Here is a 114754-nt window from a genome sequence, read left to right as displayed (position 1 = left end):
GCAACTGGGTCGACACGCGAGGTTGAAGACGACGCTACGGTTCGAAACACCCAACGCCTCTGAGGCACCAGGGCGGGTGCAACAAAACCTGCCCAAACATCACGCGGGATCCCGAACTGCGCATCGCCGGCACCGAAAACCGGTACCGCTCACATAGCTGACAACGCTCCTTTCCTTCTGGCCCCGCCGATAGTGGCAGGGCAGATGGCGGTCTTCGGTTACAATACGGGATTAGTTCGCTTCGCACAGCACCGAAAAGACGCGTGCTAGTTAGTCGCGAATCTTCCTTTGATTGATAGTCCCGTGAGGCTGGCGATAACCGTGCTCGCTGGACTACACGCTCCGACTCGCATCGAACCGGTATTGCGAGCCGCCGCATCTGACCGATCCCCGCGTACCTGATTCGCCGCCCGGACACGGTGGTGTCCATGACTTCCAGGACGCGAGGGCTGCCCAGCATTTCATGCTTCCCACGAATGCGCGAGCGCGTGTCGATCAACGCTCGCGGCTTCTTTCTCAACGCGGCGTCTGACTGAGCCCGTGTCGCGCCAATTGATCAGGAACCTTTGAATGGCCAAAGAAGAACTGCTGGAACTCGACGGTATCGTTGAAGAAGTGCTGCCAGACAGCCGCTACCGCGTCACGCTCGACAATGGCGTGGTGGTCGGGGCGTACGCGTCCGGTCGCATTCGCAAGAATCACATTCGCATCCTTGCAGGCGATCGGGTAACGCTGGAGCTTTCGGTGTACGACCTGACGAAAGGACGCATCAATTTTCGACATAAGGATGAACGGAGCGGCGGCGCAACGCAAAGAACCGCATTTCGCCGTCGTTGACGGCGCGATACGCGACCGTCGGGTGTGACCCTGAACTGTGCCAGGACGCTGCGCGCACATCCACATCACCATTAGCCATTGCGGCCGGATCTCGACCAAGGAAAAAATTGACTACTGTAATTCTGAAACCCGACGAGCCCGTGGAAGTTGCATTACGCCGTTTCCGTCGCGCGATCGAACGCACCGGCTTGATTCCGGAGCTTCGTGCCCGGACAGCCTATGAAAAACCTACCGCAGAACGCAAGCGCAAAAAGGCTGCTGCAGTGGCACGCCTGCGCAAGCAGATCAAACGGTCGTTGCCGCCGAAGAAGCGGTACTGATCGGAAACTCCCGGGCAGCCTGCTGAAGCGGCTGTCTGGTCCCAGCCGGGTGTCTCGTGTAACCTCCGCCTGGGGCCGGTTCTGATCTGGACCGAGTGGCCGGTTGAATCCGCCTTCGCATATCGGCCACTTAATTTTCTGCGATCGATAGACCGCTCCGGGTCGACAACGGGCCAACGCCCGTTACTTACTTCTGTAGTCCTAAGTATTCAGCGCTCGGGCGGAAAGTTCGGAGTCGTGCGGACCCGCCGGCGAATGTTTTAACGCCACGTGAATCGCCAGTTCGGCGTTGCGCGGCATGGTTCGCTGCCACGCAAACGAGCATCAAAAAACTGTTCGCCATTCCTGGATGGTGATTCCAGAATCATCCGCTTTATGCCCGATTCCTGGCCGATATCATCATCGGCAACAGGAGGCCGCATCGGGCGGCGTCCGGCACGGAGGAACGGCTCATGGCAAACCACAGCATCGAAGGCAAAACGGTTCTCATCGCGGGTGGCGCGAAGAATCTGGGCGGACTGATCGCGCGCGATCTGGCCGCGCACGGTGCGAAGGCGGTGGCGATCCACTACAACAGCGCGGGCACGCAAGCGGCCGCCGACGAAACGGTCGCAGCGCTGAAGGCGGCCGGCGCGCAGGCCGCGGCGTTGCAGGCCGATCTCAGCTCGGCCGCGGCAGTCGAAAAGCTGTTTGCCGACACGGTAGCCGCCGTCGGGCGCCCGGACATCGCGATCAATACGGTGGGCAAGGTGTTGAAGAAGCCGTTCGTCGAGATCACGGAGGCGGAATACGACGAAATGGCCGCCGTGAATTCGAAGACCGCATTCTTCTTTCTGCGCGAAGCGGGCAAGCACCTGAACGACAACGGCAAGATCGTGACGCTGGTGACATCGTTGCTTGGTGCGTTCACGCCGTTCTATGCAGCCTATGCCGGCATGAAGGCGCCCGTGGAACACTTTACGCGGGCGGCGGCGAAGGAGTTCGGCGCGCGCGGGATTTCGGTGACGGCCGTGGGCCCCGGCCCCATGGACACACCGTTCTTCTATCCCGCCGAAGGTGCCGATGCGGTGGCCTATCACAAGACCGCGGCCGCATTGTCGGCGTTTTCGAAAACGGGGCTGACCGACATCGGGGACGTCGTGCCGTTCATCCGCCATCTCGTGAGCGACGGTTGGTGGATCACCGGCCAGACCATCCTGATCAACGGCGGCTATACGACGAAGTGAGCGCGACGAAGTAAGCGCGGCGAAGTGCCCGGCGCCAGCGCCGCCGGGCATCTGACGGGATCCGGGCGCGCGGAACGGGCAGAATGACGGCATCGTCTTCTATCCGTCCGGAGCGTTCGATGAGTGTCTCGCGATGGCTGTGTCTCCTGGTGGCCTGGTGCATGGCCATTCCTGCGCCTTCCGCCCTGGCACAGAGTCAGGGCGCAGGAGCGTTGCCCGCGGCCGCGCCGGCGGTCGTCTATGTGAGCGACTTCGAACTCGATACGGCCGACGTCACGCCCGATACCAATCCCGTGGATCAGGCGCACCGCATTGTCGGCAACATTCTGCCCGGCGGCGGTCTGCTGCACCGTCGCAACCCCGAGATGACCGCGCCCCAGATCGTTTCCACGATGGCGCAGACGGTCGTGGACGACCTGCGCAAGAAGGGCATCGATGCGCGCCGGCTGCCCGCGGGCGATCCCAGGCCGGCGCAGGGCTGGCTCGTGCGCGGCGTGTTCCTGAGCGTGGACGAAGGCAACCGCGTGCGGCGCGCGATGGTGGGCTTCAACTCGGGCAAGAGCCAGTTCGAGGTGGCTTTCGCCGCCGACGATCTGGCCACCCAGACATCCACGCCGCTCTATCAGGAAGTCGAGGGCCAGTCGGGCCAGCACGTGCCGGGTGCGGTCGTCGCGCTCAATCCCTATGTCGCGATCGCGAAGTTTGCCCTGTCGCGCGGCGACGAGAAGAAGGCGCTCGCGAACGCGGCGGGCCAGGTGGCCGATGCCGTTGTGGCGAAGGTACGGCCCGCGCCATGACGGGAGGCCATGAATGAACGTGCCTGCGTCTATGAACCCGGGCTCATGGCAATCGCCCGCCAGGCCGATGGCGTGAGCCCGCATGCCTGTTGCCAGGCGTGAGTCAGGTGAGCCGAGTCGTAGAAGCCGGCGGCGTGGGCGGTGGCCGTAATCGATTCGGCCTGGCCACGCATACGCTGACCGGCGATCGTGGGCGCACCGCCTGGCGCAGCACACCAAAGGCGAGTCCGTCGTTCGCCAGTTGGCGTTGCAGCGTGCGCGGCGAGACCGCCAGTTCCGCTGCGCATTGCTCCAGGTCGGCCGCGGGTTCGGCATAAAGGCAAGCCGCGGCTTCGTGGACGGCAGATCGATCGAGCCCCAGCCGCCGCGACAGTGAAATCAGTGCCCGCTCTCCCAGATGCGCATCTTCGGCAGCGCGGGTTGCCAGCCATTCGATGCAGCCCTCGCTCAGCGCGGCGCGCAACCGGTCGTCGCGTTCGCTCGTGCGCGGCGTTCGGCGGATCGTCGCCGTCTTCGTGCCCGGTGCCGCGACCACCCTCACCACCGTCACCACGCCAAACGTCGCTGCCTCGTTCAATGCGTTCCACCGTTGTTCGAACGCGCGCGTCGTCAGCTCAGGCGGGAAGAGCGCGGCTAGCGGACTCGCGTCGCAAGCGGCGGCGTCGGCCAGGTTCCGCCGCGCCTGCCGGGGCGTCACGCCGCTCGCGTTCGCCGCGCGCGCTGTGTCGGCGTAGGTTTCATGGCTCACGACGCCGTTGACCATGCGCTCCACCGCCTGCGCAAAGCGCGCCGCCGGCCGGCAGGCGACCGTGCCGCAGGGCGCAAGCGCATCATGGAGCACGCGCGCGGCCATCAGGCGCGAGCTGGGGTGTCGTTCGGAGAATGGCGCGTCCATACAAGCTTTCCTGGGTCAGCCGGATCATCATCCGCCGTGTTCAACCCACGGAGGACTTATCGATGCAACCCGCGATGCAACCGGCAACCCTGCCATCGTATTTCATCGGCGACGCACACGTCGATTCGACGCTGCAGCGGCTCTATGCCGACGCACTGCGTGCGGACCCCATCGCGCGCGCTGCCGCGACGGGCCGCGGGCTGGAGGAGGGCGCGCCCGACTTCTACGCGGCCATGAAGGACGCCTACATGCCCGTCACACCCGATCTCGGCATGTTGCTCTACGCGCTCGTGCGGGCCACGGCGGCGCGGACGGCCGTCGAATTCGGCACCTCGTTCGGCATATCGGCGATCTGGATGGCGGCGGCCTTGCGCGAAAACGGCGGCGGGCGGCTCGTCACGGCCGAGAGGGACGAGACCAAAGCCCGGCGCGCGGCGCTCAACCTTGCGGAGGCCGGCGTGGATGCGGCCGTCGAAATCCGCATGGGCCCCGCGCAGCAAACCTTGGCCGAAGGCCTTCCCGAAAGCGTGGATTTCGTGTTCCTCGACGGAGCGAAGTCGCTGTATCTGCCCGTGCTGCAACTCGTCGAGCCGCGCTTGCGGCGCGGCGCGCTGATCGTCGCGGACAACACGGACATGCCCGACGCAAAGCCTTTTCTCGACTACACGCGCCGCGAGGCCGGCGGCTACCGGTCGGCCTCGCTGGCGACCGAGGCGCTGGGCGCCCGGCATCCTTTCCGGCTGCTCGTGTGGGCAGGGTGAGGGCGGCGAGTGGGAGGAAGGGAATTCGCTGGCAGTCCGGTGATCGAATGCGGCCGCGAGTTGACGACCTCCGCCGCGCTGGATTACCGTTTTCGGGCACTTGCCCGGAGACTTCCCCAACATGCCCGCCACTGTCCGCAATTCGCTGCTCTGGATTTTCGAGCCTTTCGAGCGCCACGTCACCTACGTCGGCAAACGGATGTTCGGATGCGACGCCGCGTATCTCGACGGCCTGCTGTACCTCGTGACCGGCGATGGCGACGAGCCGTGGAACGGCTTGATGATCTGCACCTCCCAGCCGCATCACGCCGCGCTCATCGATGAACTGCCCGCCTTGCGGCCGCATCCGGTGCTCGGGAAGTGGCTCTATATTTCGCAGGACGACCCGGCGTTCGAAGATACCGTGGAAGCGGTCGTGGCGCGGGTGCTGGCGCGCGATCCGCGCATCGGCGTCGAACCAAAGCCGCGCAAGCGCGGCCGCAAGAGCCTCTTGCCGAAGGGCGCTGACTGACGCGCATTTGCCAGTCAAGCGCGCCGCTTTTTTCCTTCTTCGTGACCGGCTGCGCGAATGAAATCCACGAACGCCCGCAACGGACCCGGCATGTGGGTCCGGCTCGCGTAGTAGAGATACGGGCCACGAAAGCTCTGCCACCACCTGGCCAGCACGGGCACGAGCGCGCCGGATTCGATCGACGGCCGCAAGAATTCCTCGAACGTGTAGATGATGCCTACCCCCGCGATGGCGGCGCCGCGCTCCAGGTCGGTCGTGGACGCCACGAGCGGACCGTTCGGCGTGATGCGGACGACCTCGCCGTTGCGCTCGAATTCCCACGCGGGCGTCACGCCGCTGTCGAAGCGATGCCGGATGCACGCATGCTGCAGCAGATCGCGCGGATGGCGCGGCTCGCCGTGCGCTTCGAGATAGCGCGGCGCCGCGGCGGCGACGAAGCGCTGCCTGCGCGGGCCGATCGGAATGGCGACCATGTCTTTTTCGATGCGTTCGTCGTAGCGGATGCCGGCATCGAACCCGGCGGCCAGCACGTCGATGAACGTATCGTTGGTCACAACTTCCAGCGTGATTCCCGGGTGGGCGGCGAGGAAGTCCGGTACGAGCGCCGGGAGGATCTCGCGCGCCACGATGGAAGGCACGTTCAGGCGCAGCGTGCCCGTTGGGCTGTCGCGAAAGCTGTTGATGGCGTCGAGCGCACCGGCGATCTCGCCGAAGGCCGGCGCGAGCCGCTCGAGCAGCCTTTGGCCCGCCTCGGTGGGTGTGACGCTGCGCGTAGTGCGATTGAGCAGGCGCACGCCAAGCTGTTGCTCGAGGCGCCGGATCGCATCGCTCAAGGCCGAGGGCGACACGCCGCGCGTGAGTGCCGCAGCGCGGAATCCGCGTGCCTGCGCCACGGCCACGAAGGTGCTCAGGTCGGAGAGGTCGGGCTCGGACATTGTGCGGAAATCTGGACAACCGATTAAATTCAGTGGAGATTATCGCACGCCGGGGCGGCGCCTGGCCCTACGTTCGGACCGGCATCACGGATGCCAGTGATAAACGACGACGCTCGATCCGTTGTAGTTGTCCTTGGTGATCACATAGTCGCCGGTCGACCGCAGGTACGCGCGCACGCCGTACATGGAATCCACGTCGTTGCCGACGTCCATGGCCGACGGGTTCGAATTCGTCAGCGTCGTGACGAAGCTGCCCGTATTGAGGTCGTATACGTCGATGTTCGGCACCGTATGCACGTAGCCGACGAACAGATAATGGCCGGCTGCCGCGATCGATTTCGGGTTCGCGTTCGTCAACTGGATGACGGGAGTCCGCCGGGTCGTGTTGCCGGCCTTCCATCCGTGATAGACCTCGATGTATCCGTTCATCGCCGTCCAGTCCCAGCTTCCCGAAATGCCCTGAGCGAGGATCATCGTGTCGCTGTCCGATTGATAGATGATCCGCGCGAGCGGCAGCACGGTGTGCGGGATCTGGATCGTCGTGGCCGCGCCCCATGACGGCTTGCCGTTCGCGTCGAAGCCCGTCATCGGATAGTGGTAGATCTGGTTGGTCCGGTTGAGGCCGGCCCACACGTCGCCGTTGCCGTCGATCGCGAAGCCGGCCGTGACCTGCAGGCTCGTGTTGAACGCCGTGCCCGGAATCGAGCCGTCCGGAATCGCGATGTAGCCGCTCGACGGCTGGAAGTAATAGAAGTTGAAGTTGCCGGGGTTCTGGCCGGACGCGACGAGAATGCGGTTGCCGCCCACCACCACGAGTTGTCCGAAATGCTGGCCGCGCTGATAGTCGTTCATGTTCAGGCGCGGATCGTTCGGGTAGGTGAACGGATCGATTGTGTTCGCAACGAACGTGCCGCCCGACGTGCCCGTATAGATGTTGTTGCCGCTGTAGAACCAGGCGCCGTCGGTGGCGGGGTCCGGTGCGGCGACAGCCTCGAAATTCAGCGCCTGCAACGTCCATTGCAGCGTGCCTGCCGGGTTGTACGACTGAATGTGGGTACTGCCGTTGCGCCCGAGATCCCAGCCGCCGCCCCACGCGTTGTCGAGCACGTACAGATTGCCGGCCGCATCCTTGCCGATGCCGACCACGCGCGTGAAACGCTTGTCGCCAACCTGCCCCTTGATGCCCGTGGTCGTGTCGAGATAGCCGCCCTGCACGCCGAACGTGCCGACCTGCACGGGCACGCCGACCAGCGCGTAGCACTTGATGTTCATGTCGGGGCCCTCGTCCCCGACCAGCAACTGGTTCGTCAGCGCGTCGAAATCGAGCGCCGAAGGGCGCGCGCCCGGCGCCATCTGGATGGTGTTCATCGGCGCGCCGCCCGGGCTGAACTGCGCGACCACGCCCGCGCTTTCGCGCGCGACCCACAGGTTGCCCGCCGCGTCGATCGCGAGCGCGCCGGGTTGCTGCACGGCGATGTCGCGCTGCCAGACGCCGTCGGTTGTGTAGACACGGACGCGGTTGCCGTAAAAATCGCTGGCGTACAGCAGCGTGCCGGCGGTGGCGAGCCCGGTGATCACGTCCGCGTTCTGGATGCCGGTCCACGTGCTGACCGGAATGCGCAGATCGCGCGTGTTCGAACTGCGGTTGTAGCGGCCCACCGAGCCGCTGCCGAATGACTGGTCGTCGCCGAGCGCGACGAAAATCGAGGTCGCGTTGCCCGTGATCGCGCCGCCCTGGAACTCGTCGTGCGTGCCGATCGTGCCGAGCGTCTGGCCGTTCTGGTAGATCGCTACGCCGCCCGCGTTCTCGTCCCAGCGCGACGACGTATAGATGACACCTTCGGGCGCGACCCACATCGAGCGCGCGCCGTTGCCAACGTGCGAAGCCAGGGTGCCGAACGTATTCGCGAGCCAGTCAGTCGTGTATTGCGCGTAACCGGCAGGCGCCAGCGTGGCGGTGAAGAGACCCAGCAATGCCGTGCAAATCCGTTTCCTGTACATGCAACAATGTTCTCCTGACTGTGCGTCACGCTGGTGTCATTCGTGGCGCATGAGATGGCAGAAATTGCGTACATGAAGTGTACTGAAGAAATCGGAATGGCTCTTCCAACCCTGCACGCCTACGAGTGCTCGCGCGCCACCTCGACACAGAAGTCGTGAATGACGGACACCATCTGGTTGAGCCCGGGCTGCTCCAGCGGATAGTGCCCCGCGTTTTCGAGCATCTCGACCTTCACCGGAACACGCCCGATGCGCTGGAGAAACAGCTCGCTCAGATGCAGCGGGGTCCAGCGATCCTGCGCCGGTTGCGTCAGCAGGATCGGGCACACGTCGAAATGTTCGGGCTCGATGTCGGGCCGATAGGTCGTGTAGCTGGAAAGAAAGCGCATCGTCACCCATTTGCCAGCCGACGTGCGGTCCGCCATGCAGGCTCTCAGCGCTGCAGCGTCGTTGACCAGCGCGTGCATCTTGCTCGCCACTGCCATAGGCATGCGAAAGCCTGCCAGCGGGGTACGGTCGAGCAGCGTGGCCAGCGGCCCGCCAACGCGGCTCATGAACAGATTGCGTGCCGTCTCGTCGCGGACCTGTTGCATGCGTTGATCGAGAAAGGTCATGCCGACGATGCCTTTCACCTTTCGGTTCCTGGCGGCGACGTGATAGGTCTCCATGCCGCCGGCGCTAAGGCCGTACAGCACGATGGGACGGTTGTCCCTGGCCAGTTCCGTATCGACGAGATCGCTCCCGGCCTGCACCCAGTCGTCGTAGCGAACCGGCTTGCCGCGACCCACCTGCGTGAGGCCGTATTCCGGCATGTCGATCGCGATGGCCTCGAAGCCCCTGCGCGCGAGCTGGGAGCCGAGTATCGTCGACATCTGCCGGCCATTCGTGCCGACCCCATGGAAGAGGATGACTTTCAGCGGCGCGGCGGCATTGCGGTAGGTGTCGAGATGGATAAGGTGCGCGCCCCATTGCCACCATTCTTCCTGCGGCTCCTGCCCCGGGTGCAATTGAAACTCGGCGGGAAGAAAGCTCTGGATACGTCGCCAGTTCGTTTGCTGTGCATAGGTCGTCATCTGCGGTCTCGCTTCGGAAGGCACCATTCGACCGTGCCGGGCCGCTGGTGTAAAATCAAACAAATGTCGGATACAAATCTAACTTATGTCGGATTCAAAATCAAGCACCGCCCGCGTGCGGGATGGGCGACGCCCCATGCAGGAGCGTTCCGCGGCCCGGATGGCCAAAGTGACGGAAGCGGCCGAACGCATGCTGGAAGCGGTCGGACCCGAGAAAACGTCCATCCCCGCGCTCGCCGAGGCAACGGGGGTGCCTCGGGCCGCGATTTACCCCTTTTTTCCGGACAAATACGCCCTGTTTTCGCATCTGGCCCTGGAGCACATGGACGGGCTGACGAAGGCGCTGGCCACGTCGAAGGCGGAGCGCACGCGTAGCTGGCGAACGTGGATCGAAGCGGTGGTCAAGGTGGCTGCCGGGTACTACAACGCGCATCCCGCGGCGAGCGTCCTGCTGTTGCGAGGCGCATTCGCCGACACCGACCGCGCGGCGCACGAAGCCAAGAACGCGACCATCGGTGCGCTCTTTCGCGCGAGAATCGCCAGCCTCGGCGTGCTGAAAGCGTTACCGGCTACGCCCGACGCTGCCACGATCGCCGTGGAAATCGCCTTTGCCTGCATGAAGCACGGTTACGCAACGGAAGGTACGGTGTCCGCAGCGATTTGCCAGGAGGCGTCGCGCGCGGTCATTGCGTATCTCTCGACATGGGACGATCCGCGTTGATCGGCGGTTCCCAGGTAGTCCGGCAGCCCGCAGTGTACGGAATGAAGAACGCGTGGAATGCAATGCACAAATGGTTGTTTGGCGGCAGGCCGGACGGTGACTAGATTGAAAAATCATGCAGCTCGATGGAGCGCGCGTCATGTCACGGTTTACGACGATCTGCTTTCGGGCGCTGCTCGCGCCCATCTCTTTCTGGCACGGTCGGGGCGGCGGTCCTGACGAGGCGCCATCCCCCTCCACGATCGAAGTGCCGGACCAACGGGAGCGGCTGGAGCGCATCGCGCTCTATGCCCGAGCCGGATATTTCCGCATGGGCGGCCCGCTCGACATGATGAACATGACCGGGGAAATTCCGCTCGAATGAGGCGGATCGATACGGCCGGCACTCGCGCAGCATCGATCTGCATGATCTCGTGCCAGCCGATCTCATCTATCCCGACAAGGTTGGCGAGACTTATGTCTTCGTCCACAACCCGCTGCGTCGCTGGTACGACTTCCCGCTGATGACGCCCGACAAATGCCTGCTTTGATTCGTCATGCCCTCTCGCGGCGCCATGATTCGGGAGCATCGATGAACGAACAGCGACTGGCTCGACTGGGCCGCGAGAAAGACGCTGCGCAGGGGACTCGCGACGGCGAAGCCGGGAGGTCCGCGCGCGGCTTGGAATCTACCTCCACCACATCGCGGTGACGCATCCGGGCTGATGCGGATATTTGCGAGCGTTTCGACGGGGCACGCTCATGCATTGTTGAGAACCCGTTTTGCCGCAGGCCATGATCGACCGGCTTCCATGCGCACGAGAATTCGAACATTCAACGCGCCGCGCACACGCTTGCGGGACGCGCCACCGATGCCTACGAAGCAGCACGCGAAACCGTGCGGCGTTTCATTGGCGCCTCGTCTCTCGAGGAAATCATCTTCGTGCGCGGCACGACCGAAGTCATCAATCTGGTATCGTGCGACCATGCCATAATGGTCGGCTCACGCCTCCTGATCGGAGATGGTCATATCGCCCGAAGCGATCACGAGGCTCCCACATGCAGTCCTGCACCGATGCACCACGATGGGTACGCCCTCGTCCAGCATGGCGCCAGCTTCGGTAATCGGGTTGTCTCCGTGTGCCGGACAACTGACCCAATCGCCGAGGCGCGCGTTATGGTGACCGTCGATTTCCATGCTTCCACTGACCCTGATGACTTTGCCACCGTGGCTGGTTTCATCGCCTTCACGGCATATTGCATGGTCCATCGTAAAACTCCCTTTTTGGTTGTCGAGGTATCTCACAGACCTAGCGCAGTTCTCGTAGCCTGCCAGTTCTCCTCCACCGCCTGCGTTCCGCTGTCAATGACCTTGCCCGCTACCTGTTGCGCCTGCGTGGCCGCGTTGATAGCCTTCTGCCTTACGGCATCCATGGCTTCGGACATGCTCTTCTGCACGGTGTTCACCGAGCTGATGACGACTTTTTCACCCTCGTCAATCCTGGACACCACGATATTCCTGCTGGTCTGATAAACCTCCACCGTGTACTTCTGGCCGGCATCCACCGTGTCGAGTACGAACTGCTCCCCGACCTTGTAGGTCGAGGTAGCTGTCTTCACTCCGGAGTTCCATGTTTCGGCCACGACGCCCTGAGCCGTGGCGTAGACCTTGATGACAGCATCCTTCTCGGCCACCAGATTGTCATCCAGCCATTGCAGTCCCACCGCCATGACATTCCGGCTCGACTCCGAAATTCCGCGCGGACGAAAATAGCTGAATGGCTCAACGCCATATAGGAAACCAGCCTTCGAGTCATGCACGTATCTACCGACAAAGGCCACAACGTCATCGCTCGCAGTGCTGTCCCACGCCTGCAGTCTCCACGCCTCAGGACTGACACTCTGACCGTAGGTCGCACCCAGGAAGTGCACCGTAACGGAATCCGTTGCTGGTGGATGGCTGCGCAATTCCTGCACCTCGTTCGCCATACTCTGATGACCAACCATCCTGTACCCGATGCTGTTCTGGTGATCTGGAGTCCTGATTCCCTTGCGATACATCGTTCCATACGCCGAGTACAGGGCCTTCATGTGTGTGTCGATCTGCTTTTCGACCAGGCCGAAAGTGGGTACGGCGCTCATGTAACGTTCGTAGGCTGCCTCGGTCTCGGGCATTACCTTGAAGCGCTCATCAAATATCGCTTTGATCTTTGAGTCTCTTGCCATCTCGCCATACGTCGGCAGTCGAACTCCAGCTTGCACGGCTGCGTCCATCATGTCGCGCATCGGAATGCGCGCGTAGTTGTTGGAGCGATTTTGGGCGGTCGGCTCATAGCCACCACCCACATCCGAATGCACGCCCGGGTATACGGTTTCCGTCCAGTTCGGTATCAACTGTCCGCTCTGGCGGATCAGGTCTACCGGGAACGAGAATCGCAACTCATGCGCAGCAACATAGTGCACACACCGTTCTACCGCGCCGGGAACCTTCAGGTTCTTCTCGGTGAAGAACGAGTCCATGTTGGTTGCCGGACCGCCGAACGAAGCAACGGTATCGAAGAGTCCCATGAAATGAATGCGCGTCGGGAAGCCCTGATATGTCAGTTGACCGGCCTTGTCCGTGCCGCAGCCCTTCAGAAAATCATTGCTGAAGGCGCGCGCCAGTGCGGCGCCGCGCGAGAAGCCGAAGATCGACAGGTTGATCATCTTGATCAGCCTGTGCTCCGCGAGTGCCTTGCTCAAGTCGCCAAGACTCTCGTTCCTGCCTTTTTCTGCATACGCTTTCGTCGTAGCATTCAGTTTCTTCGCGTTGTCCAACAGCACGTTACGCAGCGCGTCATTGACGTTGCTCCTTCCGAATTCCGTGCGCCGGGTTCCGCCAGTTCCGCTGGCGAGACCAACAAAACTATCCTGTGTATTGATCCACGCCTTGTCCAGCCAGTCGGTCGCCTTGCCGTTAAAAGGCGTGCCGACGCCTGATACATAGATGGCGTGAATCGCCTTTCGCGACTCCGAAGACATTTGTGTGGCAAGCCACATCCTTGCTGGATTGGACCATCTCTTTGCCTTCTCATCGTTGTCCTTGTTATTTCCTGTGCCGTCAAAGAACACACCTATATTGACAACATCGGAACAATCCTGTTTTGGGCCAGGTGGCCCTGCAGGAATATCGCGATTAGCGGCCTGGGCCGACTGCAGGTTTTCCTTTTTACCGGGCATCGATATGGTTCTCCCTGTAAATCTCTTCGCCTTTTGGTGTCGCTTCCGGGAGATACTGGGAAAGCGTCAGTTCCGCCGTATTGTCTGGGTAGATATGAACACCCAGATAACGATCATCGTCCGAAATCTGGTCTGCTGTCAGACTCAGCCCGTTCTCAACAGCAACGGTGTCACCAGTATCAGCCCAGCGCCACGAAAGTGTTTGCTTGCCGAGTGGTATTGTCACGCCCGTCATGACACCACCGCCGCCACCGTATGCGCCGGCGCCACCAATTTCACTCCCGTCAAGAAGCACTTCGAAAATTGGCCTGTTAAAATAGTTGAACAATACAATGTTAAGTACTATTTCTTTTTTTGCGAGGAATCCCATTTCATTACTTCCGTCTTTGCATGCGGGAATTATTGGGGAAAGCAACACCAGCGCCATCAGGCGCATCACCACTTCACGACGTGTCGTCATGGAAATTGCTCCAGCGCCTCCGTCAGGGCGAGCCGTCGCGACCTGACCTTTTCGAGTAACGTCTCAATTGCGCTGCTCTCCTGCATCCGCGGCCCGTAGATCAGCCCGGCGCAGACGTAGTTGACGATGTCCTGCATGCCGGAGAGGTTCAATTTGCGCGCTTCCTGCAGGTGTTTCCCGACACGGGCGTATTGCTCCTGCTGCGGTATGGCTGCCAGAAGCCCGGGCTTGTTCGTCTGGATATGGCCCAGAACGTGATCCGGCACACTGGCCTCCACAAGCATATCTACCTGCGTCTGCGTAAGCCTGAGCGGAAGCGCAACCTTCTTTTCAGTTCCGCCGGCAGCGTCCGGAATAATCCGGTGCATCTTTCCGCTGCGGTCCCAGTACCACCACGCCGCTACACCGAATAGAAATTGTTCCCGTTCGCGTGGAGTCAGTACGGGACCGGGAATATGCAGAGTGGGGTCGTCCTGTTGTCCAACCAGCGTTCCGAGAATTGCCGGATCCCAGAACGCGAAAATCATCGCGTCATCATCGGGCAGGAGAACTTCCGTGAATGCATGTAGATGAGCAAACAGCTCATCGAAACCAAGCGGACTGGCAATCACACTGATGGCCGCAGGCATCGCCGGGCCGTAACGGGCAAGCCACTGCCAGCATTCGTCCCGTGCATTGAATGCCGGAAGCGTCATGAGGTGAGGCGCAACGGCTTCCAGGTCCGGCCCCTGCCGGTGAGTCAGCAGGCATTGGCTGTGCGTACCGGGGGTGGCCTCCCGTAGTTCGGCCGGGTGCCGCTTGTCCTGTGCCGCGTCCGCGATCAGATAGAAATACGGCAGCGGTTCATCTGGAAGCTGTTGAACGTGCCCATGGAGTTCGTCGATACTCACGGTCAGGTTCCCTTGTTAACGAAGGCTGACCGGTTCATCGCCCTCTTGAGAAGGCACTCGATACATACATCTTTGGGCAGCATTGGCATCGCGACGGGGAGGCTTTTCGGCCCGTTGATGCTTTTCGATCCGGAATGTACGATCCAGCTTCCGTTCGTTCCGGTCTCGACGCTCCCACCATTCCACCTCGTATAGCTGCCGCCTCCATTGATGAGAAGCTCTTCTTTTGCCGTGATGGTGATGCGATTGGCGGTATGACTGATGTTCAGCTTCGCGAGGATGTTGATACTATCTTTCAGCGCTTGAAGATCGATGTCGCCACTGGCGGCAACAAGTTTCATTCCCGCTTTCTGGCAGAACAACCGGACCCCGTTCAGGACGCTCGCCAGAAGCCGGCCACCTGCCGAGAGGCTGAAGTGTTGCCCGCTCGTCAGCGCCATATGCATACCGCTCGCGATGTGAGTCGATTCCGCGGTTGTGGTCTCAATCCCGGCAGGACTGGAGAGGATCAGATGCGGGCTGCTCAGCTCGGGGAACGAGTTGTCGCTGGTCTTCGCACCGCCTTTGATAGCGTCATTCTGGGCCTTGATGGCTTTGGCAACGTCGCTCTGGTCACCACCGTGATCCTGTGCCAGGTTCTGCTGTGCGAGGTCCGCAAGAATTTCATGCTGCTGTCGCGCCTGGGTGAGCCGCGCCACCGTCTCGCCCATGTCCATCATCGGGGCCGTTGCCCCGGCCCGCGTCTCGGTCGTCACCAGCATGCCCTTGTTGGCCCGCACGACCCCGTGCGCATCGGTGGCCATCTCGATACCCTCACCGCGCGCCACCGTGCGCCCCCTGTTGCCCTCGATGCGCGTATTGAACCCCGCCACGAACCGCGAGTTCGCCTGGTCGCTCGCCACCTGCACCTGGAGCCTGCCGGGCGTGTCGTCCGTCACCACGCTGTTCGACGCGATGCTCTTGCCTCCAATGTCCTGGCTGCGCCAGCCCGACAGCGCGTCGTTGCCCTGACCCGGCAGGTCCCACGGCGTCGTGTTGTCGTTCGTCGTATGGCTCGACAGTACGAACGGACGATCCGGGTCCTCGTTGATATAGCCCACGTGCACGTGGTCATCCACGCGCGGAATCCAGACCGCCCCGTAACGGTTGCCCTGCCACGGCTGCGACAGCGGCACCCAGCACGTCGCGCGACCGTCGCGTTTGCCCCGCCGGTCCCACGTCATCCACAGCTTGAGCCGCGCCATCTGGTCCGTGCAGATGATGTCCTTGTCGTACCCCGCCACGATGGCCGTCTCCGCGAACGCGCGCGGCTTCTTCGCGGTCAGCGGCGTGCGGTACACCTCGTTGGCGTCCTGTGCCGTGAAGCTCGTTTTGCACGTGTACTCGCGCTGCGGCTGTCCGCTTTGCGTGACCGTATCGTTGTTCACGATCTCGATCTTCGTGCCCGTCACTACGTATTCCATGTTGGCCGGGGCATACGGGAAGCCTTCCAGGTAGAACGCGAAGCCCGTCTTCAGCCCCCGCAGGTTGCCCTTACCCCTGATCCGCAGGGACTTGCAGCGGTGCGCCTCGGCCCGCATGCGCGCCAGGTGGTCCGCCTCGAACTCCCAGTCGTTGCGCTCGCCATGCAGGCCCATGCCGCCCTGGAGCGGCTGCGCGTACTCGGCCGGGATATATTCCTCGGCGTTGTCGCCCGTCGCCGCGCGGTGGATCTGGATCGTGCGGTTCAGGTTCGCCTCGCCCCACGTATAGTCGTAGTCCGTCACCGTCACCTTGCCGGTCGTGAGCGCACGCGACAGCGCCAGCTTGTGGATGTGTTCCTCGTCAATGCGCTGGCCGCCCCGGTCGAGGTAGCGGATCGTCCGCCAGGCCGCGCCGTGCTTTTTCCAGCTCGCGCCGTCGAACAGCCCCAGGGTGTCCTTATCGTAAAAAAACGTGATGCCCCACTCCTGCCATAGGCGGTTCAAAAAATCCCAGTCGCTTTCGTACCATTGGCGTACATAGTCGCGCTTCGGGTAGCTCTTGCGCCCATAGCCGGGACCGTCCACGCGGTAACGCACCATCACCGGATAATCCGCCAGCACCTCGCGGGTGATCCCGATCACGTCCTGGTCCAGGAACACCCGGTTTTCGCGGTTCAGGGTCAGCAGCCAGAGGCTGGGCCGCAGGCGCAGGCGCCAGGTCACGCGCCGCTCGTCCGCCCCCAGGCACTTCACCCCGGCGATCACCCCCGAGATTTCCCGCACGTCCGCCCCGGTGTTGACCGCGCCGCCGTCCGCCCGGGTGCCGTTGCCCTCGCAGGCGATCTTCACCGTCATGTGCTTGCCGACGAGCTTGTTGACGTCGACGTACCGGGGCACCTGGGTAAAGTGAACCGCCTCGATGGTCGTGACGTCCACCTCGTAGTCGTAGAGGCGGCCCAGCTTCTCGACGCCGCGCAGGCGCGCGGCCACGAAGAGGGGCGTGCCGTGGTATTCCGGGAACGCGTCGCTTGCCACCTCCAGCGTGCGCGGCTGGGTATTCCAGGACATCCGTGATCCTCCTTACAGAATTTGGCTTGCCCGTTTATATCCTGAACAAGATAAAAGAAGCCCGGAGAATTGGAAATCCGAAAACACCCAGAAAGCCGATTCCCGTTGCGTGAAATGCCGATAAATTGACATTCGACAAAAACTGCCTGGCCCGATCACCTGCCTCACACAAACAGTCGACAGTTAGCTCTTCGTGGACTGCCGGCAACCAGCTATCGATGCCGCACGTAAATGATGGGCAAAGATAAACACGGAAGAATCGAATAATTCTCAGCGCCTCGGTTCATCGCCACGCTTGCACGGACATCGCTAGCCAGAACCTGTTGTCCGGAGGCTGCAATCATGTCCGCCCAGGCACACACGCTTCTCGACCGTCTTCAGGAACCTTGCTCTGCTGAATCATCCCGACGACCTCGACGAGCTGCTGACGAAGCTGTGGAAAGAGCCCGCGTTTTTTCTGACCCACCCGCTCGCGATCGCCGCGTTCGGCTGCGAATGCACGCGTCGCGGCGTGCCGCCGCCGACGGTCAGCCTGTTCGGCTCGCAGTTCATCACGTGGCGCGGCATTCCGTTGATCCCGTCCGACAAGGTGCCGGTCGCCGACGGCAAGACGAAGATCCTGCTGCTGCGCGTGGGCGACAAGCGCCAGGGCGTGGTTGGCCTCTATCAGCCCGGCGTTGCGGGCGAGCAGAGCCCGGGTCTTTCGGTGCGCTTCATGGGCATCAACAACCAGGCGATCGCGTCGTACCTGATCTCGCTCTATTGTTCGCTCCCCGTCCATTCGCCGGATGCGCTCGCGGTGCTCGATGACGTGGAAATCGGCAAGTACCATGATTATGCAGACACCTACCGGTAATCCTGCGGGCGCTGCTGCGGCTGGCTATAGACGGCGAAGCCGAGGCGCGTCGCGCAGGTCAACGGTTTCACGAGCCGCCCCAGCGCGGCAAGCAAAGGAGGCAGCATGGCGGTGGAAACGGAAGAACGCACGATCGACACGGCGCTCGCGGCGGCGCTCGCCGCGGCGCAAGCGAAAGACTTGCCCTTTGCGGGTGGTGTGTCCCCTGACGACGCGTGGAGGCTCTTTTCAGCGGGCGAGGCACGCCTCGTCGACGTGCGCACGGCGGAAGAGCGCAAGTTTGTCGGCCACGTGCCGGAGACGCTGCATGTGGCATGGGCGACGGGCACCAGCCTGACGCGCAATCCGCGCTTCGTGCGCGAGCTCGAAGCGAAGGTTGGCGGCAAGGACGCTATCGTGCTGTTGCTGTGCCGCAGCGGCAACCGTTCGGTCCAGGCCGCGGAAGCGGCGGCCAAAGGCGGCTTCACGCAGGTGTTCAACGTGCTCGAAGGTTTCGAAGGCGACCTCGACGACGCGCAGCGGCGCGGCGGCCGCAACGGCTGGCGTTTCCATGGCCTGCCGTGGGTACAGGACTAAGGGACGGTTTCATAAAGGCTGTTGAACTCGCTGAAGAGTGTTCCAGCAGATCAAGCAACAACCGAGTTTGAGGAACGCTTCATGAATGTCTGCACGACGTTCGAAGCGAATACGTAGATTCGGAGTTTTTTTACGGCCTTCATTGAGGCGCTGTGCGACGAGAAACCCGTAGGCGGCGATACATAGCGAGGCGTGGTGATGAAATCCGCGCCACCCACGCCCTTCGAAGTGTCCGAGGCCAAACTCCTGCTTGACGTCCTGGTAGTCACGCTCAATGCGCCAGCGCATTTTGGCAACGTGAACGAGATGTTCAACAGCCGTCTCTTCTGGCAATGTTGAAAGCCAGTATTGGGTTGGTTCGAGTTCGCCGATGGGCCATTCGATAAGCAGCCATTCTTCATCGCGCGGCGTAGCCCGCCAATAATCGCGGTGAGAGGCACGCACACGCAGCGCCGCAAAACGGGAACTCAAGGCAGTACATGTACCTTCGCGCCACGAAACGGTCTGATAGCGGGATGGTTCGAGCGCTAGCGCCAAGTCTTTGACTGCGAGGGATTATGCCCCGGCACACGTCGCTGCAGGCTTCTTGGCCGGCCAGCCTTGCCTGTTGAAGACTCCGCAGGCAGTGGGACGGCGCCCGGTGGCCATACGCGGGGCTCGACTGAATACCCATCGCGTACTGCAGTCCCATTTCACTAACGCCGTCACGAAACGCCGTGTCGTTTCCATAACCCGCATCGGCCAGCACCACTCCGTCCGGGGTACCGCTTTGTCGTGCTTCGCGTAGCTGTTTGATGGCGATCTGCGGCTTGGTCGCAAAGCCAATTTGCTCGGGAAGCCCTGCCAACTGCCGTCTCGCCGGATCCTCCGCCCACTCCTTCGGAAGGTAAAGCTGACAAGCAACGGGCAAGCTCGCCTCCGCCGTAGCGACCGACAGGCTCACGGCCACCTGACAGTTATCCTGCTTCCCCAACTGTCCACAGTATTGCCGCGCCACGCCCACTGAATGCTTTCCTTTCTTCGGAAAGCTCGTGTCGTCAATGATCCAATACAGCCCGTTTGGATCATTGACGAAGCCGAGAACCTGCCCAGCGAGTTCTTCCGCGACTCCCCGTCGTTCCTGAACTTCGCCTTCGACGCGTGCAGTCTCATCACCGTATGGCTCTCCGGCCATCCGGCCCTAGCCACGGTACTCCAGCGCAATGCCTACGCCGCGCTCTACAGCAGCATCCAGACCCGCGTGCAACTGCAGCACGTCACCGAACACGCGCGCTTCTCCAAACTCATCGCGCTCGCGCTCAGAACTGCCGGCTGCACCCACACGCTGCTCTCCGACTCCTGGTTTGAACTGCTGCGCGCGGGTTGCGCCGCAAGGCCGGGCACATCCTGGCACCGCCATGCAACTGGCAATGCCCCGAGGACTGAACCATCTGCCCGACGAACTGCTTGATATCGTACTTTGCAGATGCTGCTTCAAGACGTTCTCCCTTGGCCTCCTTCTTCTTCGAAGGAGACAAAAATAGACGTCCTGCAACATCGCGCGTGGTCACTCTGCGGCTCAGCCGACGGACGTCAGGGGGAGTTTGGGCGCCCGCCGGGGACACCCTGCGCCGGCCCATTTCACAACCCCGGCCGTGACTACCACTGATACGATGCTCCCCCTCCGACGGTCGTGCCAGCCGAACTGAACCCTGCACCGAGCTTCACCTTGAGATTCTGCGTAATGCGTGCAGATGCCCCAATCGCCGTAGCTTGATAGCCGCGATAGCTCCCCGTGCCAACCCCAACCGCAACGGTCTTTCCCGCATCGACATCCGGAATCATCGTGAGCGCCGTAGCGGCCGCTACGCCGGAATAGGCAGCCCGGGCGACCCCATTTACCTGATTGCCAAGTGCATTGATCTGTTGATCCGTGTACTGGTTAGCCTGACTGATTGCGCCGCTCAACTGATTCAGATTGACGGCGTCGGTGCCTTCCGTGCCGGCGGCAACATTCGTGATCTGACGCTCGCTTCCCGACGAGCCGACAGAAACGGTGTTATCGCGATCCGCGACCGAATTGGCGCCCAGCGCGACCGCGTTCTGCGCGCTGGCCGATGCGCCCGATCCCACGGCGGCTGAACCGGAGCCAGTCGCCTGCGCGTTCGCCCCCACCGCAGTCGCATGTGTTCCGCTTGCAACGGCCGCCTCGGTATTCTTGTCGCCATCGGCGGCAAAGAACGGGCTCGTCTGCCCGGAAACATTGTTCGCAACACTCTCGATGGCGGAGTTCAACTGATTGACGTTCACGGCGTCGGTCCCGTTCACGCCTGCCGCCACGTTCTGGATAACTGTTCCGCCACTACCAGCCAGCGTTACATTGCTATAGTTCACCGAGCCATCGGAATGGGTCCCGTATTTCACGGCTCCGGCGGCGGTCCCCCCCGCGATGCTGTTGCTGAGGTTACTGATTGCCTCGTTCGTTGCATACAGTTGCGAGCCGTTCACCGCGTCCGTGCTCGTTGCCGAGATCGTGCCCGGTGCAAGGTCAAGGATCTTGGTGCCGGTCATGCTCGCGCCGGCTTTAAACGTCGCAAAGCCCGTCGTGGTCGTCGCGCCTTGAAGAAGTATGCCACTTGGCCCATATAGCCAAACCACGCCAGCGGCGTTGTATGCGGTCTGACCGACAGTAACTGCGGCATAATTGCCCGTTGACCCATCCGGTGCAGTGCCGGGTTTGCTGCTGCCGCCGACTTCGTTCAACACGATACCCGCGCCGCCATCGGAGTTGCGGCATCCGCTGTAATCATAACTCGAGCCACTATCCCCGTCCCCGCCGACGGACCACTGACCGGCTGAATGCGAAGTGTCGCTCGCGTAACTCCCCATTTCGTTGGACGGGTTGCAGTTCACGATCGTCCCCGCGAAGGCGCCCGTGGCGGCAAGGCAGAGGACCATGCAGGCTGCGGTGTACACGATGGCCTTCCCGCTGTGCGAGTTCTTCTGGCGCCCCTCCGCCGTCTCCGGCGCTTCTACTCGCGTACGCGTGGCTTCGGTGCAGGCTGATTGATACGTCTTGTTCACATTTAACTCCTTGAATCATGAATAAGAAGGCGCGGTATGGGGCCGTGCAGATAAACAGAGGCTTGCGCAACCGGCATCGCAATCGAATATGGATGGCGTAACAATTGATTAGTTATCCTTTCCATATGAAAAACATGGCTACGTCCCGTAGCACGGCCCATCCGGGATGGCCGGCCTGCAAACACGACCTGCAGCCAGCGGGATTGCCTGCGCCACCACTATCTCAATTTACTGGGTGGCTTGATCCGTCAGAATAGGAGAAGTTCGAAACTGCCGGCCGCCGGGCTGCATCGCACCTTTGTCATGCGCCCCTTTTTTGGAATCAGGCCCAGATGAAAGGTCGCCTGGCCTGCTCAGGGTTGCCTGCCAACGTCGGCCCCATACGCAGGTAGACCTCGGAATCAAGCCGTTAAGAACGGCTAACACAAGTCATCCACGGAGCGGGAGCAGATGACAGCAGCAACGAGGGAGAGCAACGCACCATGAATGTCGAGACGACGTTCGAAACGAATACGTAGACGGCGGAAGTTATGCAACCAGGCATGTGTACGTTCGACGACCCAACGGACTTTCCCAAGGCCGCTATCGTGCGGGTGAGCACGCCGCGCAATGCTGGTGGGGATGTTTCGCGCGTGAAGAAGGTGTCGGTACTTGTCATGATCGTAACCACGGTCAGCGTAGATCCGCCCAGGGCGACTCAGCGGCCGGCCGCGCACGCCGCCAACCGGCACGATGGCCTCGATCAAGGGGATCAGTTGGGTGACGTCATGACGATTGGCGCCAGTCAGGATTGCCGCGATCGGCGTGCCGTTGGCGTCGGTGGCGACGTGGTGCCTGGAACCGGGTCGCGCTCGGTCGGTGGGATTCGGGCCAGTTTTTCGCCCACCCCAACCGCACGAATCGACGATGAATCGACGACGACGCGGGAGAAGTCGATCTTCTCGGCCACTCGTAGTTTCGCCAGCAGCAGTGCGTGCAGTCGATCCCACACGCCGGCTTGCTGCCAATCGCGTAGCCTTCGCCCGCAACTGACGCCGGAGCCGCATCCCATCTCTGCTGGCAGATCTCGCCAGCGGATGCCGGTCTTCAGCACGAACAAGATGCCGGTCGGCGCGGCGCGATCCGGTACTGGCTTGTGCGGCCCGGATACTTGAAGCGGCGTGGTTTCGCCGGTGGTAGCAGTGGCTCGATCAGCGCCCACAGTTCGTCGTCGATGATTGGTTTGCCCATCTCCTCGATCCTGTTGTGACAACGATCGAGGTAACAGTTTGCGTTACGGGTTAACAGCCCCTACGAACTCTTTTTGAAACCGCTTCTAAGGGACGGGTACACGAATAGCCCGTCCGTTACCGGGGCGCCGGCATGCCGGCGCCCCGGCTCGTTTACTGCGCGCTTTCTGCTGCGCACACCTCGCGTGCCTTTATGGCCGGCTTTCTTGCGGGAGCGTTCGGCACAGCCCCGACCCGGCCGCCCGACCCGGCAGGAAAAATGTCGTCCCGACGCCTAAACTGATCTATGAGGCTAACCAGTGCGCCCCGATGACATTCCGCTGTCGCAGCGGGTTCTCATCCGGGGCTGGCCGACACGGATGCCGTGTCGTGCCGGACGGGGCACGGAGCTATCGAGGTGGGCATCATGATCAAGCGTGGATTGTGCCTGCTGCTGTTCGTGCTGGCGGCGCTATGCATCAGCGCCACGGCCACCGCGGGCAGAGGCTGGTTTCGCGGCGGAGGCCACTATGGCGGCTACGGCGGCTATCGCGGCGTGAACCACAGCAGCGGCTGGAATGGCGGCTACCGCGGCGGCGGCTGGTACCACGGCGGCTACTACGGCTGGTATCACGGCGGTTACTACCATGGCTGGTACGGTTGCTGCGGCGGCGTGAACGTCGGCTTCTACTTCGGTCCGGGCTTCATCTACGGCTATCCGTTCTATCCGTACTACGCCCCGGCCTATTACGGCAGCGTCTACTACCCGTACGTGTCCAGCGACCTGTTGCCGCCCACGGAGTACATCGAGCAGGGTCAGCCGGAGGCCGGCGCGGCGTATCCGGACGATCAGGGCGCGGGCTACCCGGGCGCGGACGATCCGGGTCCTCCCGCGCAACTGGCCGTCTGGTACTACTGCCCCATGTCTCAGCGCTACTACCCTTACGTGCAGAGTTGCCCCGGAGGCTGGCAGAAGGTACCGGCGCGGCCGCCAGACAGTTGAGCGACGGCTGATTCCGGCCGCCGCGATACTTGATGCTCACTCGGCGTTGTCGCCCCGACTCTTGTGCTGAGCCGCGAGCCGCTCCTGCTGAACGGTCGGCACCGGATCGTAGTGGCTCAACTGGATGCTGTAGCTGCCATGTCCGCCCGCCATCGCGTTCAGGCGTGACTGGTAGTCATTGAGTTCGGCCAGCGGGACCTTGCCCGCAAGGACCATCGCATTGCCGCCCACCGTGCGTGTTCCGTGCACCTGCCCGCGGCGTGCCGACAGGTCGCCGATGATGTCGCCCAACGTCGCTTCGGGCGTCATGACCTCGATGTCGACAATGGGTTCGAGCACGATTGGCTGGGCTTTCAGCACCGCGTCGATAAACGCCTTGCGCCCCGCCATCACGAACGCCACCTCCTTCGAGTCGACCGGATGGCTCTTGCCGTCGAATACGGTCACGCGCACGTCCTGCATCGGAAAGCCGGCCAACGGTCCGCTGTCGACGACCTGACGGATGCCTTTTTCCACCGCCGGAATGAACTGTGAAGGAATGGCGCCGCCTTTGACGGCATCCACGAACTCGAAGCCCTCGCCACGCGGCAACGGCTCCACGCGCAGCATGACTTCGCCGAACTGGCCCGCGCCGCCCGTCTGCTTCTTGTGCCGGTAGTGCCCCTCCGCCTTGCCGCCTATGGTTTCCCGCCACGCGATGGTGGGCGGCCTCGTGATGACCTCCAGCTTGTACTGGTCGGTCAGCCGCTCCAGCATGAAGCGCAGATGCAGCTCGCCGAGTCCGCGCGAAGCCGATCTCGTCGACTTTCGCGACGGCGCAGATGTCGCCGGGGCCGGCGCGCAGGACGTCCGTGTGCTCCTTGCCCTGCAGCATGAACAGACGCGTCACCTTGAACGGCTGACGCCCTTCGCCGATATAGAGCTCCCGGTCGCGCACGACCGTGCCTTGATGGATGCGAAACACGGCCATCTTGCCGATGTAGGGGTCCATCACGATCTTGAAGACGTGTGCGAGCACGTGCTTGTCCGCAACCGGCTCGGCATGCACGGCCTTCACCTGATGGTCGACTTCGCGATAGAAAAGCGGCGGGTTGCCTTCGGTGACATTGGGCAGGAGTCGCACGAACACGTCGAGCAATTGTGCAATGCCGGCTCCGGTGGCCGCCGAAGTGAAGCAGACCGGCACCAGATGGCCTTCGCGCAACGCGCGCTCGAAGGGTTCGTGCAACTGCTCGGGACGGACGGCTTCGCCTTGTTCCAGATACAGCTCCATCAACGCGGGGTCGAGCTCGATCACCTGGTCGATGAGCGCATTGTGCGCCGCTTCCACGGAATGAAAGTCGGCTTCGCCCGCCGGGTTGAAAAAGCAGTCCACCACTTCGCGACCGCCCTGCGCCGGCAGATTGATGGGCAGGCACGTCTTGCCGAACACCTCCTGGATCTCGGCCAGTATGCCCGGAAGATCGACCTTCTCGCCGTCGATGCCGTTCACGACGATCATCCGGCAAAGCTTGCGTTGCTGCGCGTACGCCATCATGCGGCGGGTCGTCATTTCAATGCCCGTTCGGGCGTTGATCACGATGGCGGCCGTTTCGACCGCGGGCAGCGTGCTGATCGCGAGGCCCGCGAAGTCGGGATAACCCGGCGTGTCGAGCAGATAGACGCGCGTGTCGCGATAGTGCAAATGGGCGACGGCGGAACTGAGCGAGTGGTGATACTTGCGTTCGAGCGGATCGAAATCGCAGAGGGTGCTGCCGCGGCTCACGCTGCCTGGGGCGTGCAGTGCGCCGCCCTGATGCAGCAGCGCTTCGGCAAGGGAGGTTTTTCCGCATCCGGCGTGCCCGACCAGAGCGATCGTGCGGATGGCTTCGGGATGGTAATCCATGGCCGCCATCGTCCAGTAGTGGAGGTTCGGCCATTATTGGCGAAAATTGGACGATCTGCCAGATTCGCCGCCCGAAGGCGGCATCGAAGGGGCGCAAAGCGCGCGTCTTCTGGCGGGCAAAACGGTCAGTCGATCAGGCGGGGGCGTCCGCGGGAACCAGCATGAGCGCTTTCCCTCCCAATTTCGGAGCCAGTTTTTGCTGCACGGCGACAATCGCCGGAAGCGGGCGCCATGCAACCGTCATGCTGTCGACAAGGCCGGCGTCGTTGAGGCGCATGTGATCCATGCCGTTGATGACGTGGTCACCGAACCGGATCGTGAAGATCGCGACAAAGTCGGCCCCATCGCGCAGGACGCGCTTCGGTTCGAAGGCGTCCACGGTGCTGAGAAGCTGGGTGAGGACATGGGCCACGCGTTGCTTGCCCTCGATAGGCGCGGGGGCGATCGGGCTGTGGAGCACGACGTCGTCCGCCATGTGGGCAAGCGTCCCCTCGGCGTGGCGCTTGCCCATGGCTTCGAGGTAAGCATCGAGATGTTCAGTAGTATTCACGAGAATTTTCTCCTGTTTGAAGCGGCTCGCCGGGATCCCATAAAGGCGAACTGCCTTTCGATTCCATCGTAATCGCATTGACTCCGCGTGATTAACGGGGCTACTGTTCTTGTCTGTAATGACAAAAATGTCACTAATCGATTTTGGAGCCAACGTGGAGAATTTGAGTGCGCTGGGCGGCCTGGATGTCTTTGTACGGACGGCGCAAACGCGGAGTTTTGCCGCTGCGGGGAGAGGTCTTGGCATCTCCGCTTCAGCCGTCAGTAAAAGCATTTCGCGACTTGAAGAGCGCGTTGGCGTGCGGCTCTTTCAGCGCAGCACGAGGAGCGTCCGTCTTACGTCCGAAGGCGAAATGTTCCTGGAGAGATGCAAACGCATTCTCGGCGAAGTGCAGGCAGCGGAGGACGAACTGAGCGTGATGGCACAACACCCGCGCGGGAGGCTGCGGGTTGGGCTGTCGCTTTCCGCGGGGCTGCCGCTGCCCGTGATTTCCGCGTTCATGGAAAGCCATCCGGAAATCGAGCTCGATCTTGATGTCACGGATCGACTGGTCGATGTGATCGATGAAGGATTCGACGTAGTGATTCGAGGGAGCGCGCTGCGGGACTCGCGTCTGGTGTCGCGTCCCCTTGGACCCTGGCGCGCCTGCGTGGTGGCTGCGCCGGCCTATCTGCGAAGAAAGGGAACGCCAGCGAAGCCGGATGACCTTTTGGATCATGCGTGCCTGCACTATCGCTGGGCCACGACAGGGGCGCTGTATCAATGGCCCCTGCGGCAATCGGCATTCACTGCAGCAGGTTCGTCGCTACCCTTGACGATGGTATGCAGCAGCCTGGACGTTTTGCTCTACCTGGCTTTGGCGGGGCGGGGGATCACATGCGCGCCGGACTTCGCCGTCAAGAACGCGGTTGCGGAGGGACGCTTGAAGACCGTGCTGGACACCTACGTGGCAGATTCCAACACGTTCCACATCGTGTGGCCCAGCAACCGGAAAATGACGCCCAAAGTGCGCGTATTCGTGGACTTTGTCAGGGCCCACTTCAGCCAGCACCTCGTCATCGGGCCCGACGACCGGAAGCGGCAAAGGGGGCGGCGCTCAACCTGAGTTCATGACCGGACAGGCCACCATCTACTGCACCTGGCGAACGGCGCGGCACCTCGCGAGCACGCAACGGCGACGCTTCCATTACACTCGGCGCCATACGCTATCCGCGAGGGCGAGGTACCCCGATGACGCACCTTGATAGTCCCATCGATGCGGCCCGCCTGGACGACGAATGGCTCGAAGCGGACGGTGAGGGCGGATTCGCTTCGGGCACGGTCGGGACGGCGCGTACGCGCCGCTATCACGCGCTGCTGCTCGCCGCGACGCAGCCGCCCACCGGCCGCGTGGTCCTCGTCAACGGCATCGAAGCGTGGCTCGAATGCGGCGATCGCAAGATCGCGCTGACGATGCAGCGCTACGCGCCCGATCTGCTCTATCCCGATACCTCGGGCAGCATCGCGAGCTTCGACACGGCGCCCTGGCCGACGTGGCGCTACCGGCTCGAAGGCGGCGCCGTGCTCGTTGCCGAATGGTTTGTTGCGAAGGCGAGCCGGGAGACCATGCTGCGCTGGCGGCTCGAAACCCCTGCCGAAGGAGCCGCCCATACCACCATGCTAGGCGACGTAACGCCCACGCCCACGCTGAAAGTCCGCCCGCTGATGTCGGGCCGCGACTACCATGCGCTGCACCATGAGAACCCCGCGTTCGCGTTCGATGCGCAGATCGACGGCGAGCGGGTGCGCTGGCAGCCGTACGGCGATCTGCCCGCGATCGTGGCCCGCTCGAACGGCAGCTATACGCATGCGCCGGACTGGTACCGCAATTTCTGCTATCTGCGTGAACGAGAGCGCGGTCTCGACTGCATCGAGGATCTTGCAACGCCCGGGGTGTTTTCGTTCGACCTCGGCAAAGGCGACGCCGTGCTCCTGTTCCGCGCGGAACTACGCTCTGGCGCGGCCAATACGCCGCAAGAGACTGGCGACGGCGCGGCGAGCCATGCGGCGCGGCTCGTCGGCTTCGAGGCCGCGCGCATGGCCCCCCTCGGCTCGCGCCTGCAGCGCTCCGCCGACGCCTACCTGGTCGCGCGCGGCACGGGCCGCACGATCGTCGCGGGCTACCCCTGGTTCACCGACTGGGGCCGCGACACGTTCATCGCCATGCGCGGGTTGCTGCTCGCGAGCGGTCGCCATGAGGACGCGGGCGCGATCCTGCTCGAATGGGCGGCGACGGTCTCCGAGGGCATGCTGCCGAATCGCTTTCCCGATACCGGCGGTGCGCCCGAATACAACTCGGTCGACGCCTCGCTGTGGTTCGTCGTTGCGGTGCACGAGTATTGCTCGGCCGCGAACGTGCCGTCCGCCGCGCGGCGCGTGCTGCAAGACGCGGTCGACGCCATCCTCCAGGGCTATGCGCGCGGCACGCGCTACGGGATCGCCGCCGATCCGCGCGACGGGCTGCTGCGAGCCGGTGTGCCGGGCGTGCAGCTCACGTGGATGGATGCGAAAGCGGGCGACTGGGTGGTCACGCCGCGCATCGGCAAGCCGGTTGAAATCGAGGCGTTGTGGATCAACGCGCTCCGCACGGCAGGCGCCTGGGATACGCGCTGGCGCGAACTCGAAGCGCGCGCGAGCGCCGCGTTCGTGGAACGCTTCGTCGACCGGTCGACGGGCGCGCTATTCGACGTGATCGACGTCGATCACGTCGACGGCAACGTCGACCGCTCGATTCGGCCGAATCAGATCTTCGCGGCGGGCGGTCTGCCGTTCGCGCTGCTCGAAGGCGACGCGGCGCGCGCGGTCGTCGCCCAGGTCGAAGCGCATTTGCTCACACCCATGGGGCTGCGTACGCTGGCACCTTCGGATCGCGCGTATCGCGGGTATTACCGTGGCGGTGTGCTGGAGCGCGATGGCGCGTATCACCAGGGCACCGTCTGGCCCTGGCTGCTGGGGCCCTTCGTGGAGGCGTGGCTGCGCGTCAATGGCGATACCGCGGCGCAGCGCGCGCTCGCGCACGAGCGTTTTGTCGCGCCGCTCCTCGCGCATCTCGATCGCGCCGGGCTCGATCATGTCTCTGAAGTCGCCGACGGGGACGCGCCGCACAGGCCGGGCGGCGCGCCGTTCCAGGCGTGGTCGCTCGGCGAACTGCTACGTGTGCTCAAACGGCTCGGCGAGCCGGGGTAGCCGGCATCGGTCTGCCGTGCCGCCTGCCGGCAGGCAAACCGCGCTAGCATGTGACTCTCGACGCACCCGCGCGCCAACCGGCGCCCGAAGCCCGACCTCCGCGGCCGCATCCCGGCGGCCGCAAGAGCAGGAGATGCCCATGCTGCAGCGTGCTGACGGCCTCAGCCAGACGGTTGAAGGCCAACGCCTGTACTCGAACGACTATGCCCGCTGGCAACGCTGGGGGCCGTACCTGAGCGAGCGCCAGTGGGGCACGGTGCGCGAAGACTATAGCGAGCACGGCACCGCATGGGACTATTTCCCGCACGACCACGCGCGCATGCGCGCCTATCGCTGGGGCGAGGACGGCCTGGCGGGCTTTGCCGATGAGCGGCTCGGCTGGTGCTTCTCGGTCGCGCTGTGGAACGGCCTCGACCCGATCCTGAAGGAGCGTCTGTTCGGACTCACGAACGAAGAGGGCAATCACGGCGAGGACGTGAAGGAGCTGTATTTCTACCTCGACAGCACGCCGACGCATTCGTATATGCGCATGCTCTACAAGTACCCGCAGGCCGCGTTTCCGTACCAGGATCTGATCGAGGAGAACGCGCGGCGCGGCGAGCACATGCCCGAATACGAGATTCTCGACACCGGCGTATTCGACGACGAGCGCTATTTCGACGTCCAGATCGAGTACGCGAAGCACACGCCGGACGACATCGTCATGCGGATCACGGTCGAGAACCGGGCGGGGCAGCATGCCTCGCTCGACGTGCTGCCGCAGATCTGGGCACGCAACACGTGGTCGTGGAAGGCGGCAGGCAAGCCGTCGCTCACGCTCGTTTCGTCGTCCGACGGAGAGCACGTCGTGGCGCGGAGCGATACGCATGAGCCGCTCGTCGTGACGGCAGCCTCGCAGGACGGCGCGAGGGTCGAGTGGCTGTTTTGCGAAAACGACACCAACGTGAAGCGGCTCTTCGGCATGGACAGCGCAGGCCCGTTCAAGGACGGCATCAACGACTATGTCGTGCATGGCCGTGGAGACGCGATCCGGCGCGACGCCGGCACGAAGGCGGTCGCGCGGGTCCATTTCGAACTCGCGGCGCACGGCCGCGCCGTCGTCACGTTCCGCTGGCGCCCGCTGTCCGTGCCCAGGGAGGAAGTGTCGCTCGATATCGACGCCCTTTTTGCGCACCGTATTGCCGAAGCGGACGCGTTCTACAACGCGCTGCAGCATGACATCGAGAGTGCCGACGCGCGGCTCGTGCAGCGTCAGGCGCTCGCGGGTCTGCTGTGGTCGAAGCAGTACTACCAGTACGACGTGAACCGCTGGATGGAAGGCGACCCGCTGCAGCCGCCCCCACCCGCGGGCCGCCGGCGCGGGCGCAACGCGGACTGGCGGCATCTGTGCAACGCGGACATCCTCTCGATGCCGGACAAGTGGGAGTACCCGTGGTACGCATCGTGGGATCTCGCGTTCCAGGCGGTCGCGTTCTCCCTGGTCGATCCGATGTTCGCGAAGAAGCAAATGCTGCTGCTCGTGAAGGATCGCTACCAGCATCCCAACGGCCAGCTTCCTGCGTACGAGTGGGCATTCGGCGACGCGAATCCGCCGGTGCACGCGTGGGCGGCGTGGCGCGTCTATGAAATCGATCGCTCGATCACCGGTCACGCCGACCGCGATTTTCTAGAGCGGATCTTCCACAAGCTGCTGCTGAATTTTTCCTGGTGGGTGAACCGCAAGGATGCGGACGGCCACAACATCTTCCAGGGCGGCTTCCTGGGACTCGACAACGTCGGCATCTTCGACCGTTCGTCGCCGCTGCCGACGGGCGGCCGTCTCGATCAGGCGGACGGCACCGCATGGATGGCCGCGTATGCGCTGGACCTCATGCGGATGGCGCTCGAACTCGCGTTCGCGAATCACGTGTTCGTCGATATCGGCGTGAAGTTCTTCGAGCATTTCCTGTATATCGCGAGTGCCGTTAGCAGCGACGACGGCTGCGAGACGGGTCTCTGGGACAGCGTCGACGAGTTCTTCTACGACAAGCTGCAACTGCCCGACGGCACCACCATGCCGCTGCGGATGCGCTCGATCGTCGGACTGATCCCTCTTTTCGCCGTGCGCGTGCTGGAAGAGCACGTCCATGGCAACCTGCCGGGCCTGCGCGACCGGCTCGTCTGGTTTCTCCAGCACCGGCCCGACCTTGCGCAGCTCGTGTCGCGCTGGAACGAGCCGGGCAAGGGCAATGCGCTGCTGCTTTCGCTCTTGCGCGGGCACCGCATGAAGGCGCTCCTGCGTCGCGTGCTCGACGAAAGCGAGTTCCTTTCGGAGCATGGCGTGCGCGCGCTGTCGCGCGCCCACCTCGACGAGCCTTTCGTCTACCGCTACAACGGCTGCAATTTCAGCGTCCAATACCTGCCCGCCGAGTCGGACTCGCGTGTGTTCGGCGGCAATTCGAACTGGCGCGGCCCGGTGTGGATGCCGGTCAACTATTTGCTGATCGAGTCGCTGTACGAATTTCACCGCTATTACGGCGACGACTTTCGGGTGGAGTATCCGACCGGCTCGGGCAAGAAGCTGTCGCTCGCGCAGATCGCCGACGAACTGGCGCGCCGCGTCACGACGCTCTTTTTGCTCGACGGCAACAACGAGCGCCCGGTGATGGGCGCCTACCCGCTGCTTCAGGCGGATCCGCATTGCCGCGACCTCGTGCTGTTTCACGAGTACTTCCACGGCGACAACGGGCGCGGCGTCGGCGCATCGCATCAGACCGGGTGGAGTGCGCTCGTCGCGCTGATGCTGCAGCCGCGCATGATGAGTCCGTCGGGCAGCGTGCCGGCCGCGGGCGAGTTCAAGGAAGCCGAAGCGGTCAAATGATGGCGCACGCGGATCGTTCGGCTCCGCCAGGCCGGATGTGATCTGGACCTCATAATGAGCAGGGCAACTCCGGGGCTCCAAGGCACCGCAATCTCATGAATACCCGCGCGTAAGCCCGGCTTTTCGAGCGATTAACCGCACGCGCGCTACCCGACAATCTGTACTTACACGAGGGGGCCGTATTGCGCCCCTACCCGCCGAACGACGAAATGGCATTCGTCACCGCTCGCGTTATGTCGAGGCAGATATGTCAAGCAGCATTACGATCACGGACGAACAGATTGCTGAAATCGCAAACCGGATGGCTAATGAAGGCCAGACGGTGTCTCCCTTGGCCATCTGGTCCGAAGTCCATACGGGTTCGGTGGTCTCGGTGGCGGCGGCGTTGCGCAAGTGGCGCGAAACGCGCGCGCCGCGGGTGCCGCAGGTGGTGGAGCGTCCTGCTTTGCCCGAGACCGTGACGGACACGATGCGCGACGCGCTCGACCGGTTGTGGACGTCGGCGCAGGACGAGGCCGAGCGGGCGGTGGCGCGGCGCCTTGCGGCGATGCGCCAGCGCGTCGAGGACGCCTGCACCGAGCGCGACGACGCGCTCGCGGAACTGCAGAACACCGTCCAGGAACTCGATGCGCTGCAAAGCCAGTTGAATCAGATGACGGATGCCTACGAGGCGAAAGTCGATACAGTAGCGGGCCTGGAAGAAGACATCGCGCTCGCGGTGCAACGGACCGACGCCGCGGAGAAGCGCGCCCAGGAGCTTGCGGAGCACGTTGCGACCCTTCAGGCGGAACTGGACCGCGCGATGTCGGATCTGGCTGCGGAGCGCGAAGCGCGCTCGCGCCAGGAGGCGGAATTCGCCGAGGCGAGCTTGCGGGAAGAGCCGATTGGCGCAGGCACGGACAGCGATTCCGAGCGCGCAGCGGCACTGGAAGCTACGCATTCCGAAGCAGTCGCGCGTCTTGAAAGCGAACTGGAAGCGATTCGTACGGCGCTGCAGGCCGAGCAGGAAGCGCACGCCGCCCGGCGTGAGGAAGTTGCCGGCGCGCAGGCCGAACGCGATGCCGCCGCCCATGAACTGCACACGGCCCAGGCACAGCTCGCCAGCCTGACCGATGAACGCAACGCGGATGCCTCCGAAATCGCCCGGCTCTCGACCAGCTTGTCCGAGGCCGAAGCGCGCGCCAACGCGGCACAGCAGCATGCGGCGGAACTTGCCGAAGGCGCGCTGGCGAGCGAAAAGGTCGAGGGCGCGGATTCGACGTCGCCGGCGGATGCCGATCCGCAGGAAATCGAAGCGCTGAAGGCGCAGATCTCGCGCGAAGCGGAGAGTCACGCCGCTGCGATTGCCGAAGCTCGCGAGAACATGAAGAAGTGGTCCGAGTACGCGAACGGACTGAAACAGCAGTTGGCCCAGGCCAACGAAAAGATGATTGTCGTTCACGCCCGCGGCGCCGGCGAAGCCTCGCTGAGCCGTCGGCTTGCCGCCGAGCTGAATTCCATCAATCCGGAGCACGAACTGCTGCGCAAGGATGTCCAGCAACGGCTGATCGTCGAAGCGATCAGCGCCCAACTCGAGCAGCAGGGCTACCACTACGACACCAGGACGGGCGTGGTGTCGAAGCTGAACACCGAGAACGCACCGGCTTGACGGTAAGGGGTAAGGCGAACTGGCGGCAATCCGTCCAGACCGCCCTGCTACACTACCGCGCATGACCCGATCTTTATCCGAACACGGCCGGCCTTCCCCGAAGCGCAAAGTCTCAGCGCGTACGGCGGGCGGGACCATCAAGCCGGAGGGGCAGTGGCATCACGGCGATCTGCGTGCTTCGCTGATCGCCTGGGGCACTCATCTGCTCGACACCGAAGGGATCGCGGGCATGAGCATGCGTACGGCCGCCAGGCTCGCCGGAGTCTCGCCGGGGGCACCGGCGTATCACTTCCAGGACCGCAACGGATTGCTCGCGGCCATCGCGGCCCAAGCCTTCCGCGATCTGGTGAGCTTCCGTCACACGCGGCTGGACGAGGTCGACCCGGAAGACGCGGCCGGGCGCCTGCGTTCGGTCATGCTGGCCTATGTCGAATTCGCTCAGGCGCATCCGGCACGCTTTCACCTGATGTTCGGGCCGGAGATCCAGAATCGCGAACAGTATCCGGAACTGCTGGAAGCGGGTTCGGCCTCCTTTCACCTGCTGCGGCGCGCGATTGCCCCCTGCCTGGAGGGTGCGGACGCCAGTGCGCTGAGTGAAGAGGAACTCGCGTTTGCCGTCTGGGCGGCAACGCACGGGCTTGCCGTGCTGACCCTCGATGGCCGCAAGATTTCCATCTCGTCGACTCAAAACCCCACCGCAGAAAAACTGGCCGACATCGTCGTCCAGTTTTGCCTCTCCGCATTGAAGGCGGCGACGGAGAAGCGCTGAGCGCGGTGCACCGCCTGTGTCGGTGTGCTTGTGTCAGATCACGCGTGCCTGACCCTGCCAATGCGGTTCGCGCAAACGCCGTTTGAAGATCTTGCCACTATCTTCGCGCGGCAGCGCCGCATGAATCTCGACTACGCGAGGCACCTTGTAGTTGGCGATGCGTTCGCGCAGGAAGTCCTGCACGGCATGGGCTTCGATGAGGCTGCCGGCGCGCGGCTGGACCGCCGCAGCCAGCGCTTCGCCGAACTCCGGGTCGGGAATGCCGAAGACCGCGCAATCCTCGATACCGGGCATAGTGAGGAGTACGGATTCGATTTCCGCCGGATAGATGTTTACCCCGCCGGAGATCACCATGTCCGCTTTCCGGTCGCAGATATAGAGGAAGCCGTCCTCGTCCAGGTAGCCCATGTCGCCCAGCGTGACGAGACCGTCGCGCTCTGCCGCCGCGCGCGCGTCGGGCCGGTTGATGTAGGTGAAGTCGGGCACGGCGTGCTGACGCACGTAGATCAGGCCGATCTCCCGCACGGGCAGTGCGTTGCCGTTTTCGTCGAGGATACGGACTTCGGCATCGGGCAACGGGCGCCCGGCCGAACCCGCGTGGCTCAGCCAGTCGGCGGAATCGATAAAGGTCGTGTAGCCCGCCTCGCTCGATCCGTAGGCCTCGGTGACGACGGGGCCTAGCCAGTCGATCATGGCCTGCTTCAGCGGGGCGGCGCAGGGCGAACCGGTCGAGGCGACGTGGCGCAAGGCGGACAGATCGCGGCGAGCGCGGACGGCGGGATCCACGGCCAGCAGCCGCTGATACATGGTGGGCACGAGGTAGGCATGCGTGACGCGATGCTGCGCCAGAAGATCGAGCGTTCGATCGGGATCGAAGCGCGGTTCCAGCACCAGCGTGGCGCCGAGCTGACTGAAGTGCAGCAGATAGTTCATCACCGCGCTGTGATAGATCGGCGCCGAAAAATAGGCCGTCACGTCGGTGCCGGTCCCATACACGATATCGACGACGCGCTGCAGGCGCGGCTGCATCGTCACCTGCTCGTCGGGAGACCACGGAATGCGGCGTACGCCCTTGGGCTTGCCGGTGGTGCCCGAGGTATAGGTGATGGCGCCGTGCAGCAGGCCGGCGCGCGGCGGCATGGGCGGCAGGCCGCTGCCGAAGTCCGTCCAGCGGTATGCCTCGCGGTCCGCAGCCGTGGCGGCCGTGGTGTCCGTGTGCGCTACGGCGACAACATGGACCCCTTCGGGAATTCCCTCGCGGATCTGGGCGAGCAGGTCCGCGTCGACGAACAGCGTGTGCGCGGCGCTGTCCGTGAGGATATGTGCGGCTTCCAGCGCCTTGAAATGCCAGTTGATCGATGCCAGGTAGAGGCCGGCCTGGCGGCAGGCCAGCACCAGTGCGACATACTCGGGGCTATTGCGTAGCATGGCGGCAACCGTGTCGCCTTCCTTGCACTGCAATCCGTGCAGCCCGGCGAGAATTCGCTGCATTTCCGCCCGCATCCATGCGGGCGAATAATTCCGTTCTCCGAACCATATTGCGGGAACCATGATGTCTCCCGATACTCACGCGTCCGTGCCGGTCAGCACGGCTTGAGCGGCGGCGAGCCGCGCACCCATTTCGGCGGCGAGCGCTTGCAGGCCGCTCATCGGGCGCACCATCACTTCGAATTCCTCGATCTTGCCGTGCGCGTCGAGACGCAGCATGTCGATGCCTTTCAGGGCCTTGCCGTTCACGGTGGCGCTGAACTCCAGCACGATGCTTTGCCCGTCGTCGCTCGCGAAGGTGCGGTGGTAGCGGAAGTCCTCGAATACGGTGTTGACGGTCTTCAGCACCAGCTTGATCGCCGTCTTGCCGGGATAAGGCGTGTGCGCCACCGGCGAGCGAAAGACAATGTTGTCGGACAGCAGCGGGTCCAGTTCCTCCATCGCATTGCGTTCGAGGAGGTCGTGCCACGTAGCGAGCGTGCGCTGGGCTGCTTCCGGCAGGTTCCTGACTTCCATGCTGTCTCCTTGTCCAGGGGCGGTGCCTGCATGACACCATCCCATTCACGTGAAACTATGCAGTGAATAGTTTTTTGGACTCTAACAGGCGGTGCCCGGTGGTGCAAGGAGGTCTTTTGCTGAGAGGATTGGGCGGGACCATTCACCCATAGCCAGCCAGGAAGCGAAGCCGGTCTCAGGCATTGTGCGGAAATCTGGACAACCTATTCGGTTTGAGGGGGATTATCGCACGCCAAAGGTGCGCCCATAATCCGTCTCGTCCACCGCCGCTCGTGTGCGGTGCCAGTTCAGGAGAAAGACATGAAGCAGCTTCGACTCGGCGCAACGGGACCTCTCAGCTCGGCCATTGGCCTTGGCTGCATGGGCATGTCGGGCATGTATGGTCCGTCCGATCGCGCGGAGAGCATCGCCACCATTCACGCCGCGCTGGAGGCGGGCGTGACCTTGCTGGACACCGGCGACTTCTACGGTTCGGGCCACAACGAATTGCTGATCGCCGAGGCGCTGAAGAGCGCGCCGCCTTCGCGTCGCGATGCCGCGATCGTCAGCGTGAAGTTCGGTGCGATGCGCGATCCGGCGGGCGGCTGGTCGCTGTATGATGCGCGTCCCGCTGCGGTGAAGAACTTCCTCGCCTATTCGTTGCAACGGCTGGGCGTGGACCACATCGACATCTACCGGCCCGCGCGCCTCGACCCGAACGTGCCGATCGAGGAAACCGTGGGCGCGATCGGCGACATGATCAAGGCGGGTTACGTGCGGCACGTCGGCCTCTCCGAGGTCGGTGCGGCGACCATCCGCCGTGCGGCCGCCGTGCATCCCGTCTGCGATTTGCAGATCGAGTATTCACTGATCTCGCGCAGCATCGAAGACGAGATTTTGCCTGCCTGCCGCGAACTCGGTATCGGCATTACCGCGTATGGCGTGCTTTCGCGCGGGCTCATCAGCGGGCACTGGCAGAAGAGCGCGGCGGGCGCCGGCGATTTTCGCGCGTACAGCCCGCGCTTCCAGGGCGAGAACGTCGATCGCAATCTCGCGCTCGTCGAGGCGCTGCGGACGGTTGCCGGGGAAAAGGGCGTAACGGTGGCGCAAATCGCGATTGCCTGGGTGGCCGCCCAGGACGACATCGTCGTGCCGCTGATCGGCGCGCGGCGCCGCGACCGGCTGACCGAAGCTCTCGGCGCGCTGGACGTAGTCCTGAGCGCCGACGATCTTGCGGCCATCGAGCGCGCGGTGCCGAGAGGCGCGGCCGCCGGCGAGCGTTACGCCGCGGCGCAAATGGCGCACCTCGACAGTGAGCGTAGCCACGGAGCGTGAGCAGCGGTTGAGGGCGCAGCGAGGTTCGGCCGGCGCAAGTGTCACATCGCGACAACGAATCAGAGGCAGTTTCATGATGCCACGAGCCTCGCATCCCGATCTTTCAGTACCCCGGACGGATGGAAGCCCGTTTCCACCGCGTATCGCGTATCAGAACTCCGGCTTCGTTGATATACCGGAGCCGTCGGTCGTTTCCGGCGGAGAGGGCGCGGCCGACGGTGATGCGCTGGGCAGACGAGCCATCGAGGGGTTGCGCCTGGAGATAGTTCACGTGATTCCCATTCGGAGGGGTGTTGTATTCCTGGAATACGCCACTGCCGAAATGCGGGTTGCCTGTCCGAATATCTCGATAAATGATTCGTCATCCTAAGCATGTTCTTTCTCCGCTGCCTGGCCGTGCCGGCTTCACGGGGAAGAATCCGTTGTGCCGGGTCGGTTGCGCAGGCCGCATTGTTGCGCAAGCCAGGCCGGCACGTAATCGCCAGAGATGGCTTCCAGCATCTCCTGCATCCAGTCCGCGACTTCCCGAAGCGAAACCGCCCCCATCACGAGCACGGTCACCGAGTTTGTCGACGCGCAGGGGAGAAATTCGATGGTCAGCTTATCCGGCTGTGCGCGGAACGCTTCGATGCAGGCGGCAATCTCCCGGCCGATCGGGGACATGCCCAGCATTGCGCCCGGATCCACGTCCCCAATGCCCAAGGCGCACCACTCGAGTTCCCCGCTTGGAGGTCCGCAGCCCATCAGCAGGCGCCTGCAAGCGGGAACATCAGTGAGCGTCCCGAACGCGGCTTCGAAGGATTCGGTCATGGCGGCGGATCCGGTTAGTGCGGACTACGGCCGGACCTGCGGATCAGTCCTGGCGGAAATGGTAGCGGCGCCGCAGTCCGCCGGAGACCGGCGCCACAATAGAAACGGCAGACGTAGTGCCGGCCGCCGCCGTCGGTCGCCTGACTGCTCGAAGATCCTCACCCGTAATTCCCCCGGACAGGCGTAGCTCCACTAGCAGGCGAACCGGCAGGGGCATTGGCAGTTCGCGAGCCTCGTAGCGGCTGCCGCTGGACTGGGCGACGCCGAGGAGCCGCCAGAACTGCCGCTGGGATTCCCGGTGCTGTTTGCGGAATGCGACGATCCGGGCGATCTCGTCCGGGGGCTCCGTCGCATCGTCCGCGTTCAGGCCGCCGTCATCGGATGTGGCCAACGTATTGGCTGATTCCATGTTTGCGCTCGTTTTTGCCTTCGGCTTTCAAGGACACCTGATCAGCGCCGTCCACGGCCGATCGCGGGCGGGCAGGTAAGCGAAAGCCCCGGCGGATGCGGCCACCGGGGCTTTCTGGCAGCCTTCGTCATCGGGGGAGACAGAGCCTGCGTAGCAACAGTATAGGAGGTTCCGAGCGAAGGGGAATGAGCGATGCGGCGCTGCCATGCTTCGACGGGTCGTCGACAACAATGGGAAGCGTGGCCTCGGTCCTTCCTGCATTTGTCAGAAGACCTGAGCATGGAGCTTGCATCATGCCCAAATCGACTGGCTTCGAGTTCCGGGTTCTAGAATTTCTTCTCAGGCATCGGCCAAGAGCGAAGTAATGCCGGAGCCGGTGATCGCGGCGATCGACAACGGGGGCCCGAAGTACAGTACCGGCAGGCTCGCGATTTGAGTTTCCATGATAGTTTTACGCGACCTCGGCACTCTATTGTCGACGCACCGCTTATCGAATTGTTTCACTGTTTGGCGAAACGTCGAAGTGCCGGACTACCGTTTGCTCACACGGCCGACGACGATGAAGCGCTGCGGTCGTGAAGCATTTCCAGACTACAAGGTTCAAACATGCCCACCATCACGGACACGCTGTTGAAGCGAATAGTCCCATCTCTGGCAAAGGTGCCCGGCGTTGTTGCGGTAGTCCTGGGTGGGTCTCGTGCCAGGGGAACAGCTAACGAGGCGTCCGACTACGATATCGGGCTCTATTTTGAATCCGCTGAACCGCTGGATACAGAATCGTTGCTGAACGTGGTCAGGACACTGGTCGACGATCCGGTTTCAGCGGCCGTAACGCCTGTTGGAGAATGGGGCCCCCGCATAGTGGGTGGCGGTTGGCTCTCGGTCGCGGGGCGAAAAGTCGATCTTCTGTATCGGAATATTGAGCGCGTTGCCACCGTGATCGACGAATGCCGCGCGGGGCGCGTCTTGATGGAATACCAGCCTGGACATCCGCATGGGTTCTGCTCTGCGATCTGGATGGGGGAGGTGGCGCTATGCCAACCCCTTTACGATCCGGACGAAAGCATCCACAAGCTCAAAGCTTCAACTTCACCGTATCCGGTGGCACTGCGCACGGCACTAGTCAATACATTCCTCTGGGAGGTGTCGTTTAGCATCGACAATGCGCAGACGGCGATCTCGCGCCACGAGCAGGTGCACGTGGCGGGGTGTGCATATCGGGCGTTGTGCTGCATGGCGCAGGTTTTGTTTGCGCTCAATGGGCGCTACCTGATAAACGAAAAAGCGTCTCTGATCGAAGCCGCTACGTTCATCTGCACAATTCGCGACCTTGAAACACAGGTCAAACGCGTGTGGGCCGCAATCGGCGAGTCGGATCTCGCGACCGCCGTGTCTGTGTTGCGAGCCATGGATAGAGATCTCCATGCTATGGTCGAAACGCATTCCCGCCCCGGGTCGTAGTGAATTTCGATGGGAATGGCTGTTTTTGCTGGTTATAGGGTAAGGCATGCTTAAGGTTTTATGCGCCACGCTATTCGCGTAGCGCGCCGCCTCGTCTGCCGTTACGTCTGCTGCCCCCGCTCATCGACCCCAACCCCCAGTTCAGCAGCAAGGCGCTCGACGAGCGCGCGCAGCCGAACCACCTCTTCGGCAAGCCGCTCATGCTCGCCGCGCAACGTTTCGAATTCCGCCAACGAGACGGCATTGCCGATCACCGGCGCATCGCCAGCCGCCGCGGCGCCCGCGCTCATTTCCACCTCGCCGCACAGCAGATGCATCCAGCGGTTCTCGCGCTCGCCCGGCGCGCGCGGCAGCTTCACGACGAGCGGCGGCTCGCGCTCGGCCAGTTCGTCGAGGAAGGCCTCGACCGACGACACGTCCGCGAACCCGTGCAGCCGTGCGGAGTTCAGACGCAACTCGGCCGCCGTCTGCGCGCCGCGCAGCAGAATCACCGTCAGCAGCGCCACGGCCTGGCCCGGAATGCCCAGCACGCGATTCAGGTTGTGCTCGAAACGCGGCACGCGGCTGCTGCTGCCCTCGAACACCAGGCTCAGGTGTTTGAGATCCTCGATGGTGCCAAGCACTTCGGTCTCGCTGACGTTCATCACCGGCGTGCGCGCCGTCTTCTGGTTGCAGCCGGACGTCAACGCGTTGAGCGACAGCGGGTAAGTGTCGGGCACCGTGTGCTGCTTCTCGACCAGCACGCCCAGAATGCGCGCCTCGAGTTGCGTGAGCGCGCGCAGCGGGCGTGGCGAGGCGCTATCGGCAGAAGAATTCATGGTCAAACCCGGTAATGGAAGATCATTCGTGGGGGGAGATCATACGCGCATCGTGTGCACTACCGTACCGTCTCCCGTCACGTTTACTGCCTTACTCCTTGCTTTGTTCCCCGCTTTGCTCCTTTAGCCGCTTGCGGTGCGCGGCAACCTTCGCCCGATTGCCGCAGAGCGCCATGCTGCACCAGCGGCGCGCGTGGCCGCGCGTGTGATCGGCGAACAGCAGCGTGCAGCGTGGACCCTCGCACGCTTTCACATGCGTGAAGTCTTCTTCGCACACCAGTTTCGCCATGGCCTCGGCTATCGGCAGCAACAACGCGTCCGGCGTCGTCCAGCGCCGGTACGCGTGCAGTGCCAGCGCCGGCGTGCTGCCGTCGGTGGCCGCGACGATCGCTTCATGCCGCTTGTCCTGGGCGAGCAGCCGGTTGAGGGGTTCAAGGTCGTCGAGATCGTGTGCCGTTAGCGGCTTTCCCTTGCGGGAACGCACGAAGCCCCTGAACCATTCGCGCAGTTCTCGCGCTCGCGCGGCCACGGCGTCCAACTCCTCCCGCGTGGCCTTTGCGCGCAACTGCGCGAGCACGGCAGGCGGCACAAGGCCCGTTTGCGCGAGCCAGGCTAGCAGGCCTTCCCCGTCACTCACCCAGTCAACGGGTTCGTCCACGGGCGTTGCGACGGAGTTCAGGAAGTCGAGGCCCAACGCGTCGGCCACGAGTATCGCGGGGTTTTGACGATAGTCCATTGCTGACCACGAATTAAGTGATGTTGCGGAAAATGTAACCGTCAAAATCATTCTTGACAAGTTACATGCGCAGTTAGTAACCTCTTAATCAATGTTAATAAGGTTACTCGATGAGGCGGATTCCGACCGCCTGGGCAGTGGCCACTTTCTCCGGAGGAATGCGACATGGCATCTGAAAACGTAAGCGTGGTGCTCGCCCATGGAGCCTGGGCAGACGGGTCGAGCTGGGGCAAGGTGATTGGCCGCCTGGAGGCGGCTGGCGTCGAGGCAATCGCCGCGCCGTTGCCGCTCACGTCGCTCGGCGACGACGTGGCGGCGCTCGAACGGGCGATAAGGCGGGCTGCGGGGCCCGTCGTGCTGGCGGGGCACGCCTATGCCGGCGCAGTGATCGGCGCGCCGCGGGCTGAAGCGGTTCGTGCGCTGGTCTACGTGGCGGCGCTGGCGCCGGACGAAGGCGAGACGGTGGCCGATGTGTTCTATCGCGGCGAAACGCATCCGCTGGCGCCGAAGCTCGCTCCCGATAGCGACGGCTGGATCTGGCTGCCGCACGACGCGTTTGCCAGCGCTTTTGCCCAGGATGCGACGCCGCAGGAGCTGGCGGTGCTGGCCGCCGTGCAGCGGCCCATTGCGCCCGCATGCATCGGCGAGGCCGTGGCGCGGCCGTTGTGGCGGGACTTGCCGGCATGGTTCCTGGTCGCGGGGCGCGACCGCATGATCGACCCGGCCACGCAGCATTTCATGGCGCGCCGCATGAACGCAAACGTGCGTTCGCACGATGTCGACCACACGCCGCTCATGACGGCCCCCGATGCCGTGGCGCAAATCATTCTCGAAGCAGTGCGGTCGGTCGCCGGCCGCTGAAAGCGTTGTTTCGTCGTTTCTTCTGGAGGCAAACCATGTCTACGATTGCGTATCGTCACGCCGATGTCGATGGTTTCAACGTGTTCTATCGCGAGACCGGCCGTCGCGACGCGCCGAAGCTCCTGTTGCTGCACGGCTTTCCGACTTCGAGCCACATGTTTCGTGACCTGATGCCGAAGCTCGCCGGGCGTTTTCATCTGGTCGCGCCGGACCTGCCCGGATTCGGCCAGTCGGACCTGCCGTCGCGCGATCGCTTCGCCTATACGTTCGAAAACATCGCCAACGTCATCGACCGCTTCACGGAGGTGATCGGTTTCGATCGCTATGCGGTGTACGTTTTCGACTACGGCGCGCCGACCGGTTTCCGGCTGGCTCTCAAGCATCCCGAAAGAATTACGGCGATCGTTTCGCAGAACGGCAACGCTTACGAAGAGGGCTTGAGCGATGGCTGGAATCCGATCCGCGCATACTGGGGAGCGCAGACGGCTGCGAACCGCGAGGCGCTGCGCGCGTTCCTTGCGCCCGATACGACGAAGTGGCAATACACGCATGGCGTGCCCGACACGACAGCGGTTTCGCCGGACGGCTACACGCTCGACAACCACTATCTCGCCCGCGGCGGCATGGATGAAATCCAGCTCGATCTGTTTGGCGACTACGGTAGTAACGTGGCCCTGTATCCGGCTTTCCAGCAGTACTTGCGCACGCATCAGCCGCCGTTTCTCGCCGTGTGGGGCAGGAACGACCCGTTCTTTCTTCCGGCAGGCGCGGAAGCGTTCCGGCGCGATCTGCCGCAAGCGGTCGTGCGTTTCTTCGACACGGGCCACTTCGCGCTCGAAACCCACGCTTCGGAAATTGCCGAGGCCATTTCCGGATTCCTTGTGCGCTGATCCCGAAGCGAGTGCACGGGCCGTTATCGATTCACCTTTATGGAGAGTGTGATGTCCACGAGAGTTGCCATTGTCACGGGGGCGAGCCAGGGTATCGGCCGTTCAACCGCAATCCGGCTGGCGAGGGATTTCAGCGCCGTCGCGCTGGTCGCGCGCAATCGGGCGAACCTGGAAGAAACGGCGGGCGAGGTGGAGCGCGCGGGCGCCAAGGCGCTCGTGATCGAACTCGATCTCGCCGACCCCGGGGCGGCCCAGCCGGTTGTCGACCGCACGCTGGCGGCGTTTGGCCGGATCGACGCGCTGCTCAACATCGCGGGGGCGGTCCCGCAGATCGACGTGTTCGAGATGACCGACGACGAGTGGGAACGAGGGCTCGCGCTGAAACTGCATGGCGCGCGGCGCCTCACGGTGGCGGCGTGGCCGGCGCTGAAGGCGGCGTCGGGGTCGGTCGTGCTGATGTCCGGCAATTCCGCGTTGTTCCCGAAGGCTCCCTATGCGGCCGTGGGCACGATCAACGCCGCTATTGTGGCGCTGGCGAAAGCGTTCTCCGACCGTGGCATTGCGGACGGCGTGCAGGTCAACAGCGTGCTGCCCGGGCCGGTGATGACGGGCCGGCGTCGCTCGTATCTCGAACACTGGGCGCCGCTGCACGACATGACGGTGGAAGAGGCCACGGCGAAATTCCCGGCCGAAGCCGGTATTGCCCGCTACGGCACGCCGGAGGAAATCGCCGAACTGATGGCATTCGTCGTGTCGCCGGCGGCGCACTGGATGACGGGGTCGACGCTGCGCATGGACGGCGGCGAGGTGAAGTCCGTGTGAGCGGCGTGTTTCTGGCGGGGCGGCGGCCGTTGCGCTTACCGGATCCCGGCGTAAAGCCTCGCGTAGAGCGAGGCCCGAAGCGCCGGGCGCCGCTTAGCCGCGCGGCGGGATGTTGAGCCCTCGCTCGACTGCCGGGCGCGCGACGAATGCTGCGAGCGCGCGCGTGACGTGCGGGAAATCCTGAATGCCGACCAGATCGCCCGCTTCATAAAAGCCGACCAGGTTGCGCACCCATGGGAACGTGGCCATGTCCGCGATGGTGTAGTCCTCGCCCATGATCCACGCGCGGCCCGCGAGGCGCTCGTTGAGCACGTTGAGCAGACGGCGCGATTCCCCGACATAGCGATCGCGGGGACGCTTGTCCTCGTACTCCTTGCCCGCGAAACGGTGGAAGAAGCCGAGCTGGCCGAACATCGGGCCAATGCCGCCCATCTGGAACATGAGCCACTGGATGGTCTCGTAGCGCGCGTTGCCTGCGCGTGCGAGGAACTGGCCGCACTTGTCGGCGAGATAGATGAGGATCGCGCCCGACTCGAAAAGCGCGAGCGGCTGGCCTTCGGGGCCGTTGGGGTCGAGGATCGCGGGAATCTTGTTGTTCGGATTCAGCGAGAGGAACTCGGGCGTCATCTGATCGTTGGCGTCGAAGCGCACCAGATGCCCTTCATAGGGCAGGCCGGTCTCTTCCAGCATGATCGAGATCTTCACGCCGTTGGGCGTGGGGAGCGAATAGAGCTGGATGCGGTCGGGATGCTGGGCTGGCCACTTGCGCGTGATGGGGAAGACGGAAAGGTCGTTCATGCGGGCATCCTCTGCTAATCGCTTGCCGGCCTGAATTGGCCGGGCTGCCCAGTTTAGAGGAATTGGCGGGTGCGTGCCGGGCATGGCCCCGGGCACCACGCTTCCCGGGGCGCCGCGTTCAGTTCGGCGGCAGCGATTGCTGAACGAGGAGCAGATTCTGCGGCACCACGCGAATCAGGCCGCCGCGCGGACTGTCGATGTCCGCGATCAGCGAAAGCGAGAGCGAGACGGTGATGGGCAGGATGACGAGCAGTACGCGCCGGCCGGTTTTGCCGCGTACGCCGTAGCCTTGCATGAGGTTGCTGAAGAAGGCGATCAGCAGCATGAGTCCCCAGGCCGATACCGGGATGCGATTGAGCCAGGCTGCCTGGGTATAGCCTTGGGTGTTGAGGACATCGTTCATGCCGGTCACGACGAGCGCCGTGATGGGGTTGGGCTGTGCCGCAGCGGCGTCTCGCGCGCCTGCCCAGAGCTGGCCCTGGAGGATGGAAGTCTTGCTGTTGATCGCTTCCAGTTGTTTGGCATCGCGTGTCCTGTAGCACTCGATGCGCAACTCCAGGTACTGCGCGAGCAGCGCCTTCATCTTTGCCGATCCGGCGCCGCCGATCAGGTCGGCGCGCACGTATTCCGTGCCGATCGCGTTGGCTTCCTCTTCTTCGTAGTTCTTGCGCTGGTCGTAGCGGCCGACCGCCATCGACAGCGTGAAGCCGATCAGGAGCGCGAGCAGGGTGAGCGTGGCGCCCTGCACGACGTTGTAGTTTTCGCGGGTTTCCTCATGGAGCGGATACAGGCGATGCAGTACGACAGCCCCAAGCGCGGCGGCCAGGGAAAGCAGGACGATCAGCGTGACGAACAGCAACGCGGGACGATCGACGAGTTGTGCCATGGCGGCTCCAGGGAGGACGAGGGCGCCTGGTGCCGGTCGCGCCGCCGGATCGGGCGTATCCGGCACCAGGCGAGGCCGATTTTATTGGAAATTCGGGACGGCGGGGTGCCTCATGGGAGGGTCAACAGGATCACCTCTCAGAACGGATAATGACGCGGCGTGGTCTGCAGCGTGATCCAGCGCAGTTCGGTGAATTCGGCAATGCCCGCCTTGCCGCCGAAGCGCCCGAAGCCGCTGTCCTTCACACCGCCGAACGGCATCTGCGCTTCGTCGTGCACGGTCGGCCCATTGATGTGGCAGATACCGGATTCGATGCGCTGCGCCACGTTGAGCGCCCGCGCGCTGTCGCGGCTGAACACGGCCGAGGAGAGTCCATACGGATTGTCGTTGGCGCAGGCGATAGCCGCTTCCTCGCCGCGCACGCGGACGATGGGCTTCACGGGACCGAACGATTCGTCGTGGTAGATGCGCATCCCGGGCGTCACATGATCGAGCAGCGTCGCCGGCATCAGCGTGTTGTCCGCCTTGCCGCCGCACACGAGCGTCGCGCCTTTCGCGAGCGCGTCGTCGATCAACGCGTTGCAGCGCTCGACCGTGCTCATGTCGACGACCGAGCCGAGCACGACCGGCCCCTTGCGCGGGTCGCCGAGCGGCAGCGCACGGGCGCGCGCAGCCAGCTTGTCGACGAAGGCATCGGCAATGGGCTCATCGACGATGATGCGCTCCGTCGACATGCAAATTTGCCCGGAATTCGCGAAGGCGCCGAACACGGCGGCATTCACGGCGGCGTCGAGGTCGGCGTCGTCGAGCACGACGAGCGGCGCCTTGCCGCCCAGTTCGAGCACGGCGGGCTTCAGATGGCGCGCGCACTGCTCCGCCACCAGGCGGCCGACGCGCGTGGAGCCCGTGAAGTTCACGCGCCGCACCTTGGGATGCGCAATCATCGCTTCCACGATGGGCGCGGCGTCCGCCGGCGCGTTCGTCACGAAGTTCACGGCGCCGCGTGGCAGGCCGACTTCCTGCATGGCTTCGATGATGAGGCCGTGCGTGGCCGGGCAGATTTCCGAGCCCTTCAGCACGACCGTGTTGCCGCATGCGAGCGGCAGTGCGATGGCGCGCACGGCGAGGATCACGGGCGCATTCCACGGTGCGATGCCGAGCACGACACCGGCAGGTTGACGCACGCCCATCGCGAGACTGCCCGGCACGTCGGAGGGAATCAGTTCGCCGCCGATCTGCGTCGTCATGGCGGCGGCCTCGATCAGGCCCTGGGCCGCGAGATGCACATTGAAGCCGGCCCACAGGCCCGACGCGCCGGTCTCGGCCGCCATGGCGGCCGCAAAGGCATCGGCTTTCGCTTCGAGCGCATGTGCGGCCTTCGTGAGCAGTGCACGGCGCTCGCCGGGTCCGAGCGCCGACCAGGCCGGGAAGGCGCGCGCGGCGGCATCCACGGCGGCGCGTGCGTCTTCGATCGAAGCGGCGGGCGCGCGCGATGCCACAGTGCCGTCCAGCGGATTGCGGCGCTCGAACGTGGCGCCATCGCGCGCGGACACTTTTTCGCCGTCGATCAGCATTGCTACGTTTTGCATGGGTTGTCTCCTCGATGAGCGTGATGGGTATAAGGATGAGGGATTACGCAACGACCACTTCGACGAGCGCCGGACCTGGCGACGTGAACGCGTGTCGCAGCGCTTCGTGCAACTGGGACGCAACGCTTGCGCGCACGCCGGAACAGCCCATGCCGGCCGCGATCGTCACGAAGTCGAGTCCCGGCAGGTCGGTGCCCTGGACCGGATCGCCGGGGCCAAAGCCGAATACCGGCGCGAAATCCTGCAGCGCGGCGTAGCGCGTATTGTTCAGGATGACGAAGGTAATGGGCAAACGCAGTTGCACCGCGCTCCAGATGGCCTGGATCGAGTACATGCTGGAGCCGTCGCCTGTCAACGCGATCACGCGCTCGCCGGGCCTCGCGAGGGCGACGCCCACCGCGGCCGGCATGCCGTAGCCGAGTCCGCCGCTGTCCATGGTGAGGAAGCCGCCCGCGCGCCCGATCGGCAGGTAGGTCTGCATCACAGGGCGGGCGCTGGGTGCTTCCTCCACGACGATATCGTCGCCATGGCCGTTGTTATGACGCGCTTCGCTGAGCGTTTGCAACGCGAACGCCACCGACATGCGTTCCCCTGGCGCCGGCGGCAGCGCACGCGGCGGTGTCGGCCGCGGTGCGGGCAGCACGCGCTCGCGAGGCGCCGGGCGCTCGAGCAGATCGCGCACGCCGAGCCGCACATTGCCGACGGCGATCAGACCTTGCGGCGTCCACGCGGCCGTGCCCGGATCGTCGATCAACTGGCACAGCGGCGCGCCGGGCGGCACATGCGGGCCGTGCCCCTCCACGTGGTAAGTGAACGCCGGTGCGCCGAGCGCAAACACGAGGTCGTGACCGCCGAGCGTTTCGACGATGCGCTCGCGCATGGCGGGCAGGAAGCCCGCGAAGAGACGATGCGTTTCCGGAAAGCTGCAGCGCCCCGTCATGGGCGCGACGTAGACGCGCGCGCGATGCCGCTCGGCGAGCTGAACCACGTCCTCGACGGCGCCCGCGCGGTCCACGGCGCCGCCCACCACGAACGCGGGCCGCTCGCAGGCGTCGAGCAGCGCACCGATGCGCGCGAGCATCGCCGGATCGGGCCGCGTGACGTGGGCGACGTCGCGCTCGGGCACGAGCGTGGACGGCCGGTCCCAGTCGTCCACGGGAATCGAGACGAACACGGGGCCGCGCGGTTCCTGCATGGCGATTGCCCAGGCGCGCGCGATGGCGAGCGGGACGTCTTCGGCGCGCGCGGGTTCGATGCTCCATTTCACATAGGGCTTCGGCAGTTCGGTCGCCTGGGTTGCGGCGAGGAACGGGTCGAACGGCAGGATCGCGCGCGCCTGCTGACCGGCGGTAATGACGAGCGGCGTGCGGTTGCGGAACGCCGTGAAGATATTGCCCATGGCATTGCCCACGCCGGCTGCCGAATGCAGGTTCACGAGCGCCGCGCGGCCGCTCGCCTGGGCATAGCCGTCGGCCATGCCGACGACGACCGCTTCGTGCAGGCCCAGCACATAACGGAAATCGGCCGGGAAATCGCGGAACATCGGCAGTTCGGTCGAGCCGGGGTTCGCGAAGATCGACGTCATGCCAACGCGGCGTGCGAAGTCGATCACGGCATCGCGCACGGTCGTGCCCGGTGCGATGCCGGCCTGCTTGTTCTGTTGAGGCGCGCTGCCTGCCATTGAATGTCTCCTTGTACGGGGCGCGTTGTGCCGATGGGGCATTATCGCGAGGCTCGGGGTAATCCGAAATTGCCTGTTCTGCCCAAAGGCATTACCTTCAGGCATGACTTTCAATCTCCAGCAACTGCATGCCTTTGCCACGATCGTATCGGCCGGCAGTCTCGGGCGCGCGGCGGATACGCTGCACGTTACGCAGCCTGCGCTGAGCCGGGCGATTCGCCGGCTCGAAGTCCAGGTGGGCGCGCCGCTCTTCGAACGTCATTCGCGCGGCATGCAGCTCACCGCCGTCGGCGACGCGCTGCTGCCGCACGCGATCCTCTTGCTGCGCGAAGCCGAGCAGACCCGCGAGGAAATCGATGCCATGCGCGGCCTCGCGCGCGGGACGATCCGCTGCGGCGCGGTGGGCAGCATTGCGAGCCATGTGTTGCCGCTCGCCGTGAGCGGCGTGCTGCAGAAGTGGCCCAAGCTGCGGGTGGAAATTATCGAAGGGGTGTGGGACCGTCTTGCCGATGCGCTCGTGCGCCGCGAGATCGACCTCGCGCTCAGCATGGCGGTGCCGGACACCGAGGAGATCGCCGCGATCGGCGATTGCCGCTGGGAGGATCTGAGTTATGTCGTGGCGGCGCTCGATCATCCGTTGCGCCGCAAGCCGGGCCTCACGCTGGCCGACACGCTCGACGAGCAATGGGCGGTCCCGCCGCGCGGCACGGCGCCCTTCGAGCACATGCAGCAGGCGTTCGCGGAGCAGGGCCTGGGCTTGCCGAACGTGGTGGTCGAGACGCGCTCGATCACGGTGTTGAAGAGCCTCGTGGCGAGCTCGCACTTCCTGAGCTGGATGGCGACGCCGATGTACGCGACGGAAAGCAAGGCGGGGGTGTTCGATACGCTCGAACTGCCGGGCGTGGAAGGACGGCGCACGCTCACCGCCTTCCGGCGCCGGGACGGCATTCTGCCGAGCCCGGCGGTGAAGCTGCTGGAAGAGCTGCGGCGGTTGACGGCGGCGGGGCAGTCAACGGGGCCGGCCCCGCGTGACCAGTGAGGCTCAGCCTCGCGGCCAGAGCGTCTTGCCCCAGAACGTGAGCGTGCGATCCCAGGCCAGTTGCGCCCAGACCGGGTCGTACTGCGTGGCGGCGATGCGGCTCGGGCCCACGGCGGTCTCGTTGGCGAACGCGTGGTGCGCGAGATAGCGGTGGAACTCGACATCGACCTTGGCGTCGAGCAGCTTCGTTTCCAGCGCGTCGACTCCTTCGGTCTTGAAGAACTGGTCCTGCGTGGCCCAGTGACCGAGCACCGGCGCGGTGATCTTCGTGGCGTCGATGTATTCGAGCGGCGGGAAGCCGTACCACACCACCACACCGGTGATGCCGGGAATCTGGCTTGCCGCCAGCAGCGTCAGGGCGCCGCCCATGCAGTAGCCGGTCAGGCCGATGCGGTCGGTCAACGTCTTCAGGTAGTCCACGGCGCCGCGCACGTCTTGCGAGGCGGCGTCGGCGAAATCGAGCGCGTTCATCAGATGGCTCGCTTCCTCTTCCTCTACCGTGGACTTGCCGCGGTAGAGATCGGGAACCAGCGCGAGGTAGCCCGACTGGGCGAGGCGGTCGGCCACGCCGCGGATCTGGTCGTTCAATCCCCACCACTCCTGGATCACGACGATGGCTGGTGCGCCTTCGGCCTTTTCGGGGCGGGCAAGATAGCCCTGCAGCGTCTGGCCGTCGGGGCGGGTGAAGGTGATCATGGATCCGGCGGGCTGTTTCATGATGATTCCTCTAGCGGTCGGTCGTGGCCCGGTTGGGCGAAAGCCGTAGCATAGCGTTTGCGCCGAGGCTTTGCCGTGTCGGTCCGGCAGAAGCGCGCCGGGCGTCATGGGTCGATCCGGCGCCCGTCGCGCATCAGGTCGACGTAACGCCGCGCGGCGAGCCCGAGCGGCCGTTCCGTCGACCAGACAATATCGGCCCAGAGCCGGATTTCGTTGCTCATGTTCTCGAACACGATCTCCACAAGCGCGCCCGTGGCGAGCAGCGGCAGCACGAGTGCGCGCGGCAGGTAGGCCCAGCCGAGTCCGGCCTGGACGAGCCCTAGCGTGGCGAGATGGCTGTCCGTGCGCCATGTGGTGCGCGACACGAGCGTGCGGTTGTTGAGCCGGCTGTCCGCATGGCTCGCGACGGCGATCTGCCGGCCCGCGATCAGGTCTTCGTGGCTCACGCAGCTCCGGTCGGGCTGATAGAGCGGGTGATCGGGCGACACCACGGCCACCAGCAATTCGCTGCTCACTTCCTGAAAGCCTTCGCGCGCATCGAGACCGGGCCGCTCGAACACCAGCGCGAGTTGCACGGCACCCTCGTGGAGCATACGCATGGCGTGCGCCTGCGGCGCCGATACGATGTTCACTTCCAGCGCGGGAAACTCGTGAGCCAGCGTCTGTAGCGGCGTACTCCACGGCGCGGCCAGCAGCTCCGGCGCCACGGCGATGGCGAGTGTCTTTTCCAGCCCGGCGTGCAGCGCGAGCGCGTGCACGTCGAGTTGCCTCAGTTGCAGCGCGATCTGGCGCGCGCGCGGTTCCAGCGCGCGGGCGGCGGCCGTGGGGACGGGCTCGCGGCCCGTGCGCTCGAACAGCACGAGGTCGAGCGCGGCTTCGAGGTTCGCAATGGTCATGCTTACCGCGGAAGGCACTTTGCCCAGTGCGCGCGCCGCGGCCGAGAACGAGCCGTGATCGAGCACGGCGAGAAAGACGGCCACATTGTCCGAGTGGAAGCTCATTGCCAACCCTTCAGTTTTTTTGAAAGAAGCTGACTGGTTGTATCAGATTGCCCGTGAGAGTATCAAGGCCGTTCCGACTCGCGCCGGGGGCGCCATGCAAGGTCTCAAACGCCGCATCGTTTATGTCACCGTGTTCGAGGGTCTCGCCATTCTCGTGACCGGTACGAGCTTCGCCTCGATCGCCGGGAGCGGTTTCGACCGGGCAGCCGTGGCGGCGGTGCTCTCTTCAGTGATCGCTACGTCGTGGAATTTCGTCTACAACATGATGTTCGAGCGCTGGGAAGCGCGGCAGACGAAGCGCGGCCGGAGTGTGGCGCGGCGTATCGCGCATGCCGTGGGCTTCGAAGGCGGCCTCGTGCTGATACTCGTGCCGATATTCGCGGGGTTGCTGCGCATTACGCTGGTCGAGGCTTTCGTCATGGATATCGGCTTGACGGTGTTCTTCCTCGTCTACGCCTACCTCTATAACCTCGGTTTCGATTACCTGTTCGGCCTGCCGGCTTCGGCACTGCCGGCCACGCCTTGCGAGGCCCTGAAGCCCTGATCTCATCTGGCGAGGATCACCGCTTGCGCCTTGGCGCCATGTCTTCGGGCTCGGTCATTGCCGTTGCGTAGCGGCTGACCGCTTTCGCGATCCGTTCCGAGAGCGCCGGATCGCGTACGGCGCGCGCCAGCGTCACGCCGCCCGAGAGCAGCGCGAGAAACGCGATCGCACGGTCGTCGCGGCCGGCGGCGGGCAGATCGTCGAGTCCCGCCGACACTTCGTCCACGAGGCGCAGCAGTTCCTCTTCGTAGGCGGTGCGGGTTTCGTCGTCGGCCCGCATCACTTCCGGCGAAAGGCTCGGCAACGCGCAGCTCTCGCCGAGCTTGCAGGTGCGCCGCGGCCCCAGATAGAAGTCGATGAACGGCCGCCGCCAGCGTGCGCCGTGGGCGGCCCGCAATGACGCTACGCCATCGCGCAACTGCTCGATTCCCGCGAGCACGACGTTGCGGAACGCCTCGCTCTTCGATTTGAAATGTCCGTAGAACGCGCCATTGGTCACGCCGGCGGCCTTCGTCAGCGGACCGATACCCGATCCCCCATAGCCTTCCTCGCGGAACAGCCGGCTGGCGGCCTCGAGTATGCGTGCGCGGGTCTCGTTCTTGTGTTCGGCGGAATAACGCATGGGCGGCCTCTTTCGGAGTGATCGCTCTTTATCTTGCATAAAGAGCGATCAGTATCTATTCTATAGAGAGTGATCAGTATTTATATCACGACCGCTGGTGCTAGTCCCTGTTGATCTACGCACTCACCGAAGGAGGATTTGCCATGCCGATTACGCTGACCGTCGCCGAGGGCCTGCTCGCACCCGCAGCCGAAGCCCGGGTGTTTGCCGCATTGACCGAAGCCCTGCTGGAAATCGAGCAACTGGAGGGGAATGCATTCATGGAGCCGAACGTGGTCGGCACGCTGCACGTGGTGCCGACCGGACGCGTGTTTGCGGGCGGCAAGGCGGGCGCGGCGGCGTTCGTCGAGCTCAAGCTGCCCGCGGTGGCGCTGGCGACGCCCGAGGCGAAGCGGCGCTTTGTCGAACGGGCAACGGAGGTGGTCGAGCGGGCGGCGGGAGGGCAACTGACGCGCGACCGTATCTGGGTCAACGTGGTTTATGCGGCGGATGGCGCGTGGGGCATTGCGGGGCGAGCCTATGACAATGCGGGGCTGGCCGAGGCGATAGGTGCGGCGGCTGGGCGCTGAAGGCAGGGGCTGCTGTGGTGGTGGCCTGTTCTTCGTGTCGCGGAGAACAGGCCGTGCGCAGAATTGCAGTTGTAGGCTGTACAGCCGGTTGGCGTACTTGATCAATTGGGACCACGTACCCATGATTTGCTGGCGCAATAGATGCCCCAATCAATGCGTTTAGTGCGACAATTTTGCTGTGAAATTGTCAGCGAGGTTCGCTATGACTGAGCGTATCAATGCCCGTTTATCTCAGCCTCTGGCAGAGTTTGTAAGCCGCATGGTGGGCGAGAATGGCCTGTATGAAACACCGAGCGAATACGTGCGCGATCTGATCCGCCGTGATATGGAGAAGCGCGAAGGGCAGTTTCTGCAAGAGGCCATCGCCGCAGGTTATCGCGATCTCGCCGCAGGCCGTACCTTTGCATCGACGGGTGACTTCAAGGCTGATATGGCCCTGCTGGACCGCAAGGAGGCTGAGGGCTGGCAATGACGGAGTCTGCCGCCCAGTTATTTCTGACCCGCAACGCCGCTCTCGAACTACGCAGAATTCATGCGCGCTCGAGCCGTGAGTGGGGCGAGATGGTGGCCGACCGCTATCTTGCTGACCTGTACTCGGCCATGCAACGGGCAGCCGCCAAACCGGAAAAGGGGCGTTTGCGCCAGTTGCGCCCCGCACCTTTCCTCATGGTGCCTGCACGACAGCATTTCGTGATCTACGATATCGTGCCGAATGGCATTGCCGTGCTGACGGTCCAGCATCAGGTGCGCGACATTGAAAGCCTGATCGCTGAATTCACGCCGTCATTCCTGGCGGAAGTCGACCGACTGAAGCGACGATGAATCAGTGCCTTTGATACTCGTATAAAGCGGACAAAAGAATGCCGCTGGACCTCGCGGTGCAGCGGCTTTTTTTGCAGCCTGGCGTCCCATCAAGGACTCGTCGCCCCCGTCTGCATGCGGCTTGCCTCTTGCGCGGCGGCGCCCGCGGGTGCGCTGGCCGCGGCGTTTGCGTTCGGATCGGCACGGTCGGGACGAAGCGGTTCGTGCATCACGCCGGTCCAGCCGCCGCCCAGGTCGCCAATCAGCGAAATCGAGTCGAGCAGCCGCGACTGCTGCACGCTCAGCGCCGATTGCTGATCGGTCAACTGCGTCGCCTGCGCTGTCGCGACGGTCGTGTAGTCGACGGTGCCCGCTTCGTATTCGTTCTGTGCGATCTCCGTGCCGTGAATGGCGTCGCGCACGGCGGCGTCCAACGCTTCGGACTGCTGCGCAAGGATGCGCAGGCCGGAAAGATCGTTTTCCACGTTCTGGAACGCGGAGAGCACCGTGCCGCGATAGTTGGCGACGGTCGCGTCGTAGCTCGCGCGCGCGGCGGCCACTTCGCCGCTGCGCTCGCCGCCGTCGAAGATCGTTTCCGAGGCGCTCGCGCCGAGCGACCACACGTAATTGCTGATGTGCAGGAGCCCCGAGAGCGGCGACTGCGTGAAGCCGTCGAGCGCGGAGAGCGAGATCGACGGATAGTAGGCCGCTACCGCCACGCCGATCGCCGCATTCGCGGAGGCCATCTGCCGCTCGGCGGTGGCGACGTCCGGACGCCGCTGCAGGATCGTGGAAGGCACGCCCGCCGGGATCGCCGGCAGCGTCGGCAGTCGCTCGCTGTGCGGGATGTCCATGTCCTCGGGATTGCGGCCGACCAGCACGGCGATCGCGTGCTCGTATTGCGCGCGCGAGACGCCGAGCGCGATCAGGCTGGCCTGCGCGCTTTCCAGTTGCGTGCGCGCCGAAACGAGGTCGGACGGCGCGACGGTACCTGCCTGATCCTGGTCGGCCACGACGCGCAGGAAGTTCTTGTACGCCTCGACCGTGTGCGTGAGCAGGTCGATGTCGGCGTCGGTCGTGCGCAGGTCGATTACGGCGTTGGCAAGGGCGATCTGCTCGGAGAGCGTGGCGTTGGCGAGCGTCGCTTCGCTGGCCTGGGCTGTCGCCGAACTTTCTTCCACCTGGCGCCGCACCTGGCCCCAGACGTCCAGATCCCAACTGGCGCTCCCTTCGAGCGTGCCGGCATTGACGACGCGCGCACCCGTGTTGAAGCCGCTCACGCCGCTGACCGATCCCGTGGACGCGCGCTCGCGCGTAGCGGAGCCGTTGATGCCGAGCGTCGGGAAGAGGCTCGCGCGAGCCACGCGCACTTCGGCCAGCGCCTCCTGGTAGTTCGCGTAGTCCTGCTTCACGGTCTGGTTCGAGACCGCGACGAGCGGTTCCAGCTCGTCGAGCATCGGGTCGTTGAACGTCGTCCACCAGTCGCCCTTCGGGCCTTCGGCATTGGGCTCGGCCTGGGTCCAGCCGGGCAGTTCCTTCCACGTCGCGGGCACGGCGACCTGCGGGCGATGATAGTCGGGGCCGACCATGCAGCCGCTCGCGAACAGCGTGACCGATGCGGCGAGGGCGAGAGGAAGGAGGCGCAACGCGGGGCGTGCGCGAGGAAAGGCGGGGATTGTCCGCATGCGGGATGTCTTCATCATGATGCGCTCTCATCGGCCTGGCGGTTCCAGGGCAGGTTTCGCGCCCAGCGCGCGAGCCGCGCGCGCAGGCCGTCGAGGAACAGGTAAATCACGGGCGTGGTGTACAGCGTAAAGATCTGGGAGAGGAGCAGGCCGCCCATCACGGTCACGCCCAGCGGCTGGCGCAGCGAGGCGCCCTGGCCGAGGGCGAGCACGAGCGGCACGGCGCCGAGCACGGCGGCGGCGGTGGTCATCATGATCGGGCGCAGCCGCACCACGGCCGCCTGGTGGATGGCGTGGCGCGCGTCCATGTTCTCGTGGCGCTGGAGCTGGATGGCCACGTCCACCATCATGATGCCGTTCTTCTTGACGATACCGATCAGCAGGATGATGCCGATCATCGCGATCACCGAGAACGGCGTGCCGAAAATCAGCATCGCGAGCACGGCGCCAATGCCGGCCGAAGGCAGCGTCGAAAGGATCGTGAGCGGGTGGATGGTGTTCTCGTAGAGCACGCCCAGCACGATGTACACCACGACGAGCGCCGCGAGGATCAGGAGCGGCACGGTGCCCATCGACTGCGCATAGGCCTGCGCCGCGCCCGCGAACGAGCCGTGCACCGCCGCGGGCATGCCGATGTCGCGCTGGGCTTTCTCGATGGTCGCGGCCGCTGCGCTGAGCGACCCGCCGGCGGGCAGGTTGAACGAGATCGTGCCGGCCACCATGCCGCTCTGGTGATTCACCTGGGTGGCGGTGTGGCCCGTCGTCCAGTTCATCATCGCGAGGAGCGGCACCATGGTTTCGGCTGCGGTGCTGTCCGCACTGCCGCTCGAGCTGCCGCCCTTGCTGTTCGAGATGCTGTTGGTGAGCTGGTTGGCCTCGGCGTTCGCGTTCAGCGAGTTCGTGCTGCTCGACGTGCTCGACGTCGAGCTGACCGCCACCGGCGTGGTGACGCCCGTGACGAGGCTGCCCGACATCTGCGTCTGGTTCGTGCCGCTCGCGTTGCCGGCCGCCGCGGAGAGCCAGATCTGGTTGAACGACTGCGGGTACTGCCAGTACTGCGGTGCGACTTCCATCACGACGAAGTACTGGTTGAGCGGGTTGTAGATCGTCGAGACAGTCCGCTGGCCGAAGGCGTCGTAGAGCACGCTGTCGATCTGGTTCGGATCGAAGCTGTAGCGCTTGGCCGTCGTGCGGCTCAGCGTGACGTAGGTCTGCAGACCGTTCTGCTGGAGGTCCGAGTTCACGTCGGTCAACTGGCCGCGATACTTGCCCAGCTCGGTGACGAGCTTCGGCACCCACGTGAAGAGCGCGTCGGCGTCCTCGCTCGTGAGCGTGTACTGGTATTCCGCGGCCGACTGCCGCCCGCCGATACGCAGATCCTGCTGTGCCTGCAGGAAGAGGCGCGCGCCGGAGACGGCATTGAGCTTGGGCCTCAGGCGGTTGACGACCTCGGTGGCCGAAAGGCGGCGTTCCGCGAGCGGCTTGAGCTCGACGAACACGTTCGCCGTATTGAGCGCCCGCCCGCCCGTGAAGCCCGCCACCGAGGCGACGGCCGGATCCTTCTGCACGATGGCCTGCAACTGGGCGAGCTTCTTCTCCATCGCCGTGAACGAGATGCTCTGGTCGGCGATGATCTGGCCGATCAGGATGCCCGTGTCCTGCTCCGGGAAGAACGTGGCAGGCAGGAGCCTTGCGAGGAACACGTTGCCGAACAGCAGCGCGAACAGCACGAGAATGACGAGCCCCTTGTGATTGAGCGCGACGTCGAGCGAACGCGAGTAGGCGTTCTTGAAGCGCTCGAACTGCGACTCGATCCACACGGCCCAGCGCGCCGACGATTGCGTGCCCTGTCCGCGCGAGAGCACGTAGGCGCACATCGTGGGCGTGATCGTGAGCGAGACCACGAGCGAGATGAGGATCGCGATGGACAGCGTGACCGCGAATTCGTGGAAGAGCAGGCCGACGATGCCGGGCATCAACAGGATCGGCAGGAACACGGCAATGAGCGAGAGGCTCATCGACACCACGGTGAAGCCCACTTCGCCGGCTCCGCGTATTGCGGCATCCTGCGGGTCCATGCCGGCCTCGATGTGGCGCACGATGTTTTCGAGCACGACCACGGCGTCGTCGACCACGAAACCCGTGCCGATGGTGAGCGCCATCAGCGAGAGATTGTCGATGCTGTAGCCCATCAGATACATCGGCCCGAAGGTGCCGACGATCGAGAGCGGCAGCGCGACGGCCGGAATCAGCGTGGCGCGCGGCGAGAGCAGGAACACGAACACCACGCCGATCACGAGCAGGACCGCGATGAACAGCGTGCGCTCGGTATCGTCCACCGAAGACTTCACCGACTCGGAACGGTCGATTGCGACATGCACCTTGATCGACGAGGGCAGGGCGGCTTCGATGGACGGCAGCCGGTCCTTGATCTGCTGCACGGTCTGCACGATGTTGCTGCTCGGCATCGGGTAGACGATCACGAGCACGGCGGACTTGCCGTTGTAGAGACCCGCGTTGCGGATGTTCTCGTTCGAGTCGAGCACCTGGGCCACGTCGCGCAGCAGGACGGCCGCGCCGTTGCGGTAGGCCACCACGATGTCGCGGTACGGCGCGGCCTTGGTGATCTGGTCGTTCGAGATCACCTCGTAGCGCTGCTCGCCCTGATCGATGTGGCCTTTCGCGCTGTCCGCGTTGGCCGCACCGATGGCCGCGCGCACGTCTTCCAGACCGATGCCGTAGTTGTTGAGCTTGCCCGGCTGCAGTTCCACGCGCACCGAAGGCAGCGCGCCGCCGCCGAGCGTGATTTCGCCCACGCCGTCGACCTGGGAGAGCTGCTGCTGGATGACCGAATCGGCGGAGTCGTAGAGCTGCGCCTTCGTGAGCGTGTCCGAGGTCAGCGCGAGCACCATGATCGGCGAGCTCGCCGGGTTGTACTGGCGGTACGTGGGGTTGCTGCGCAGCGTCGTGGGCAGGTCGGCGCGCGCGGCCTGGATCGCCGCTTCCACGTCGCGCGCGGCGCCGTTGATGTCGCGGTTCAGGCCGAACTGGATCACGATCATCGACGAACCCACCGAGTTGGTCGACGTGAGCTCGTTGACGTCCGCGATCGTACCGAGCCGCCGCTCGAGCGGCTCGGCCACGGTCGACGCCATGATCTCGGGGCTCGCGCCTGCCATGGTCGCCTGGACGACGATCACCGGAAAGGCGATGTTGGGCAGCGGAGCGACCGGCAACTGGAAGAACGCCAGGATGCCCGAGATCAGGATCGCGACCGCGAGGAGCGAGGTCGCGACCGGCCGCCGGATGAAGAGCGCCGAAAGATTCACGAGGTGCCCTCGGGTGCGTTCGGCGTGCCTTCGCCCTTGCCGGGGCCGCCCTCGTCATCGCCCGGGTGCGGCTGGCCGTGGCTCGGCTTGCGGCCGAAGCGTTGCGCGAGACGGTCGAAGAACAGATAGATCACGGGCGTCGTGAAGAGCGTGAGCACCTGGGAAAGCGTGAGGCCGCCGATGATCGCGAGCCCCAGCGGGCGGCGCAGCTCCGAGCCGGTGCCGGAGCCGAGCAGCATCGGCAGCGCGCCGAGCATGGCCGCGAGCGTCGTCATCAGGATCGGGCGGAAGCGCAGGAGCGACGCCTCGAAGATCGCCTCGCGCGGCGGCTTGCCGTGCACGCGCTCGGCCTCCAGCGCGAAGTCCACCATCATGATCGCGTTCTTCTTGACGATGCCGATCAGGAGCACGATGCCGATGATGCCGATCACGTCGAGGTCGCTGCCCGCGATCATCAGCGCGACCAGCGCGCCGATGCCGGCGGAGGGCAGCGTCGAGAGGATCGTCACCGGATGCACGTAGCTCTCGTACAGCACGCCGAGCACGATGTAGACGGCCACGAGCGCCGCGACCAGCAGGTACACCTCGCTCGAGAGCGAGTCCTCGAACGCGGCGGCCGCGCCCTGGAACGACGAGGTGATCGACGGCGGCAGCTTGATCGCGGCCTCGGCCTTGCGGATGTCGCTCACGGCGGCGGAGAGCGAGGCGTCCTTCGCGAGGTTGAACGAGATCGTGACCGCCGGGAACTGCGCGAGATGGCTGATCATCAGCGGCGAGTGCGTGATGCGGATGGTCGCGATGCCCTTGAGCGGCACCTGGCCCGAACTGCTCGTCTGGCTCGGCAGATAGATGTCGCCGATCGAATCGACGGTCGGTATGGTCTCGGGCTTGGCGACGAGAATCACGCGGTACTGGTCCGACTGCTCGAAGATCGTCGAGACGATGCGCTGGCCGAGCGCGTCGTAGAGCGCGTTGTCGATGGTCGCCGCCGTGATGCCGTAGCGCGCCGCGAGCTGGCGGTTCACTTCGACGTCCACGGAAAGGCCGTCGGAGTTCAGATCGCTCGTGACGTCCGTGATCGACGGGATCTGCTTCATGCGCGCGATGAGCGCGGGCACGTACTGGTTGAACGCGTCCTGGTTCGGTCCGCGCAGCACGAAGTTGTACTGGTTGCGCGAGATCGTCGTGTCGAGCGTGAGATCCTGCTCGGGCTGCACGTAGAGCCGGATGCCCGCCACCTTCGCCGTTTCCTGCTGGATGCGCCGCGCGATTTCCTCGGCGGTTTCGGAGCGGTCGTCGCGCGGCTTCAGGTTGATCAGGAAGCGGCCGTTGTTGAGCGTGTTGTTCACGCCGTCGATGCCCACGTACGAGGTCAGCGAGACGACGTCCGGATCCTTGAGGATCGCTTCGGCGAGATCGGACTGGTGCCGCACCATGGCCGAGTACGACACCGAGTTGTCGGCCACGCTGATGCCCTGGATCACGCCCACGTCCTGCACGGGGAAGAGACCCTTCGGGATCACGACGTAGAGCACGAGCGTCAGCACGATCGTGCCCAGCGCCACGAACAGCGTGAGCGTCTGGTGGTCGAGCACCCACCTCAGGCCCCGCTCGTAGGCGGCGAGCGTTCGATCGAAGATGCCTTCGCTGATGCGCTCGAAGCGGCTGGGATGGCGTTCGGCCTGGGCGCGCAGGATCCGCGCGCACATCATGGGCACGACCGTGAGCGAGACGACCGCGGAGAGCACGATGGTCACCGCGAGCGTCACGGCGAACTCGCTGAAGAGCCGGCCGATCACGCCACCCATGAAGAGCAGCGGGATCAGCACGGCGATGAGCGAAATCGTCAGCGAGAGAATCGTGAAGCCGATCTGGCCGGCGCCCTTCAAGGCGGCCTGCAGCGGTTTTTCTCCCTCCTCGAGGTAGCGCACGATGTTCTCGATCATCACGATCGAGTCGTCCACCACGAAGCCCGTGGCGATGATGAGCGCCATGAGCGAGAGGTTGTCGATCGAGTAATTGAGCTCGTACATGAGCGCGAGCGTGCCGATCAGCGAGACCGGCACCGAGATGCTCGGGATGATGGTGGCCGGCACGTTGCGCAGGAACACGAAGATCACCGCGACCACGAGCGCGACGGCGAGCACGAGTTCGAACGCCGCGTCCTTCACCGAAGCCTGGATCACGCCCACGCTGTTCGACACGACCGTGACCTGCATGCCGGCCGGCAGCGTCGCTTCGAGCTGCGGCAACTGCTTCATGATCTGGTTGACCGTGGCGATCACGTTCGCACCAGGCTGCCGTTGCACGTTCAGCACGATCGCGGGCGCGTGGTTGTACCAGGCGCCGCGTTCCACGTCCTGCGCCGCGGAACTCACGTGCGCGACGTCGCGCATGAACACCAGCGCACCGTTCTGATACGCGATCACGGTGTTCAGGTAGTCGTTCGGATCCGAGATCTGGTCGTTCGAATTGATCGTGTAGTCGAGGTCGGGGCCGTCGAAGTTGCCCTTCGGCTGGCTCACGTTCACGTTGGCGAGCAGCGTGCGCAGGTCGTCGAGATTCAGGCCGTAGGCGGCCAGCTTCTGCGGATCGGCTTCCACGCGCACGGCCGGCACGTTGCCGCCCGCCGTGGTGACGAGGCCCACACCCTGCACTTCGGAGATCTTCGTGGCGAGGCGGTTGTTGGCCGCGTCCTGCAACTGCGTGAGCGACATCGACTTCGACGTGACCGCGAGCGTGAGGATCGGCTGGTCCGCCGGGTTGACCTTCGCATACGTTGGCGGGGCGGGCAGGCCGCTCGGCAGGTAGCTGTTGGCCGCGTTGATGGCTTGCTGGACGTTCTGCTCGGCAACGTCGAGGTTCAGCGAGAGGTCGAACTGCAGCGTGATGATCGACGCGCCCTCCGAGCTGTACGAGACCATCTGCTGGAGGCCCGGGATCTCGCCCAACTGCACCTCCAGCGGGGCGGTGACCGTGGTGGCCATCACGTCCGGGCTCGCGCCCGGGTAGAAGGTCTGCACCTGGATGGTCGGATAGTCGACCGAAGGCAGCGACGAGACCGGCAGGAACTTCATCGCGACAAGGCCGACCAGCACCATCGCGATCATCAGCAGCGAGGTCGCGACCGGCCTAAGAATGAACAGGCGGGAAATATTCATCGGCACCGGGTCCGCAGCTTACGAGGCCTGCGACGCCGCAGGCGCGCCCGAGGCATTCGACGCGCCGTGCGCGTGGTGGCCGTGGTGCGCGTGCGTGCCGCTTGCGCCCGAGGCGGCGGCTGTGCCGCCGGCGTCCGCGCTCGATTCGTCGTCGCCCGCGGCGCTCGCGCCGCTTGTCCCGCTCGCACCGCTTGCCGCCGCGGGGCGGCCGGTCGACGGGCGGATCTTCGCGCCGTCCGAGAGGCGATCGAGACCGTCGGTCACCACCCGCTGGCCGGCCGCAAGACCCGAGGCGATGACCGTGTTCTTGCCGTCGCTCGGCCCGAGCGTGACCTTGTGGACCGAGACCGTATTGTCGTCGTTCACGAGATAGACATAGTCGCCGGGCGCGCCGGTCTGCACGGCCGGCGTGGGCACGAGCACGGCGTTCTGCAGCGTGTCCACCAGCAGCTTCACGTTCACGAACTCATTGGGGTAGAGCGATTCGTCGTCGTTGGGCAGCTTCGCGCGCAGCGTGACCGTGCCGGTGGCCGTGGCCATCTGGTTGCTGATCGCGTAGAGCGCGCCGGTGGCGAGCTGCTTCGAGTTGTCGCTGCTGTAGATCGTGACGGGCAGCGTTGCGCCCGTGCCGAAACGCTGCATCACGTTGTCAAGCAGGTTCTGCGGCACCGGGAATTCGACGGTGGTGGGTTTCATCTGCGTGATGACGGCGATGCCGGGCGAGCTCGACGCGGTCACGTAGTTGCCCGGATCGACGAGCTGCAGGCCAATGCGGCCCGAGACCGGCGCCGTGATGTGGCAATAGATGAGGTCGAGCTCGTACTGGGCGATGTTCGCCTTGTCGGACTTCACGGCCGCTTCGTCCTGCTGGACGAGGAACTGCTGGTCGGTAAAGGTCTGCTCGGCGATCGACTTGCGTTCGTTGAGGATCGCGTAGCGCGCGAGGTCGGCGCGCGCCTGGGCCAGCGACGCCGTGTCTTTGGCGAGTTGCGCTTCCGCCTGCTCCTTGCTGATCTCGTACTGGCGCGGGTCGATCTGCGCGAGGAACTGGCCTTTCTCGACATCCTGGCCTTCGTGATAGCCCACGGCCGTGAGATAGCCGCTCAACTGCGGCAGGACCGTGACCGTGGCGAGCGGCGTGATCGTGCCGAGCGCGGTGATCGTTTCCGGCATCGTGCCGAGCGCGGCCGTGGCCACCGTCACCACCTGGGCACTGGCGGCGCGCTCGGGCTTCTTGCCGCGCAGCAGATGCAGGACGACGAGCGCCACCAGCACGATCACGATGAGCGCGAGCACGATCGGGCCGCGGCGCCTGCGCGGCGGCTGGCCTTGCGGCGGCGTGGAGGGAGCATTGGGCGGCGTGGCCGAGGTGTTCGACGTATTCGACATATTCGACGTGTTTGACGTATTGGGCGTCTGGGGCTGGTTGGGCGCGTCGCTCACGCTTGCCTCCGCGGGTCAACGGTCAGTAAACGGTCATGGTGTGCCTCGACGCACGAGCCGCCTGCCTTGGCGAGCTGTGCGCAGGCTTCAGGCGCGGTACTTGCCGGCCGCATCGTTTCGATGTGCGGCCGGAGGCGGTCGGATCGCGGCATACGCATTCTCATGGTTGTTATGCCGTTCGCGCACAGCAAGCCAGGCTGCGCGTAGACGGCCAAGTGTGCAAGTCTAACCAGGTCCGATGCCGATTTCGAAACGTTAGGTATATGAAAGGTTTTGTTGCGTTACAGGAAGCCTTTCCTGACATGTTTGGTTACGTTTCGGAACAAAACTGACACAAAGCTGGCAGGCGTGTCAGCAAGCGCTCGCGGCGCTGCCGTGACGCTTCGGAGAATGGCTAGGAGGCCGATGGATCGGCGAGGCGGTCACGCAAGCTCCGGCGCATCACTTTGCCGGTGGCCGTGAGCGGCAGGCTCTCGACGAAGTGGATCCGGCGCGGGTATTCGTGCGCGGCGAGACGCGTGCGCACGTGCTGCTGGATCTCGCGCACGAGCGCCTCGTCGCCGGTATGGCCTGCGTTGAGGACAACGAAAGCCACCACGACCTCCGTGCGCGCCGCGTCCGGCGCGCCGACCACTGCCGCCATGCAGACGGCCGGGTGCTTCATGAGCGTGTCTTCGATCGCGCCCGGGCCGATGCGGTAGCCGGCGCTCGTAATGACGTCGTCGTCGCGGCCGACGAAGCGGAAGTAGCCCGCTGCGTCGCGGGTGCCCTGGTCGCCGGTCAGGAGCCAGCGCCCACGGAATTTTTCGCGCGTGGCGGCCTCGTTGCGCCAGTAGCCGAGGAACATGACCGGGTCGGGCGCGCCGACGGCAATGTTGCCGATTGTCTCGTCAGGCAGGACGCGGCCCGCGTCGTCGACGATGGCGACGTCGTGACCCGGCGCCGCACGCCCGATCGCGCCGGGCACGGGGTCGAAGAGCGCCGCGCACGAGGCGAGCACGACATTGCACTCGGTTTGGCCGTAGAACTCGTTGATGGTTACGCCGAGCGCGCTGCGGCCCCACGCAATCAGTTCGGCGCCCAGCGACTCGCCGCCGCTCGCCACGGAAGAAAGGGTAAGGTTCCAGCGCTTGGGGCGCTCGACCGCGCGCATCATTTTGAGCGCCGTGGGCGGCAGGAAGGTGTGCGTGACGCCGTGGCGCGCCATCAGGTCGAACGCCGCTTCGCCGTCGAACTTCGCGAAGCGCCGCGCGAGCACCGGCACGCCGTGATGCCAGGAAGGCAGCAGCACGTCGAAGAGGCCGCCGATCCAGGCCCAGTCGGCGGGCGTCCACATGAGCCGCGCGCCGCGCGCAAAGCCCTGCTGCGAAACCTCGACGCCCGGCAGGTGGCCCAGCAGCACGCGGTGGGCGTGCAGCGCCCCCTTCGACTTGCCCGTTGTGCCCGAGGTGTAGATGATGATGGCCGGATCGTCGGCGCCGGTATCGACGGGCGCGAAATCGGGCGAGGCGGCGTTCAGGTCGGTCCAGAACGCGTGCGTGCCGGGCGGCGGAACCTCGGTCCCGGCGTCGGCGAGCCAGACGTCGCGCAGAGCGGGAAGCGCCGCGCGAATTTCGGCGAGCTTGCCGAGGCCCGGGGTATCGGTGATGAGCGCGACGGCGCCGCTGTCGCCGAGGCGGTGTTCGATGGCATCGACACCAAACAGCGCAAAGAGCGGCACGGCCACGAGGCCCGCCTTGTAGATCGCGAGATGGGCGATGGCCGTTTCGGGCGCCTGCGGCAGGAACACCGCCACGCGGTCGCCGCGCTGGGCGCCGCGTGCGAGCAGCACGTTGGCGAAGCGGTCGGAGAGCGCCTTCAGTTCGTCGAACGTGTAGCGCGTGACCTGCCCCCCGGCGTCTTCGAAGATCAGCGCGAGCCGGCCGCTGCCGTCGGCCCACTTGTCGCACGCATCCACGCCGATGTTGTAGCGCTCGGGAATCCGCCATTCGAATGCCCGCGTGACGCTGTCCCAGCTTTGGCCTTCCAGATCCATGCCTGCTCCGCTTCCATGAACGCGCTGGCGAGCCGCCGCGCCAATGGGTGACCGATGGTCACCGAGTCGGCATCCAATATAGCGCAGCGAGCCCGGGGCGGTTTCGGTGCGTCCGTCCGGCGGGAAAGATTACCGCGGCGGAGAGGTCCGTGCCCGGATGTTGGCGTGCTTCACGGTTTCCGGTGACGAGCAAAAAAATAGCCCGCGCAGGCGGGCTGAGGTTTAAGGAGACCTGACGAGGGCACGGGGAAGCCCTCGAAGCCACTGTAGCGCGTGTCATTCCCTTGCGCACCTATCCAATCGGAGAGGCGACGCGCCGCACGTTGCGCGAAGCTTGCCCGAAAGGGCAGATGGCTTGCCCCTATTCCCTATGGCGCCGGATACGCGCGTGAAAAACAATCGCGTGTGGGTGTTGCCGGCCTGGCATTGGCAAAGATAGGGCATGTGAATGACATGCAAGCGGCATGCGCGGGCATCGAATGCCTCTGCCAACCGTATGCCCGGCGCGCGGGAGGGGAGGCATGGCACTTTTTCGGGTGGTATGCGCCGCAGGGCTTGCGTTGCTCCTTGTTACGGCCGTCACGCCGGCGCGTGCGGACGACGATGCCGACAATAACGGCGGCAGCAACGGGCAGGACCTGACGAAGCCGCTCACCCGCCTCGACCTGCGCTACCAGTACCAGACGAGCGGCCAGGACAGGGACCAGGCCACGGACACCCTCAAGATCCGCGTGGACAGGCCGTTTGAGTTCGGCTCCGGCTGGAGCGCTTCGCTGCGGGCCGACTTGCCCTTGGCGCTCACGAACGTAACCAGTTCGAGCAATCCCGGCGGGAACTATCAGTTCGGGCTGGGAGACCTTCTGACACAGGCGGTGCTGATCAAGACCGTGAGCCGCGATTTTGCCTGGGCGGTGGGCACGCAGCTCATTTTTCCGACTGCTTCGACCGACGCCATGGGCGGCGGCGAATACCGCGTGGTCCCGACGCTGGGCGCACGCTGGAACCCTCCCGGTTTCGGCGACGAAAACTGGCTGGAGGGCATCGTGCGCTACGACATCTCGTACGCGGGCGATCCGGGCCGGGCAACGAAGCGCGAATTGCAGCTTCAGCCGATGGTGAATGTCGCCTTGTGGCAGGGCTGGTACTTCGATCTCTATCCTTCCAGCGACATTCGTTATGACGCCGCCGCGGTGCGCTCCGGCGACACGGGACGATGGTTCGTGCCGTTCGACTTTCTCGTAGGCGACAAGATCAGTCGCAAACTGCTCGTGTCGCTCGAAATCAGCGTTCCGGTTGTCAAGGAGTACCACGTTTACAGCTTCAAGAGCGAAGCGAGGGTGGGATTCTTCTTTTGAGTAAAACGGCGCAACGCATTTCCGGCGCGGCCTAGGCGGCGGTCGAACGCGGCGGGAGCGGCCCGAAGAACATCTTCTTGAGCCGGTCTTTTCCCAGCGCCCGCGCAAGCTCCGCGATCACGCAGTAGTTGAAGATCAGCGTCACGAGGAGGATCTGGATCGCCCAGAAGCGCGGCCAACTGATCTGGGTGAGCAACTCGTGGTTCGCCGCGGCAAGACTGGGCGCTTCTTTCCAGTAGTCGTAGAGCCGCTCCAGAACATGGATGACGAGTGCAACGAGTGCATACATCAGTGTCTTCCAGGACACGTTCCAGACGAGCGGCTTTTCCGGAAAACGGTTGATGAAAGGCAGCATGTCCGCTATCAGCACGGACTTGCCGAGAATGAGCGAGGAGATCAGCACCGAAGCCGAAGCGGGCAGCGGAATGCCGGTTTCCTTGAGCATCAGGGAGCGGATCAGCGCCACGATGTGAAGAATGACGAAGAAGAAGATCGTAGGCGGCAGGACCTTCTTGAATTCCTCTTTAAGCTTGCCGAACAGCGAGCGCATGGTGCCCTCCGGTCATGGCCGATGCCTCCGGGTTTCGGGCTTGCGCGCCGTCGCTGGAGGTGGCCGTCTCTTCCTGACAGGCGCCGCAACAGGGCGCGGCGCACGTGCTCTGAATAATGTAATGGCCGTTCGGGGGAAAGGGAAGATTTCCGGCCGCTCTTGCCCCAAAGGGAAACGGAATTGCCCCGAGTCCCTATGGTGCTGCGCGTGTGCCTGGACAAGACTCGCCGAATGGCTGGGCGGGCAGGCTATGGACGATCAGCGGCAACTCATCGTGATACTGGAGGACGATGCCGGCTTGCGGCGCGCGGTCGAGCGGCTGCTGCGGCTATCGGGCTTTCGCACGCGATCGTTTCGTAGCGCGGAAGAGGCCAGTGTCGTCGAATGTTCCGGCGCCGCCTGCTGTCTCGTCATCGACGTGCAGTTGCCGGGCATGTCGGGGCCGGCGTTTTACGGCACGTTGCGTTCGCCGCGGCCGCCTGCCGTATTCATGACGGCCTACGACGGGCCGCGCACGCGGCGCGCCGTGGAAAACACCGGCGCGCGCACGCTGCTGATCAAGCCGTTTCTCGGCGAGGCGCTGATCGATTCGATTGGCAAGGCCATCGCGGACCGGTCGTGAGCGAAGCCGCAGCGGGTTGCCGAAGCTGCGCGTGCGCAGCCGGGTAGCCCGCTATCAGACGCGGAAATCCGCGGCCATATCTTCGTCGCTGCGCGCTTCGAGCTTGCCGGAACGGCATGCGTGCATGAACGTGTCGTAGTCCTTTTCGTTCTGCGCAGCGCAGGCGAAGGCATATTCCGTGAGCGCCTCCGCGAACCGGTCGCCATTGCCCAGATAGGCGGAGATCTCGACGGCCTTGCCGCTTGCTTTCGCGTGGGCGCGCGCGAGCGCCCAGCCGCACAGCCGCGCGTAGCCCTGCAGGACGGTGTTGCTCATGCGCTCGACCTCCGCGGAGATCTTCATGTCGCGCAACTGGCGGAAATAGAAATTCCGCTTCGCCGGCCCCGTCGTCCAGCCGAGAAACGCGTCGCTGGCTGCCTGGAGCAGGCGCTGTCCGGCAACGACACGCTGGCCTTGATGCGCCGGACCGTCGGCTGGGAAGTAGTGGGCGATGACCGATTCGCGCGCCTCCTTGACCTGCAGGAAGAGCGGCTTGCCGTGACTGTCGATGAACAGGAGCACGAGACAGAACGTCCCCACGCTGCCCACCCCGACGACCTTGAACGCCACGTCCTGAAGCTCGAACTGGCCGATGAGCGCGCGGCGCTCGGGAGACAGCGTGCCGAGATAGGCCTCGAACGCGACGGCGAGCTTGCTTTTCCACGCTTCCGTGTTGGACCACGCTTCGTCCTTGCCGAGCAGCGAACTGGCGCCCCCGGGATGAAAGAGCGCCGGTGGAGCGTCCTGGATTACCCAGTGGCCGTCGCGTTGTACAGTCATCTTTCCCAGCATGCTTTCGTTGGTCCGCGTCGCGGCTTTTTCCTTCGCTTTGGCGATGGCGCGCCGTCCTTCGTCGGTCGTGGCGCTTTCCATCATGCGCTCGAAGGTCACGACTTCGTGCCACAGATCGAGCGTGCTGTAGCCGGAGTATTCGCGCATGCGGTCGCAGTATTCGTGCACGGCGGTCGCCACGAAGTCGCCTGTCGGCCCGCGTGCAATGCCCATATGCTCGCCGGCAATCGCGAGGCTCGCCGTGAGCCGTTTCAGATCCCACTCCCACGGGCCGGTCGCGACTTCGTCGAAGTCGTTGAGATCGAACACCAGTTGCCGCTCGGGGGTGGCGAAGCCGCCGAAATTCATGAGGTGGGCGTCGCCGCAGATGGGAAAGGCGATCCCCGTGTTGACGGTATCGGCCAGATCGTGGGCCTGGAGAATCGCGCTGCCGCGAAAGAAGGTAAAGGGCGAAACGGACATGCGCCCATAGCGCAGCGGTATCAGCGCCGCCACGCGGCCCGCGCTGTTCTGCTGCAGCAATTCGACCGGATCGCGGTCGGTATTGCCCACGTTTGCGTGCAGGGAGCGCTTCGCATGCTCCCGCGCTTCGCGGCCGATCGACTGCCGCTCGGCCAAAGTTTGCAGTTCTGCCATGTGCGCACTCCTCTGTGTTCGAGAGCGTTGACGCGCGAGCGGTGTGGGGATGCCTTGCAGCATGTTCGGCATCCGGGATGCGCGGAATGCGCGAAGGCCGGTGCGATTCAGTCTAGCATCGAATTCCTTCGCTGTACTGGAGGATGCGGGAGCGCGCATTGAAGCCGCAATCGAAGCCGCAATCAAAACTGCAATCGCGCGGAGACGGCAAGGGGCCATGGAGGCATGACATGGCGGCACTCCCGACACGCAAAATGCAAAATTACCTGATATAAATGCAAAACAGCGGGGTGAATTACGGGTCGATAAAACGTTATCTTACGACTCGTGCGCTGTCGTCTGAAATGACGGCAGCGTCCGGATTGGTCGCATGGAACTGGAGAGAGCCGTGATCGAACATCAGAATGCGGTGATTCACGTCATAGACGACGATGCCGAGATGCGAACGGCATTGAAACGTCTTCTCCACGGCGCGGGCTATAACGTGCGCGATTATGCTTCGGCCGGCGAATATCTTGTTAGCGAACCTGATGCGCGCGCCGGGTGCCTGTTGCTCGATCTGGAACTGGGTGGCCCGAGCGGGCTGGAACTGCAACAGGCATTGCTGCGTCGTCCGCAGCCATTGCCCGTCGTCTTCATGAGCGCCTATGGCGACGTCCCCAGAACGGTCAAGGCCATGAAAGCGGGGGCGGTCGATTTTCTGGTGAAACCGTTCGACCGGCATGCCCTGTTCGACGCCCTGGATGCGGCATTCGGCTCAGCCGGGAGGCAAGCCGCTGCACCGGATACGAAACTTCCCGTCGATCTTGGCGAGCGCGAGCAGGCCGTGTTGCGCGGCGTTGTCGCCGGGTTGCGCAACAAGCAGATTGCCGCGCAACTCGGGCTCTCCGAACGCACGATAAAAAGCTGCCGTGCCGGACTGATGCGCAAATTCGAGGCAACGTCGCTTGCGGAATTGCTGCGCCGGGCCGAATGGCTGGCGAATGCTCCTCTCATGCAGTAGGGTTGATCCGGCGAGCCGGTGAAGATCGACGAAACGCATTATTCGGTAAAAGCATCATTCCAGCGGCATGGCGCGCGTTGATGATTGGCTTATGCATTTCAATGCGTGGTCCGAAAGGGGCGAATGCGTGCCGATACGGCCTATGCCAGTCATTCCACGGATAAAACGATGGCTATCCGCTTTATCGATCAGGCTGCCCTGGCGTCGCGGGGAGAGGGATAAGTGCAAATATCCCGCTGGCATTATTCAATTGCACATATCGGCGCAATGGCTGTCGAAGCCTGATATGCGCCGTGTCCCGGCGGGAATGGTCGCAAGCGCGATTCGTCTCGGGCTTTTCCTGTTCTGTCTGGCCAGTACGGCGGGGAGTTTCGCGGGCGAACCGGCACGCGTGCTTCTGCTGACGGGAGCCGATCCCAGTCAGCCGGCGGCTTTCGTGCAGATCCGCGCGATTCGCAGCGTTCTGGACGAACAGATGCCGTATGCCACGGAGGTCTTTCTCGATTCCATCGACGGATTCCGCTTTGGAGACGAGCATCTGACGCCCGAATTTCTCGCGTTGATGGAGAAGAAGTACCAGGGACAGCACATCGACCTCATCATCGTGCTCGGCGATCACGCGGCCGACTTTGCGTTGCAGTACCACACGGCACTCTGGCCCGGCATACCGGTCTTGCTGTCGAGCGTGGCGCAGGGCTGGATGGCCGGGCATGTGTTGCCTCCTGGTTTTGCTGCGTTGCCGTTCCGGATCGAGGTCGAGAAGACGCTCGCGATTGTCGAAGCGCTTCAGCCTCAGGCACGGCGTCTCGTCGTCGTGGGCGGCTCGACCGACGCGGATACGGAACTCGTGAATCGTGTCGTCAATGCGGTGCGCCGCGAGCCTGGACGCTGGACGTCGGTGCAAACCTGGGAAGGGCTTGCCCCTGACGAACTGCAAAGGCGGCTGGCGGGACTCGACAGGAACGACGCGGTGATCTACACGACGATGTACCGGGATCACGCAGGCCACCGCTATTTCCCCTATCAGTTGCTCAAGCCTATGGTCGAGGCGAGCCGTGCGCCCATCTACGGCTGGTATTCCACGTATGTGGAAGGCGGTATCACCGCCGGGGCGGTCTATGATCTCACCGGGAACGGCGTCAACACGGGCAAGGCGGCCGTGGCGATCCTGCAAAACGGTGGAAAAAGCGGCGGCAAATTCGAGGGTGTCGATCTTCCGGCCATACCGGCCCATTGCGTGGCGAATGTCACCGAGCTCGAACGCTTCGGCCTCCCGGTGTCGCGCTTGCCCGAGGATTGCGAGCTCGTTAATTTTCCGCCGTCGATCTTTCGCGAGTATCGCGGCACCATGTTGACGCTGCTGGGCGTGCTGCTTGCCCAGTCGGCCACCATCGTCGCGTTGCTGGCGCAGCGGCGGCAGCGCCGCCGGGCCGAAGCCGAGGTCGCCGAGCGCGGCAACGAACTCGCGCGTGCCGCCCGCTTTGCGGCGGCCGGAGAACTCAGTGCTTCGATTGCGCACGAGGTCGGGCAGCCGCTGGGCGCGATCCTGAGCAATGCGGATGCGGCCGAATTGCTCGTGGCGTCGCCGCACATGGACGTGGCCGAGCTACAGGAGATTCTCTCCGACGTGAAGCGCGACGCATTGCGGGCGAACGATGTCGTGCAGCGTCTGCGTGCATTGCTCCAGAAGCAGCGCGTCGTCTTTTCGCCGGTCGGGCTCGATGCGACGCTCAAGGAGTCGCTGTCGCTCGTCGCGCCCGAAGCGAGGCGGCGCGGGATTGCTATCGATGTGCAATTCGGCGCAGGCGACCTCGAAGTGATGGGCGACCCTATCCAGCTTCAGCAGGTATTGCTCAATCTGGCGGTCAATGCCATGGACGCCATGCGACAGTCGGCGCCGGAAGATCGCGTGCTTAGTATCGTGACGCGAGGGGCGGGCGAAAGTGTCGAAATCGTCGTCGCGGATCGCGGCAGCGGTTTTCGCGCCGCATCCGCCCAGCAGCTCTTCGAACCGTTCTATACGACCAAGCCGCACGGCATGGGGCTGGGCCTGTCCATCGTGCGTTCGATTGTCGAAGCGCACCACGGACGCGTGGCCGCCTCGTTGCGCGATGGCGGCGGCGCCGAGGTCACGGTCTGGTTGCCGCTTTCGCACGTGCGCCATGACGTGCACGCCCAGACCGCACCGCCGGTTTCCGCCGCCCGATTGTCGAACGTGCACACGGATTCGGGCTAGGCCCTCGGGCGCGAAGTGGCTTGTCTTGCCGTCCCGGCCGTGCAGGCCGTGACGTAAAGCGCAAGCATGTCGCCGAGCGCTTCGGTCATGGCTTCGTCGGCGAGACCGAGCGGCCCGGGATCGTTGAGGGCCGCGTTGATCATCGTGGCAATCACGGTCTGGAACGCAACCATCAGGCGTTCGCTTGCATGCTTGCTGCGGCGCAGTTCGGGCAGGCGTGTCATATGCGCCGTGACATCTTCGACAAAGCCGCGCGCGTACTCCTTGAAAGGCCGCCAACCGTCCGACGTGTGATCGCGCCGCTGCAGCGAAGCACGGATGACCCCGCAATGGCGCAGATGCCAGAGCCGCATCGCGTCGACCACGGCGCGTGCGGACACGGCCAGTGTCAGCGGTTCGACTTCGCCGCGCGCCAACGTCTCGACCAGTCCCTGCTGAATTCGTTGCGCATCGTCGAGCGCCAGCCTCTGCAACGCGAGAAAGAACGCGTCCTTGCTCTCGAAGCGGCGATAGAAGGCCCCCTTCGTGAGGCTCGCTTCGGCACACAGATCGTTGATGCTCAGCGCTTCGTAGCTGATATCGACGAGCAGGACTCGCCCGGCCTCCAGCAAGGCGTCCGCTGAGCGCTGGCCGCTGCGGTAGCGCGGCGCGACAAATCCGTCCCCGCTTTCGAGCGATCCGGAAAGCGGTTTTTCGATGGGGTTCGGCATGGGAAAACCCTTGGTTGACCGACCAAATGATACCCGATAGCATCTTTTTAAACGATACCCGTCGGTATCTTTTTCGTCGGTATCTTTTGATTGACGGCCTTGAGTCTGCATCTCTCGACGGCCGACGATTCGGATCACTATGGAGACAGTCATGCAAGCAGGCGAGCACACCATTGCCGCAAGCCCCGCGATCGTTCGGCCGGGCGCTCTCAAAACGTCGTTCAGCATCGAGCCGCTCGCACCAGCGATCGGCGCGGAAATCGGCAATATCGATCTCGCCGCGCCGCTCGACAGCGACCAGTACGCGGCGCTGCGTGCCGCGCTGCTCAAGCACAAGCTGCTGGTGTTCCGCGATCAGGACATCACGGCGGAGCAGCAAGTCGCGCTGGCGCGGCGTTTTGGCGAGCTCGAAGTACACCCGGTATTTCCGCATCATCCCGATCATCCGGAACTGGTGGTGCTGGGCGGCGACCACCAGATTCCCGGGCGCGAAAACGTCTATCACTCGGACGTGAGCTGGCGCGCGCGTCCCTCGATGGGTTCGATGCTGCGGTGTATCGAATGCCCGAAGGTCGGCGGGGACACGATCTGGGTGAACATGGCCGAGGCGTACGCAAGGCTGCCGGAAGCGACGCGCAACGCGCTCGACGGTCTCTATGCGGTGCACGATCTGCTGCCGGCGTTCGGTACGCGCATGACGGCGGAGGAACGCGAAAAGCGGCGCGCGGCGTTCCCGCCCGTGATGCATCCGGTGGCGCGCACGCACCCGGAGACGGGCGAGCGCGTGCTCTACGTGAACGAGGCGTTCACCACGCATCTGGCGAACTACATGGAGAAGAACGAGGTGCGCTTCGGCTTCGACTTCCGTCTCGCCGAAATGGATCTGCTGCAGTACCTCTATCGCCAGGCGGCCGTGCCCGAGTATCAGGTGCGCCTCAAGTGGCGGCCGAACACGATTGCGTTCTGGGACAACCGCTCGACGCAACACTACGCTATTCAGGACTACTTCCCGGCACGCCGGCGCATGCTGCGCGCCACGATCATCGGCGACCTGCCGGCGTAAAGATCGTCCCTTCCTCGAAAAAGCGCTCCACAGACGAACCTCATGAAGCTGACCGATCAGGCCGTGTGCGACAGGGCCGGCCACGACGTCGATCCCGCCGTCGCACGATTTTACGCGTTGCGCGCGGCGTTCCACGCGGCACCTTATCCCGCGTACGCGGCCCGGCGCGAGGCGTTGCGCCGTCTGCGCGAAGCATTGCGCAGGCATGCGCCGGCCTGCGCCGCCGCGGCGGCTGCCGACTTCGGCGTGCGTGCCGCCGATGAGACGATGCTCGTCGATCTGCTCCCGTCGCTGCTCCATATCGACCATCTGCTGCGGCATTTGCGGCACTGGATGCGGCCATCCCGCCGCCGGCCGGAGCTGCTGTTCAGCACGAATCGAGCGGCGGTGCGGTATCAGCCGAAGGGTGTGGTCGGAATCGTCGTGCCGTGGAACTTTCCGTTCTATCTGGCGCTCGGACCGCTCGCCACCGCACTGGCCGCAGGCAATCGCTGCCTGATCAAGACGTCCGAGTCCGCGCCCGAATCGTCGCGTGCGCTCCGCCGCTTGCTTGCCGATGCGCTGGACGAGGATGCGGTTGGCGTGGTCGAGGGCGACGCCGAGTGCGCGAAGCGCTTTTGCGCGCTGCCGTTCGATCACCTTGTCTTTACCGGTTCGCCCGCGGTCGGGCGCCAGGTCATGCGGGCCGCCGCGGACAATCTCACGCCCGTTACGCTCGAACTGGGCGGCAAGTCGCCCGCGATCGTTTCGCGATCGGCGGACCTGGCGCGTGCGGCCCGTCGCATCGTGCATGGCAAGACCGTGAACGCCGGCCAGGTTTGCGTGGCGCCGGACTATGCGCTGGTGCCGCGCGAACACGCGCAAGCGTTCGTCGCGGCAGCCGCGAGCGCCTTCGAACGGTTCACGGGCGAGGGCGCCGGCTATACGTCGATGATCGACGCGCGGGCCCATGCCCGCATGCTCGATCTGCTCGACGACGCCCGCGCGCTGGGCGCGACAGTCACGGTGTGCGGATCGTACCGGGGCGAGGGCCGGCAGTTGCCGCTGCACGTCGTCACGGGCGTTCGGCCGCAAATGCGCATTGCCCGCGAGGAGATTTTCGGACCGCTCCTGCCCATAGTCGAATACGACACCTTCGACGAGGTCATCTTCCGGGTGCGCAGCGGCGAGCGCCCGCTCGCGTTGTACTGGTTCGGGACGGACGACGGCGAGCGCGAACGGGTCCTGCGAGAAACACACGCAGGCGGCGTGACGCTCAACGACTGGGGCTGGCACGCCATGAACCATGCGCTGCCGTTCGGCGGAACGGGCATGTCGGGCATGGGCAACTACCACGGGGAAGAGGGGTTTCGCGAGCTTTCGCATGCGAAAGCGGTATTTGCCGAACACCGCTGGTTTCCCGTCGAATTGTTTCATCCACCCTATGGTGGTGCCGTGCAGCGCGCCGTACTGCGCTGGTACTTCGGCACGCGCTCCTGAGCCGGATAGCCGGCACCGGAAACCGCGCGAGACGGCTTCGGCCATGTCCGCGCCCTGATTCGGAAGACTTCCCGCATGCAACCCACCTATCGCCCGGCGCGCGCCTGGTTCATGGCGGCCATGTTGTTTCTGCTGGTCGCAATCAACTTCGTCGACAAGGTCGTGCTCGGTCTCGTGGCCGCGCCGCTCATGAAAGAACTGGGGCTTTCGCCGGCCCAGTATGGCCTCGTTGCCGGCAGCTTCTTCTTTCTGTTCGCCGTGACGGGCGTGGCGGGAGGCTTCCTCTCGAACCGGCTGCCCACGCGCTGGCTGCTGCTCGTGATGGCGCTGCTCTGGGCCGTCGTGCAGTTGCCTGTTGCATACAGCTCGTCGCTCGGGATGCTGATTGCCTGCCGCGTGCTACTCGGCGCGGGCGAGGGCCCCGCGCAGCCGATTGCGATTCACGCCTGCTACAAGTGGTTTCCCGACGAACGGCGCAATCTGCCTGTCTCCGTGTTCCAGCAAGGCGGCGTGTTCGGCATGATCGTGGCGGGCATCGCCGTGCCCTGGATCGATGCCACCTGGGGCTGGCGTACTAATTTCGTTGTCCTTGCCGTGCTCGGGCTGGCGTGGGCAGCGCTGTGGCTCGCGGTGGGGCGTGAGGGTCCGCTCGATGCGCATGCAACGAAAGTCTGCGCGCCGCAAGAGCCCGCAGGCACCGTCGCGCGCATTGGCTACCGCGCGTTGCTGACCGACCGTACGGTGGTCTGCATCATTGCCTTGCACTTCGCGGCCTTCCTGACACTGGCGCTCGTGCTCACGTGGCTGCCGGCTTATCTGAGCGAGGGCCTGGGCTTCGGGCCGCGTCGCGCAGGCCAGATGTTCGCGGCGGTGCTGGTCGCCACCGCGCCCGTGGGGCTCGTGCTCTCCGCCTGGTCGCAGCGGCTGATGAAACGCGGCGTGCCCTCGCGGCTCGCACGCGGCGCCTTCGTCTGCGCGTGTCTTGCGGTGGGCGGCGTGCTGCTCGTCGTGGCGGTGGTCGGCAATTTCGGGCCGGCTCTCAAGGTCGTGCTGATCGCGCTTGCCATTTCGACGACGCCGATCATCTACTCGCTCGGCCCCGCGATGGTTGCGCAGATCGCACCGCCCGAGCAGCGCGGCGCCGCGCTCGCGATCGAGTATTCGATCGCCTGGATCGCGGGCATAGTCGCGCCGCCGGCCGTGGGCTGGATGATACGCGCCGCGCACAACAACGTTGCGGCGGGCTTCGAGCAAGGTCTGTTGCTGACGGGCGCCGTGCTCGTGGTGCTTGGCGTGGGCGGCCTCAAGGTGCTCAATCCCGAACGCTCGCTCGAACGACTGGCGCGGCGCGCGGCGGCGTGAAGCGGCCTGGGCGCCGCGCCAGTCGCGAGGCACGCAATCTCATTCCAACTGGCTCCGGCCAACAAACCCATAATCACGACGGGGGAGAAATGCAGAAAAGCAAAGCAGGCCACAACAAACGCCGGGCGGCGGCACAGGTTGCCGTTGCCGTGGTGCTCGGGGGGACGGGTGCTGCGGCGCACGCGCAGTCGTCGGTCACGCTGTACGGTTTGATCGACACGGCCATACGCTACACCACGCACGCCGACAAGGCGGGCGACGACAAGATCCAGCTCGCCAACGGCGGCTTGAGCGAGAGCGAATGGGGGCTGCTTGGCTCCGAAGACCTCGGCGGCGGCTATCGCGCCGTATTCCAGCTCGAGGACCGCTTCTTTCCGAACTCGGGCGAAAACGACCCTGGCTATCCGTTCTTCAACACCGCCTATGTCGGACTCGTGTCGCCCACCCTGGGGCGTTTCACGCTGGGCCGCCAGACCAACCCGCTTGCCGACGCCGTGCTGAGGACCTACGTGACCGCATCCTGGCTGCCGACGGTATATGAGTTCCGTCCCGAGGTTTCCATGGCCGAGGGCGTGTGGACGAGCAACATGGCCAAGTACGCCGCGCGCTGGAACGACGTTACGCTGGAGCTTTCGTATGCGTTTGGCGGCGAGGCAGGCTCGTTTGGCGCGGGCAGCCAGATTGGGGCGTCGATCGCCTACATTCCGGCCTGGCCGCTGAAGCTCGCCGCGGGCTATCTGGATGCGCGCGACGCGGTCAACGGCTCCGCGCACTTCAAGGCCTGGACGGCCGGCGGCGCCTACACGTTCGGCGCAACGACGGTCAACTTCGGATGGGCGATGAACCGCGAGGATCCGGGCTTTATGGGCAACTTCCCGAATGGTCCGTACACGGCCCCGCAACTGACCGCGCTGAAGTTCAACACGTTCTCGGAGCGCGAGATGTTCTTCGGCGGCGTCACGCAACTGATCGGCGCCTCGACGCATCTTTCGGCCAACGTCTGGCGCACGCTGCAGGACGGCAAGGCGGCGAGCGGTGACGGCAACGCCACGCAGTTCCAGTTGCTGGCCGACTACAGCCTGTCACGCGCCACCGACGTCTATCTCGAGGGCGATTACGCGTTGTATCGCGGCGGCCTGGTTGGAGCGCAGTTGCAGGGTTTCGTCGGTTTGAGCGCCGCGGCGACCACGACGCAACTTGGCATGATGGTGGGGCTGCGCCACGCGTTCTGAGTCTTGAAGCACGACGTTGCAATACGCGTAGTTCGCGCTGGTGTCGCCCGAAGCACCCGGCGCGCGTGCGGCTTGCAGTACGATTTCGATCAATTCCGCTTCTGGAGCACCCATTGGTCGCTGCCTGACCGGCAGTATTGCGGGTGCAGGTTGAGCGACTGGCCTTTGGCGTTCAGTACCACGGCGACGGTCCGGCAGGTTCGGCTGTCCTTCGTGACCGTGCCGCCGGGCGTGATCGTGGCGTCGACGGCGACGCTGTTGCCGAGACCGCTGTTCTTCCACTGCGCCGCTTCGCCATCGTGTCGGGTGTTCAATGCTTCCACCACGGCTTGTTTTGCCGAGTCGATGTCGCGCTGGGTCATATAGCTGAGCGGCGTGTCGTTCAGGAATCCCAGGTTTGCTGCAAAGACGGAGCAGGTGCAGGCGGCGAGCGCGATACCGGTCAGCGCGCCCGCGGCGCTGTTGAGCGAAGCACGAAACGGCATGGACGTTTCCTCTTGGCGGCAAGCATTGAAGGTCGGCGGCCCGGTCAGGCAGCCACGCCGGCCTCGGCCGTCGCCAGCATTTGCGTCAGCGCGGCGGCCGGACCTGGGGGCGCGTCGACGACGAAGAGCGAATCGCCCCAGGCGGTCTCCGTGTGGAAGCGCCCATCGAGCCAGGCGCGCAGGGCGGCCTCGGAGAGGATGAGAATGTTGCTCCGCTTTGCTTCGTCCGTGGCCGTAACGTCGGGCATTTCGGGAACGACGTCCGGGTCGAAGCCTTCCGTCGTTGCGTGGAAGAATCCCCACGTGTCGTTCTCGATGAGCAGTACGTAGAAGTCCGGCAGGTCCAGCAGCGCCGCTTCGCTGTGAGCGGCTTCAATGCGCGCCTGCAGCAGATTCAGCGCGTCGACGGAGGACAGGCGCATCCGGGCCGCGGAAAGCGCGCCCTCCGTGTCTTCCAAAGGCTCGACGAGTCCGTATTCGATTGCTTTTCGGGTCGCCACCGCCACGCTGAGCGCGAGAGGATGGCCGACGCCGAAGTCGATCCTGAAGTTACAGATGGCGCACATATCCGCACCTCATGGCGTGACGATATTGAACCAGAACTCGAAGTTATCGAGCCAGGAAACGAACTCGCCGAGTGACTGGCTGTTACCGTCGATCTTCACGTTGCCGGCCATCACGAGTTTCTGCATGTTGGTCTTGCCCATCATGATGTCGTTCAGGTCCGAGCGTTTCATGGTGACCGAGGCATCCGCCGTGCCCGAAGTCTTGCCGGCCGTGTAGTGCAATGCGCTGTTCTCGACACCCAGAAGGCGAACTTCCTTCGTATCGGTCAGCGTGAGATTGAAGCTCACGGCCTTTCCGGCGGCGCGTTCGGGATTCAGGCGTATCCCGAGATAGTCGAGGAACATGTCGAGCGGCATCGCCTGGATGGTGTCGGGGCTCTGCGGGTTCGGCGCAGGAAGTTTTCTGACGCCATCGCGCAGTTCCATCGCTCCCGTGAGATAGAAGTTGCGCCACGGCGCCGACTCCGACTGGTAGCCCAACTGCTCGTAGGCGTCGGCCAGCAGTTGTTTGGCCGCAGTGTTCTGGGGGTCGGCAAATACCGCGTGGTTCACGACTTCAGCGACCCAGCGATAGTCGCCCTTGTCGTAGTACTCGTGCGCTCTTTTCAGGATCGCGGAGGATCCCCCCATGAACTCGACATAGCGTTTGCCGGCCTCCGTGGGAGGCAGGCGATGCAGGTTGGCGGGCACGCCATCGAAGAAGCCGAGACGCAGGTTGTACTGGGCCACCGCGTCGTGGTACACCGTGCCGTAGTAACTTCGGCAGTACCAATGTTTCGCAAGACTGTCCGGCAAGCGCATGACTTCGCCGATCTCGAGCGGCGTGAGCCCCTGGTTGGACAGGCGCATCGTCTGATCGTGCAGATAGCGGTACATGTCGCGCTGCGCACGCAGGAAGGCAATAATCCGGTCATTGCCCCAGGTCGGCCAGTAGTGCGAAGCGAACAGGACTTGTGTGTCGTCGCCGAACATGTCGATCGACGCCTGGATGTATTTCGACCAGAGCAGTCCGTCACGCATCTTGGCGCCGCGCAGCGTATAGAGATTGTGGAGCGTGTGCGTAACGTCTTCTGCCGCGCAGAATGCCTTGTACTGCGGCAGATAAAACATGAATTCGGCAGGCGCCTCGGATTCCGGCGCCATCAGCACCACGATCTCCACGCCGTCGAGCGTCATCTTCTGCCCGGTCTTTTCGGCGTACATCGTCGGGATAGCCAACGTGATGGTGCCGACCGACGTCGTCTTGCCGAGGCCGCCGTCCACGATGCCCATGGCGTTGCGCGGCAGCAGCGACCCGTACATGTAGCTTGCGCGGCGTCCCATTGCGTTGCCGGCGATGACATTCTCGCCGACGGCCGCCTCGGTAAAGCCGACGGGCGCCACGATCTTCACCTTGCCCGACTGCAGGTCTTCGTCGCTGACGAGGCCGCGTACTCCGCCGTAGTGGTCCACGTGACTGTGCGTATAGACGACGTGGGTAATCGGCTTGTCGCCGAGATGCGGGATCACGAGCTGCTTCCAGACCGTGGAGGAGACCTCGGTCGTGATGAACGGGTCGACGACGATATAACCCTGATCGCCGCGGATGATGCTCATCACGGAGAGGTCGTAGCCCCGCACCTGCCAGATGCCGTCGACCACCGTGAAGAGGCCGTGGTTCATGTTCAGCTTGGCGTTGCGCCAGAGGCTTGGATTGACCGTGGGTGGCGCGTTGTTTTCGGGGCCGCCGTTCACGAAGGCGAACTGCTGGAGATTCCACGCCGGGATATCGTCTTGCCCCTTGATGATGACCGGTTCGGGAAGCGTGGCCACGAGGCCGCGCTTCGCGTCCTCGAAATCCTGGGCGTCCGCGAAGGAGAAGAAGTCCGCGTACTGCTGGTTCAACGCGGTCGTTGCGCGCGTTGCGGGCTTCGCATGCGGGCTGGTGGGCGTCGCGGGCGTGTCCGACTGCGCCAACGCCTCGCCCACGACGCCGGACAGACCGCTCGCCACGCCGGCGACGGCAACGTTCTTCAGAAAGGTTCTGCGGCCGCTGGTCTTTGCTGGATCTTCGGGTTGGGACACGACCACCTCCAGGTGTTTGATAACGACGTTTGATCAACGCCCGACGAACAAACCGGGCTGAGCGCGTGGGCTTTGGCCGCGCGCTCCATGATCGATTGCCGATAGCGGTCGTTTTCTCATAGCGACCGACGCGAAACTATAGGGAGTTTGGGCAACGCGCTTGCCCCGAAGGGCAACGGAAGGATCCGGGGCGCCAGCGGATTCACCCCGCCTTCTGGCGCTCCCAGGGAGCGTCGCCGGTCCGGCAGTATTGCGGACGCAGCCGGCCCGTCTTGCCGACAGTCGTGACCGTGATGGCGACGAACCTGCAGGTTCTGCGATGTTTGATCGCGGTGCCTTCGGGGGTGAGCGTCGCGTTGACTACGGCCCGGTTGTCCGAACCGTTATTGGTCCACCGGCTCGTTTCCCCGTCGTTTCTCGTGTTCAGTACGACCAGCACCGTGCTTTCGAGCGCGTCGAGGTCAGGCCGGTCGAGTTTTTCGAGCGGCGTGCCGTGCAGAAGGCCGGTGTCGGCCAAAGCGGCCGGCAACGGTGCGCAGACGAGCAGCAGCGCCCCGAGGACCGCGAGGAGGCGTTGGCTTGCGGTGCTTCCGGTTGAGGCGTGGTACGGCATGACCGTTTCCCGTAACTCGAAGAGCGTCGCAGAGGGGGACGTCTGCAGTCTAGCATTCGGGTTCCGGAGGACCTGCGCAACAAGGCAAACACGGCTTCGCCGTGCCTGACGAAAGCGCCTTGCGCCGGTCCATCTTCAGGCGCGGCTTTTATCCCTGCGTGGTCAGCGCGCCATAGCACGCGGGCCGCCGGTCGCGGAACACGCCCCACGCGCGCCGTTTCGCCGCGAGCGCGTCGAGATCGAACTCGGCGGTGAGGATCGCCGCCTCCGTGCGATTGCATTCGGCGATCTTCTCGCCGTCCGGTCCCGCGATAAACGAGCTGCCATAGAACGTGATCGCGCCCGTCTCGCCGGTTTCGATGCCGATGCGGTTGCTGGCCACGAGCGGCATCACGTTCGCAGCGGCGTGACCGCGCTGCACGTTCTGCCAGTGCGTGCGCGAATCGATGGAAGTGTCGTGCGGTTCGCTGCCGATCGCCGTGGGATAGAAGAGGATTTCCGCGCCGGCGAGCGCCATGGCGCGTGCGCATTCGGGGAACCACTGGTCCCAGCAGATGCCGACGCCGATGCGTCCGTACGCCGTGTCCCAGACCTTGAAGCCCGTATCGCCCGGCGTGAAATAGTATTTTTCGGTGTAGCCGGGGCCGTCGGGAATATGCGTCTTGCGATAGACCCCGAGTGCCGCGCCGTCGGCGTCGAAGATCGCGATCGAATTGAACTGGGTCTGACCTGCCCGCTCGAAGAAGCTCACGGGCAGCACGACGGAGAGTTCGCGCGCGAGCGCCGCAAATCGCCCAAGCCACGGATGGTTCTCGTAGGGCTGGGCGAGCGCGAGGTGCGCGGGGTTCTGGTCGATGCAGAAGTACGGCGTTTCGAACAGCTCCTGCAACAGGACGATCTGCGCGCCGGCGCGCGCCGCTTCGCGCACGGTTTCTTCCGCCCGCGCCAGATTCGCCTCGATATCCCAGCTTGCCGCCATCTGCGTGGCGGCCACCACGACCTTTCTCATTGTCTTCTCTCTCATGCGGCCTGCGCGGCCGCGTTTGGCGTTCTACGTCGTTGCGGATCGTCCGGATGGTTCGGGCGCGTTGATTGTGATAATAATTCAATAAACACGAGCGGTTTTTTGCCTGTTTCGCCTATCTCTCGTGCCTCAAAGGAAATATTCGGGGAGCTTAGGGTCGTCATGTCCCGCATCGATCTGTTCGTTGCCATCGAAACCTTCGTCTGCGCCGTCGAGGAGGGCAGCCTGAGCGGCGCGGCGCGCCGTCTCGACAAAACGCCCTCGGCCGTGACGAAAACCATCGCCGGTCTTGAGTCCACGCTTGGCGTGCGCCTCTTCGAGCGCACCACGCGCACGCTCGCGCTGACCGAGGCGGGCCGGCTCTATCTCGCGACGGCCAACGAAGTCCTGCAGCGTCTCGCGGATGGCGCGCGGCAGCTCTCCGAGCACGATGACGAGCCGCGCGGCCCGCTGCGCGTCACGGCCGCCCATTCGTTCGGCCAGGCGGTGCTTGCGCCGCTCGTCGCGCGGTTCGGTCAGGCCTTTCCGCGCGTTCAGCTCGACATCGCGCTCTCGGACCGCTACGTCGACATTGTCGGCGAGGGCTTCGATCTTGCGCTGCGCATGGGCAATTACGATCTGCCGAGCCAGATCGTGAAGCCCATCGGATCGAATCGCAGCCTGCTCTGCGCGAGTCCGGCGTACCTGGCGCAGCGCGGCGTGCCCGCTTCGCCGCACGATCTGGCGCGCCATGCGTGCATTGCCTACCGGCATCCGGCGCTTTCGAGCGTTTGGCATTTCGCGCGCGAAGGTGCCCTGCAAGAGGCGGCGGCGATCGAGCCGCGCGGTTCGATCGTCACGGACAGCTACGATCTCGCACGCGCGGCGGCGATCGGCGGGGCCGGCATTCTGCCGTGTCTTTACTGGAGCGTCGTGCCGGAGATCGAGCGCGGCGCGCTCGTGCCGCTGCTGGCCGACTGGGTATTCAGTTGTCCTTGCTTCGGCGAGGACCGGGTCTGCGCGGTGTATCCCGTGAGCCGGCGCGGCTCGACGAAAGTCCTGAGGCTGATCGAGATGCTGCAGGCGCGGCTCGCCGACGACGAAGCGCGCGTGGCGGCCGTGATGGAGGCCACGATGGCGGCGTCGGTCGGGGCCATACGGTAACGAAGTGCATGGCGCTTCGCGGAGGGGCCGGCCCTTCCTGGCGCGGCGGCGCAGAGACGGTGTCAGCGCTGCGCAACGTCCGCCTGTTCGCCTTCCTCTCCCGCCTGGCCGAGCGTGGCATCCGGACGGAATTCGCTGGGCGGTACACCCAGTTCGCGCCGGAACATGTCGCTGAAGCTGCTCGGCAGATAGCCGAACTGGCGCGCGACGGCGCTCACCGGCTGCCCCTGGGCGAGCCGCGAGACGGCAATCGCCAGTTGCACCTGGCGGCGCCACTCCGCGAACCCCATACCCAGCTCGCGCGAGAAAAGACGCGCGAGCGTGCGCACGCTCGCGCCCACGTTGGCCGCGTGCTGCTCGAAGCCGATATCCACGGAGGGGTTGTCGATCACGGCGCGGCACAGCATGTCGAGCCGCCGGTCCGATGCGTCGGGCAACGGCACGCGCAGCGTGTAGCGCGGCGCATGGGCCAGCTCCATGGCGGCCAGCCGGTACGCGGTTTCGAGCCACGCGCTGTCGTTGCCCTCGCTGCCTTCGCCGCTGTCACGTTCGGCGATGGTCTTGATGAGTTCGCGCAACAGGCCGTTGATCTCGAAGACTTCGCACTGCGGGGACAAGTGGCCGATGTTTTCGCCGTGCAGATAGAGATTGCGCATCTCGACAGCGCTCATCATGTGGATGGCATGCAGCGTGTCGGGCGGCAGCCATACCGCGCGTTGCGGCGGTACGACCAGCGCTTCGCGGCCGATCTCTACCCACATCACCCCGGCTACCGCATAGAGCATCTGCGCCCACGTGTGCGAATGCGGCTCGATGTGCAGACCACGCGGATAATGGCGCGCAAGGGCGTGACCGCGTCCGGGCTCGTCGCCGAGTACGGGGGGCGCGGCTTGAGGCATGAGGGTCTCCTGACAAAAGATGGGCGGATGCGTGGCGGCAACGGCTACGCTAGCACGGTTTGGCCGCGAGCCGAAAGCGCGGGCATGCCTGACCCGCCACGCAAATGAGACGAAAGGCGCGGTGCGCCGCGCTTTTGTCCGCCCTGTCGCGAGCGGGTAAGACTGGGCGGCCTCCGGGGCACGCGCCCGCGCCTCAGAACACCTGCCTGAAGACCCAATAAAGCCCTGCCGACAAAGCAATCGAAGCGGGCAGCGTCAGCACCCAGGCCAGCACGAGATTGCGCACGGTGACCCACTGCAGGCCGGAGCCGTTGGCGGCCATCGTGCCTGCCACGCCCGAGGCGAGCACGTGCGTCGTGGAGACGGGCAGGCCGTAGACGTCGGCCATGCCGATGGTGAGCATTGCCACCGCCTCCGCCGAGGCGCCCTGCCCATAGGTCAGGTGTGCCTTGCCGATCTTCTCGCCCACCGTCACGACAATGCGCTTCCAGCCCACCATGGTGCCAAGCCCGAGCGCCATCGCCACGGCCACCTTCACCCAGGTCGGAATGAACTTGGTGGCGTGATCCATCTGCTGGCGGAACGCATTCATTGTCTCGAGGTCTGCGGGGGTGAAGGCAGGCGTGTTCGACCTCGTCATCAGACGAATCGCCTCGGAGGCAACATACATGTTGTTGCGCACGTTATCGACCATCGACTGCGGCACTGCCGCCATCGAGCCCGAGGCGCTGGCCTGGTCGGCGATGGCCTCGGTGAGCTGGCGCAGTGCGGGAAGCGTAGCGGGTTCGAGCCGGCGGGTGCGGACATAGGCTTCGACCGCCGCGCGCGGATTGTCGGGCTGGGCGCCATGCGTGTCTTGCGTGTACTTCCCGAGCGTGGCGGAGGCGTGGTGCGCGACGCTCACGAAGGCGGCGGTCTCGGCGGGCGTGACGGCCTTGTTGAGCGCGTAGGCCGTGGGTACCACGCCGATCAGGATCAGCATGATGAGCCCCATGCCTTTCTGGCCGTCGTTCGAGCCGTGCGCGAACGAGACGCCCGTGCAGGTGAGGATCAGGAGCGCGCGGATCCAGAGTGGCGGCGGTTTTTTGCCCTCCGGTTCCTGGTAGAGCCTGGGGACGCGCACCACGGCTTTGAGGACGACGAGCAGCAGGGCGGAAAGCACGAAGCCGACCACCGGCGAGAACAGCAGCGCCTTGCCTACGCCGATCGCCTGGCTCCAGTCCACGCCGCTCGTGCCGGAGGGCCCGCTGATGAACGGGTTCATGACGCCCACGCCGATGATCGAGCCGACCAGCGTATGCGAACTGGATGACGGCAGGCCCAGGTACCAGGTGCCGAGGTTCCAGACGATGGCCGCGATGAGGAGTGCGAAGACCATCGCGAAGCCGGCGTGGCTGCCCACCGTGAGGATCAGCTCGACGGGCAGCAGTTGCAGGATGCCGAACGCCACGGCGCCGCTCGAGACCAGCACGCCGAGGAAATTCCACGCGCCCGACCACACCACGGCGAGGTGCGGATCGAGCGAGTTCGTATAGATGACGGTGGCGACCGCATTCGCGGTATCGTGAAAGCCGTTGACGAACTCGAAGCCGAGCGCGATGAGGAGGGCGAGGCCGAGCAGCACGAAGGGCAGCGCCGAGCTTTCGCGCACGCCGCTTAGATCGATGACCACATGCTGTACGACGTAGATCGCGCCCACGAGGATGACGGCGGCGAACAGGCCGAAGGCGAGGCCGCTGCGGTGTGCCGCGCGCGGCTGGGGTAAGGGTATGTCCGGCATGGCGGTGCCCGGTCGGGAAGCGGTGGCTGGCGCGCGACGTTGAAGCGGGGACAGGCAGGTCGCGCGACCCTCGCGCATCGTTTGCAAACTGGCACGACGGCGCAGGCGTGTCGGACTCGCGAGACCTTGAAGCGGGTCTGTGGAGCCGAGTCAGTGTCTCATAGAAGGCGGCAACGAACGGGGTGCGCGTGCACCCGAACAGGGCGGGCCGGCGGACGCGGGTTTTGTGATTTGTCACAATCGACCTGTCCGGTTTCCCAGTTCCCGCGGCGCGAACTCCGCCGTAGCATGGGAGCCTCAGAGCGGTGAAAAGACGCCGCCTTCGCGCCGCATTGCGGGCGCGCCTTGTGAAACATGGAGGAGCACGTGTCCGAAGCCCCCTGGCTGGCCAGTTACGGCAGCATTCCCGCTGAAATCGATCCCGACGTTTACCCGTCGCTCGCCCACCTGTTCGACGACGCCTTGCGCCGCTTCGCCGCACGCCCCGCATTCCGCGTGGGCGAACACACGCTGACCTATGCGGACGTGGACCGGCTCTCTCGCGACTTCGCCGCGTATCTGCAGCAGCGGCTGGGCGTGAGGAAGGGCGACCGCGTGGCGGTGATGATGCCGAACCTCGTGGCGTTTCCCATCGCACTCCTTGGCATCGTTCGCGCGGGCGCCGTGCAGGTCAATGTCAACCCGCTCTACACGGCGCGCGAACTCGAGCATCAGTTGAACGATGCGGGCGTCGAGACCATCGTGGTCTTCGAGGGCGCGCTCCCGACCGTGGGCGCGGTGAAGGAAAAGACGGCGCTGAAGACCGTGCTCGTGGCCGGCGCGCTGGACGGCTTCACAGCACCTGCGGTCGCACCTGAAGGCGCCGCCGCGACTTTCGCGCAGGCGCTTGCCGAAGGCGCAGGCCTGCCGCTCGATCCTGTCGAGCTGACGGGCGACGACGCGCTTTTCCTCCAGTACACCGGCGGCACCACGGGGCTTTCGAAGGGCGCGCTGCTCACGCACCGCAACCTCGTCGCCAACGTCGCGCAGTTCAAGGCCTTCATGCCGGGGCTGCTCGGCGAAGACGACGAGGTGATCGTCACGGCGCTGCCGCTGTATCACATCTTCGCGCTGACCGTGAATCTGATCGTGAGCTTCTCGATCGGCGCCGAGAACTGGCTCGTCGCGAACCCGCGCAACCTCGACAGCCTCATCGACATCTTCAAGGCCGCCCGTCCCACGACCTTCATGGGCGTCAACACGCTCTATGCAGGGCTTGCCGGGCATCCGCGCATCGGCGAGGTCGACTTCTCGCGACTGCGTCTCGCGGGCGGCGGCGGCGCCGCGACCATGCCCGCCGTTTCCGCGCGCTGGGAGGCGGTCACGGGCACTTTCATCCGGGAAGGCTATGGCCTTTCGGAAACGAGCCCGGTGGTGTCGTTCAATCCCGGCTCGGTGGATCGCTTCACGGGCACGGCCGGTTTGCCCGTGCCGTCGACCCACGTCAAGCTGGTCAACGACGGGGTGGAGGCCGCGCCCGGCGGGACCGGCGAGATCTGCGTGAAGGGACCGCAGGTCATGAAGGGCTACTGGAATCAGCCGGAAGCCACGCACACGGCGTTCACCGCCGACGGCTACTTTCGGACCGGCGACGTAGGCGCGATCGACAAGCAAGGCTTCCTGCGCATCGTCGACCGTTCCAAGGACATGATCCTGGTCTCGGGCTTCAACGTGTATCCGAACGAGGTCGAGGCCGTCGTGACCGCGATGGCGGGCGTGGCGGAGTGCGCGTGCATCGGCGTGCCCGACGAGCGCACCGGCGAGGCCGTGAAAGTGTTCGTGGTGGCGTGCCCGAATGCCGTGCTGAACGAGGATGCGGTGATCGCTTACTGCCGCTCGCAGCTCGCCGCTTACAAGGTGCCGCGCCTCGTGAGCTTCGTGGAGGCGCTGCCGAAATCCACGGTCGGCAAGATTCTGCGGCGCGAACTGCGCACGCTGAGCTAACGCCATCGGGGCGGGCGCGCCGGCTAGCCTGCCCCCGCTTTCTTGCCCGCCTTCCTTGTCGGCGTGCGCGTTTTGCCTGCGCCGGCGGTCTTCTTCGCGCGAGCGGCGGCATGGCCCGTCTGCGCCGCGCCGTACAGCTTCAGGGCGACGTCGAGCCGGGCAATCCAGTCCGCGTCGTCCAGCTTCGCGCCGAGCAGCGTTTCGATCCGTTCGAGCCGGTAGTCGAGCGTATTCGGATGCACGCCCAGCGCCTCGGCGGCCTGGCGGCGGCGCTGGCCGTGCGCGAAATACATTTGCAGCGTGGCGAGCAGATCGGATTCGCCCGCGAGCAGTTCGGCGAGCGACACCAGATAGCGCAGCACGTTGCCGCTGCTGCGCACGCTTTCCTCGATCGCGATCGACGAATACCGGTGCACGTCGCCTTCGTGCGGCGCGAAATCGACGGCCCGAAATGCTTCGTCCACCGAAGCAGCCCAGCCGCGCGCGCCTTCGTTCATGAGACCGAGGCCGATGCTGCGCACGCGCGGTTCGGCCCGCGCGAGCGCGGACGCGCGCGCAGCCACGGCCTGGTCGTTGCGCGTGAGCGAATCGCCGCGCGCGCACGGCACCCACAGCACGAGCCGCTCGCGATGCCACACGCGCAGGAGTGCGTCGAGCTTGACCTCCAGGTGGCGCGCGGCGGCGAGCGTGAAGCGGTCGAGCGCGTCGTCGCGGGCCGAAAGCGGGTAGTCGCGCAGGTCGAGATCGATGGCGAGCGCGATGCGCGGCAGGGTGGCGTCGAGTCCCAGCGCTTCGACGGTCTCGCGAAAGCGCTCCGTGTCGTCGGGCGTGTGGAAGACGAGGCCGTAGAGCTGGTGCAGCAGCGAGCCGCGCCAGCGTGCCTGCTGGTACTGCTCGGCGAGGTAGGCTGCGGCGATGTGCTGGGTCATCGCGTCGAAATAATCGAGCAGGTATGGCGAGATGTCGAACAGCAGCTCGCTCACGAGCATGCGGTCGCTGCGGGCGAGGTCGGTGCACACGCGCCAGAGCTCGCGCGCGCCGAGCTGGAACGCGCGCATGAACGACTGCAGCGGCACGTGCTGATGCACGCGGCGGCGCGCATAGTCCTCGATGCGGTCCATCATCTCGGCCGAAGGCGTTTCGCCCGAGAACAGGCAAGAGAACCAGAGATTTGCCGAGAGCGTGATCGAGGCGAAGATGTCCTTGCGGATGGCGGACGTGAGCCCGCTGTAGCCTTCGAGTTCCATCAGCGCCGCAAAGGTGCGTTCGACGGCGCTCGACGGGTTGTCGGCCAGCGCTGCCTGCAGCTTCGCGCGCAGGCGGGGGCTGATGCGGGGTACGGGAGGCAGCACGTCGGGCAGGGCGCGGGGGCGCAAGAGACGAAAGGCGAAAAGTGTATGCGCGAAATCGCCTTGCCGTCGATTGGGTGTTTTGCCGTCTGCCTGGCTTCCGCCTCGCCGCCGGTCCGCCGCCGGTCCGCTGGCGGACCGGGCGGGACCGGCCGCTGCCTGGCTCAGCGCGAGGCCGCCGCGCGCTGGCGGGCCTGGGCGGCGAGGCGCACGGCGGCGTTGGACGCGCCGTAGCCGTCGTAGCCGCCGCGCCGCTCCACCACCTCCAGGAAGAAGCGCTGGTCGAGCGTTTCGGTGTATGCGTGCAGGAACTCGCCGCCGCGCTCGTCGCGGTCGTAGAGCAGATTGTGCTGCTGGAGCGCTTCGAGGAACGCGGCCGGCAGTGCGTGGCGCGCTTCGAGATCGTCGTAGTAGTTCGCCGGCACGCGCAGCAGCGGCACGCCGGAGGCCTCGAACGCGCAGACCGCGCGGAAGATGTCGCCGGTGGCGAACGCCACGTGGTTCAGGCCGGAGCCGTGATAGGCGCGCACGGTAGCGGCCGCGGCCGTGTGCTGGTCGACCGAGGCGTTGAGCACGATGCGCAGCGCGCGGTCCGCGCTGAACAGCGCACGGCTGCGCACGAGCCCGTAGGGGTCCGGCACGAGCACGGCCGGGCTGGCTTCGAGTCCGAAGACGCTTTTCAGGAACAGCACCCACGCATCGAACGATCCGGCTGGCAGCGAAAGGCCGATGTGGTCGATGCCCGTGATCGGCCCGACCTCGGAGGGGCCGTCGATGTCGGTCAACGTGAAGTCCGCTTCGAACAGCGTTGGCGCATTGGGGCTTTCGCTCACGAAATAGTCGAGGCTGCCGTCCGGTGCCTGGACCGCGGGCACCACGCGCTCGTTCGGACCGACGCGGCTGGAGAACGGCGCATAGCCGAAGCGCGCCGCGCGTTCGCGCGCGAGCGCGGCGTCGTCCACCCGGAACGCCGATGCGCAGAGCGACAGGCCATGGTGCTGAAAGAACGCGTTGGCGAACGAGTCGGGCTCTGCATTGAGCACGATCGCAGCCGAGCCGTGCTGGTAGAGCGTCACGTCCTTCGAGCGGTGCTGGCCCGCGCGCCGGAAATGCAGCTTGCCGAGCCAGTCGGCCACGCGCTCGCGCGAGGGGCTGTCCACGGCGAATTCGAGGAATTGCCACTGCGCGCGCTCGGGCGCGGCCGGGGGAGCGAACAAGAGGGGCGCGGCGCCGCTGGCCGCACCCAGCGCTTCGCGCGTCGCTTCTTCGAGCAGCAGCAGCGAGCGATGCCCGTCGGCGGCCGTTGCGGCAGGCGGCGCGCCGCGAAAGCCGTCGTTGAAGATTTCGAGCGACAGCGGGCCGCGATAACCGCTTTTCACCACTTGCGCCGTGAAATCCGCGAGCGCGAAGTCGCCCTGGCCCGGAAAGCAGCGGTAATGGCGGCTCCATTCGAGCACGTCCATATTCATCTTCGGCGCGTCGGCAATCTGCACGAAGCCGATGCGCTCGCCCGGAATCGCCGCGATGGCGTCCGGCGTGTCGCCCAGCGACAGCGTATGGAAGCTGTCGAGCGCGAGCGTCAGCCGCGGATGATTCACCGCTTCCACGAGTTGCCACGCGTGCCGGTAGGTGCGCACGTGGCGGCCCCACGCGAGGGCTTCGTAGCACACCGTGACGCCGGCCGCTTCGGCCGCCCCGGCCAGTTGCGCCAGTTGAGCGGCGCAGACACCGTCGTCGCACAGCGTGTCGGGCGCGACGTTGCTGCAGACCAGCAGCCGGTCGGTGCCGAGCTGATGCATGACGTCGAACTTGCGCTTCACGCGTTCGAGATTGCGCGCGAGACGCTCCGCGCTCACGCCTTCGAAATCGCGAAACGGCTGATAGAGCACGATTTCGAGCCCGAGATCGTCCGCCATCCGCCGCACGTCGGCGGGCGACCCTTCGAAATACAGCAAATCGTTCTCGAAGATCTCGACCGCGCCAAAGCCTGCCGCGCGGATGGCCGCGAGCTTTTCGGCAAGCGTGCCGCTGATGGAAACCGTGGCGATCGAGCGGCGCAGGGGCGCGTGAGCAGGGGAGGCGTTGGGCATGGCAATGGCGGCGGCGTGGGTGCGGGACGGCATGCGCAATGCGCCGCCGGAGTGTGTGCATCATAATAAAACTAACTAGTTAGTACAAATTCTCGAAAACCCCAGGTGACGTTCAAGGCTTTCCGGGCGCACACTTGCGGCCATCCGGTGGTGCCTTGCCTGTTTGTACCAGGTCGTTAAGGCCACCGCCGCCGCCAGCGTGTTGTTGTGTCGTCGTGGAGTGTGAATGATGGGAATGCCTTCGGTGCTGGTCCTGAACGGGCCGAACCTGAATCTGCTCGGTACGCGGGAACCCGCGGTCTATGGTTATGAAACATTGGATGACGTTGCCGGGCTGTGCCGCGAAGCGGCGGCGCGCCTTGGGCTCGCGCTCGATTTCCAGCAGTCGAACGCCGAGCATCAGCTCATCGACTGGCTCCATGAAGCGCGCACGCGCGTGGACGGCATCGTCATCAATCCTGCCGCGCTGACCCATACGTCGGTGGCGCTGGCCGACGCGCTCAGCGCGATCGACAAGCCCATCATCGAGGTCCACATCTCGAACGTGCACAAGCGCGAGGCGTTTCGTCACCATTCGTTCGTCTCGTCGATCGCGGCCGGCATCATCGTGGGCTGCGGGACCCAGGGCTATGTGCTTGCGCTGGAACGCATGGCGGTCCTGCTCGCGAACGAGGTGATGTCATGAGCGCGGCGATTCCGGCAGAATGTGCGCGCTCGATCCTGGTCGGGCTGATCGGCTCGGGCATCGGCGGCTCGCTGAGCCCGGCCATGCATGAGCGGGAAGGGCGCGAGCTTGGCTTCAACTATGTCTACCGGCGCATCGATCTGGAAGCGCTCGGCCTCGCGCCCGCCGCGCTGCCCGAGCTGCTGCTCGCGGCGCAGCGCATGGGCTTCGACGGGCTCAATATCACCTACCCGTGCAAGCAGGCGGCGATCCCGCTGCTCGACGAACTTTCCGACGACGCGCGCGCGCTCGGCGCCGTGAACACCGTGTTGTTTCGCGACGGCAAGCGCATTGGCCACAACACCGACTGGTCGGGTTTCGCGCGCTCGTTCCGGCGCGGGCTGCCCGATGTGTCGCTCGAAGCCGTGGTTCAGCTTGGCGCGGGCGGCGCGGGCGCGGCCGTCGCGCACGCGGCGCTGACGATGGGCGCGCGCGCGCTGACACTATTCGACGTCGACCCCGCACGCGCCGAGGCCCTCGCCCGCGAACTGCAGGCGCGTTTTCCCACGGCGCGCGTCACGGCGGGAGGCGACCTTGCCGCGACGCTGCGATCGGCCACCGGGCTCATTCACGCCACGCCCACAGGCATGGCGAAGCTGCCGGGCATGCCGCTGCCGGCGGAATATCTGCATGCGGGCCTGTGGGTGGCGGACGTCGTGTACTTCCCGATTCGCACGGCGCTGCTCGAAGCCGCCGCGGCGCTGGGCTGCCGTACGCTGAGCGGCGGCGGGATGGCCGTGTATCAGGCCGCCGAGGCATTCGAGCACTTCACCGGCGTCGAGCCGGACGCGGAGCGCATGTACGCGCATCTCGAGTCGCTGCTTGCAAAAGACGCCGGCCGGTAAGGCGGCGGGCGTCGAACAGAACCTGAGAGATAGGGAAGAGACATGGCACCTCCGTTATCCGCCGATCCGCCGGCAATGCCCGCCACCTCGGCCGAGGGCTCCGCGCGGCGTTCGCGCGCGCGTTACCGCATCCTCGCGCTGCTTGCCGTGGGCACGATGATCAACTATCTCGACCGCACGGTGCTCGGCATCGCGGCGCCGCAGCTCACGAAGGAGCTCGGCATCGACGCGGCGCTCATGGGGCTCGTCTTTTCCGCGTTCTCGTGGAGCTATGTGGTAGCGCAGGTGCCGGGCGGCGTGTTCCTCGACCGCTTCGGCAGTAAGTTCACCTACTTTCTTTCGATGACGCTGTGGTCGATGTGCACACTCGTGCAAGGCTTCATTACGGGAGTGGGTGCGCTCTTCGCCTGCCGGCTGGGTCTGGGCGCGGCCGAGTCGCCGTGTTTTCCGACCAACAGCCGCGTCGTGGCGACGTGGTTTCCGCAGAGCGAGCGCGCCTTCGCGACCGGCACGTATACGGTCGGCGAATATATCGGCCTCGCATTCTTCAGCCCGTTCCTGTTCGCGCTGATGGGCGCCTTCGGGTGGCGCTCGCTATTCTATGTGGTGGGCGGTGTCGGGCTCGTGTTCGGCCTCGTGTGGTGGCGCTTTTATCGCGAGCCGCATGAGCACCCGGCGGCCAACCGCGCGGAGCTCGACTATATCGAGGCGGGCGGCGGGCTCGTCGCGCACCAGCCGGCAGGCGCGCAGCACGACGCGAAAGACGGCAACAAACGAGGTGCGAGGCGCGGCTTCGACTGGCGCATGGCAGGCAAGCTGCTGCGCCGGCGCCAGTTGGCCGGCATCTGCATCGGCCAGTTCGCGGGCAATTCGACGCTCGTGTTCTTCCTCACCTGGTTCCCCACCTATCTCGCCACCGAACGCCATATGGCGTGGCTCAAGATCGGCTTCTTCGCGATCATGCCGTTTATCGCCGCTTCCGTCGGCGTGCTGTTCGGCGGCGCGTTTTCGGACTGGCTCCTGCGTCGCGGCAAGTCGGCCAACGTGGCGCGCAAGCTGCCGATCATCGCGGGTCTGCTGCTCGCCTCGACGATCGTGCTCGCCAACTTCGTGGCGAGCAACGTGGCCGTGATCGCGATCCTCTCGCTCGCGTTCTTCGCCCAGGGCATGGCCGCGCTGGGCTGGACGCTGGTTTCCGATATCGCGCCGGCGGGCATGCTGGGTCTCACGGGCGGCATTTTCAACCTCGCGGCGAACCTGGCGGGCATCGTCACGCCGCTCGTGATCGGCCTGATCGTGGCCGTTACCGGGTCGTTCGTCTGGGCGCTTGCGTTCATCGGCGTGATCGCGCTGGTGGGCGCGGCGGCGTATATTTTCGTGGTCGGCGATATCCGGCGAATCGAGCTCTGAGCGGCTTGTCGCACGCTCCGGTGTGCTACAAGCCCCATGCTAGAATCGCCCGCATCCTTTCCTCTTCCTATGTGCGCGGCAACGACAATGGCAAGACCGGCGGCACCGCCCGAGAGCAACGACGACAACACGCCATCCGGGAACCGGCGCAAGTACGACCCGGAAGAAACGAAGCGCAACATCCTCGAAGTGGCGACCGCCGAATTTTCGGCGATGGGGCTCGCCGGCGCGCGCGTGGATCAGATTGCCGAGCGCACGCACACCACGAAGCGGATGCTCTATTACTACTTCGGCAGCAAGGAAGGGCTGTACGAAGCCGTGCTCGACAAGGTCTACGGCGACATTCGCGCGCTTGAACAAGACCTGCGTATCGACGAACTCGATCCTGTCGAGGGCCTGCGCCGTCTAGTCGAGTTCACCTTCGACTACCACGATCGCCATCGCGACTTCGTGCGGCTCGTGACCATCGAGAATATCCACGGCGCGCGTTACCTCGAACGCCTCAAGACCTTCCGCAACCGCAACGCCAGCGTGATCCGCACGATCGAGGATCTGCTCGCGCGCGGCGTATCCGCAGGCGTGTTTCGCAGCGACGTCGATCCGATCGACCTGCATCTGCTGATCAGTTCGTTGTGCTTCCATCGCGTGAGCAATCGCCATACATTCGGCACGGCGTTCGGGCGCGATCCTTCGCATCCGCGCTTGCGCGCGCGCCATCGCGAGATGGTGGTGGATGCCGTCTTGCGCTTCGCGCGCCGCGAGGGCGACTGAGCGGGGCCTGCGGCCGTCCTCGACACTACCCTGGCGGACGGAATTCGCGCGGCGCGGTTCCCGCAGGCGCCGCTTCATGCGGCGCTGTCATTCACGGCGTTTTGTCGGCGTTTCGTGCTTTGCGCTTCGGCTTGGGCCAGCGCATGCAATGCCGGCGCTTCCAGCACCGCCGTGGCCGCGTCATGTCTCGCAACGGCCAGCATGGCCTGTCCGACGTCCGCGGTCGTCACCAGCCGGTCGCCGAGCGCCACGCGCAGCAGCGGCCAGACCGGCTTCATGAGCCGATACAGCGCGTGATAGAGACGCGTTTTCGAGCGTATGCCTTCGAGCGGTTCGATAGCGCCGGGCCGGAACAGGTACACCGCACGAAATCCCAGTCGCTGCAACGCGTTCTCGGTTCGTCCTTTCACGCGCGCCCACATGCTGCGGCCGCGCTCGCTGCTGTCGGTGCCCGCGCCCGAAACATAGACGAAAGTCATCTCCGGATTCAGGCGCGCGAGCGTACCGCCTATCGCCATCGTGAGGTCATAGGTCACGCGCGAGTAATCGGCTTCGGACATGCCGACCGACGACACGCCGAGACAGAAAAAGCACGCGTGAAAGCCCGTCAGTTCGGACTCGGCCGCGCGGCTGTCGGCCAGATCGGGCAACAGCGTTTCGCGCAGCTTCGCGTGACGGAGGCCCGTTTCGCGGCGTCCTACCGCGCGTATGAGTTCGACGTCGTCCGCGCGCAGGCATTCGCGCAGCACGCCCTGGCCGACCATGCCGGTCGCGCCGTAGATCAGTACTTTCATGAGGTTCCCGAATCACGGTCGTTGTCGATGGGCGTGCAGGACGCTCCTCTCAAGCTGCCCTGCACGTTCGCGTTCGCTCAGTTGCGCGGCATGACCGGAATGATGCCCGCGCCGCCGAAGTCGGTGGACAGCGTGACGGCGCGCCAGCGTTCGCCCTCGGCGGCGCGCGCGGCATCGGCGGCGTTCGAGAACTGCAGGGCGTCGCTGCCGAGCAGCAGGTGGGCGGGCGGATCGTCATGGCGCGTCAGTTGCAGCACCACTTGCGCGACGCGCGCGGGATCGCTGCGTTCCTTGCCCACGTGGTCGGCGAAGAGCTTCAGCAGCGCGCCGATCGACGGCTCGTACTCGGGCAGCAGCGCGGGAATGTGGGCGCCGGCTTCGGTGCCCCAGTCCGTCGCCATGCCGCCCGGCTCGAGTGCCGTCATATGGATGCCGACAGGCGCGAGTTCCTGGCGCAACACTTCGGTGAAGCCGCCCACGGCCCATTTGGCCGACTGGTACGCGGCGAGCCCGGCCGTGCCTAACCGGCCGCCGACCGACGACACATGCAGGATATGCCCGGATTTTTGCGCGCGCATCACCGGCAACACCGCCCGCGTGACGTTGACGACGCCGTAGAAGTTCGTGTCGATCTGCGCGCGGAAGTCGTCCTCGGGACTTTGCTCGAACGGCGAAATGTGACCGAAGCCCGCATTGTTGACCAGCACGTCGATGCGGCCGAACGCATCGAGCGCGGTTTGCACGGCGATGCGCGCTGCCGCGGGATCGGCGACGTCGAGCGCCGCGGTTTTCATGCGGTCTCCGTGGCGCGCCGCGAGGTCGTCGAGCCGCTGCGGATCGCGCGCCGTGGCCAGGACGCGTTCGCCCGCCTCCAGCGCGGTTTCGACGATATGGCGGCCGAGGCCGCGTGCACTGCCGGTGACAAGCCAGACTTTCGACATGATGAGCTCCTTTGCTCGCTAATTATGAGTGTGCACTCACTCATTAATGGGTCAAAAAAAAGCGCACTCAGGCGTGCGCAATCGCGTTCCAGAAAGCGTTGAACCCGGCTTCGAGGTAGCGCTCGCGCTGCGCCGGTTCGCGCACGATGAAATCCATCGTTGTTTCGGCGAGTGCGCCCATGATTGCCGAGGCGAAAGCCGGGGAGTGCCCGTCGAGATGGCCTTGCGCGATGCAATGCCCGATGAGCGCGCCGGCTTCCGCGAAGGCTTGCATGCCGACCGCGCGCGATTGCTCGGTGACGCGTTCGGAGGCGCTCAGGACCAGCATGACCTTGCGTTTGTCCGGGTTGGCGACGCCCCAGTCCACGTAGTGCCGCCAGAGATGCCGGGCGCGCTCGCGCATGCCGGCGTCGTGCGGGAAGTCGGGCGCGAGCGCTTCGCGCAGCTCGGCCTTGATGGCGAGATAGAGCGCGTTGAGCAGTTCGTCCTTGTTATCGAAGTAGGTGAAGAGCGTGCCTTCGGCAACGCCCGCGGTTTTGGCGATCCTGGCCGTGGGCGCGCCCAGCCCTTGCGTCGCGATCACGTGGATGGCGGCGGCAAGGATGGCATTGCGCTTGTCTTCGCTTTTCGGGCGGGCCATGAACGGCGTCTCGGGTTACATAGTTGAGTGATTACTCAATCATACAATGGATTTTCTCCTTCCTGCAACCTGCCGCAGGGCGGTGGCAGGCGGAACTGTCCCTGTCGTCGCGCCCCCGTAATCCGGCCCCAGTGGCTTCCCGCCTATCCCATAAATGTGCGCAGACCATTACACTAGCGACCGTGAGGGCCGCACGACGGGCCTTTCGTCCGGCCGCAACGCGCGCGCATTCGCCCGCGCCGCGTGGAGCCACGATTCAGTCAACGGAAAAAGCCCAGACGCCCAATGAGCACCGCCATGCCCCGCGCCGGCCAGGCCGGCCTGCCGCGCCAGACCGAGGGACGCTACACGCTCGGCACGCGCATCGTCCTCAGCTTCGGACTGCTGTTCGTGCTGATGCTCGCCACCGCGGCGATCTCGTACAACCGCCTGCGCACCATCGACGACGAGGCTTCCAGCCTCACGCACGATTCGGTGCCGGGACTCTTCTACGCGACGTCGCTGCGTGCGGCGGCGTTCCAGACGTACATGCTCACGGAGCGCGCCGCCTTCGTGGACGCCGACGCCGACAGCACCGGGCGGGATCTTGCCGCCTTGCCCGGCGCGCTCGCCGACGTGGACCGGCTGGTGAAGCAGTACGACACCACGGTTTTTCGCGGCGACGATCGCGAACGTTTTCAACGCTTCCGCGATGCCTACGCACGCTATCTGCCCCAAATTACCGCCATCGCGCATCAACTGCCCGCGTCGCGCCCCGCCGCGCAGGCAGCCTTCGCGCAACTCGCTCCGGCGTGGCAGGACGTGACGGACTCTGTCAACTCGATCGTCGAAGAGAACCGGGGGCAGGCCGACGATTCCGCGCAGACCATCCGCGGGTCGGTCTCGGGCACCGAGATCACGCTGGCCGCAGCGCTGGGCGTCGTGCTGCTCGCCTCGCTCGCCACCGGCTACGCGCTCTATCGCGCGATCACGGTGCCGATGGCGCGGCTCGTGGACGTGCACGACTCCATGCGCACGGGCGACCTCACGCAGCGCCTGCATCTTGGCCGCCGCGACGAATTCGGCGTGCTCGAAGACGGCTTCAACCGCATGAGCGACGAGCTCGCGAGTCTCGTTGCCCAGGCGCAGAAGTCGTCGCTGCAGGTTTCGACTTCGGTGGCCGAGGTGGCCGCCACGTCGAAGGAGCAGCAGGCCACCGCGAGCGAGACGGCGGCCACGACCACCGAGATCGGCGCGACCTCGCGCGAGATCTTCGCGACCGCGCGCGACCTCGTACGCACGATGAGCGAAGTGGCGACGGTGGCCGAGCAGTCGGCCGCGCTCGCCACCACGAGCCAGAGCGGCCTCACGCACATGGAAGACACGATGGGCAGCGTGATGGAGGCCGCCGGCTCCGTGAACGCGAAGCTCGCGATCCTCAACGAGAAGGCCGTGAGCATCAACCAGGTGGTGTCGACCATCACCAAGGTGGCCGACCAGACCAACCTGCTTTCGCTGAACGCGGCCATCGAGGCGGAGAAGGCCGGCGAGTACGGCCGCGGCTTTTCGGTCGTCGCCACCGAGATCCGGCGCCTGGCCGACCAGACGGCCGTGGCCACCTACGACATCGAGCAGACCGTCAAGGAGATCCAGTCGGCGGTGTCGGCGGGCGTGATGGGCATGGACAAGTTTGCCGAGGAAGTGCGCCGCGGCATGCACGACATGCAGGCCGTGGGCACGCAGCTTTCGCAGATCATCGGCGCGGTGCAGACGCTCGCGCCGCGCTTCCAGATGGTGAACGACGGCATGCAGGCCCAGGCCACCAGCGCGGAGCAGATCACCCAGGCGCTCACGCAGCTTTCGGAGGCGGCGCAGCAGACGGCGGAATCGCTGCGCCAGTCGTCGCAGGCCATCGACAATCTCACGCTCGTGGCCAGCGAACTGCGCACGGGCGTATCGCGCTTCAGGATCGAGGCTTGATATCAAGTGGCGCGCAAGAGCGCCCCGAGGGGACCCGGCGATGCTGTTCCTGTTGTTCGAGCTTGACGGCGAACGCTACGCGCTCGATGCGCGCGAGATCGCGCACGTGCTGCCGCTCGCACCGGTGCGTCCGCATCCGGGCACGCCGCCGTGGATCGCGGGCCTGATCGAGCACGAGGGCGCGCCCGTGCCGGTGGTCGATCTCGCGATGCTGGCGCTCGGGCGTCCCGCGCGCGCGCTCATGTCCACGCGGCTCGTGCTCGTCTACGACAGATCCGGCTCCGATGCCGCATCGCGAAGCTCCGCGCAACGTTATATTGCACTCCTGATCGAATGCGCCACCCGTACGCAGGCTTTCGCCGCGACCTCTTTTGCGGACGGTGGCATTGCCACCCCCGAGGCACGCTGGCTCGGCCCTGTCGCGCGCGACGAACAGGGTTTCGTGCAGTGGGTCAAGGTCGATCAGTTGCTCGATGCGCGGGTGCGGGCGCTGCTCTTTCCCGATCCGCCTTCGTGGCAGGCGCAGGGAGCCGCGTCGTGAGCGCCGGCGATCCGCGCTTCGCTGGGTGGCTCCTTCAGGAGACGGGTATCGATGCGCCGTCGCTCGGCGTGAACGCGCTGGCCCGCGCGGTCGCGCTGCGCGCCGCTGCAACGGTGGCGGCGGAGACAGGCGAGGCGTCACAAACCGGTTCGCTGCCGGCTGCCTGGGAGGCGGGCGCCGCCGTGCCGGGCGCGGTGCTCGACGCGTACTGGGCGCATCTCACGTCCGTCGCCGCGGAACGCCAGGCGGTCATCGACGCGCTCGTGGTGCCCGAGACCTGGTTCTTTCGGGAGCGCGAGGCCTTTACGGCGCTGGCGCGCCTCGGCGCGGAGCGGCTCGCGCGGCGGCCCGGCGACGTGCTGCGCGTTCTGAGCGCGCCGTGCTCCAGCGGCGAGGAACCGTATTCGGCGGCGATGGCGTTGCTCGACGCGGGGTTTGCCGCCGATCAGTTCGGCATCGACGCGATCGACATCAGCACCGCCTCGATCGCGGCCGCGGAGCACGGGGTTTACGGACGTAACGCGTTTCGCGGTGACGGCCTCGCGTTTCGCGAGCATCATTTCGAGGCGGTGGAGGACGGCTGGCGCGTCGGCATGCACGTGCGGCGTCCGGTGACGTTCGAGCGCGCCAATCTGTTCGAGTGGCTCGTGGCCCATCCGGTGCGCTACGACTTTATTTTCTGCCGCAACGTGCTGATCTATTTCGACCGCGATGCCCAGGACCGCGCGATACGCCTGTTGCGCGAGCGTCTGGCTGTCGACGGCATGATCTTCGTCGGTCCTGCCGAGACCGGGCTCATGATGCGGCACGAGATGGTCCCCGCTTATATTCCGCTAGCGTTCGGTTTCCGGCTGCCCGACGAGGACGAGGCGCAAAAGCGTGCGCTTGCGCCCGGACTCGCGCCTGTGCCGCTGTCCCTGCCGTTGCGGCCCATGCTTGCCGTGCCGCCGAAGCCCGCGATCTCCGCTGCGCCAGTGCTCCCGCCGTCGTCGACCGTTGCGCCGGCATCGATGCCGCATGGCGCCGGCGTGCCGCGGACCCTGCCCGGCGTACCCGCGCGTTCTTTGCGCACGCAACGTTCCGTACCAGACGGTGGTGCGTTCGCGAAGCCGCTTGCGCCTGCCGCGACTCCCGGCGCCGGGCTTGTCGAGGCGCGGCGTCTTGCCGATGCGGGCGAACTCGATGCTGCGCGCCGTCTTGCCTGGCAGGCGGCGCAATCGGCCGCGCCGGACGCTGACGCCTGGTATCTGCTCGGCCTGATCGCCGATGCTCAGGGGCACGCTGCCGAGGCGCGGGACCACTACCGCAAGGCGGTCTATCTCGATCCTGTGCACTACGAAGCACTGACCCATCTGGCCGCGCTGCTCGAAGTGGAAGGCGATGGCGACGGCGCGCGCCGCCTGATGCGCCGCGCCGAGCGTGTCGCGCCGGGAACGCCATACCACGGAGGCGCCGATGTCTGAACGCGAATCTGCCGTGCTGGCCCGCGTGCCGCTAGACGATTGCTGGAACCGCATCGGCACGCGCGGCGACAATTCGTGCCCACGGCTCGAACAGTATCTGCGCTGCCTGAACTGCCCGGTATTCGCGCAGGCCGCCGCGCGCATGCTCGAGCGTCCTGCTGATTTCGCGGCGGCCGCGCTTCCTTCCGCCGCGCGCGCCGGCGGTGCGCGAGTCGACGATCAGGACACCCTGGCTAAAAGCGAAGGATCGCTCGTATTTCGCGTGGGCGCCGAGTGGCTTGCGCTGCCGGCCACGGTACTGCAGCACGTGGGCGAGGCGCGCGCCATTCATTCGCTGCCGCACCGGCGCAGCGCCGCCGTGCTCGGCATCGTGAACGTGCGCGGTGTGTTGACGCTGGCCGTCTCCCTCGCAGCGCTGCTGCACATCGAGGCGGCGCCGGAGTCCGCTGGCGCGCGTTCCGGCCGGCGCCGCCTGCTGGTGGCGGAACGGGGCGGCGAGACGACCGCGTTCCCGGTCGACGATGTGGAGGGCGTAGCGTATTTCAGCCACGAAGCGCTGCTGCCCGCGCCGGCCACGCTGGCGCAGGGATCGGGCCGCCACGTGCGCGGCGTACTGGGCTGGCGCGGCCGCTCGGTCGGCGTGCTGGACGTGGAGGCACTATTCGAGGCATTGACGAGGAGCGTGCGATGAGCGACGACGAGCTGAGCCGCCGCTCGCTGCTCGACCTGTTCCGCGAGGAAGCGCAGACGCAGACGCGCACGCTTTCCGCCGGCTTGCTGGCGCTCGAAGCCACGCCGGCGGACCCCGGGACGCTGGAGTCGTGCATGCGCGCGACGCATTCGCTCAAGGGCGCCGCGCGCATCGTCGGGTTGCCCGAGGCGGTGGAAGTGGCGAGCGTGATGGAAGACTGCTTCGTCGCTGCGCAGCATGGCGAACTGCGGATCGACGCCGCGCGCATCGACGCATTGCTGGTGGGCATCGACATGCTGCTGGCAGCGGGCAATGCCGATGCGCCGCCGCTGGCGCGCGACGCGATCGATGCATTTGTCGCGCGCCTCAATGGCGAAGCGGACCTCGAAGTTGCGGGGGATGAAGTGCAGGCTACGCAGGCCATTTCCGTGGCGCCCGATTCCGCCTCGTCCGCCGCGCCCGTTGCGGCCGAAGCGGAAGCCGAACCCGCGTCCGCACGCGAACGCGCCACGTCGTCTACAGACGGGCAACGCATGTTGCGCGTGCGTGCAGGCACGCTGGATCGGCTCGTGGGTCTCGCAGGCGAAACGCTCGTCGAATCGCGCCGTATGCGGCCGTTCGCCGACTCGCTCCTTCGTGTGCGCTATGCGCAGGGCGACGTGCTGGGTGCGATCGGCCAGTTCCAGGATCGGCATATCGATGCGCTCGGCACCGAGGCGCGCGCCGCGCTGGCCGAAATCCGCGCGTCGCTCGCGGCGCTGCAGGGGCAACTGGCCGAACGCTTCGACGACCTCGACCGCATCGAGCGGCGCGGCGCGCGGCTCGCGCAGCGGCTCTACGACGAAGCGCTGCAGTGCCGCATGCGGCCGTTCGGCGAGATCGCGCACGCGTATCCGCGCATCGTGCGCGATCTGGCGCGCTCGCTCGGCAAACGCGTGCGCTTCTCGGTCGAAGGCGAGACGGCCCAGGTGGACCGCGACATCCTCGACATGCTCGATGCCCCGCTCGGGCATCTGCTGCGTAACGCGCTCGATCACGGCATCGAGGATCCGGTCACACGGCTCATCGAGGGCAAGCCGGAGGAGGCGCGCCTCACGCTCGAAGCGCGCCACAGCGCCGGCAAGCTGCTGATCAGCGTGGCCGACGACGGCCACGGCGTCGATCTCGCGGCGCTGCGCGCGGCCATCGTGGCGCGCGGGTTTGCCCAGAGCGACGCGGTGGAGACGATGTCCGACGCCGAGCTGCTCGACTTTCTGCTGCTGCCGGGGTTCTCGCTGCGCGATACCGTCACCGACGTTTCCGGGCGCGGCGTGGGGCTCGACGCGGTACACAATTTCGTCAAGGCCGTGCGCGGCACGGTACGGATCGAGAGCGTGGCGGGGCGCGGCACGCGCTTTGTCCTGCAGTTGCCGCTTACGCTTTCCGTCGTGCGCAGCCTGATCGTCGACGTGGCCGGCGAAGCGTACGCGTTTCCGCTCGCGCGCGTGAGGCGCGCGCTGCGCGTGCCGCGCAGCGCCATCGAAATGCTCGAAGGCCAGCAGCACATCGCCTGGGACGGACGGCCCGTGGGGCTCGTGACCGCGCGCCAGTTGCTTGGCGCAAGCGGCGGCGCGGAGACGGACGGCGACGTGAGCGTCGTGCTCGTCGGCGACGAGGCGGGCCTCTATGGTATCGCCGTGGACGGTTTTATCGGCGAACACACGCTCGCCGTGCAGCCGCTCGACAGCCGGCTCGGCAAGGTGCGCAACGTCTCCGCGGCGGCGCTGCTCGACAACGGCCAGGTGGTGCTGCTGATCGACGTGGAGGACATCGTCGCCTCGGTGGCGCGGCTCGTGCGCGAAGGGCAGCTCGCCGGGATCACGCGCGGCGCGCAGGGCGCGGTGCGCGAACGCAAGCGCGTGCTGGTCGTGGAGGACTCCTTGACGGTGCGCGAGCTGGAGCGCAAGCTCCTCGAAAAACGCGGCTATGCGGTGACGGTGGCCGTGGACGGCATGGATGGCTGGACCACGCTGCGCCAGGGGCGCTACGACCTCGTCATTACCGACGTGGACATGCCGCGCATGGACGGCATCGAACTCGTCACCATGATCAGGAACGACCCGCAACTGAAGCACGTGCCGGTGATGATCGTCTCGTACAAGGACCGCGAGGACGACCGGCGGCGCGGGCTGGAGGCGGGCGCGGACTACTATCTCACGAAGGGCAGCTTCCACGACGAAGCGCTGCTCGATGCGGTCAACGACCTGATCGGAGAGGCGACCTGATGAACATCGGCATTGCGAACGACATGCCGCTTGCCGTGGAGGCGCTGCGCCACGCCATCGCGCGGCGCCCGGAGCACCGCGTGCTGTGGGTGGCCGCGGACGGCGAGGAAGCCGTCGAATTCTGCACGGCCCGCCCGCCCGACGTGGTGCTCATGGATCTCGTGATGCCGAAGCTAGATGGTGTCGAGGCCACCCGGCGCATCATGGCGGCTGCTTCGTGCCCGATCCTGATCGTGACGAGCAGCGTGGGCGCGAACGCGTGGCGCGTGTACGAGGCCATGGGCGCGGGTGCGCTCGACGCGGTCGATACGCCTTCGCTTGCCGGTCCCGGCGCGCGCGAAACGATCGACCTGCTGCTTGCGAAGATCGAGCAGATCGGCCGGCTGCACGGCGCGCCCGACACCGTACGGGCGCCCGCTGCGGCCACCGGCGCCGCGCCGGGCCGTGTGCCGCTCGTGGCGATTGGCGCGTCGGCGGGCGGGCCGACCGCGCTCGCGCGCGTGCTTGGCGATCTGGGTGCCGATTTTGCGGCCGGCATCGTGATCGTGCAGCACGTGGACCAGTCGTTCGCCGCCGGCATGGCGGAGTGGCTCGACGGACAGACGCCGCTCACCGTGCGCGTGGCGCGCGAAGGCGACCGTCCCGAGCCGCGCGTCGCACTGCTGGCCGCCACCAACGATCATTTGCGCATGACAGCCAGCGGCCGGCTTGCCTATACGCGCGAGCCCGCGGAGACGCCGTATCGTCCGTCCGTCGATACCTTCTTTCGCAGCGTGGTCGAGCACTGGCGCGGCGACGCGGTGGGGCTGCTGCTCACCGGCATGGGCCGCGACGGGGCGATCGGCCTGAAGGAGATGCGCGCGAAAGGTTATTACACGATTGCACAGGATCAGGCCACGAGCGCCGTCTACGGCATGCCCAAGGCCGCGGCGGCGCTCGGTGCGGCGTGCGCGATCCTGCCGCTTGACGCCATTGCCGCCGAACTGCGGGGCCGCGTCAAACGCCCCGTGTGATGCACGAAAGGAACGGACACGCGAGCGAGCGCGATCCTCATTTACAGAAGCCCAGAAGCGACCGACCATCATGACCACCGAGAAGCCCAACCTTCCCGCAAGCGCGCAAGGCGCATCACCGGCCGTCGGCACCGAGGACGCCGCGCTCGAAGCCTCGCTCGAGGCGGCGCGCGCGGCGCTCGAACAGCCGCTGCCCGCCGCCGACCTGCCGATGATGGTGCTGCTGGTGGACGATCAGGCGATCGTTGCCGAGGCGGTGCGCCGGGCGCTGAGTGGCGAACGCGACATCGACTTTCATTACTGCGCGCATCCCGAGGACGCGTTGCATACGGCCCGGGAAGTGCGGCCGACCGTGATTCTGCAGGATCTCGTGATGCCGGGCACCGACGGGCTCACGCTCGTGAAAGCCTACCGCGCCCACGAGGCGACGCGCGACGTGCCGATCATCGTGCTCTCCACCAAGGAGGAGCCCGCGATCAAGAGCGCGGCATTCGCCGCGGGGGCGAACGATTATCTCGTCAAGCTGCCGGACAGCGTGGAGCTGATCGCGCGGTTGAAATATCATTCGCGCTCCTATATGAGCATGCTCCAGCGCGACGAGGCCTACCGCGCGCTGCGCCGCTCGCAGCAGGAACTGCTGAAGGCGAATCTGGAACTGCGGCGGCTCACGCATTCGGACGGCCTCACGGGTCTTTCGAATCGCCGCTACCTGGACGAGTTCCTCGGCGCGGAATGGCGCCGCGCGCTGCGCGAGCGCACCGAGGTCTCGCTCCTGATGATCGACGTGGACTACTTCAAGCCCTACAACGACACGTACGGGCACGTGGCGGGCGACAACGTGCTGCGTACCGTGGCGGCGACCATCCGCAGCGAGATCAACCAGCCGCGCGATCTGGTGGCGCGCTTCGGCGGTGAGGAATTCGCGGTTGTGCTGCCCGGCACGGGCAGCGCCGGCGCGCGCCTGCTGGCCGAGAAGATGCGCCGCGATGTGGCGGCGCTGGCGCTGGCGCACGCGGGGTCGGACGCGAGCGAGCACCTCACCATCAGCATCGGCGTGGCGACGCTCACGCCGGCGGAAAACATCGCCGAGACGGCGCTCATCGAGGAGGCCGATGCGGCGCTCTATCGCGCCAAGCGCGATGGACGCAACCGCGTGGCCTTCTCCGCGCAGATCGGCACGCGCGGGTGAGGGCCGCGCGGCCTGCTGCCTCCTTCCGCCACGCCGGCTAGTTCGGCTTCCACTGATACATGAGCAGCTTCGCGCGCGCGTCGTCCTCCACGAGGATAACGTAGCTGCCGTCCGGCTGTTCGGCCGCGCTGAGTCCCATATAGATGTCGACCCAGCCCGTCGTGTTGCCGACATCGGCGCCTGGCGTGAACGTGCCGACGAACTGGCCGCTGCGCGTGTCGTAAACGTCGATGTGCGGGGTATAGAGTTCCGCGATGAACACATAATTGCCCGCCACGGCAATTCCCACGGTCGTGACCTGCGGATCGCTGCCCGCATTCCAGGGCAGGTTCACGGTGTAGGTGAGCACGGGCGATCCGCCCGACCAGTTGTCGTAGCGCGCCAATACCGGTCCGGCTTCTTTCCAGAGCGATGAGTTGTACTGACTTGCCGACGTGTAGCCCGTGAGGTACATCGTATCCGTCGCGGCCACGTAGACCATGCGCGCAACGCGTGCGAACGGGGCGGGCATCGGGAACATCTTCGCGGACGCATACGAATACACCGGATTGCCGTGGGCGTCGAGACCGAGCATCGGCATCTCGCGTATGCCCGAGGTGGGTGTCGCGAGCCAGACGTTGCCCGGCGCATCCACCCACCAGTAGCCGTCGCCTACCGTCGAGCCCGTCGAGGGATTGGCCGTGATTTCGCTCGCATCCACCTTGCCGTCGCCGTTCGCGTCGCGCCACATCCACTCGCCGTACGCTGGCTGGCCGGCGGGCCAGTTGCCCGGCAGCGGGTTCTGCGCGAAGAAGCCGGACGGAATGGCCACCTGGCCCTCCGTTCCCGGCGCGAAGCGGTATGCCGTGAGGTAGTGCGCGTATTCGTCGAGCGTATAGAGGAACAACTGGCCGTCGAAGCGCCGCACCATCGGCGAGCCACGCACGCCGCGCGCGAGGTGGAAGGCGGGGTCGTCAGGGTAGTCGAAGCGGTCGAGCGTGAAGCCCGAGTAGGTCCATTGCTTGCCCGCGGGCTGCGTATAGTCCATCGTGAAGCGCTTCGAACCGGTGAAGACGTTCGCCGTCGAAGCGGGATCGAACGCGCCGGCGTCCACGAACAGGAGGCCGTAGAGTCGCCACCCGAGCGAGCGCGTGGTCATCGCATAGCTTTCGAGCACGGCGCCCTGGCCCACCAGCGCCGATCCGATGGGACGCGGCCCCTGGCCGTTCTGCGCAACGTAGAGATTGCCCGCCGAGTCGTAGCCAATACCGGTGATGCCGTTGAAGCGCCAGTCGCCGGGCGTGCCCTTCACGGTGTGGAAGATGCCGTCGCGCGTGCCGAGCGTGGCCGTGAGCTGCATCGCGCCGCTTGCCGCGCGGCTATAGAGCAGGATCTGCTGCGCGGGGCCGTTGTCGGCGATCGTCAACTGGCCCGAAGGCGCGAACGCGAGATCGGTGGGGACGGTGCCCTGCGGCAGCACGGGCGTATCGTTGAGCGCCGTGCCGTCCACGCGGTAGTGACCGATGGTCGGGCCGCTCGCGTTCTGCAGACCCTGCACGACCCATAGCGTCGAGTCGCTTGCGAGTGCGAGCCGGCCTGGCGACGGCGCGGTCCACGAGCGTAGCTGCCGCATGGTCTGCGCGTCGTAGACGACGATGCGATTGCCGTAGGTGTCGGAGACGTAGAGCTCGGTGTCGGAGGCCGCCAGGCCACGGACGGCGCCGTCGTCGGGCGTGCGCACGTCGCGCACGCGCAGGAAGCTGTCTTTCGTCACGTTGGCGCTGTTGCCGATGCCGCTTGCGAACGGCGCGCCCTGTGCGATGTTGGAGCGCAGGCGACGCGTGACGCCGTACCAGGTCTGCCCGGCAGGCGGGTAGTCGGCACCCGAAAGCGCATTGCTTTCGTTGCCTATCGACAGGGCGGCGTAGACGTATTGGGTGTTCGCCGCGATGGCGTCGCCGCCCGTATCGCCCCAACCGTGCGTGTTCCCACCCACGGCGAGCTTGTTGCCGGCGCGGTAGACGCCGAGCTCGCTGCCGCTCTCGTCCCATGGCGCATTGGCGTACACCGTGCCGTCGGGCGCGACGGCGATCGCCTCGATGTCGAGCTGTACCCACTTGCCGTCGCCGTACCCGAAGGTATTGCCTATCCACGACGTGGTGTAGTTGAGCGTTGCCTGCGCAACGGCTGTGTCGATACATACCGCTTGCAGTGCGAACACCGCTAGCAGCATGTGCCTGGCCAGTTTCATGCTGGAACCCCTGAGCGAACGAATGGCGCACGGTGCGTGCGCAACGAATTGCGCTCATGCTCGCATGCCGGGTTCCGGAAATAATTCGGTCTTTATTCGTAGTGAGTAATGTGAATTTTTTTATGCTGACGGAATGGCGTACCGCATGCATTCTATTGTTAAGGTATACGAAAGATATGAGCGCGCGCTTTACGCCGGGAGCTGGTGGTCAAGCGGCGCAGGCCATTGGCCTCGATAGATTGCGTGGTGCGGCGGCAAAGAAGCATCTCGGGCAAGTTGCTGTGGTGCCAGAAAAACGTGGGAATAATCCACCCGCCTTACGTGTTTGCCCATCGAACCAACCTTTTCGTCGCCGAAAGACCATGATCCGCAAGGGGCCGATGGCGTACCCGCCCGTGTCCGGGACCGCTATCCAGGCATACACTGAAAGTTCACGAAGTGACGCGCCGCGCGCCCTCCGGGCAGCCGCGCTGACCGTCCTGCTGGCCACGGTGGCCGCGACCTGGCTGGCGCTCACGCAACCTGCGCAGCAGGTCGTGAACGCCGCCGCCCTCATGGCGCTCATGGAAACGGCGAACCAGGCGGCCGGAGGCGACAATGTGGACGCGGTCGCCATGGCGCCCGATCCTTTCGATCTGAAAGCATCGGGCCTGCGGCTCGTGGGCGAGGACACGCTCAGGCTGGGGCTGCTCGCAAGCGCGAGACGCTACGTCTACGAAAACGCGGACGGCAAGCGCGTGGTGTTGCTGGGCGCGCGGGCCTGGTTCTCGAAGGGCGAGCCGCAGTGGAGCGCGAGGCGTATCGGCGCGATGCGCCTGATCGAATGGACAGCGAACGGCACGCGCTGGGTGCTGGCGGGCGACGTGCGCACGCGCGGCCTGATGCGCGCGGCGGATGCCGCGACGCTGCCCGCGGATGGCGGCGACCGAGGGAATGGAATGGAGGAGGCGGGCAAGGATGGAACATGGACATCCGTGACGAACTGATAGAACACGTGCCGCGTTTGCGCCGCTACGCGCGCGCGCTGATCCACAACCGGGAACTGGCCGACGACCTCGTGCAGGACACCCTGGAGCGGGCGCTCGGCCGCTCGGGGCAGTTCCGTTTGGGCACCGACCTGCGCGCATGGCTCTTCACGATCATGCACAACGTTTTCGTGAACCAGGTGCGCAAGTCGTCGGCGCGCGGCGCGCATGTTTCCGTGGACGACGAGACCGTGCCGGAGACCGACTACGCCGTGCCCGCGAGCCAGCTCGGCACGCTCGAAGTGTGCGATCTCGACTATGCGCTACAGCGTCTTCCCGGCGAACAGCGCGAGGTCGTGCTGCTCGTGGGGCTCGAAGAAATGAGCTATGCCGAGGTGGCGCAGGCCCTCGATATTCCCATCGGCACGGTGATGTCGCGTTTATCCAGGGGGCGGGAGCGGCTGCGCGCGCTGATGGCCGGTACAGCCCCGCGTGCGAATTTGAAGGTGGTGCGATGAGCGAGCAAACGTATCCCGTCACGGAAGACGAAATCCATGCGTATGTGGACGGCGCGTTGCCCGAAGCGCGCAGGGCCGATGTCGAGCGAGAACTGGAGCGCAACCCGGACCTTGCGGCGCGCGTGAGCGATTATTTCGCGCTGAACGGTCTGCTGCACGAACGCTACGATCGGGTGTTGAGCGAGCCGTTGCCCGCGAGTCTGCGCCCGGCGCCCGAGGCAGCGCGGCGGCGCGAGGCCGCGAACGGGCCGCGGTTTGCCGCGCAGTTTGCCGGTATGGCGGCGACGCTCGTGCTGGGTGTCGGCATCGGCTGGGGCTTGCACTATGGCGCGGGCACGATGCTGGCATCGTCGTCGAACGAAGCGGACGTACGCGTGGCCAGCGCCGACGGCAGCGAGCTGTTCGCGCGCCAGGCGGCGCTCGCGCATGTCGTCTACATGCCGGAAGTCGGTCGCCCGAACAACATGACGCGCGCGCCGGAGCAGGACTTCGTGCAATGGCTTGCGAACCGGCTTGGCACCAATGTGCATCCGCCCATGCTCGGGAAGAGCGGCTTCGAACTCGCCGGCGGGCGCCTGCTGCCCGGCGCCGACGGTGGCCAGGTCGCGCAGTTCATGTATAACAACGCGCGCGGCGAACGGGTCACGCTCTGTATTTCGCGCCGCAAGGTCAGCTCGAATACCACCGCGTTCAAGCTGTATCGGGACGGGCCGGTGAACGTGTTCTACTGGGTCGACGGGGACTTCGGCTACGCGCTGTCGAGCGGCATCGACCGCGGCGAGCTGCTGCAGCTGGCGCACGATGTCTATTCGCAGTTGACGGTGGAGAAGGTCGGGTGAGTGTGTCCTGTGCGACAGGGCTTCTCGCTGAAGCCCTGTCGCGACGTCCATAGGGATCGATGCTTAAGTACATCCACCAGGGTGTCCGATTCCGTATTCTTCAAGCACTTCAATCGAGAACAAAGGGCGTTGAGCTCTCCCGTTCCTCTCCGCCTACTTCACAAATCGGACAACAATCCACGTCATTCCTTTCAAAATGAAAGGCGATTGTTGCCCGATCATGCCTGTTCATTTGCACGCTTTTTGATAAAAATATTGCCAGCCTGGCCGTGTTCCAGAAACTCTTTCTGGAAGAAAGACTGGAATTCGCATCGGCAATTCTTGATGAATTTCCAGAAAATGCGCATCAAGACATTAAGTCTTTTTCATTAAATCAATTGTTCATCTCGCTGAACAATAGCACGATCGGTAGCCAATAATTTTTGCCAAAATTGCTGCTAATAGAATGACTCGTTCCGGAGCAGGGGTTTATTGAAAGCGGCACGCCCCTGCAAGATGCGGGCCGTGCCAGATTCCGTGCAGGTGACGGCAATTCGCAACGCGTGCTCATTCTCTCCTCGCCTCACCGATTCGCCTTTGATACATTTGTAGTGAAAATAAACAAAACGAGACGGAAGAAAGTAGTTTCTGCTCTCGGAAGGCGAGCGAGATCATCCAGCGAAAAAGCAAACACGAAAGATCCCCGGGCATTGTTCTACGGGGCCTGTCTGTAATTGACGCATTGTTCATTGTGAAAGCTATTGGGAAATGTTAGCGGTACCACACCCAGTGGATTTCAAAGGTATGGAGGAGAGGATGAAGAAGGCTTTGCTTGCCGCAGCGCTCATGTCTGCGGGAATCGTCGCGCATGCACAAAGCAGCGTGACGATGTATGGCCGGCTTGATGTCGGCGTCCAGTACCGCACGGGGATTCCGGGCGGTAACGCCGTGCAGATGGAGAGCGGCGACTGGGGCGAATCGGAATTCGGCTTCAGAGGCGCGGAAGACCTGGGTGGCGGGACGAAGGCGATCTTCAAGCTGGAGATGGGCCTCGATATGATGAACGGCAACTATCAGAA

The 114754-nt window shown here is 65.0% G+C and carries 97 protein-coding genes and 7 pseudogenes (2 of these 104 cut by a window edge); 55 read left to right on the top strand and 49 right to left on the bottom strand.

What is annotated here, in order from left to right; all coding sequences use genetic code 11:
* The 5 genes from WJ542_RS31190 to WJ542_RS31170 all read left to right on the top strand — a co-directional run.
* Positions 1-26, top strand: the 3' end of a protein-coding gene (locus WJ542_RS31190) for a hypothetical protein (protein ID WP_411193383.1). Its footprint begins 199 nt before the window's first position; only the last 26 of its 225 coding nucleotides appear in the window; its start codon lies beyond the left edge, outside the window; it ends in the stop codon at positions 24-26.
* Between the two features lie 544 nt (positions 27-570).
* On the top strand, positions 571-837 hold the full coding sequence (infA, locus tag WJ542_RS31185; RefSeq protein ID WP_411193382.1) for a translation initiation factor IF-1: 267 nt from the start codon (positions 571-573) through the stop codon (positions 835-837).
* Between the two features lie 107 nt (positions 838-944).
* Positions 945-1157 carry a 30S ribosomal protein S21 gene (rpsU, locus tag WJ542_RS31180; RefSeq protein ID WP_091997207.1) on the top strand — a complete coding sequence of 71 codons (213 nt, stop codon included), beginning with the start codon at positions 945-947 and terminating at the stop codon, positions 1155-1157.
* A gap of 452 nt (positions 1158-1609) precedes the next feature.
* On the top strand, positions 1610-2383 hold the full coding sequence (locus WJ542_RS31175) for an SDR family oxidoreductase (RefSeq protein WP_411193381.1): 774 nt from the start codon (positions 1610-1612) through the stop codon (positions 2381-2383).
* A 119-nt stretch (positions 2384-2502) separates the two neighbouring features.
* Positions 2503-3180, top strand: coding sequence for a DUF4410 domain-containing protein (locus WJ542_RS31170; protein ID WP_411193380.1), 678 nt, complete (start codon positions 2503-2505; stop codon positions 3178-3180).
* Between the two features lie 103 nt (positions 3181-3283).
* Here WJ542_RS31170 and WJ542_RS31165 read toward each other — a convergent pair whose 3' ends face one another.
* Positions 3284-4075 (bottom strand): hypothetical protein, encoded by a 792-nt coding sequence (locus WJ542_RS31165; RefSeq protein WP_411193379.1) that lies wholly within the window; start codon positions 4073-4075, stop codon positions 3284-3286.
* A 74-nt stretch (positions 4076-4149) separates the two neighbouring features.
* Between WJ542_RS31165 and WJ542_RS31160 the strand changes: the two genes are divergently transcribed.
* Positions 4150-4836, top strand: coding sequence for an O-methyltransferase (locus WJ542_RS31160; protein WP_411193378.1), 687 nt, complete (start codon positions 4150-4152; stop codon positions 4834-4836).
* 121 nt (positions 4837-4957) lie between these two features.
* Complete coding sequence (locus WJ542_RS31155) at positions 4958-5347, top strand: beta-propeller fold lactonase family protein (RefSeq protein WP_411193377.1); 390 nt, start codon at positions 4958-4960, stop codon at positions 5345-5347.
* 14 nt (positions 5348-5361) lie between these two features.
* On the opposite strand, the gene WJ542_RS31150 is transcribed toward WJ542_RS31155, so the two are convergent.
* The 3 genes from WJ542_RS31150 to WJ542_RS31140 all read right to left on the bottom strand — a co-directional run bounded on the left by WJ542_RS31150 (position 5362) and on the right by WJ542_RS31140 (position 9356).
* Entirely contained in the window at positions 5362-6282 is a 921-nt protein-coding gene (locus WJ542_RS31150) for a LysR family transcriptional regulator (protein ID WP_411193376.1), read from the bottom strand.
* Between the two features lie 84 nt (positions 6283-6366).
* The gene (locus WJ542_RS31145; RefSeq protein ID WP_411193375.1) at positions 6367-8283 is read right to left on the bottom strand and encodes an SMP-30/gluconolaconase/LRE-like region family protein; all 1917 of its coding nucleotides are present in this window, start codon (positions 8281-8283) and stop codon (positions 6367-6369) included.
* A 119-nt stretch (positions 8284-8402) separates the two neighbouring features.
* The gene (locus WJ542_RS31140) at positions 8403-9356 is read right to left on the bottom strand and encodes an alpha/beta hydrolase (RefSeq protein WP_411193374.1); all 954 of its coding nucleotides are present in this window, start codon (positions 9354-9356) and stop codon (positions 8403-8405) included.
* Between the two features lie 160 nt (positions 9357-9516).
* On the opposite strand from WJ542_RS31140, the gene WJ542_RS31135 reads away from it, so the two are divergent.
* The 4 genes and pseudogenes from WJ542_RS31135 to WJ542_RS31120 form a co-directional block, all read left to right on the top strand.
* A complete protein-coding gene (locus WJ542_RS31135) occupies positions 9517-10077 on the top strand; it encodes a TetR/AcrR family transcriptional regulator (RefSeq protein ID WP_411193373.1) in 561 nt (186 codons plus the stop codon).
* A gap of 139 nt (positions 10078-10216) precedes the next feature.
* Entirely contained in the window at positions 10217-10441 is a 225-nt protein-coding gene (locus tag WJ542_RS31130; protein ID WP_411193372.1) for a hypothetical protein, read from the top strand.
* A 22-nt stretch (positions 10442-10463) separates the two neighbouring features.
* Positions 10464-10604: pseudogene (locus WJ542_RS31125) on the top strand (CmcJ/NvfI family oxidoreductase); the annotation flags it as partial.
* A gap of 260 nt (positions 10605-10864) precedes the next feature.
* Positions 10865-11035: pseudogene (locus tag WJ542_RS31120) on the top strand (aminotransferase class V-fold PLP-dependent enzyme); the annotation flags it as partial.
* Positions 11036-11059: 24 nt separating this feature from the next.
* On the opposite strand, the gene WJ542_RS31115 reads toward WJ542_RS31120, so the two are convergent.
* Genes WJ542_RS31115 through WJ542_RS31095 form a run of 5 tightly spaced genes read right to left on the bottom strand, consistent with a single transcriptional unit; the run spans position 11060 to position 17156 of the window.
* Positions 11060-11326, bottom strand: coding sequence for a PAAR domain-containing protein (locus WJ542_RS31115; protein ID WP_411193371.1), 267 nt, complete (start codon positions 11324-11326; stop codon positions 11060-11062).
* A gap of 32 nt (positions 11327-11358) precedes the next feature.
* Entirely contained in the window at positions 11359-13275 is a 1917-nt protein-coding gene (locus WJ542_RS31110) for a T6SS phospholipase effector Tle1-like catalytic domain-containing protein (protein ID WP_411193370.1), read from the bottom strand.
* Positions 13265-13735 carry a hypothetical protein gene (locus WJ542_RS31105; protein WP_411193369.1) on the bottom strand — a complete coding sequence of 157 codons (471 nt, stop codon included), beginning with the start codon at positions 13733-13735 and terminating at the stop codon, positions 13265-13267. The genes WJ542_RS31110 and WJ542_RS31105 overlap by 11 nt, the downstream gene beginning before the upstream one ends.
* Positions 13732-14625, bottom strand: a complete 894-nt coding sequence (locus tag WJ542_RS31100; protein WP_411193368.1) for a DUF4123 domain-containing protein — start codon at positions 14623-14625, stop codon at positions 13732-13734. The genes WJ542_RS31105 and WJ542_RS31100 overlap by 4 nt, the downstream gene beginning before the upstream one ends.
* A 2-nt stretch (positions 14626-14627) precedes the next feature.
* Positions 14628-17156, bottom strand: a complete 2529-nt coding sequence (locus WJ542_RS31095) for a type VI secretion system Vgr family protein (protein ID WP_411193367.1) — start codon at positions 17154-17156, stop codon at positions 14628-14630.
* A 403-nt stretch (positions 17157-17559) separates the two neighbouring features.
* Here WJ542_RS31095 and WJ542_RS31090 point away from each other — a divergent pair.
* Together WJ542_RS31090 and WJ542_RS31085 are read left to right on the top strand one after the other, a co-directional pair.
* Positions 17560-18012 (top strand): annotated as a pseudogene (locus tag WJ542_RS31090) (hypothetical protein); the annotation flags it as partial.
* Between the two features lie 105 nt (positions 18013-18117).
* Positions 18118-18588 carry a rhodanese-like domain-containing protein gene (locus WJ542_RS31085; RefSeq protein WP_411193366.1) on the top strand — a complete coding sequence of 157 codons (471 nt, stop codon included), beginning with the start codon at positions 18118-18120 and terminating at the stop codon, positions 18586-18588.
* A 9-nt stretch (positions 18589-18597) separates the two neighbouring features.
* On the opposite strand, the pseudogene WJ542_RS31080 reads toward WJ542_RS31085, so the two are convergent.
* Together WJ542_RS31080 and WJ542_RS31075 are read right to left on the bottom strand one after the other, a co-directional pair.
* Positions 18598-18705 (bottom strand): annotated as a pseudogene (locus WJ542_RS31080) (IS5/IS1182 family transposase); the annotation flags it as partial.
* A pseudogene (locus WJ542_RS31075) lies at positions 18706-19648 on the bottom strand (IS701 family transposase); the annotation flags it as partial.
* On the opposite strand from WJ542_RS31075, the gene WJ542_RS31070 reads away from it, so the two are divergent.
* On the top strand, positions 19595-20038 hold the full coding sequence (locus WJ542_RS31070) for an AAA family ATPase (RefSeq protein ID WP_411193365.1): 444 nt from the start codon (positions 19595-19597) through the stop codon (positions 20036-20038). The pseudogene WJ542_RS31075 and the gene WJ542_RS31070 overlap by 54 nt on opposite strands.
* A 188-nt stretch (positions 20039-20226) precedes the next feature.
* Here the strand turns inward: WJ542_RS31070 and WJ542_RS31065 are convergent, their stop codons facing one another.
* Positions 20227-21651 (bottom strand): YadA family autotransporter adhesin, encoded by a 1425-nt coding sequence (locus WJ542_RS31065; protein ID WP_411193364.1) that lies wholly within the window; start codon positions 21649-21651, stop codon positions 20227-20229.
* A gap of 419 nt (positions 21652-22070) precedes the next feature.
* Positions 22071-22881, bottom strand: a pseudogene (locus WJ542_RS31060) (IS5 family transposase).
* 405 nt (positions 22882-23286) lie between these two features.
* Here WJ542_RS31060 and WJ542_RS31055 point away from each other — a divergent pair.
* On the top strand, positions 23287-23862 hold the full coding sequence (locus WJ542_RS31055; RefSeq protein WP_411193363.1) for a hypothetical protein: 576 nt from the start codon (positions 23287-23289) through the stop codon (positions 23860-23862).
* 36 nt (positions 23863-23898) lie between these two features.
* On the opposite strand, the pseudogene WJ542_RS31050 reads toward WJ542_RS31055, so the two are convergent.
* Both WJ542_RS31050 and WJ542_RS31045 read right to left on the bottom strand, forming a co-directional pair.
* Positions 23899-25747 (bottom strand): annotated as a pseudogene (locus WJ542_RS31050) (elongation factor G).
* A gap of 133 nt (positions 25748-25880) precedes the next feature.
* Entirely contained in the window at positions 25881-26297 is a 417-nt protein-coding gene (locus WJ542_RS31045) for a nuclear transport factor 2 family protein (protein WP_411193362.1), read from the bottom strand.
* 163 nt (positions 26298-26460) lie between these two features.
* On the opposite strand from WJ542_RS31045, the gene WJ542_RS31040 reads away from it, so the two are divergent.
* The 5 genes from WJ542_RS31040 to WJ542_RS31020 all read left to right on the top strand — a co-directional run bounded on the left by WJ542_RS31040 (position 26461) and on the right by WJ542_RS31020 (position 34799).
* Positions 26461-27402, top strand: a complete 942-nt coding sequence (locus WJ542_RS31040) for a LysR family transcriptional regulator (RefSeq protein WP_411193579.1) — start codon at positions 26461-26463, stop codon at positions 27400-27402.
* Positions 27403-27527: 125 nt separating this feature from the next.
* Positions 27528-29522: an amylo-alpha-1,6-glucosidase gene (locus tag WJ542_RS31035; RefSeq protein WP_411193361.1), complete on the top strand. Its 1995-nt coding sequence runs from the start codon at positions 27528-27530 to the stop codon at positions 29520-29522.
* Positions 29523-29655: 133 nt separating this feature from the next.
* Positions 29656-32382 carry an MGH1-like glycoside hydrolase domain-containing protein gene (locus WJ542_RS31030; protein WP_411193360.1) on the top strand — a complete coding sequence of 909 codons (2727 nt, stop codon included), beginning with the start codon at positions 29656-29658 and terminating at the stop codon, positions 32380-32382.
* A gap of 247 nt (positions 32383-32629) precedes the next feature.
* Positions 32630-34030 carry a DNA-binding protein gene (locus WJ542_RS31025; protein WP_411193359.1) on the top strand — a complete coding sequence of 467 codons (1401 nt, stop codon included), beginning with the start codon at positions 32630-32632 and terminating at the stop codon, positions 34028-34030.
* Between the two features lie 235 nt (positions 34031-34265).
* Positions 34266-34799: a TetR-like C-terminal domain-containing protein gene (locus WJ542_RS31020; RefSeq protein ID WP_411193358.1), complete on the top strand. Its 534-nt coding sequence runs from the start codon at positions 34266-34268 to the stop codon at positions 34797-34799.
* Positions 34800-34832: 33 nt separating this feature from the next.
* Here the strand turns inward: WJ542_RS31020 and WJ542_RS31015 are convergent, their stop codons facing one another.
* Positions 34833-36350, bottom strand: a complete 1518-nt coding sequence (locus tag WJ542_RS31015; protein WP_411193357.1) for an AMP-binding protein — start codon at positions 36348-36350, stop codon at positions 34833-34835.
* Between the two features lie 15 nt (positions 36351-36365).
* A complete protein-coding gene (locus tag WJ542_RS31010; protein WP_411193356.1) occupies positions 36366-36803 on the bottom strand; it encodes a nuclear transport factor 2 family protein in 438 nt (145 codons plus the stop codon).
* 300 nt (positions 36804-37103) lie between these two features.
* Between WJ542_RS31010 and WJ542_RS31005 the strand changes: the two genes are divergently transcribed.
* Complete coding sequence (locus tag WJ542_RS31005) at positions 37104-38117, top strand: aldo/keto reductase (RefSeq protein WP_411193355.1); 1014 nt, start codon at positions 37104-37106, stop codon at positions 38115-38117.
* Positions 38118-38522: 405 nt separating this feature from the next.
* Here the strand turns inward: WJ542_RS31005 and WJ542_RS31000 are convergent, their stop codons facing one another.
* Positions 38523-38927, bottom strand: a complete 405-nt coding sequence (locus tag WJ542_RS31000) for a hypothetical protein (protein WP_411193354.1) — start codon at positions 38925-38927, stop codon at positions 38523-38525.
* Between the two features lie 43 nt (positions 38928-38970).
* Positions 38971-39336, bottom strand: coding sequence for a hypothetical protein (locus tag WJ542_RS30995; RefSeq protein WP_411193353.1), 366 nt, complete (start codon positions 39334-39336; stop codon positions 38971-38973).
* A 606-nt stretch (positions 39337-39942) separates the two neighbouring features.
* On the opposite strand from WJ542_RS30995, the gene WJ542_RS30990 reads away from it, so the two are divergent.
* Positions 39943-40797, top strand: coding sequence for a nucleotidyltransferase domain-containing protein (locus tag WJ542_RS30990; RefSeq protein WP_411193352.1), 855 nt, complete (start codon positions 39943-39945; stop codon positions 40795-40797).
* 101 nt (positions 40798-40898) lie between these two features.
* Here the strand turns inward: WJ542_RS30990 and WJ542_RS30985 are convergent, their stop codons facing one another.
* Positions 40899-41615 carry a YceH family protein gene (locus tag WJ542_RS30985; protein ID WP_411193351.1) on the bottom strand — a complete coding sequence of 239 codons (717 nt, stop codon included), beginning with the start codon at positions 41613-41615 and terminating at the stop codon, positions 40899-40901.
* A gap of 91 nt (positions 41616-41706) precedes the next feature.
* Complete coding sequence (locus WJ542_RS30980; RefSeq protein ID WP_411193350.1) at positions 41707-42351, bottom strand: CGNR zinc finger domain-containing protein; 645 nt, start codon at positions 42349-42351, stop codon at positions 41707-41709.
* Positions 42352-42516: 165 nt separating this feature from the next.
* Between WJ542_RS30980 and WJ542_RS30975 the strand changes: the two genes are divergently transcribed.
* From WJ542_RS30975 to WJ542_RS30965, 3 genes are read left to right on the top strand one after another with little or no spacing between them, the layout of a single operon-like run.
* On the top strand, positions 42517-43212 hold the full coding sequence (locus WJ542_RS30975) for an alpha/beta fold hydrolase (protein ID WP_411193349.1): 696 nt from the start codon (positions 42517-42519) through the stop codon (positions 43210-43212).
* A gap of 35 nt (positions 43213-43247) precedes the next feature.
* Positions 43248-44102: an alpha/beta fold hydrolase gene (locus WJ542_RS30970; RefSeq protein WP_411193348.1), complete on the top strand. Its 855-nt coding sequence runs from the start codon at positions 43248-43250 to the stop codon at positions 44100-44102.
* A 51-nt stretch (positions 44103-44153) separates the two neighbouring features.
* Positions 44154-44924 (top strand): SDR family oxidoreductase, encoded by a 771-nt coding sequence (locus WJ542_RS30965; protein WP_411193347.1) that lies wholly within the window; start codon positions 44154-44156, stop codon positions 44922-44924.
* A 93-nt stretch (positions 44925-45017) separates the two neighbouring features.
* Here the strand turns inward: WJ542_RS30965 and WJ542_RS30960 are convergent, their stop codons facing one another.
* The 4 genes from WJ542_RS30960 to mdlC form a co-directional block, all read right to left on the bottom strand.
* Positions 45018-45722 (bottom strand): glutathione S-transferase N-terminal domain-containing protein, encoded by a 705-nt coding sequence (locus tag WJ542_RS30960; protein ID WP_411193346.1) that lies wholly within the window; start codon positions 45720-45722, stop codon positions 45018-45020.
* Positions 45723-45840: 118 nt separating this feature from the next.
* Positions 45841-46608 (bottom strand): bestrophin-like domain, encoded by a 768-nt coding sequence (locus WJ542_RS30955; protein WP_411193345.1) that lies wholly within the window; start codon positions 46606-46608, stop codon positions 45841-45843.
* A gap of 137 nt (positions 46609-46745) precedes the next feature.
* On the bottom strand, positions 46746-48197 hold the full coding sequence (locus WJ542_RS30950) for an aldehyde dehydrogenase (RefSeq protein ID WP_411193344.1): 1452 nt from the start codon (positions 48195-48197) through the stop codon (positions 46746-46748).
* A 43-nt stretch (positions 48198-48240) separates the two neighbouring features.
* Positions 48241-49878 (bottom strand): benzoylformate decarboxylase, encoded by a 1638-nt coding sequence (gene mdlC, locus WJ542_RS30945; RefSeq protein WP_411193343.1) that lies wholly within the window; start codon positions 49876-49878, stop codon positions 48241-48243.
* Positions 49879-49981: 103 nt separating this feature from the next.
* Between mdlC and WJ542_RS30940 the strand changes: the two genes are divergently transcribed.
* Positions 49982-50917 (top strand): LysR family transcriptional regulator, encoded by a 936-nt coding sequence (locus tag WJ542_RS30940; RefSeq protein ID WP_411193342.1) that lies wholly within the window; start codon positions 49982-49984, stop codon positions 50915-50917.
* Positions 50918-50920: 3 nt separating this feature from the next.
* Here WJ542_RS30940 and WJ542_RS30935 read toward each other — a convergent pair whose 3' ends face one another.
* The gene (locus tag WJ542_RS30935; RefSeq protein ID WP_411193341.1) at positions 50921-51634 is read right to left on the bottom strand and encodes a dienelactone hydrolase family protein; all 714 of its coding nucleotides are present in this window, start codon (positions 51632-51634) and stop codon (positions 50921-50923) included.
* Positions 51635-51738: 104 nt separating this feature from the next.
* The gene (locus tag WJ542_RS30930; RefSeq protein WP_411193340.1) at positions 51739-52635 is read right to left on the bottom strand and encodes a LysR family transcriptional regulator; all 897 of its coding nucleotides are present in this window, start codon (positions 52633-52635) and stop codon (positions 51739-51741) included.
* A gap of 94 nt (positions 52636-52729) precedes the next feature.
* Here WJ542_RS30930 and WJ542_RS30925 point away from each other — a divergent pair, with 94 nt between their 5' ends.
* A complete protein-coding gene (locus tag WJ542_RS30925; protein WP_411193339.1) occupies positions 52730-53179 on the top strand; it encodes a PACE efflux transporter in 450 nt (149 codons plus the stop codon).
* 16 nt (positions 53180-53195) lie between these two features.
* On the opposite strand, the gene WJ542_RS30920 is transcribed toward WJ542_RS30925, so the two are convergent.
* Positions 53196-53801 (bottom strand): TetR/AcrR family transcriptional regulator, encoded by a 606-nt coding sequence (locus WJ542_RS30920; protein ID WP_411193338.1) that lies wholly within the window; start codon positions 53799-53801, stop codon positions 53196-53198.
* Between the two features lie 143 nt (positions 53802-53944).
* Here WJ542_RS30920 and WJ542_RS30915 point away from each other — a divergent pair, with 143 nt between their 5' ends.
* The 3 genes from WJ542_RS30915 (at position 53945) to WJ542_RS30905 (ending at position 55192) form a co-directional block, all read left to right on the top strand.
* Positions 53945-54370, top strand: a complete 426-nt coding sequence (locus WJ542_RS30915) for a tautomerase family protein (protein ID WP_411193337.1) — start codon at positions 53945-53947, stop codon at positions 54368-54370.
* A 202-nt stretch (positions 54371-54572) separates the two neighbouring features.
* Entirely contained in the window at positions 54573-54842 is a 270-nt protein-coding gene (locus tag WJ542_RS30910; protein WP_411193336.1) for a ribbon-helix-helix domain-containing protein, read from the top strand.
* Positions 54839-55192 (top strand): type II toxin-antitoxin system RelE/ParE family toxin, encoded by a 354-nt coding sequence (locus tag WJ542_RS30905; protein WP_411193335.1) that lies wholly within the window; start codon positions 54839-54841, stop codon positions 55190-55192. Before WJ542_RS30910 ends, WJ542_RS30905 begins: the two co-directional genes overlap by 4 nt.
* 89 nt (positions 55193-55281) lie before the next feature.
* Here the strand turns inward: WJ542_RS30905 and WJ542_RS30900 are convergent, their stop codons facing one another.
* The 5 genes from WJ542_RS30900 to WJ542_RS30880 form a co-directional block, all read right to left on the bottom strand.
* Positions 55282-56874 (bottom strand): efflux transporter outer membrane subunit, encoded by a 1593-nt coding sequence (locus tag WJ542_RS30900; RefSeq protein WP_411193334.1) that lies wholly within the window; start codon positions 56872-56874, stop codon positions 55282-55284.
* A complete protein-coding gene (locus tag WJ542_RS30895) occupies positions 56871-60185 on the bottom strand; it encodes an efflux RND transporter permease subunit (RefSeq protein ID WP_411193333.1) in 3315 nt (1104 codons plus the stop codon). The genes WJ542_RS30900 and WJ542_RS30895 overlap by 4 nt, the downstream gene beginning before the upstream one ends.
* A complete protein-coding gene (locus WJ542_RS30890) occupies positions 60182-63346 on the bottom strand; it encodes an efflux RND transporter permease subunit (protein ID WP_411193332.1) in 3165 nt (1054 codons plus the stop codon). Before WJ542_RS30890 ends, WJ542_RS30895 begins: the two co-directional genes overlap by 4 nt.
* An 18-nt stretch (positions 63347-63364) precedes the next feature.
* Entirely contained in the window at positions 63365-64735 is a 1371-nt protein-coding gene (locus WJ542_RS30885; RefSeq protein WP_411193577.1) for an efflux RND transporter periplasmic adaptor subunit, read from the bottom strand.
* Between the two features lie 448 nt (positions 64736-65183).
* Positions 65184-66824 (bottom strand): acyl-CoA synthetase, encoded by a 1641-nt coding sequence (locus WJ542_RS30880; RefSeq protein WP_411193331.1) that lies wholly within the window; start codon positions 66822-66824, stop codon positions 65184-65186.
* Between the two features lie 521 nt (positions 66825-67345).
* On the opposite strand from WJ542_RS30880, the gene WJ542_RS30875 reads away from it, so the two are divergent.
* Entirely contained in the window at positions 67346-68179 is an 834-nt protein-coding gene (locus tag WJ542_RS30875; protein WP_411193330.1) for a transporter family protein, read from the top strand.
* A 31-nt stretch (positions 68180-68210) separates the two neighbouring features.
* Here WJ542_RS30875 and WJ542_RS30870 read toward each other — a convergent pair whose 3' ends face one another.
* Positions 68211-68729 carry a hypothetical protein gene (locus tag WJ542_RS30870; RefSeq protein WP_411193329.1) on the bottom strand — a complete coding sequence of 173 codons (519 nt, stop codon included), beginning with the start codon at positions 68727-68729 and terminating at the stop codon, positions 68211-68213.
* A 250-nt stretch (positions 68730-68979) separates the two neighbouring features.
* Here WJ542_RS30870 and WJ542_RS30865 point away from each other — a divergent pair, with 250 nt between their 5' ends.
* Positions 68980-69351, top strand: a complete 372-nt coding sequence (locus WJ542_RS30865; protein WP_411193328.1) for a response regulator transcription factor — start codon at positions 68980-68982, stop codon at positions 69349-69351.
* Positions 69352-69405: 54 nt separating this feature from the next.
* Here WJ542_RS30865 and WJ542_RS30860 read toward each other — a convergent pair whose 3' ends face one another.
* Positions 69406-70818: a DUF2252 domain-containing protein gene (locus tag WJ542_RS30860; RefSeq protein ID WP_411193327.1), complete on the bottom strand. Its 1413-nt coding sequence runs from the start codon at positions 70816-70818 to the stop codon at positions 69406-69408.
* Between the two features lie 388 nt (positions 70819-71206).
* On the opposite strand from WJ542_RS30860, the gene WJ542_RS30855 reads away from it, so the two are divergent.
* Positions 71207-71821: a response regulator transcription factor gene (locus tag WJ542_RS30855; protein WP_411193326.1), complete on the top strand. Its 615-nt coding sequence runs from the start codon at positions 71207-71209 to the stop codon at positions 71819-71821.
* A 286-nt stretch (positions 71822-72107) separates the two neighbouring features.
* Complete coding sequence (locus WJ542_RS30850) at positions 72108-74057, top strand: ATP-binding protein (protein ID WP_411193325.1); 1950 nt, start codon at positions 72108-72110, stop codon at positions 74055-74057.
* On the opposite strand, the gene WJ542_RS30845 is transcribed toward WJ542_RS30850, so the two are convergent.
* The gene (locus WJ542_RS30845; protein ID WP_411193324.1) at positions 74054-74767 is read right to left on the bottom strand and encodes a TetR/AcrR family transcriptional regulator; all 714 of its coding nucleotides are present in this window, start codon (positions 74765-74767) and stop codon (positions 74054-74056) included. The genes WJ542_RS30850 and WJ542_RS30845 overlap by 4 nt on opposite strands.
* 151 nt (positions 74768-74918) lie before the next feature.
* Between WJ542_RS30845 and WJ542_RS30840 the strand changes: the two genes are divergently transcribed.
* The 4 genes from WJ542_RS30840 to WJ542_RS30825 all read left to right on the top strand — a co-directional run bounded on the left by WJ542_RS30840 (position 74919) and on the right by WJ542_RS30825 (position 79903).
* Positions 74919-75830 (top strand): TauD/TfdA dioxygenase family protein, encoded by a 912-nt coding sequence (locus WJ542_RS30840; RefSeq protein ID WP_411193323.1) that lies wholly within the window; start codon positions 74919-74921, stop codon positions 75828-75830.
* 42 nt (positions 75831-75872) lie between these two features.
* The gene (locus WJ542_RS30835; RefSeq protein ID WP_411193322.1) at positions 75873-77309 is read left to right on the top strand and encodes an aldehyde dehydrogenase family protein; all 1437 of its coding nucleotides are present in this window, start codon (positions 75873-75875) and stop codon (positions 77307-77309) included.
* A 75-nt stretch (positions 77310-77384) separates the two neighbouring features.
* On the top strand, positions 77385-78671 hold the full coding sequence (locus tag WJ542_RS30830) for an MFS transporter (RefSeq protein WP_411193321.1): 1287 nt from the start codon (positions 77385-77387) through the stop codon (positions 78669-78671).
* A gap of 89 nt (positions 78672-78760) precedes the next feature.
* Positions 78761-79903 carry a porin gene (locus WJ542_RS30825; protein WP_411193320.1) on the top strand — a complete coding sequence of 381 codons (1143 nt, stop codon included), beginning with the start codon at positions 78761-78763 and terminating at the stop codon, positions 79901-79903.
* A gap of 89 nt (positions 79904-79992) precedes the next feature.
* Here the strand turns inward: WJ542_RS30825 and WJ542_RS30820 are convergent, their stop codons facing one another.
* From WJ542_RS30820 to aguB, 5 genes are all read right to left on the bottom strand, one after another.
* Complete coding sequence (locus tag WJ542_RS30820) at positions 79993-80388, bottom strand: hypothetical protein (RefSeq protein ID WP_411193319.1); 396 nt, start codon at positions 80386-80388, stop codon at positions 79993-79995.
* Between the two features lie 44 nt (positions 80389-80432).
* Positions 80433-80954, bottom strand: coding sequence for a hypothetical protein (locus WJ542_RS30815; RefSeq protein WP_411193318.1), 522 nt, complete (start codon positions 80952-80954; stop codon positions 80433-80435).
* Between the two features lie 9 nt (positions 80955-80963).
* A complete protein-coding gene (locus tag WJ542_RS30810; RefSeq protein ID WP_411193317.1) occupies positions 80964-83018 on the bottom strand; it encodes an alkyl/aryl-sulfatase in 2055 nt (684 codons plus the stop codon).
* A 202-nt stretch (positions 83019-83220) separates the two neighbouring features.
* Positions 83221-83631, bottom strand: coding sequence for a hypothetical protein (locus tag WJ542_RS30805; protein ID WP_411193316.1), 411 nt, complete (start codon positions 83629-83631; stop codon positions 83221-83223).
* 148 nt (positions 83632-83779) lie between these two features.
* A complete protein-coding gene (aguB, locus tag WJ542_RS30800; protein ID WP_411193315.1) occupies positions 83780-84640 on the bottom strand; it encodes an N-carbamoylputrescine amidase in 861 nt (286 codons plus the stop codon).
* Between the two features lie 177 nt (positions 84641-84817).
* Here aguB and WJ542_RS30795 point away from each other — a divergent pair, with 177 nt between their 5' ends.
* A complete protein-coding gene (locus WJ542_RS30795; RefSeq protein WP_411193314.1) occupies positions 84818-85798 on the top strand; it encodes a LysR family transcriptional regulator in 981 nt (326 codons plus the stop codon).
* A 62-nt stretch (positions 85799-85860) separates the two neighbouring features.
* On the opposite strand, the gene WJ542_RS30790 is transcribed toward WJ542_RS30795, so the two are convergent.
* Positions 85861-86697: an AraC family transcriptional regulator gene (locus WJ542_RS30790; RefSeq protein WP_411193313.1), complete on the bottom strand. Its 837-nt coding sequence runs from the start codon at positions 86695-86697 to the stop codon at positions 85861-85863.
* Between the two features lie 193 nt (positions 86698-86890).
* Positions 86891-88477, bottom strand: a complete 1587-nt coding sequence (locus tag WJ542_RS30785) for an inorganic phosphate transporter (protein WP_411193312.1) — start codon at positions 88475-88477, stop codon at positions 86891-86893.
* Between the two features lie 366 nt (positions 88478-88843).
* On the opposite strand from WJ542_RS30785, the gene WJ542_RS30780 reads away from it, so the two are divergent.
* The gene (locus WJ542_RS30780) at positions 88844-90460 is read left to right on the top strand and encodes an AMP-binding protein (protein ID WP_411193311.1); all 1617 of its coding nucleotides are present in this window, start codon (positions 88844-88846) and stop codon (positions 90458-90460) included.
* A 23-nt stretch (positions 90461-90483) separates the two neighbouring features.
* On the opposite strand, the gene WJ542_RS30775 is transcribed toward WJ542_RS30780, so the two are convergent.
* Positions 90484-91836 (bottom strand): PucR family transcriptional regulator, encoded by a 1353-nt coding sequence (locus WJ542_RS30775; protein WP_411193310.1) that lies wholly within the window; start codon positions 91834-91836, stop codon positions 90484-90486.
* A gap of 137 nt (positions 91837-91973) precedes the next feature.
* The gene (locus WJ542_RS30770) at positions 91974-93869 is read right to left on the bottom strand and encodes a bifunctional sugar phosphate isomerase/epimerase/4-hydroxyphenylpyruvate dioxygenase family protein (protein ID WP_411193575.1); all 1896 of its coding nucleotides are present in this window, start codon (positions 93867-93869) and stop codon (positions 91974-91976) included.
* A 259-nt stretch (positions 93870-94128) separates the two neighbouring features.
* Between WJ542_RS30770 and aroQ the strand changes: the two genes are divergently transcribed.
* The 4 genes from aroQ (at position 94129) to WJ542_RS30750 (ending at position 97649) form a co-directional block, all read left to right on the top strand.
* Positions 94129-94584, top strand: coding sequence for a type II 3-dehydroquinate dehydratase (gene aroQ, locus WJ542_RS30765; RefSeq protein WP_411193573.1), 456 nt, complete (start codon positions 94129-94131; stop codon positions 94582-94584).
* A complete protein-coding gene (locus WJ542_RS30760; RefSeq protein ID WP_411193309.1) occupies positions 94581-95468 on the top strand; it encodes a shikimate dehydrogenase in 888 nt (295 codons plus the stop codon). Before aroQ ends, WJ542_RS30760 begins: the two co-directional genes overlap by 4 nt.
* Positions 95469-95510: 42 nt before the next feature.
* Positions 95511-96878 carry an MFS transporter gene (locus WJ542_RS30755; RefSeq protein WP_411193308.1) on the top strand — a complete coding sequence of 456 codons (1368 nt, stop codon included), beginning with the start codon at positions 95511-95513 and terminating at the stop codon, positions 96876-96878.
* A gap of 87 nt (positions 96879-96965) precedes the next feature.
* A complete protein-coding gene (locus WJ542_RS30750) occupies positions 96966-97649 on the top strand; it encodes a TetR/AcrR family transcriptional regulator (protein WP_411193307.1) in 684 nt (227 codons plus the stop codon).
* A 74-nt stretch (positions 97650-97723) separates the two neighbouring features.
* Here WJ542_RS30750 and WJ542_RS30745 read toward each other — a convergent pair whose 3' ends face one another.
* From WJ542_RS30745 to WJ542_RS30735, 3 genes are all read right to left on the bottom strand, one after another.
* A complete protein-coding gene (locus tag WJ542_RS30745) occupies positions 97724-98443 on the bottom strand; it encodes a Rossmann-fold NAD(P)-binding domain-containing protein (protein ID WP_411193306.1) in 720 nt (239 codons plus the stop codon).
* 77 nt (positions 98444-98520) lie between these two features.
* On the bottom strand, positions 98521-99384 hold the full coding sequence (locus WJ542_RS30740) for an SDR family NAD(P)-dependent oxidoreductase (RefSeq protein ID WP_411193305.1): 864 nt from the start codon (positions 99382-99384) through the stop codon (positions 98521-98523).
* A gap of 67 nt (positions 99385-99451) precedes the next feature.
* Positions 99452-100024, bottom strand: a complete 573-nt coding sequence (locus WJ542_RS30735) for a TetR/AcrR family transcriptional regulator (RefSeq protein ID WP_411193304.1) — start codon at positions 100022-100024, stop codon at positions 99452-99454.
* Positions 100025-100309: 285 nt separating this feature from the next.
* Here WJ542_RS30735 and WJ542_RS30730 point away from each other — a divergent pair, with 285 nt between their 5' ends.
* From WJ542_RS30730 to WJ542_RS30700, 7 genes are all read left to right on the top strand, one after another.
* A complete protein-coding gene (locus WJ542_RS30730) occupies positions 100310-101983 on the top strand; it encodes a methyl-accepting chemotaxis protein (RefSeq protein ID WP_411193303.1) in 1674 nt (557 codons plus the stop codon).
* Between the two features lie 40 nt (positions 101984-102023).
* Positions 102024-102524, top strand: a complete 501-nt coding sequence (locus tag WJ542_RS30725) for a chemotaxis protein CheW (protein WP_411193302.1) — start codon at positions 102024-102026, stop codon at positions 102522-102524.
* Positions 102521-103987, top strand: coding sequence for a CheR family methyltransferase (locus WJ542_RS30720; protein WP_411193301.1), 1467 nt, complete (start codon positions 102521-102523; stop codon positions 103985-103987). Before WJ542_RS30725 ends, WJ542_RS30720 begins: the two co-directional genes overlap by 4 nt.
* Positions 103980-104678: a chemotaxis protein CheW gene (locus WJ542_RS30715; protein WP_411193300.1), complete on the top strand. Its 699-nt coding sequence runs from the start codon at positions 103980-103982 to the stop codon at positions 104676-104678. The genes WJ542_RS30720 and WJ542_RS30715 overlap by 8 nt, the downstream gene beginning before the upstream one ends.
* Entirely contained in the window at positions 104675-106942 is a 2268-nt protein-coding gene (locus WJ542_RS30710; protein ID WP_411193299.1) for a hybrid sensor histidine kinase/response regulator, read from the top strand. Before WJ542_RS30715 ends, WJ542_RS30710 begins: the two co-directional genes overlap by 4 nt.
* Complete coding sequence (cheB, locus tag WJ542_RS30705) at positions 106942-107955, top strand: chemotaxis response regulator protein-glutamate methylesterase (RefSeq protein WP_411193298.1); 1014 nt, start codon at positions 106942-106944, stop codon at positions 107953-107955. Before WJ542_RS30710 ends, cheB begins: the two co-directional genes overlap by 1 nt.
* A gap of 70 nt (positions 107956-108025) precedes the next feature.
* Entirely contained in the window at positions 108026-109144 is a 1119-nt protein-coding gene (locus WJ542_RS30700) for a diguanylate cyclase (protein ID WP_411193297.1), read from the top strand.
* Positions 109145-109181: 37 nt separating this feature from the next.
* Here WJ542_RS30700 and WJ542_RS30695 read toward each other — a convergent pair whose 3' ends face one another.
* Positions 109182-111374 carry an NHL repeat-containing protein gene (locus tag WJ542_RS30695; protein ID WP_411193296.1) on the bottom strand — a complete coding sequence of 731 codons (2193 nt, stop codon included), beginning with the start codon at positions 111372-111374 and terminating at the stop codon, positions 109182-109184.
* A 362-nt stretch (positions 111375-111736) separates the two neighbouring features.
* On the opposite strand from WJ542_RS30695, the gene WJ542_RS30690 reads away from it, so the two are divergent.
* The 4 genes from WJ542_RS30690 to WJ542_RS30675 form a co-directional block, all read left to right on the top strand.
* Positions 111737-112360 (top strand): hypothetical protein, encoded by a 624-nt coding sequence (locus WJ542_RS30690; RefSeq protein ID WP_411193295.1) that lies wholly within the window; start codon positions 111737-111739, stop codon positions 112358-112360.
* A complete protein-coding gene (locus tag WJ542_RS30685) occupies positions 112339-112857 on the top strand; it encodes a sigma-70 family RNA polymerase sigma factor (protein WP_411193294.1) in 519 nt (172 codons plus the stop codon). The genes WJ542_RS30690 and WJ542_RS30685 overlap by 22 nt, the downstream gene beginning before the upstream one ends.
* Positions 112854-113696: an anti-sigma factor family protein gene (locus WJ542_RS30680; RefSeq protein WP_411193293.1), complete on the top strand. Its 843-nt coding sequence runs from the start codon at positions 112854-112856 to the stop codon at positions 113694-113696. Before WJ542_RS30685 ends, WJ542_RS30680 begins: the two co-directional genes overlap by 4 nt.
* Before the next feature lie 795 nt (positions 113697-114491).
* Positions 114492-114754, top strand: partial view of a porin gene (locus tag WJ542_RS30675; RefSeq protein WP_411193079.1) — the start only. Its footprint extends 934 nt past the window's final position; the window shows 263 of its 1197 coding nt (coding positions 1-263); the start codon lies at positions 114492-114494; its stop codon lies off the right edge, out of view.

Source organism: Paraburkholderia yinzeri, from assembly GCF_046581065.1.
In the GTDB taxonomy this organism is placed as follows: Bacteria; Pseudomonadota; Gammaproteobacteria; order Burkholderiales; family Burkholderiaceae; genus Paraburkholderia.
Note: the sequence above shows the minus strand (reverse complement) of the source record. Positions and strands in the feature narration are given on the sequence as shown.

Excerpts from the sequence above, each read along its gene's own strand:
- infA (WP_411193382.1), top strand. The coding sequence starts at position 571 with ATGGCCAAAGAAGAACTGCTGGAACTCGACGGTATCGTTGAAGAAGTG.
- WJ542_RS31175 (WP_411193381.1), top strand. The coding sequence starts at position 1,610 with ATGGCAAACCACAGCATCGAAGGCAAAACGGTTCTCATCGCGGGTGGC.
- WJ542_RS31170 (WP_411193380.1), top strand. The coding sequence starts at position 2,503 with ATGAGTGTCTCGCGATGGCTGTGTCTCCTGGTGGCCTGGTGCATGGCC.
- WJ542_RS31165 (WP_411193379.1), bottom strand. The coding sequence starts at position 4,075 with ATGGACGCGCCATTCTCCGAACGACACCCCAGCTCGCGCCTGATGGCC.
- WJ542_RS31160 (WP_411193378.1), top strand. The coding sequence starts at position 4,150 with ATGCAACCGGCAACCCTGCCATCGTATTTCATCGGCGACGCACACGTC.
- WJ542_RS31155 (WP_411193377.1), top strand. The coding sequence starts at position 4,958 with ATGCCCGCCACTGTCCGCAATTCGCTGCTCTGGATTTTCGAGCCTTTC.
- WJ542_RS31150 (WP_411193376.1), bottom strand. The coding sequence starts at position 6,282 with ATGTCCGAGCCCGACCTCTCCGACCTGAGCACCTTCGTGGCCGTGGCG.
- WJ542_RS31145 (WP_411193375.1), bottom strand. The coding sequence starts at position 8,283 with ATGTACAGGAAACGGATTTGCACGGCATTGCTGGGTCTCTTCACCGCC.
- WJ542_RS31140 (WP_411193374.1), bottom strand. The coding sequence starts at position 9,356 with ATGACGACCTATGCACAGCAAACGAACTGGCGACGTATCCAGAGCTTT.
- WJ542_RS31135 (WP_411193373.1), top strand. The coding sequence starts at position 9,517 with ATGGCCAAAGTGACGGAAGCGGCCGAACGCATGCTGGAAGCGGTCGGA.
- WJ542_RS31130 (WP_411193372.1), top strand. The coding sequence starts at position 10,217 with ATGTCACGGTTTACGACGATCTGCTTTCGGGCGCTGCTCGCGCCCATC.
- WJ542_RS31115 (WP_411193371.1), bottom strand. The coding sequence starts at position 11,326 with ATGGACCATGCAATATGCCGTGAAGGCGATGAAACCAGCCACGGTGGC.
- WJ542_RS31110 (WP_411193370.1), bottom strand. The coding sequence starts at position 13,275 with ATGCCCGGTAAAAAGGAAAACCTGCAGTCGGCCCAGGCCGCTAATCGC.
- WJ542_RS31105 (WP_411193369.1), bottom strand. The coding sequence starts at position 13,735 with ATGACGACACGTCGTGAAGTGGTGATGCGCCTGATGGCGCTGGTGTTG.
- WJ542_RS31095 (WP_411193367.1), bottom strand. The coding sequence starts at position 17,156 with ATGTCCTGGAATACCCAGCCGCGCACGCTGGAGGTGGCAAGCGACGCG.
- WJ542_RS31085 (WP_411193366.1), top strand. The coding sequence starts at position 18,118 with ATGGCGGTGGAAACGGAAGAACGCACGATCGACACGGCGCTCGCGGCG.
- WJ542_RS31070 (WP_411193365.1), top strand. The coding sequence starts at position 19,595 with ATGCTTTCCTTTCTTCGGAAAGCTCGTGTCGTCAATGATCCAATACAG.
- WJ542_RS31055 (WP_411193363.1), top strand. The coding sequence starts at position 23,287 with ATGATCAAGCGTGGATTGTGCCTGCTGCTGTTCGTGCTGGCGGCGCTA.
- WJ542_RS31035 (WP_411193361.1), top strand. The coding sequence starts at position 27,528 with ATGACGCACCTTGATAGTCCCATCGATGCGGCCCGCCTGGACGACGAA.
- WJ542_RS31030 (WP_411193360.1), top strand. The coding sequence starts at position 29,656 with ATGCCCATGCTGCAGCGTGCTGACGGCCTCAGCCAGACGGTTGAAGGC.
- WJ542_RS31025 (WP_411193359.1), top strand. The coding sequence starts at position 32,630 with ATGTCAAGCAGCATTACGATCACGGACGAACAGATTGCTGAAATCGCA.
- WJ542_RS31020 (WP_411193358.1), top strand. The coding sequence starts at position 34,266 with ATGCGTACGGCCGCCAGGCTCGCCGGAGTCTCGCCGGGGGCACCGGCG.
- WJ542_RS31015 (WP_411193357.1), bottom strand. The coding sequence starts at position 36,350 with ATGGTTCCCGCAATATGGTTCGGAGAACGGAATTATTCGCCCGCATGG.
- WJ542_RS31010 (WP_411193356.1), bottom strand. The coding sequence starts at position 36,803 with ATGGAAGTCAGGAACCTGCCGGAAGCAGCCCAGCGCACGCTCGCTACG.
- WJ542_RS31005 (WP_411193355.1), top strand. The coding sequence starts at position 37,104 with ATGAAGCAGCTTCGACTCGGCGCAACGGGACCTCTCAGCTCGGCCATT.
- WJ542_RS31000 (WP_411193354.1), bottom strand. The coding sequence starts at position 38,927 with ATGACCGAATCCTTCGAAGCCGCGTTCGGGACGCTCACTGATGTTCCC.
- WJ542_RS30995 (WP_411193353.1), bottom strand. The coding sequence starts at position 39,336 with ATGGAATCAGCCAATACGTTGGCCACATCCGATGACGGCGGCCTGAAC.
- WJ542_RS30990 (WP_411193352.1), top strand. The coding sequence starts at position 39,943 with ATGCCCACCATCACGGACACGCTGTTGAAGCGAATAGTCCCATCTCTG.
- WJ542_RS30985 (WP_411193351.1), bottom strand. The coding sequence starts at position 41,615 with ATGAATTCTTCTGCCGATAGCGCCTCGCCACGCCCGCTGCGCGCGCTC.
- WJ542_RS30980 (WP_411193350.1), bottom strand. The coding sequence starts at position 42,351 with ATGGACTATCGTCAAAACCCCGCGATACTCGTGGCCGACGCGTTGGGC.
- WJ542_RS30975 (WP_411193349.1), top strand. The coding sequence starts at position 42,517 with ATGGCATCTGAAAACGTAAGCGTGGTGCTCGCCCATGGAGCCTGGGCA.
- WJ542_RS30970 (WP_411193348.1), top strand. The coding sequence starts at position 43,248 with ATGTCTACGATTGCGTATCGTCACGCCGATGTCGATGGTTTCAACGTG.
- WJ542_RS30965 (WP_411193347.1), top strand. The coding sequence starts at position 44,154 with ATGTCCACGAGAGTTGCCATTGTCACGGGGGCGAGCCAGGGTATCGGC.
- WJ542_RS30960 (WP_411193346.1), bottom strand. The coding sequence starts at position 45,722 with ATGAACGACCTTTCCGTCTTCCCCATCACGCGCAAGTGGCCAGCCCAG.
- WJ542_RS30955 (WP_411193345.1), bottom strand. The coding sequence starts at position 46,608 with ATGGCACAACTCGTCGATCGTCCCGCGTTGCTGTTCGTCACGCTGATC.
- WJ542_RS30950 (WP_411193344.1), bottom strand. The coding sequence starts at position 48,197 with ATGCAAAACGTAGCAATGCTGATCGACGGCGAAAAAGTGTCCGCGCGC.
- mdlC (WP_411193343.1), bottom strand. The coding sequence starts at position 49,878 with ATGGCAGGCAGCGCGCCTCAACAGAACAAGCAGGCCGGCATCGCACCG.
- WJ542_RS30940 (WP_411193342.1), top strand. The coding sequence starts at position 49,982 with ATGACTTTCAATCTCCAGCAACTGCATGCCTTTGCCACGATCGTATCG.
- WJ542_RS30935 (WP_411193341.1), bottom strand. The coding sequence starts at position 51,634 with ATGAAACAGCCCGCCGGATCCATGATCACCTTCACCCGCCCCGACGGC.
- WJ542_RS30930 (WP_411193340.1), bottom strand. The coding sequence starts at position 52,635 with ATGAGCTTCCACTCGGACAATGTGGCCGTCTTTCTCGCCGTGCTCGAT.
- WJ542_RS30925 (WP_411193339.1), top strand. The coding sequence starts at position 52,730 with ATGCAAGGTCTCAAACGCCGCATCGTTTATGTCACCGTGTTCGAGGGT.
- WJ542_RS30920 (WP_411193338.1), bottom strand. The coding sequence starts at position 53,801 with ATGCGTTATTCCGCCGAACACAAGAACGAGACCCGCGCACGCATACTC.
- WJ542_RS30915 (WP_411193337.1), top strand. The coding sequence starts at position 53,945 with ATGCCGATTACGCTGACCGTCGCCGAGGGCCTGCTCGCACCCGCAGCC.
- WJ542_RS30910 (WP_411193336.1), top strand. The coding sequence starts at position 54,573 with ATGACTGAGCGTATCAATGCCCGTTTATCTCAGCCTCTGGCAGAGTTT.
- WJ542_RS30905 (WP_411193335.1), top strand. The coding sequence starts at position 54,839 with ATGACGGAGTCTGCCGCCCAGTTATTTCTGACCCGCAACGCCGCTCTC.
- WJ542_RS30900 (WP_411193334.1), bottom strand. The coding sequence starts at position 56,874 with ATGATGAAGACATCCCGCATGCGGACAATCCCCGCCTTTCCTCGCGCA.
- WJ542_RS30890 (WP_411193332.1), bottom strand. The coding sequence starts at position 63,346 with ATGAATATTTCCCGCCTGTTCATTCTTAGGCCGGTCGCGACCTCGCTG.
- WJ542_RS30885 (WP_411193577.1), bottom strand. The coding sequence starts at position 64,735 with ATGTCGAATACGTCGAACACCTCGGCCACGCCGCCCAATGCTCCCTCC.
- WJ542_RS30880 (WP_411193331.1), bottom strand. The coding sequence starts at position 66,824 with ATGGATCTGGAAGGCCAAAGCTGGGACAGCGTCACGCGGGCATTCGAA.
- WJ542_RS30875 (WP_411193330.1), top strand. The coding sequence starts at position 67,346 with ATGGCACTTTTTCGGGTGGTATGCGCCGCAGGGCTTGCGTTGCTCCTT.
- WJ542_RS30870 (WP_411193329.1), bottom strand. The coding sequence starts at position 68,729 with ATGCGCTCGCTGTTCGGCAAGCTTAAAGAGGAATTCAAGAAGGTCCTG.
- WJ542_RS30865 (WP_411193328.1), top strand. The coding sequence starts at position 68,980 with ATGGACGATCAGCGGCAACTCATCGTGATACTGGAGGACGATGCCGGC.
- WJ542_RS30860 (WP_411193327.1), bottom strand. The coding sequence starts at position 70,818 with ATGGCAGAACTGCAAACTTTGGCCGAGCGGCAGTCGATCGGCCGCGAA.
- WJ542_RS30850 (WP_411193325.1), top strand. The coding sequence starts at position 72,108 with ATGCGCCGTGTCCCGGCGGGAATGGTCGCAAGCGCGATTCGTCTCGGG.
- WJ542_RS30845 (WP_411193324.1), bottom strand. The coding sequence starts at position 74,767 with ATGCCGAACCCCATCGAAAAACCGCTTTCCGGATCGCTCGAAAGCGGG.
- WJ542_RS30840 (WP_411193323.1), top strand. The coding sequence starts at position 74,919 with ATGCAAGCAGGCGAGCACACCATTGCCGCAAGCCCCGCGATCGTTCGG.
- WJ542_RS30835 (WP_411193322.1), top strand. The coding sequence starts at position 75,873 with ATGAAGCTGACCGATCAGGCCGTGTGCGACAGGGCCGGCCACGACGTC.
- WJ542_RS30830 (WP_411193321.1), top strand. The coding sequence starts at position 77,385 with ATGCAACCCACCTATCGCCCGGCGCGCGCCTGGTTCATGGCGGCCATG.
- WJ542_RS30825 (WP_411193320.1), top strand. The coding sequence starts at position 78,761 with ATGCAGAAAAGCAAAGCAGGCCACAACAAACGCCGGGCGGCGGCACAG.
- WJ542_RS30820 (WP_411193319.1), bottom strand. The coding sequence starts at position 80,388 with ATGCCGTTTCGTGCTTCGCTCAACAGCGCCGCGGGCGCGCTGACCGGT.
- WJ542_RS30815 (WP_411193318.1), bottom strand. The coding sequence starts at position 80,954 with ATGTGCGCCATCTGTAACTTCAGGATCGACTTCGGCGTCGGCCATCCT.
- WJ542_RS30805 (WP_411193316.1), bottom strand. The coding sequence starts at position 83,631 with ATGCCGTACCACGCCTCAACCGGAAGCACCGCAAGCCAACGCCTCCTC.
- aguB (WP_411193315.1), bottom strand. The coding sequence starts at position 84,640 with ATGAGAAAGGTCGTGGTGGCCGCCACGCAGATGGCGGCAAGCTGGGAT.
- WJ542_RS30795 (WP_411193314.1), top strand. The coding sequence starts at position 84,818 with ATGTCCCGCATCGATCTGTTCGTTGCCATCGAAACCTTCGTCTGCGCC.
- WJ542_RS30790 (WP_411193313.1), bottom strand. The coding sequence starts at position 86,697 with ATGCCTCAAGCCGCGCCCCCCGTACTCGGCGACGAGCCCGGACGCGGT.
- WJ542_RS30785 (WP_411193312.1), bottom strand. The coding sequence starts at position 88,477 with ATGCCGGACATACCCTTACCCCAGCCGCGCGCGGCACACCGCAGCGGC.
- aroQ (WP_411193573.1), top strand. The coding sequence starts at position 94,129 with ATGGGAATGCCTTCGGTGCTGGTCCTGAACGGGCCGAACCTGAATCTG.
- WJ542_RS30760 (WP_411193309.1), top strand. The coding sequence starts at position 94,581 with ATGAGCGCGGCGATTCCGGCAGAATGTGCGCGCTCGATCCTGGTCGGG.
- WJ542_RS30755 (WP_411193308.1), top strand. The coding sequence starts at position 95,511 with ATGGCACCTCCGTTATCCGCCGATCCGCCGGCAATGCCCGCCACCTCG.
- WJ542_RS30750 (WP_411193307.1), top strand. The coding sequence starts at position 96,966 with ATGGCAAGACCGGCGGCACCGCCCGAGAGCAACGACGACAACACGCCA.
- WJ542_RS30745 (WP_411193306.1), bottom strand. The coding sequence starts at position 98,443 with ATGAAAGTACTGATCTACGGCGCGACCGGCATGGTCGGCCAGGGCGTG.
- WJ542_RS30740 (WP_411193305.1), bottom strand. The coding sequence starts at position 99,384 with ATGTCGAAAGTCTGGCTTGTCACCGGCAGTGCACGCGGCCTCGGCCGC.
- WJ542_RS30735 (WP_411193304.1), bottom strand. The coding sequence starts at position 100,024 with ATGGCCCGCCCGAAAAGCGAAGACAAGCGCAATGCCATCCTTGCCGCC.
- WJ542_RS30730 (WP_411193303.1), top strand. The coding sequence starts at position 100,310 with ATGAGCACCGCCATGCCCCGCGCCGGCCAGGCCGGCCTGCCGCGCCAG.
- WJ542_RS30725 (WP_411193302.1), top strand. The coding sequence starts at position 102,024 with ATGCTGTTCCTGTTGTTCGAGCTTGACGGCGAACGCTACGCGCTCGAT.
- WJ542_RS30715 (WP_411193300.1), top strand. The coding sequence starts at position 103,980 with ATGTCTGAACGCGAATCTGCCGTGCTGGCCCGCGTGCCGCTAGACGAT.
- WJ542_RS30710 (WP_411193299.1), top strand. The coding sequence starts at position 104,675 with ATGAGCGACGACGAGCTGAGCCGCCGCTCGCTGCTCGACCTGTTCCGC.
- cheB (WP_411193298.1), top strand. The coding sequence starts at position 106,942 with ATGAACATCGGCATTGCGAACGACATGCCGCTTGCCGTGGAGGCGCTG.
- WJ542_RS30700 (WP_411193297.1), top strand. The coding sequence starts at position 108,026 with ATGACCACCGAGAAGCCCAACCTTCCCGCAAGCGCGCAAGGCGCATCA.
- WJ542_RS30695 (WP_411193296.1), bottom strand. The coding sequence starts at position 111,374 with ATGAAACTGGCCAGGCACATGCTGCTAGCGGTGTTCGCACTGCAAGCG.
- WJ542_RS30690 (WP_411193295.1), top strand. The coding sequence starts at position 111,737 with ATGATCCGCAAGGGGCCGATGGCGTACCCGCCCGTGTCCGGGACCGCT.
- WJ542_RS30685 (WP_411193294.1), top strand. The coding sequence starts at position 112,339 with ATGGACATCCGTGACGAACTGATAGAACACGTGCCGCGTTTGCGCCGC.
- WJ542_RS30680 (WP_411193293.1), top strand. The coding sequence starts at position 112,854 with ATGAGCGAGCAAACGTATCCCGTCACGGAAGACGAAATCCATGCGTAT.